This window comes from Prochlorococcus sp. G5PB11 (assembly GCF_059772425.1).
Genome location: NZ_CM186287.1, coordinates 1,679,374 through 1,792,111 on the forward strand (window position 1 = coordinate 1,679,374; position 112,738 = coordinate 1,792,111).

Here is a 112,738-nt window from a genome sequence, read left to right on the forward strand (position 1 = left end):
CTGTTATGTGTCTTAGATATTTATTTAATCGACATGCTCCTTCTATTATTTCTTTTTGTTGTTTATTTAAGTGTAATCTTCTTGCTAGATAGATAGGATCTTTAGATTCATAAACTAATGCTGTTAAGGGTTCTATCTGTGACTTCCTTGCAATGAAAATTTTTTCAATGATGCGCTGATCGTTCTGTAATTTTGAGTCTAATATTTTTAGCCCTTCAAAAGCTTGTAGATTTTTTAATGCATTCTTCCAATCTTTACTTTCTAGCAGCAACTCTAGCTCCATTTTTAACCTTATTGATAATGCTGAAGGAGCTAGATCAATATTATCTCCAATATGCCAATTCCATGACCAAAGATTTATTGTATCTTTTATTTGCTTTAAGGCTTGATTCGATAGATTAAAATTCAATTTAGCAGAATAGCGAGAAGCTCTAATAATTCTAGTTGGGTCTTCTAAAACACTAGCTTCATGCAAAAAGTCCATCTTCTTATTCTCAATTGCATCTGATCCTGAAAATAAATCTATTAATTTATTATCTTTGAGTTCAATTGCCATTGCATTTATATTAAAATCTCTTCTTATTAGATCTTTTTTGATTGTTGATAATTCGACTTTTGGATTTTCTCCAGGTATGGGATAAGTTTCTTCACGAGCAGATGCTATATCAACTTTTAAGTTATCAATTATTACTTCTGAGGTTTTATAAGTTGTGTTGTCGCGAATAACTTTTACTCTTTCTGCTCCAAGAACTTTTTGCAATTCTTTTACATAGCTTGATGTTTCCCCTTCAATTATTAAATCTAGATCATTGAAGATGATTTTATAATCTTTATTATTTGCTTTTGTTATTAAGTCTCTTACAACTCCACCAACTATTGCAATATATTTTATATCAACTGAGTTAGCTACATCTAAAAGAATAGTTAGAATTCCACTGGGTAATTCTTTTATCTCTTTTTCAATTGTAGATTTATCAAATAATTCCATGAGAAATATGATTTTATTTAATCACGATTTTTAAGATTGATTATTACTCATCTATTAATTTTAACGGTGCTAGTCTTGGGTCTAATATTTTTGGTCCCATTCCTGAGAATTTTATAGCGAGTGAAATTTTTTCTCCTGTACCAAAAACATGGGTTATTTTCCCTTCTCCAAATGAGGAATGTTCAACTCTATCGTTAACTGACCATCTCTTTCCAATCGAGGGACCTGAGTATGTTTTCCTTACTGCATTTTCAGCTTTACTAGGAAAATTTTTTTTATTACTTTGTCGATCAATTCTTGTTAGCCTATCTAGATTTTTTTCTCTTCTCAAGGTAGCCCCACCAGACAATGGAATATCCCCTTTTACAAGCTCTTCTGGTATCTCGGAAAGGAAAATAGATGCGATAGCAGGTTCTCTCATTCCACCCCACATTCTTCTCTCAGATGCATGAAAAAGAAATAGTTTTTCTTTTGCTCTTGTAAGTCCTACGTAACAAAGTCGCCTTTCTTCCTCTAGTGAAGATGGATCATCAAGTGATCTATAGCTTGGGAATAAGCCTTGCTCCATTCCCACAAGACAAACAACAGGAAATTCCAAGCCTTTACTGCTGTGAAGAGTCATTAATGTGACTCGATTTTGAGCAGTGTCTTTATTGTCTGCATCGCTCGATAAAGCGGCAGTTGATAAAAAACCCTCTAAATTTGCATCTTCACTTTCTTCCTGATACTGCATAGCGGCATTAACTAATTCTTGAAGATTACGTCTTCTTTCTTCTGCTTCATCTGTTCCTGTCGCAATTAATTCACTCAAGTAGCCACTTTTTTCTAAAACCAATTGAACTAACTCGGCAGGGCTAGAAGAAAGAAGATGACTTTGTAATTCATTGATAAGCTCACTAAAATTTATGAGACCTTTGGCTGATCTTCCAGCAAGAGATCTGACAGCTTCGGGGTCATTTACAACTTCCCAAAGAGGAATCTTTAATTGACTAGCAGCATCACTTAATCTTTGAACTGTTGTTTTACCAATTCCTCTTTTCGGAACGTTTAAAACTCTAAGAAGACTGACACTGTCAGATGGATTAATTAAAAGCCTTAAATAAGCTAATAGATCTTTAATTTCTCTTCGATCATAAAAACGTAATCCTCCAACCACAATATATGGAATACTCCATCGGACTAATGAGTCCTCAATTGCTCTTGATTGAGCATTAGTTCTATAAAGAATAGCCATATCTCCCCAATTCAATTCTGGATTAGAGGCATCTAAAATTCTTAGCCTATGAATAACTGCCTCTGCCTCTGCTATCTCGTCGTCACACCTTGTTAATTTAATAGGCTCGCCTTCTCCCCTGGTTGCTCTAAGAACTTTATCTATTCTTTCTTTATTGTTAGAAATTAATGAATTGGCGGCCTCGAGGATGGTAGAGGTAGACCGATAATTTTCTTCCAGTTTTACGAGAGTTGAATTGTTTGTATTTTCTAGGTTTTTCTTTCCAAAGTCCTCTTGAAATCCCATCAGTATTCGAAAGTCGGCAGCTCTAAAGCTATAAATACTTTGATCTGCATCGCCAACAACAAAAACCGATCGATTATTCCAATCTTTAAAGGAAGATGGATCTTTGCCATTGGTAACCAATTGTTTAATTAATTCGTATTGTGTCCAATTCGTATCTTGATATTCATCGACTAAAACATGTTTGAAACGATTATGCCAATAAGTTCTTATCTTCTCATTTTGCTGTAGTAATTGAACAGGTATTAATAGAAGATCATCAAAATCTAATGCATTATTCGCTGCTAAAGCTTTCCTATAAAGTCTATAAGTTTCAGCAACTAATTTGCCTCTTTGACCCTCTTGACTCTTTAACAAATCATCAGGCAGCAAGCATTGATTTTTGGCGTTACTAATTGCCCAACGGACTTTCTTGGGCTCAAATCTTTTAGGGTCTAATTGTAGGTCTTGTGTAACTATTTCTTTAATGAGACTTTGTGCATCTGTTTCATCGTATATTGAAAATTGTCTAGTCCATGTCAATCCTTCAGGATCTTTGAATTTGTCAATGTCAAAGCGTAATAATCTTGCAAATAAAGCGTGAAAAGTTCCTATCCATAATTCACGACTGATTTCACGATATATACGATTACGAATTTGTCTTTGTTCTGCTACTTGTAAAGCAGTCCATGGCTTTCCATGACTTATATTTGCTAATCTTTTTGCTAAAAGTAATTCAAGCCTATCTTTCATTTCTCTTGCAGCTTTATTGGTAAAAGTTACTGCAAGAATAGAGCTTGGATCAACATTATATTCAATAATTAAGTGTGCAATACGATGAGTAAGAGCTCTGGTTTTGCCGCTCCCTGCTCCTGCTATAACTAATAATGGGCCATGAAAATGATCAACTGCTTGAGACTGAGCCTGATTTAATCCATTTAAAAAATTATTATTTGATTTTTTCATTTTATAGACTGAAAATACATTGTTTTGAATTTAGTTTTTGAGATATTAATAGAGACCATTTTATATTAATTATGTAATTAAACTAAATTTATGATATCAAGCTAGAAGCTAAATTATCTTTTTGTTTATTTAGCTTGGAAAGTATTATTTTTATTTGATTAAGCTCTGAATGCGAGTCGATGATTGTGTTGATTTTTTTCTGAGGCATTTTTAGCTTATTTGAAATAGTTACCACTTCTTTCTCTAAACGATTTTTGTACTCGGTTAGTGCTTTAATCGATTCTTCTAACTCTTCTTCTGTAGGACTTCGCATTTTTTATCTCAACAATAGCTCAAATTAGTAATATCCCCTTTACTTATAAGCTTTTTGAGATAACTTCATGATGCTTTTAGCAAAAAATCTTTGATACAGTTAAGAAGCATTGCGTTCTTAGGTCTCTTTGAGTGAAATTTGACGGTAAGTCTTAAGTTGAATTAAGTGATGACTTAATTAAGTCCTTACTTGATCGATTTTTTATTTACAGAGGCTAGGTAGTCAAAAGATGCTTGATGCTTTCTCTAGAACAGTTGTAAGTGCTGACGCCAAGGGTGCAGCAATTGGAAGTGAAGATCTTGCAGATTTAAGAAAGTACGTTGCAGATGCAAATAAAAGAATTGATGCAACCCTTGCGATAACTCAAAACGTTTCTTGCATAGCTGCAGATGCAGTAGCAGGAATGGTTTGTGAAAATACTGGACTTACTCAGCCAGGGGGACATTGTTATCCAACACGTCGAATGGCAGCTTGTTTAAGGGATGGGGAAATTATACTGAGATATGTTAGCTATGCACTTCTCGCAGGCGATCCTTCTGTTCTTGAAGATAGATGTCTAAATGGTTTAAAAGAAACTTATTTGGCTCTTGGAGTCCCAACGTCCAATGCTATAAGAGCAGTTGAAATAATGAAGATTGCGACAGTTGCAATTATGACTGAGACAAATACAGGACGAAAAATGTTTAAAGGAATTAATTCTGGCTCAGGAGCACAATGTCAAGATATTGCGGCTGAGGCAGCATCCTATTTTGATCTTGTAATAGAGGCTTTAAGTTGACTAGTCAACTTGGATTTAAATTCCTCCCAAAGCACTTTAAACTAATTCTTATTAAGTCATTATGAAATCTGCAGTTACAACCGTTGTTAGCGCAGCCGATGCAGCAGGAAGATTTCCTAGTATGAGTGATTTTGAGTCTGTGAAAGGTTCTTTTGATAGGGCCCAAGCTCGTTTAGAGGCTGCAGAAAAACTTGCTTCTTGTCTTGATAAATTTACGAATCTGGCGGTTGATGCTGTATATCAAAATGGTTCATATGAGCAAGCTAACAAAGATAAATGTGTAAGAGATATTCATCATTATTTGCGTCTTATTAATTATTGCTTGGTAACTGGTGGTACTGGTCCTTTAGATGAATGGGGAATATCAGGCATGAGAGAAATTATTCGTATCCAGCTATTACCAACTGCAGCATACGTAGAAGCATTTATTTTTATCCGAGATGAAATAAAGATCAATGATGTTATGAGTCAGCAGGCCGAAACAGAATTTAAAGGATTATTGGATTATTTGATAAACGCACTTGCGTAAAAAAATTAGGTTAATCAAAAGATTTTTTATAGATTTTAATTAATGGTTTAAAATTGGGTATGGTTAATTATTTAGATTTAAATAAATATATTGAACTTTATCAAGATTTCTTGCATCCAAATCCAAATATTAATTCCCAAGCATTTTTGATCTTAAAAAAAGAATTTGAAGTTAAATTTATGAATAATCTTCTAGCTAATCTCAAGGACGAAGATGTATTCATAAGAAGAAAATCAATATTAGCTTTGGGGTGCTTTGGAGAAAAAATATTAAAGTTCATCATTTCATTATATATAGATACTAAAAATCCAACGGTTAAAGTTAGTTGCCTTAAAACGATGATAAAGGTTGTAGTTAATTTTAATTTAGAAGAATTATCTCCCGAAGAAATGTTAGTAGTTGATTTAGCACTTAAAGATGACAAACCGGAAATAATATTGACTGTTATTTCTCTTTTGAGGCAATTAGGAACAACTGGTAGAAATATTTTGATGAAAACTTGTAGAGATAAAGACTTATTAAGAGCGAAAGCTTCTATTAGTGCCCTTTTAGAAATGAAAGATCAGACTGTTGATGATTTATTTGATGAATTATTAAATGATAAAACTATTGATCCAATGATAAAAGACGAGATTTTAAGAGACAAAATATTTTAATATCCTAGATTATTTCTTAGGTTTCTTAGTCATCGATTTTTTTTATAGCTAATTTAATTATTGATCTAACATTTTTATCTTGCTCAAGCTTAAGGAGTTCTTTGAGTGGGTTTATAGCTTCATTAATATTAAGTTGCATCATCGTCAATATGGAAGCTTTCCGAATATCTGGACTTTTATTTTCTAATTTTGATATTAATGTAGGAATTAAAGTTTCTATTCTATATAGTTTGCCAACTAATTTAATAGCTTCAATCTGAACATTTTCAGCATTATCACTGATAGCAGTTTCTACCAACTTGATTGCTTCTTGATCTTGCGACTGTCTAATATGTTCTTCAAGTGCTGAAATTGCGGCTGATTTAACGTTAGTATTTTTTGATTTGGCTGCTTTTTTTATTGCATTTGGTGCTTTCGCTCCAATAAATTCTAAACACCATGCTGCAAGACCATATTGAATTTCTGTATGTTCTTGACTCTCTAAGACAATGATTAGGTGATTTACAGCAGCCTCACCAAAAATTGCAATGGCACCAGCTGCTGAAAATTGCACTACAGAATCTGAATCATTGGTAAGTGCTTTTATTAAATGAGGTAAAGCTGTTGGATCTTCAACTAACTTTAAAGTCTTTGCTGCTGCTCTTCTCTGAATTACATTTTCACTATTCAGAAGAGCATTAATCAACTCAGGTAAAGCTGCTGAACCAACTTGAGCTAATGCTTGTGCATGACTTCTTCTAACTAAACCATTTTCATCGCCAAGCCCTTTTATTAACAGCTTGATCTCATTTTGATTTGATTTTTTCTTAATACTTATGTTGTGGTTGCCTTCCTTGTTCTCTACTTTTTCTTCTTCAGGTTTCGCTTTCATTTTCATGTGAGTATCCATTTTTTTATTATCAACTTCAAAACGCATTGTATACTAAGATTAATGAGTATCATTTAATCTTAGTAATTGTATTTTCATAAATAATATCCCATTATATTCAGCATAAATTTTATACTGAATATAGTAATTTCAGACGATTTACTAAATACAGATTTTTTAATATTCAAAGTGCAATCCAATCCATTTAATAATCTACCTAAAATAAATAAAAGAGATGCTATCAATATTCTTAGCAGACCAATTTCTGAAGTTAAGATTTTAGCGGATTATTATAAGGCGGTTTTCCACTTAGCCAATTTCCCATGTGAAGAATCAGAAATAGTGCTTCTTGATTTTATTAAATATGACTATGAGAAACTTGAATATAAGATAGCAAAAAGAAAAGCAATAGAGGTTCTTGCTATATTTGGCAGTAAAAAAGCGATACCAATCATTGCAAGTTTTTTAAACAACAATGATGATTACCTGGTTGAGAGTGCTGTTTGGTCATTAGGTAAACTTAAATGTAATGATATTGATGTCATAAACAACATTTGTTCAATATTGCATAAACAATTTAATAATAAAAGAGTAGTAATACAAACATTAACTAGTTTAGGAGTTAGAAAAGAAATTGGTAAGATTAGATCATTATCAATAGAAAAGCATTCCTCGAATGGAATTAAAGGAGCTTCTCTCGCAGCATTGATAAAACTTGCTGGTGAGGATGATAAACTTAATGTTCTTAAGGATTTCTTGAGACTATCTAATCAAAATGATAGACATTGTGCAGTTCAGGATATTATAAATGCTGGTCATATATCTGTTTTACCTTATTTAGTTAATGCTCCAATTTCTCCATCATTTAAATTAAAGGCAATAGATTCACTTTGGATTGATGAAATAATATATTGGAAAGATATAAAGCTGATTGAATCTCTCGACTCAGTCATTGTTGATAATCCGAAAGATATAAATACTTTAGAGATTGATGGTTTTGAAAAAGATCTAATTTTTTTGATAGAGCAACTTTTTCATACAGACTTTAATAGATGTTATAAATCAATGAAAGAATTAGGGAAATTTCCTTCAGACGAAGTTTTGTATTATCTAAATAATAATTGGGATAGAGCCAAATCAGATTATGGGGCAATATATTTCTTTATAAATGCATATAAACTACTATTAGATAAGCAATTATATGATAAGAAAATTTTAGAAAAAGTTGAATTTTTATTATCAGGTAGTTGGCCTAATCATATGAAATTTAAATCTTCAGCCATTGAAGTTTTGGGATGCTTAAATGAGAATAAATTCTATAATAATATAGATGAATATGCAGATGAGAGGCATACTCCATATTGGAAAAATCGATATGCAGCTTTGCTTGTATTACAAAAAAAGCAAATTAATATAAAAAAGAGATTGGTTAAATTATTTTTGAATGATAATCATCGATTCGTCAGGTTAAAGGCGAAAGAAATTATTGCGTAGTTAATTTTTTTAGGGAAATATAATGATTAAGCTTTAGCACCAATTCCTATCTATAAAATGATCAAAATTAGAAATTTTTTTAAATATTAAGGGTCCAAAATTTGATCCCCAAATCTTCTTATTAGTCTCTATTTCGTATCCAGAATCTTCAGAAATAAGAGAGCTTTTATTTAATATAACATTACTTTGTACATAAGTTATTCCCTTATGGTGCTGTAGATGGCAATTCCTACCAGGTTCTATACTCCCTTCATAACTACCGGGTTGAGTTTCTCTAAAATGCATAGAGCATCCAGACTGTTTATATAATTTATACTTCGATATTTTTTCTAAAATAGACATATCTAGTGCACCCCCAGCTAATCTTTCTTTATCCTGAATTTTATGATTACTTAAAATAAAAACTTCTTTTTCTTGCGATAATTTATTTATACACTGTCTATATGGATTCCATATGTCATGTTGATATCTTTGTTCTGAATAAAAAGAAAAACATTTATAAGTTTTAAAAAATAATGGTCGAAAATGTATTTGAATATGTGCAAAATTTCTTGGATTATCTAAAGCTTGTTCCTTATTACTAAATATACCTGAAAGTATCTTTGCAAATTCTAATATATGTTCGTTTTTCATCTTTCAGTATATAGTTTATTTTTTTGTTAAACGAATTTCTGATGCATAAGATGTTTGTAAGATGGCTGATGAATTTATTGCTCTTGTAACAGAAGATCTGCTTCGTAAATTATTGGAGACAAACCATATTCTTTCTTCTGTACATATATGATTATAGTTTGAATCAATAATTAGAGTTCCATCATCAAGAAATTTATATAATGATATTAATTGTATTTCTTCAGTATAGCCAACGCTTCTTATTATTTTACCTTCTGTTCTAGAAACCTCTATTGGAATGAGTATACTTTCACCAGACATCTTTTCTTTTTGATTCTCTTCTCCCCATTCACTTTTTGCTTCCCAATTAATTAGAAATGCATGATTTCCTTGATTAGTAGTTGCTAGATTATCTTTTAATAACTCTCTAACTCTAGAATCGTTACTATTAACAGGAATTATTTTTACTCTGCTTCTTATTTCTTCAAACTCTTGAAATGCTAGTGAATGTCCGCTTCTCATTGAGTTCCATTCTCCAACACTCTTTAAGAAAAATTCTTCAATATTCATCTACTTCATTTGAATAGTGATTAATTTAGTTTTAGATAATTAAATGATTTCAAAATATCACTTGTTGCAAAAGCTTTTGTTATGGAAGAGGTTTCGAGAAAACTTTTTGTTTTAAAACCAATCGGAGAATTCCATGACCTAATGTATGGAACTATATCTTCACCGAAAACATTATTGTATTCATCAGAATCTATTAGAAAATCAATATGAGCTCCAAAACCTAGTTTATTTATAATATTAGAACTTTCAGTCACTTCGATTTGACTTTTGATGGGCCTACCAAGGATATGCTTGTATCTTAGCTCGATAGATTTATATTGGCTAATATTATCAAAGTAGAAATTTCTATAAATAGTTGATTTACAAACTCTTCTTGTAAATTCTCTTACTGTGATATCACCATTCCTTAGTTTCCTTTCAATATCAATTGGTCGCTCCGATTGCATTAAAGATAAGTTCCCAAAGATGTTTTTATATAATGCATTTGTTGCTACAAGTAATGCATCATCATCATTAGGAACAAATTCATTTATTTGAAGCTTATTTATTTCTGCATTTTCATTATTTATTATTTGGTATTTATAACTTTCAATCTTTTCTCTTCTATAACTGCTCATAACTCTGTTATATATTAAGTCGTCAAATTGTTCAGGCTTGGTTTTAGATGTGGTTGTGAATTTTTCTTTTTCACCTGGCATAGATACACCTCTAATATGTAATCCATATAATGTTTTTTTACTTCCTGATAGTCTACTTTTATTATACTTTACTGGATTTTCATTGATAGCTTCCCCTCCTATTTTGAGCGCTTTAAATGGAATGCTTGACATATCAATATGGAGTACTGAGCAAGTTTAACAATATAAAGAGAATAAATATAAATTTTTTCTTTTTAGTTATCTAAATATTTAATACTTGTTTCGAATTCATTGACTTTTCTGTTGAGTTCCTGAGATTCTATTTTTATTGAAACCAGCTATAGTTGCTAGTGCAAACATTCCAAGTAAAGCTCCCCCAAGCATTAAACCTGCGCCCTGGCTTACACCTGCTCCAACAGCAACAATAATTGAATCACTTATCAATAAACTAATTATTAAGGCAGGGGTGAAAATTCTCCAACGTGTTCCCCCTATCCCTAGTGCGTAGCTTAAAAAATCAAAAAGTCCAGTCATTAGGAGTCCAGTCATTAGAAAGAAATTTCCTTCTAGTTGATTTTGATTGAAGCCCTCAATTCTTTTCATGGCTTTTACCCCAACTAATTTCCGAACAGGAGCACGCCCGAAATTCCGAGCTATAAAAAATGCTAACTGACAAAAAATTAGGTCAGATATGAATATAGTTAAATAGCCTGTTTTAAAACCAAGCAATGATCCAGCCAAAAGTGAATAAACAGAACTAGGCAATGCTGGAAGGATTACACTTACTCCTCGAAGTATAAGAATTCCAAGAGGTGCCCAAATGCCCATTTCTTGAACGACACTTCTTAATGGTTCAATTCCATAGGTCTGAATCAAAAAGACTAGTAAAATGAAAGCACTTGTTAATAATGCAATGAGAAGGGTTTTCTTTAATTTTTCTTTTTTCAAATTGAACTCCTGGCTATAGAGGATAAGCTTTTAAAAGATTTCTAATTTAATTATCCTATTTAAAATGTATTTATTTAAGTTAATCCATAAACATTTACGTGACTTATAAAATATCAATTTAATGAATTTTTGTAAGATACAAAACAAATTATTAAAATTTGAAATCTGATGGCCACAACTCCTTTAAGAAACTTGGTTACTGGAGGAGCTGGCTTTGTGGGATCTCATTTGGTTGATCGTTTAATGAGATCTGGAGAAAAAGTTATATGTTTAGATGATTTTTTTACTGGGAGTAAAGAAAATATTGAATATTGGATTGGACATCGATCTTTTGAGTTTATACATCATGATGTTACTGAGCCAATCACACTTGATGTTGATAGGATTTGGCATTTAGCTTGTCCAGCTTCTCCAATTCATTATCAATTTAACCCTATTAAAACAGCTAAAACTAATTTTATTGGAACATACAATATGCTTGAATTGGCGAGGAGAGTTGGAGCCAGAATATTATTTGCTAGTACTAGTGAAGTTTATGGAAATCCCGAAATACATCCTCAACCAGAAAATTATAACGGTAATGTAAACCCTATAGGAATTCGAAGTTGCTACAATGAGGGTAAGCGGGTCGCAGAATCGTTATGTTACGACTATGTGAGAATGCATCATATAGATATAAGAATTGCAAGAATATTTAATACTTATGGACCTAGAATGTTATTAAGTGATGGAAGACTTATTAGTAATTTATTAGTTCAGTCTATAAATGGAGAGGACTTGACTATTTATGGCAATGGTAATCAAACACGAAGCTTTTGTTTTATTGATGATTTGATAGATGGCTTGATTCTATTTATGAATTCTTCAAGTTTAGGTCCTATGAATTTTGGGAATCCAGAAGAACTATCGGTATTAGAAATAGCTAATCTGATAAGAAGTGATTCTATAATAAAAGTAAACTTAAAGTTTTTAAATGAACTTGAAGATGATCCTTATAGAAGAAAACCTTCAATTGATTTTGCACGAAAAGAATTAAATTGGCAACCTAAAATAATATTTAAGGAAGGATTGAAAATTACAAGAGAATATTTTCGGGAAAAATTAAATTTATAAAAAGTAAATAGTTAAGCAACTATTGTCTACTATATATTAATTAAACTATATTTATGAAGTAAAAGTTATGAGAGGCCCAACAACTTTATTCTGAATAGGGCTAAATTTTTTGATTTTATTGGATTCTCAATTAGGAAAGGGTGTGTTTTAATTTTTTCAAAAGTTATTTTTATTTTATCTTCTATACTTATATCCTTATTTTTTTCTAAGTCACAATCTTTCCATGCTGCATCAAATGCCATTGCAAAGCTGTCAGCATTATTATATGAATTTCCATTAGAAGCTTCTAAATTCATAAGGGCAGGATATAATTTAAAATATTTAATAAGAATATTAAAAATAGGTAAGATTCTGGATTTATGTAATCATTGTTTAATTTATTTGATATCCCCTAGTTTGAATTAGTTCTTAGATAAAGAAGCATATTAAAGAATTTGCGGATAAATGATTTCAAACCCAACATAATTAATATTTGTTGTTTAGGATGTGGTCTAGCGTCAGATGTTGATTTTGCCAGATGTAAACGATATTTTAGTTTTATTGATTGTGATTTTTATCGTGATCGTTAACTGCCTTCGAAGAAAATCGAAATAAATAATCAGTGTTTTCACCTGAAAAAAATTTTTTATTTAATCAAGTAATCTGTTTAGGTATAAGGGTTGTCTTTTGATTCTTGTCAGTGTTGGAAATTAATTATCTCTGAGAGTTGTTCCAAGCCTCAAAGCTAGAACTCCAGCAAACATGACCATTAAAAAGGATATTCCAGCAAGATCAGGTGAATTGATTCCGAGACCTGATGAGAAATCAACTTTTGATAAATCAAAAGTGCTTTGAACTCCAAGTAAAAGGTTCATCATCTCTTTGCTTCTAATTTCCATAATGCTAACGCAATATAGAAATGATCTTTTCTTTTTCTAGCTTTCAGGTTCAACTCTCATGCGATTTTGTAATATTTAAGCTGTTATTGAATTTTTTTTTGGGTAATCAAACAATTTTAACTTGGTTTGATCAAGGCTTAAATTTTAAATCCAAGATTCTTTGCTACTCGTTGAAAAGAGAAAAAGGCGCTTGATTCATAGACCCTCTAGTAGGTTTTGTTGAGAATATCCATATAAAAGAAGCAAGAACAGATTTTCCGCAATTACAAAATCTCATTTACCCAACTATCACCAAACAAGTTGAAGAGGTAGAGCATTTCACAGCAAAAGAATGGGAACAACTAATGAATAAGGTGATTGAACTATCTGGTGGAGTTGCCAAGAAAACAATTTCACAAAAAGAATACGAAAAATTGGAATGGTCTGGGAGGGATAGATTTAATCAAAGGAATTGGGTTGATTTATACGATTGTCTTTTACTCCAATGGTTTTACTACCTTCGTCCAAGAGATATGCCACGACTAAAAAGCGAATGGTTGAAAGATATGGGAAAAGAAAATGTCAGGTTGTATTTGGAAGACACCAAGCATGGAAGACCAAAACACGAAACTTTCGCATATCGACCAGACGCATATAAGTTTTGGAAAAGAATGGTTCGCAGAAGACCCAAAGGATATTTGGCACTTCCTTTCTATAAGAGAAAAGCAGGAGAAGAAAATGACAGCAATGTTGGAGCAACACTCAATTACTTACTTCAACACGCAGTTGAGTTATGCCGAATAAAGAAAAGAGAGAAACCTGTTTGGGGAATTATTAGACATACAGCATTTCGTTTAACACTTGAAGAAATGCCTGAATTAGGAATACCCCCTGCTATTGATACTTTTGCTTCTAACGGACATACCAGTGCTGATATGTTGAGAGAGAAATACTTGTATCACATAGAAAGAGAGAAAACTGCTACAGAAGCAAGGAAGAAAATTAAACCAAGCTCTTTCTCACTTATTAAACGGGTCTCTTTGGACGATTAACACAACCAAGATCAGCATTTTCATTCCTAATCTTTATCTCAAGGGTAGCAGATTGTAGTTCTTGTTTATCTTTAAATGATTTCTTTTTACGGGGTGCTCGATCTTTATAAGGAACCTTATTCTTAACAGGAAACCAGTTCTCTTCGTAGGTAGTCGTCCAACTTGCCTTTCTCCAATCATTAAACATACTTTGACCCCCAAATCTTTTAATGAGGTCGTGGAGCACCATAGAACGCATAGAGCAAGTTTCTACGGGGCAGACAAGTATAAAAGTATCCTTCTGCTTGGAATACCCAATTCTTGCTTTCTTCTTCTTACAAAAAGGACATTTGACCTGATAAGAGGTCTTGCTATTAATCGTTTTTCTTAACTTGTTTCTATTTAATATTCCTACCATTGTGTGATAGTATGGTTCTTCAATATGAGTATCCCTGATAAACCTGCATCCCATAATATTATATCTGTTTAATGTGTATTATTCTAACATAAATGTTCTATCTTTTCTATATAGACTGGGTATAAGATCAACACTATTATTTATTAGATTAGAGGCGCTAAGTCATATTGAAAAAACATAAATTAACGATTTTAATTGATAAATAGATTTTAAATGGTTTTATAAATCATACCCTTCAAAGCAAGTCAAGGCACCAATCTACCGATAAAACCTTTTTCAATAACCAGTTAATCCACATTTTAGACTTGTATGTCTATTACTCAATTAAAAGAACCAAAACAAGTTAAGCAACATATTTCCTATGGAAGATATGAAGCACCAAGATTGTTGAAAATGGAAGATAAAATTATGGAACACTTTGGATACAACCGAAGTTAATTACATAAGGTTCTTGTTAGAGTCGCATACTCAAAAATGAGTTTAATAGCAGTATGAGTATTCAATTTAATCATTCACTTACAGAACAAAAAATAGAGAGAAAGAGAATTATTTATAGTATGATTTAATTTGTATTGATTTTGGTTGAAAAGTTTTCAAGATTTATGAAAAATTCTATTAGATTTGTAAATCATGCTTCTGTACTTATAAATCAAGGCTCGAAAGGTATACTGACTGATCCTTGGTATAGCTCGCATGCCTTTCATAAAGGTTGGAATTTGCTATATGAAAATACAGAGGAAGAAATTATTGAAATAATTAATTTAACATCTTTTATATGGATATCTCATGAGCACCCAGATCACTTTTCAATTCTTTTTTTTAGAAAATATGCTGAAATAATAAAAGAAAATAAAATAAAAATACTTTTCCAAAAAACTAAAGATAGACGTGTAATTACATTTTTAAATAATAATAATTTTTCTGTAATGGAATTGGAAATTGATAAATGGATTCCTTTAAAGGATGATTTGCGAATTCTTTGCTTGAAGCAGGGTGATTATGATTCGGCGTTATTGGTAGAAAGTGAAAATGAAAAGATTTTAAATTTAAATGATTGTGTAGTGAGAGATTATGCAACAGCAAAAAAAATCTTGAGAAAAACCGGAAAGGTTGATCTATTGTTGACTCAATTTAGTTATGCAGCATGGAAAGGTGGGAAGTCTAATAAGTCATGGAGGGAATCTGCTGCTTTAGAAAAACTAGAAACTATTAAAATTCAAGCTGCCGTTTTTCAGCCTAAATTTATAATACCATTTGCAAGTTTTATTTTCTTTTCAAATAAAGAGAATTATTATTTAAATGATTTAAAAAATACAACAAGTACAATATTAAATTTTTTTTCAGATACTAAATTTGATATTTTAATAATGAAACCAGGAGATATTTTAGGTGGTATTTATGAAAGTCTAAATTCAAAATTAGCGAATAAGTTCTGGATGGATATAGATGCAAAATTGGATTCTAGAACACTTAATCAATTTGATAAAGTAGAGTTAAATAATCTAGAAGAATATTTCTTTATTTATAGAAAACGCATTGTAAAAAATAATAACCTCTTCTTAATGAGATTAATTCGTAGAATTAGCCCAATAAAATTATTTCAACCAGTAATTATATTTATTAGTGATCTTAATAAAACAATTAAATTTGATTATATAAAAAATTATTTTATGTTAACTAAAGAAAAGCCAATGATTAAGATGAAATCAGAATCATTGGCTTTTCTCTTTAAAAATTCTTTTGGGTTTGATACATTAACTGTAAATGGCTGCTTTGAAGAAGTTTCGGATGGTGGATTTGCACTCTCAGTTAAGACAATGGCAATTGAAAATTATAACAATATTGGAGTATATTTCTCTTTATGGATGTTATTTGATTTTCGACTAATAATTCGTTCATTTATAGCTCTTTATAAGGTTTCTAAAAAGCTTATTTGAAATTGTGAAGTTCATTCTTTTGTGTTGAGCTGTTTCTCTCTAATTACTTTTCATAAAAGCTTTCATTCGTAATGACTATGCCGCAATCTGCTGAATAATTCTCCGCACTTTTGAAGTTGTCATCCCCATTGCTTTACCAATACTTCCGTATCCTTCTCCTCTTTCACGCATTTCCATAACTGCTGCTGCTTGTTGAGGTGTGTATTGTTTCTTTCTTCCAAGCTTCACACCTCTGTTTTGTGCGATTGCTCTACCTTCAGCAGTTCTTTTTTTTATATTTTTCAGTTCCATCTCTGCTGCGTATCCCATAACTCCAACAACCAACTTCACAAGTTCCTCAGGCATACTTTTCGTGTCTAATCTCCCGTCCAAGCATTTGATATGAACCCCTCTCTCAATCAAATTATTCACCTGAACCAACATTTTCACCATTGATCTTCCAAGTCGGTCTAATTCGTGGATCACAAGAGTGTCTCCATTTCTTAAGGCATCCAAGCACCTTGATAATTCTGGTCGATCTCCGTAATTACTTGTTCCTGTGATTTGGTCTCCAAAAATATGCTTTTCCAAGCATCCAGCATCTCTCAAAGAAATAATCTGTCTTTCACCCGATTGATTTTCTGCTGTTGAAGTCCTCCAATACCCAAGAAGTGCCATTCTCTATGCCGTTTATCTGTTGATACTATAGAACATTACGACATATAGTTTCGACATGCCTAGACACCTTTTGTGGTAGTCCATTAGAGGATATGTCTTATGTTATGAATAACGACATAGCAAATAGCACCTTTTTGTAGGAGTTAGGTATGGCAGTTGAGACGAGAATTAAGTTATAACTTGGATCTTATTTTCTGCCATAGATTGCCATACCACTGCCATACCACACTACTTCTTCTAAAATGACCTCTAACACCCTTGAAAATGTATAAACTATTCATTCATCAAAACTCACTCCACCACTCAATAGGCATTAAAAAAGCACCTGTTGGGGTGCTCTTTAATATTCAAATTGTTAATGATTTGAATGGTGCCAGGACCCAGATTTGAACTGGGGACACGGCGATTTTCAGTCGCCTGCTCTACCAACTGAGCTATCCCGGCCTATTACTCTAATAATCTACCAATTCGTTAGTACCTTATTGAAAAACAAATCGAAATCTCCTTAATTTTCTTTCCATATTTTCAAAGTAACTTTGAAATGATGATGAATTTAAATGGTATGGGAAAGATACTTTCATGTCTTAGTAGGAATGTCTTTAATCATCCTTACTAATGTTTTATGAGCATCAGAGCAGTCTTGAAGAACATGATCAAATTGGATGTCTATGGTTAGATCATCAATTTTTAGCTCAATTGACTCTGCGCTAAGGCTTATCATTTTTGCTGATCTAAAAGTTTCTATTTTCCCGTAATATTTTGCATAGGCATTAACGGCATCTTGGTGATCTTTGTTCATATGATTACATATTCTTGTACTCGATAATTTGGTAATAGGTTCAGCATTCATAGGTTTTTTTGATAATTGATTTAAGAATTAATGAATAGGATAGTGAGGTTGCAATAAAAACATATTAGAAATTTTATAGAGTTTTATTATTTGATGATGAGATGGCTCGTAATGCAATACTAGCCACTCCTGCAGCAGGTGGCCTATTGCAAATCTTTATTGGGATACCTATTTCTTTTTCTCTTATTTTTTTCCAAGTAATATTTTTTGCACCTCCTCCAATAGTAATTATTTGCCTTGGTAGATCAGCGCCTATTTCGTGAAGTTTTTGCCACCCTCTAGCTTCAATTTTTGCTAATCCCTCTAATAATGCATGAAGGTAAAGAGAATCACTAACTGGTCTTGGTTCAAGTTTAGGTTTTAAATTTGGATCATCGATGGGGAACCTCTCTCCTGTTTTTGATAATGGAAGAAGATCTATCCCTGTCGATTTATAAGGATTAATTTGCTTGCTTAATTCTTTGATATATTCCAGATTAAAAAAATCGAGTAGAATTGCACCCCCTGCATTAGATGCCCCTCCAGAAAGCCAAGTGCCTAATATTTTATGATTTGATATGCCTTTCCCTGAAAGGGGCTTTTTGACAAACTTCTTAATAACTATTGTACTCCCAAGTATTGTAATCCCATCATTTTTATTAGGGCATGTCGCCAAAACGCCTGCATTTGAATCTGTGGTTCCTGCTATTACTTTTAGATTTTTAGGTAAATTTAATTCATCTGCTTTTTTATTGCATATAGTTCCCATTAATTGACCTGAAGAAATTATTTTAGGGAGACATTTTAGCCAGCTTAAATTTTTGAATTTTTTTGGCCATGAATTATTTACTACTTCCCAACCCATCCTAATGTTGTTACCTTCTTCTCCATACTCCCAATTATTTAAAAGCCATCCACTAAGCCAATCTGCTTGGTGTCTCAAGATGATTTCGTCACCATATACTGCTACAAGCCTTAATGCTCTCCCAACACTTCCACTTAAGCTGGAGCCGGCACATTCTTTTAAAAAGAGATTGTGAATTTCATTTTTATATTCTGAACAGGATAAGAAATAAGGTAGAGCCTTCCCCATTGGAATTCCATTATTTCTACATGCTAAGAGTGTTCCAGATGTTCCTGCTACAGAGCATGAAACTAATTTTTCTTTTAGATCTTTTGGAACTTCTTGAATTAGTTTTTTAAGGCAATATATCCAGTCTTCACATATCTCTAGACCTGTAGAGTATGGCATTGACGATGTGTACAATATTTGTTTCTTAGTGTTAATTATTGCTATTCTTAGGCCTGTTGTACCAAGGTCTATGCCAAGTACAAGAGATTTGATCAGCATTGAAATTTAGTTTTAATTTGTTTCATATATGACTTCTCAATTCTTTGGCTTTTTGAGATACGTCCTCCCATGGGAGAAGAATATCAGTTCTGCCAAAATGACCATAGGCAGCAGTATCTCGATAAAAACTTCCACCTCTAATACTTGGTAGGTTTTGAAGATTGAAAGTTTTAATAATTGCGCCTGGCCTTAGATCAAATTGATCTTGTACAAGTTTCGTTAGTTCATTGTCTGAAATCTTCCCTGTCCCAAATGAATCCACAAGTATTGAGATCGGTTTAGCAACTCCTATTGCATAACTTAATTGAACTTCAACTTTTTTTGCAAGATTTGCTGCAACTAATGCCTTCGCAACAAATCTTGCTGCATAAGCTGCGGATCTATCAACCTTTGTAGGATCTTTCCCTGAGAAAGCACCTCCTCCATGTCGAGCATACCCACCATAGGTATCAACAATTATTTTTCTTCCAGTTAGACCTGCATCGCCTTGTGGACCTCCAATCACAAACTTCCCAGTTGGATTGACAAGAAAACGAGTTGAATCTTGAGAGGGCTTTAGAGGTAGGTCTTCAGTAGCAGGTTCAACAACAAATTTCCATAGGTCTTTTGAAATTCTCTGCTGAACTTCTTTCTCAAGAGTTAATCCATCGACTTCAGATTGATGCTGGGTAGAAATCAATATTGTGTCTATAGAGGAAGGTACTCCGTTTTCATAAGAGACACTTACTTGGGTTTTCCCATCAGGTAATAGATAATCAATTATTTTTTGATGCCTTACAAATGCAAGTCGCCTAGCTAACCGATGAGCAAGACTGATTGGTAATGGCATTAACTCAGGAGTCTCGTCGCAAGCAAATCCAAACATAATTCCTTGATCTCCAGCACCAACTTGATCTAGCGGATCAGTTGAATGATCTTCTGCTTCATCTACTCCTTGAGCAATATCAGATGATTGCTGATCAAGTGCTACTAGGACTGCGCAACTATTCGCATCAAATCCCCCAGCACTAGAACCCTCATATCCTATTTTTTTGATTACTTCTCTTACAAGCTTATTGAAATCTACTTCTGCTTTAGAGGTTATTTCTCCAGTTATTAAGCATAAGCCAGTATTAACAACTGCTTCACAAGCGACTCTGCTGGTTGGATCTGCACTTAAGCATGCATCTAGAACTGCGTCACTAACTTGATCACAGATTTTGTCTGGATGCCCTTCAGTGACAGATTCAGATGTGAAAACGTATCTACTCATTTGAAATATTAATCTTAATTATTTTAGTAGCTTGAATGAATTGTTAATTCATTCAAGTTTTTTATAAGAAATCTTGTTTCAGTAAGAATCGGGGGGGTTTCCCAGCCACCAGTGAAGCCTATTACTATTGGAATATCAGCTTTTTTGGCCATTCTTAAATCAGTATCTGCATCTGAAATAAGGGCAAGTTCAAATGGTTTTAAGTTCATTTTTTTGCAAAGTTCTATAACTGCTTCTGGTTTGGGTTTGGAAGGTTTATTCTCTGCACTCCAGAAATAATCAAAGATACCATCTAATTTGTTCCTGATGATAAATTCTTCAATTCCTTCTTGACTATCATTTGTCATTAATGCAATGCTTACTTTTTTGTTTCTTAGAGAAACTAATAGATCAAATGCTCCTGAAATTAATGTTTTATGCTTTTTCATTATAGATCTATTAGTAGAAAGGAAAATATCTACTTCATCGAAGATTTCCTCACTTATTGAAAGTGATTTAAACCAATCAAAACCAAACAATGTAAAAATTGTTGCGGTAGATAAAATATTATTCTCTCTAGATGCAATTGCAAGACTTGCATTAGCAGAAAGAGATTGTTTTGTTAATCCATAAACAGATTTAAGTAACCTTTTTAATAAAGTAATTCTAAGATTGTTTATTTTTAATTCTCTAAATTTTTTACCTGCAAATTCTATTCTGGTTTTGGCTAGTTCTATTAAGCATTTTTCACTATTTGATAAAGTTCCGTCCTTGTCAAATATTATTCCTTTAATTAAACCAACAGAGTTATTTCTTATAAATAATTCTGCCATTTCGATAAATGGAAATAATCAAATAGTCATTACTGCAATAGGATCTTCTCCTTCTTCCGCTTGCTCAAGAAGCATTTGTTTGTATCTTGCGGCCATCTCTTCCGCTTTATCAAAAACTTTCTGAGGATCTGTCAGCATATCTCCAGGTTCTGGCTCAAGGGCTTTTGTGGAAAGGGAAATTCGGCCTCTTTCAGCGTCCAGATCTATAATCATTACCTTCATTTGATCATTAACATTCAATACTGAGTGAGGAGTTTCAATATGCTCATGACTTATTTCAGAGATATGTAAAAGTCCACTTACACCTCCGATATCAATAAATGCACCATAGGGTTTGATTCCTCTTACTGCTCCTACAACAACTTCTCCAACTTCAAGGCGATTCATTTTTCTCTCAACCAAGGCCCTTCGATGACTTAAAACAAGCCTATTTCTTTCTTCATCAACTTCTAAGAATTTCAATGGTAGGAAGTCTGCTACAAGCTCTTCTTTGGCTTTCCTAGTACTTATATGTGATCCAGGAATAAATCCCCTAAGACCTTCAACTCGAACGAGAGCCCCGCCTCTATTAGTAGCAAAAACTTCTGAGTAAATTGTGGCATCTTCTTTTTGTAATTGTCTAACTCTTTCCCAAGCTCGTTGATATTCAATTCTTCTAATCGATAAAGATAATTGGCCATCTTCATTCTCTTCGGTCATTATAAAAAATTCTCTAATTTCTGTAGGCTGCAAAACATCGCTCAGCCCTTCTACTCTGTTAATTGATACTTCTTGCATTGGCATAAAAGCAGCTGTTTTGGCGCCAATATCAATCATTGCTCCTTTCGATTCAAGAGCAAATACAGTTCCATTAACTATGTCGCCAGGTTTAAAGTTGTAGTCATATTTGCCAAGTAAAGATGCAAATTCATCAAGAGTGAAACCTGCGCTTTCAAGATCTCTCTTAGTAACTCTGCTTGAAGAGTCATCAGCAGTTGGAATGTCTTTAGGAATTCCTTCTTCTTTTAACTCATTTGTGGAATTTTCTTCAAATTCTGTACTTAAGGAATTTGTAGTGCTTTCTTCAGGTATTGATGTTTCTTTTTCAGGATTTGTTTCTTGAGCTTTACCTGCTGGATTTTCTGACATGCTTGAATGGCGGTATGCCTTTTTAGGACAGTGCGATAGAAATACAAAATGGCCCGCCGACCAAATTGAAATTAAATTCTACTTTATTGATAGGTCTTTCTAGTTAAAGAACTGATGCCAATTGTTCTTTTTTTATTGGTTTCAGTGATTCAAGGGTTTTCATGAAATCATTTATTCCATCAAATTGTCTGTATACAGAGGCAAATCTGATATAGGCAACTTCATTAATATCTTTTAAATGTGTAAGAACCATTTCTCCAATCTCAATTGTTTTAACCTCTTTGCGAACACCTCGATGGAGTTCTAATTCTATTTCGTCAACAATAAATTCAATTTTAGATGTATTTATAAGTGTTTTTTCGCATGCTCTGTTTAAACCATTGATTATTTTACTTCGATTAAATAATTCTTTTGCCCCGCTTTTCTTTAAAACAGTTATTGGGATTGTTTCTACTCTTTCATAAGTAGTGAATCGGAAGTCACAATTTAAGCACTCCCTTCTTCTTCTTACACTTCTTCCTGAATCAGCCGAACGAGATTCAAGAACTCGGCTGTCTGTGTTTTGACAAGATGGGCACTGCATGCAGCCCTTGTAACTAATTTAACTAAATTTAAACATTTATTTGGCTTCTGAGAAGGGGCAAAATAAATAAACTTACTTTTTATTTAGAAAAGATGTATGTTTTAAAGATTAAATCAAAAAACTTTTGATTTATAACTAAGACAATAAAAAAAGCCCTGACGTTAAGTCAGGGCTTTTTTTATTGTGTTTTACTTGTCGTACTTTGGAGGATCGCGAAATGCGACAGCAAAGAACAACGTTACAAGTGCCAATGTAAGGATTAGCGTGTAGGAGAATGCTTCCATCTAGGTTCTCGATATAAGGGGTAAAGAATCCTGACTTAGGCCCGACCAGGGACTCGGCGGGTTGATTCGTCTCCAAGTTTTTTGAAGAGACCAAACTCGACCTGATCGCCAAGCTCTGGTTCGATTCCTGAGAATCTGTCACCAAAGAGAGTCCTTGCGGCGTGCCACCAGTGACCAAAGAGGAATAACAAGCCAAAGCAAAGATGTGCATAGGTGAACCATGCTCTAGGAGAGCTTCTGAATACACCATCTGACTTGTAACGATCTCTGTCAAACTTGAAGGCTTCTCCAAGTTGAGCCTTTCTGGCGAGACGCTTAACTATTACTGGATCAGTAAATGTTTGTCCATTTAGTTCACCACCATAAACAGTAGCTTTCACTCCTGTTTGCTCAATGGAATACTTAGCTTCAGCCCTACGGAAAGGAATGTCAGCTTTAACGTTTCCATCCTTATCTTCAAGAATGACAGGGAAGTTTTCAAAGAAATTTGGAAGTCTTCTAACTTCTAAGTCATTGCCTTCGCTATCTGTAAATGAGATGTGACCTTGCCATCCACTTGGCACTCCATCACCATTAACCATTGCTCCTACTCTAAATAGACCGCCTTTAGCAGGACTATTTCCGACATAGTCATAGAAAGCAAGTTGCTCAGGAATAGCTTCATAAGCTTCAGCTTTAGAAGCCCCATCATTCATAGAATCTTGAACTCTACGGTTGATTTCAGTTTTGAAATAACCAGAGTCCCATTGATATCTAGTAGGACCAAATAATTCGACAGGAGTTGTAGCTGATCCATACCACATAGTTCCAGCAACTACGAAAGATACAAAAAGAACAGCTGCAAGAGCACTTGCAAGAACTCCCTCTAAACTTCCAAGCTTTAAAGCTCTATAAAGTCTTTCACCAGGTCTGTTGGTGATATGGAATATTCCACCAATTATTCCTAAAAGTCCTGCCCCAATGTGATTAGCGACAATTCCTCCGGCATTGAATGGATTAAATCCTTCTGCACCCCAAACTGGAGCTACTTTTTCTACATGCCCGGTTAATCCATATGGATCAGAAACCCATATGCCAACGGTTGAGCAATGAAATGCACCAAAGCCAAAGCATGTTAAGCCAGCTAGGAAAAGATGAATTCCAAATATTCTTGGAAGATCTAAAGCGGGTTCACCAGTGCGTGAATCTTCCCATAATTCAAGGTCCCAGTATGTCCAGTGCCATACGGCAGCAAGCATCAAAAGACCACTGAAAACTATATGAGCTGCAGCAACCCCTTCGAAGCTCCAAAAGCCGGGGTCTACTCCGGTTGCACCGGTTATATCCCATCCGTTCCAGCTGCCTGTAATTCCTAAGCGGGCCATAAAGGGCATGACATACATGCCTTGGCGCCACATTGGATTAAGTACTGGATCAGAAGGATCAAAAATGGCCAATTCATATAAGGCCATTGAGCCGGCCCAGCCGGCTAACAAAGCAGTATGCATGAGGTGCACGGCCAAGAGGCGGCCAGGGTCGTTGATGACGACTGTGTGCACCCGATACCAGGGCAATCCCATGGGTCAGGTTCGTATAACGAAGCTGCTTAATGCAGCAAGACTCGCATGATCGTAAATGGTATTGCTTGAGTTAATGCACAGGATGTAGATACCTGAAATGACTTTTGACACTATTGAATTGATTCTAGGTTGTTTTTTATGGCTTCAATTGGCAAAAATACTTGTCATAGCCTAAAAAAAAGTAAAAAAAAAAGAAAAAAAAGAAATTTTCAAAATTAAATTGATTTTGTGATTTTAAGTCTTTTTTGTATCAAATCAGTTTTGAAATTTTGAAAATCAGGGATCAAATTCAATTGAAAACGATTTTTTTTGAAAAATTTTTGAGATCCATTCAATGCCAAAGATCCATATTTGGTTTTTATGAAGCAAAATTTTTCGGCAAATTACAAAATCTCTGTTTCTTTGATTCAAAATTCATTTTTTTGGCTTAAGGGCTATATAGTTTGTTTCAGAAATTTGTTCAGAGTAAAACCCTCGGTTATGGAAACCACTAGTTTTGGTGCTGCAGCTACTCTTTTATTCGTTGGAGTACCAACCCTTTTTCTTATTGGATTGTTTGTTTCCACCAGTGATGGTGAAAAGTCAAGCTTTTATTCAGATTCAAGTAAAGGTAGATTGAGTCCTGAACCTAAAAAGTAATTTAGAAATTTTTTTGATAACGAATGATCTCGGGTAAGCGCTTGAGATCCTAATAATTGTTGAGCTTTGCTTATCAGTTGTTGCTGGAAAAAAATTTTTTATTTAATTATACGTTTAGTATATAATGTTTGCTTTTGAATAAAGTTATTAAAAAAAAAGAGTGGAATTTAACTAAAACAATTCTTCCTCAGCACACTGATCATGCGGGAGTTATGTGGCATGGGTCTTACTTTAATTTCCTAGAAGAGGGGAGAATTGATGCTTTAAATAAAGTTGGGATGTCATATTCAACATTATCTAAAAAAGGATATGAAATACCTGTAATTTCAGCTCAAATTAAATATAAAATATCTTTTAAACATGGTGAAAAAGTATTATTAAAAAGTCAATTTAATCTTGTAAATAAAATAAAACTTAAGTGTAAAACTCTATTTTTAAAAGTAAATGGTGATATTGGAGCAGAAGCATTGATAGAATTAGTTCTGGTTAGAAAAGAAAAAGATTCAATAAAATTAGTAAGACAAGTTCCTCTTGAACTTAAGAAAATTTTTTTACTTCTAGAAGAGGGGCCTAAAATTTAAATGGTTGTTAATTCTATTTCTGGTAATACTTTTCTTCATTGGAGAAGAAACATGATGCTCAAAGGAGGTAGAAAAGTAGATTTTGATTGGCTTTTAGATATCGCAGCAGGAGTTTCTTGGAGTCAATTACAAAACATAATTTTGAATCCCGAGAATTTTATTTCTTTAGAAATTTCAATTGAAGAATTAGAAGTTCTTTGGAAATCTCATTTAAGAGATCAAATTCCACTTCAATATTTGATTTCAAAGTGTCCCTGGAGAGATTTTGAGTTAGAGGTTTCAACTTGTGCTCTTATCCCTAGGCAAGAAACAGAATTTTTGATTGATTTTGCTTTGAAAAAAGTGTCTGATATGAATTCTGGTAGGTGGGCTGATCTAGGAACAGGTTCTGGACCTCTTGCGGTATCGTTAGCAAAAGCTCTTCCCAGTTGGAATGGACATGCTTCTGATATTAGTAAAGATGCCTTAGAGCTAGCAGAAAGAAATTTAAAAACTATAGCTCCTAATTCGAATGTGAGTTTTTCTTTGGGGGATTGGTGGGAACCTTTAGAAAAATGGTGGGGATGTTTTGATTTGGTTTTAAGTAATCCTCCTTACATTCCCTCAAAATTAATTAAAGATTTAGAACCAGTTGTAAAAAATCATGAGCCACTTATCGCCTTGGATGGTGGAGAGGATGGAATGAATGCGTCAAAAAAAATAATTCTTGGAGCATTAAATGGTCTTGCTAAAGGAGGTTGGTTAATTATTGAGCATCATTATGATCAAAGTGAAAAGATAATTAATTTTATGCAGAATGTTGGAATGGAAGAAGTCTCTTTTGAAAAAGATTTAGGAGGTATTAAGAGATATGCTATTTGTCGCAAAAAATAAAAATGAGCACTGATCAATTTGAAATTTCTGACTTGGCCACGAAGTTAAAAAAGGGATCTTTAGCTCTATTCCCTACAGATACTTTGCCAGCACTTTGTGCTTACCCTCAATTCTCCAAGAAAATATGGACTATCAAGAAAAGGCCCTCAAATAAGCCGCTTATATTGATGGGAGGATGCTTGGATGATTTGTTTGAGTTTGTTAAACCTTCAGCTATCGAAGACGGCTTGAAATTGGCAAAAAATTATTGGCCCGGAGCGTTAACAATTGTTCTTCCAACAATAGGCAATTTCTCTAAGAATTTGAATTCCAATTCTAATTCTTTAGGTCTCAGAATCCCAGCTCTAAAACTTGCAAGAGATTTGCTAATGCAAACTGGTCCTCTAGCTACTACAAGTGCAAATATTTCTGGACAACCTCCTGTAAGAGATGCAATGGAAGCTTCGATTCAATTCCCAGGAATTCCTAGACTTGCTCCTGTTCCTTGGCCAAAATCTTCTGGAATAGCAAGCACAGTTGTTGAATGGAAAGAAGGGAAATGGAATTTGTTGAGGTCTGGCTCGGTCATTTTGAATAAGAAGTAACCAATGCTTTATTTGCTGGCAACAGTTTTATTTTTGCAGTCTTTTTTTTGGTGGCTCTTAAAGTACCCCATAATGAGTCTTGAGTGGATTTTTCAATTAAAATTTTTAAATCTTTTTCTTGCTGCTATTTTGATCTGGATGATCAGTGGTAAAGCTAAATAGATTTTCTCTCTAGAATTTTCGAATGCCGGCTAACAGATTTGAACTGATGACCTTCGCTTTACAAAAGCGCTGCTCTACCGCTGAGCTAAGCCGGCAATTTTTACATCTTACCTAAGAAAGGAATCTAAAAGTTGATCCAGATAAGAAATTTGTTGAAAATACTTTTTTAAAGATCTTTTTTATCTAACCCAACAAATTAGTGGCAACTTTTAATTGGTTAAGAACTTTAATCTGTCTCTTCAGTTTCTTGAGAATTTTCTTTTGACTGATTCATGGTCTCTTTAAGTTTAATTTGACCAGTCATAGTTCTTTTAATTGGGAGATTTGCAACAAGTGCGGTCATGCGATCTTCTGTCTCAAGACTGACTGCGCCTTCATCAACATCTATTTCTACATATTTTGCTACAACCTCTAGTATTTCTTTTCTCATTTGATCTAAAAGCTCTGCGCTGAGATCGGATCGATCATGAGCCAAAACAAGTTGCAACCTTTCTCTAGCTGTGCTTGCGCTCGAAGGCTGTCTGCGAAGGAGCTTGTTGATAATGTCTCTAAGTGTCATTGCCATTGCTTTAGAAAATTTTTGTTTGCATTAGTCTTCTAAATTTCGCCCCAATTCCCGAATTCTCCTCTGCGGGATCAATAAGTGGAATATCTTCTCCTTGTAATCTCTTGGCAATATTTAAATAACATTTTGCTGCTGGTGAATTAACGCTATTTAAAGTTAAAGGCTCCCCTCTATTGGTGCTGACAATTACCTGTTCATCTTCAAGTACAAGGCCAAGCAAAGGTAAGGCTAAAATATCAGTCACATCATCGATAGAAAGCATTTCTTGGTTGGCCATCATCTTTGGCCTAACTCTATTTAGAACTAACTGGACTGGTTTAATAGCATTTGTATTAAGCAAGCCAATTACTCTGTCTGCATCTCTTACCGCTGACACCTCAGGATTGGTAACTACAATTGCTTCTTGAGAAGCAGCCATAGCATTTTTAAATCCATCTTCAACTCCTGCCGGGCAGTCTATTAAAACGTAGTTGAACTGTTCTTTTAGCATCTCGACTATGCGCTTCATGTCTTCGGGTTTTAACCAATCAAGCATTCTTGGATTTCCTGCAGGAAGTAAAGATAGGTTTGATTCTTGTTTGTGCTTCACTAAGGCCTGATCAAGTCTGCATTCCTCCTCTAAAACTTCTTGTGCGGTATAAACAATTCGATTCTCAAGACCTAATAGTAAATCCAAATTTCTCAGACCAAAGTCTGCATCTAAAACAGCAGTGGTTAGACCCTGCCTTGCTAGTGAAATGCCGAGATTCGCTGTAAGGGTTGTCTTACCGACCCCACCCTTCCCTGAGCAAATAAGAATGACGCGCGTGTCTGTCGCCACGGACCTCCTTGAATTCGACAAACTTTAGTTCGATTTTGATGAAGAAAAAAGCTTTATTGTGAGATCGGTTGCATTGGGTTTGCTTTTGAAGACATCTCTCAGGTTTTAAGTAGGAATTTTCTCTTGTTTCTGTTTGAAAGTTTTAGTTACTTTGATTTATTGAACTATGTTGTCTCGAGAGGGGAAATTATAATTTCTTCGGCACATATTCTTGCTTGTTCTGCGAGACCAAGTTGAGGCTTTTCCTTAGGCCCTCTAGCAACTTTTTTGGCTATTCTTAGTTGAACAGGCCTGAGTTGAAGTGCGGAAATAGTTGCTTTAGAGTTCCCTTCGCTGCCTGCATGGGCAATACCAAGAAGTCTCCCCCAAATAATAATATTTCCCTCTGCACTAACTTTTGCCCCTGGATTAACATCTCCAAGGATTAATAAATCTCCTGGGCTTTCAATATATTCCCCTGACCTGACAGTTCCTTGATGAAAGTTTGTTTTTGAAAAAGTTAAAATTTTTTCATTTATTTCTAAGGGTACATTTGAATTATTTTCAAGAATGAATTGAGAATTGTAACCTAGTGATTGAGAGCTAACTATTGTTTTTGGTGATGTTGAACAAAAACCAATTATTTTACAATTATAGTAATTAGCAATTGCGTTTACTTCCATTATATTTTTACATGAAAGATCTAGACTTTTACAATCGATCTCAATCGTTCTTGAGTTCAGGATTTTCAATTTATTTTTTAAACATATTATCCAATCTGAATATTTACTATCTTTGATATTGATAATAATTTTTTGAGGACTTGAGTTCATTTTTAATTATGTTTGATTTTGAGTTTTTCTATTTCTATTTTTAAGTCTTTTTCTATTTCCTTTGGATAAATTAACCATGAAGATTGGTTAGGCTCAATTAATCTTTCAACTAATGGTGATGCTTTCTCTAGAGCCTGTAGGTTTTCTCCATCCCATATACGAAGACCATGTTTATAAGGGTGATAGCTTTTAACTATTTGCTCTCGTAATCCACATGAAATATCTGGTTCAATACAATATTTCTCTGATAATTTTCTAGCTTTGGCTAGAGCTTCTAGCCTTGTCTCTAAAGAGTAAGAGGATATATTTAATGCCTTTAATAAATCTCTATTTATAAAACGTTTGCAGAGATTAGATAGATTATCCGAATCAGATTCTTGCCATTTATTGATATGATAACCAGTCACTATGTCATCATTAGATAAAAAACATTCTAGACTCATTTTTTCATGATTCCATAACCATTCAGACATGTTTTCATCAGCCCATAGTTTTTTAGGACCAATCTTTCTTGCTGTCTGTATGATTTGTTCTAATAACCAATTGCAAACCTCGTTTAGTCTATGATTGTATACGCTCCTGTACATTAGATTTCTTATTACTAAATAATGCTCAACTGCCATTAAACCTTTAGGCTGAATTGCTAAATCTCCATCTGGTGCAATTATCATTGCTGAGATTATTCGATCAATATCTAGCTGACCATATCTGGCTCCTGTTGTATAACTGTCTCTCATTAGGTAGTCGAGCCTATCACAATCAAGCTGACTACTTATTAAGGCAATTATTGATTTTTCTGATGCTTTTCTTGATTGGATTAAATCTGAAATTGCTTTTGCATTTCCTTTACCATATTTATTAAGTATCATAGCAATCTCTTGATTTGAATTTATTAATTTTGCCGTCCATGTTTCATGCTTGATTTTGAATATTTCCTCACTTGTATGACTTAGTGGTCCGTGACCTAGATCATGTAAAAGAGCTGCACCGTAGAGAATGAATTTGTACTCTTTTAATTTAGAATTAAATTCAGACAAATGATTTATTGCTCTCCTTGCAATATGAAATACGCCGAGAGAATGAGTGAATCTGCTTGATTCTGCACCATGAAATGTTAAATATGCAGGACCTAGTTGTTTAATTCTTCTCAATCTTTGAAAGGGGGATGAATCTATTAATTCCATCACCATTTTTTCTTCAGGGATTGAGCTGTTTAATGAAATGGATTGATGCAGAGGATCGTAATAAGTTCTTATTGGCATGCTTGCTCGATTTATTCGCTAGTTATTTGTTCTTCTTTTTCTTGACTTTCTTTTAATAATTTCTCTAAGACTTCTTCTTTGTCCAATGTGGCTTGCATGATTAGCTCAGCATCTGAAAGCCACCTGTCTTCATCAGATCCTGGGTTAAGGGGCTCAGGCATCTCCAAGAGTCGATCAGGATCTATTCCAAGATTTTGTATGTCTCTTCCGCTTGGAGTTAAATAGCTGGCAACTGTTACCGCTAAACCACTACCATCACTGAGATTAGTCAAAGATTGTATCAGGCCTTTGCCAAAAGTTTTACTGCCTATAAGTTCAGATCTTTTATTATCTTGTAAGGCCCCAGCAAGAATTTCACTAGCACTTGCTGTACCCTCATTTACAAGCGTAACCATAGGTCCGTCATAAAGGGTTTCTATCCCAGAGCCGATAGGATCATTTATTGCATCTCTCTTCTTAGTTTCAACAATCGGCATGTTGCTGAGGAAATCATCTGCAACGGCAAGTCCTGAACTTACAAGACCTCCGGAGTTATTTCTTAAATCCAAAATTAGTCCATCTATTTCTTTAACAGTCAGCTCCTCCAGTGCTTCTTTGACTTGCTCAGGCACTCCCTCGCTAAATTGTGTAATTCTTAGGTAACCAAATGTATGAGATTCATTTCTTATCCTTTTGGTTCTAACTGGTCTTAAATCAACACTTCTTCTTTCTAAAGAAATCTCTTTGATTTCATTGTCAGGTTGCTCTAATTCAACAGTTACTTGAGTTCCGGTTTGCCCTCTCAATTTTGCTGCCGTTGCTTCAAGTCCCAATTGCTTTGGAGATTGACCATTAACTTTTTTTAAGATGGTTCCACTTGTTATGCCTGCATCTGCGGCGGGAGAGCCTTCAAGGGGAGAAATGACAACTATTTCACCATCCTCTTTTCTCGCTCCCAATTGAAGCCCAACACCATTGATTTCACTTCCTATGTTGCTTTTTTTCATTGCTGCGTAATCATCAGGTCTCAATAGGCGCGTGTAAGGGTCACCAAGAGGAAGAAGCATTGCTTCTATTGCTGAATAGGCTTGCTGAGAATTGTTTATTGGTTTTTCAAGGGCTTTTTGACGAAGTTTCTTCCATTGAATTTCATCAAATTTATTAGGTGCCAGATAACCCTCATTTACTAAATTCCAGGCTTCAATAACAAGCAGTTGTCCGTCATTCAGAGCAAAAGCTGGTTTTATTAAAACTTGAAAGAAAATTCCGAAACTAATTAAAAATGCAAAAATTCTTTGCAGTGATTTAGTCAAAGATTTAACAGATGAAAACATTGGATTGATCTTTTGCGGCGACCAAGGAGCACATCGAGTAAGATATTTGGAAACACTAATCATAATTGGATGGCGAATTCTTCACCGGTTTATGACTGGTTTCAGGAACGTCTTGAGATTCAGGACATAGCTGATGATGTCACTTCAAAATACGTACCTCCACATGTCAACATTTTTTATTGCCTTGGTGGGATAACACTGGTTTGTTTTTTGATTCAGTTCGCGACTGGATTCGCGATGACCTTTTATTACAAACCCACAGTAACTGAAGCTTATAGCTCAGTGAGCTATTTGATGACAGACGTAAGTTTTGGTTGGTTGATTAGATCAGTTCATCGCTGGAGTGCCTCAATGATGGTACTGATGCTTATTCTGCATGTTTTTCGTGTTTATTTGACTGGAGGTTTCAAAAGGCCAAGAGAACTGACATGGATTACTGGTGTGGTTATGGCAGTCATAACAGTTGCTTTTGGTGTTACTGGATATTCATTACCTTGGGATCAAGTCGGTTATTGGGCTGTGAAAATTGTTTCTGGTGTCCCAGCTGCGATACCTGTTATTGGGGACTTCATGGTTGAACTACTAAGAGGTGGCGAAAGTGTTGGACAGACGACTTTGACAAGGTTTTATAGCCTCCATACCTTTGTGATGCCTTGGCTACTAGCAGTTTTTATGCTCATGCATTTTCTTATGATTAGGAAACAGGGTATTTCCGGTCCTTTATAGTAAAAGAAAATAATAATTTTTAATCTCTAAATCAAAATTTTCCTAAATCATGTCAACTCTTAAAAAGCCTGACTTATCAGATACGAAGTTAAGAGCGAAGCTTGCTAAAGGGATGGGTCATAATTATTACGGAGAACCAGCTTGGCCCAATGATCTTTTGTACATTTTTCCAGTAGTTATTCTTGGAACCATAGCTTGTGTAGTTGGCTTGGCAGTTCTTGATCCTGCATTTCTAGGAGACAAAGCTAATCCTTTTGCAACTCCATTAGAGATTCTCCCTGAATGGTACTTGTATCCAGTCTTTCAAATTCTACGAGTAGTACCTAATAAGTTACTTGGCATCGCCCTTCAAACATTAATACCTTTGGGCTTGATGATTCTTCCTTTTATTGAGAATATCAATAAATTTGCCAATCCATTTAGAAGACCAGTCGCAATGTCATTGTTTCTCTTTGGGACAGTTTTAACAATGTATCTAGGCATAGGAGCATGTTTACCTATTGATAAATCTTTGACTCTAGGTTTGTTTTAGAATTTTCTAATCTAAATCAAGCATCAATACGTCATTTGGTTCAGCTCTCAATAAATGATGCATTAACAAAAATCCAACAATAGTCCAAGTTTGATAAGTCCTTGATTGCTGACCAACCCATGTACCTGTTGGCCCATCAAAATACTCTGCCCATTTTTGTCTTGGTAGTTGATTTAATTGACTCCAATAACATTCTTCAACAAGAGCTCTCATTTGTCCCATGAGTAAAACATCGGCTTTTGGGTAACGTTTTTCATGAAGCAATATGGAAGCGCCAAAAAACCATAAAAGGCTAGGCCAATGACCTCCATTGTGATAACTCCAGGGCCAGTTTTTGGGGTCTGAACCGGTTTTGTTTTGCCATTCCTCTATGTCCATTGGTGGATGACAAATCCTCATTGGCATTTGTGCCATAAGGTGTTCACGGTTGTGTAATACCAGGCGAAATAATGCTCTCTGCTGTGGGGCAGTTAATACTCCGAACATACATGCTAAGGAATTTCCCAAGCTATAAAAACGAAAATCTGGTCTACCAGTTCTTATATTGCCAATAAGATATCCACCCCTGTTCTCAAGCCAATCTTGAAGCCATGAAGGGACTACTTGAGGCTGGACATTAAATTCATTTTGATGTTGATCTTCACCATATTGCTCGGTTGGTCTTCTTCTAAGGACTTGCATTGTTTTGCTAGTAACCCAATAATGCTTCAAAAGAAATTGGCGAAGATCATGTACCCATTGATTTGTTAAAACAAGTCTTTGATCAAGTAATCGACTTTTTTGATGTTTCCTACTTAACTCCATTAGTTGAATGCAACTTTTTAGACATGCATGCAACAAAACCTCCACTTCAAGAGGAGCTCCCCAAACATCCATTGGTCGATCGATCATGAATGAGCAATCTGGTACGAATAAAACTGGATTGCCTTCAAAAGTTGGATGAAGAACTAAATCAAGAAGAAGTTGAATACCTCTTTGAACCTGTTGACTTGTTCCGAAACTTTGATCGCCACTTTTTCTTACATATAGCCAACAAAGTACTGGCCACCATAAGCTGGCATCTGCAGAGGTGATTCTTCCTATTGATCTCTGCCCATAATCTGCTATTAATTTCCCTTTTTCTTCAACAAAGCTTGTTGGGAAAACGCCTCGAGTTTGATAAGTAGTACTTTGCAAATCTAGACTTACTGTCAAGAACTTCTTGACTATGTCGAATCGTTTTTGCGTTAAGAGATAGATCATAACGGGGACGTTATCCCTTAAAAAAATCTCTCCGTAATTGAGGGCATCATTTTTTGTTGGATGCTCCAAGGCCGCAACACTTCCTGCAATATCTCCAGAAATTTCAATTAGAGTTTTTTCGAAATGCTCCTTAGCTCTTGCAACAACTTTATCTTCATTTGAATTGGGACGTACCCTTTTATGCTGTTGGCTAAAACGTGCGGGCATTAAGATAATCTCTTGCCATCGCTAAAAGCTAGTTATGGCTTACTCCTTTGTTATTCATAGTAAGAGGTAAAACATTTCAATTGCAACTTTGTTGCAAGTAAGTACTCCGAGGGTCTACAATATTTTTCTGCGCGAAAGTGAATCTTGAGCGTACTCATTTAGCAAAAATTACGAAAGTTTTTTTATTAAGTGGGAGTTTTACAACATTTGAAGACTAAACCCTTCTGTGCTGTAAGCTGAAAAACGGTCGAAAGATCGAAAAATGTTTTGGCCATTTTGGTCAAGACAGAACCTAGACAACTTAAAAGTTTAGGAACTGACGCTTTTATCGCGTCTGGTTTGTAATGAATCGGATGTAGTGCGATAAAGGTGTGAGGTCCCGTCAAAAAGAAATTAGTTGCATAATTTTGTGGCAATTTTCAATTTGAGTTTCACGGCTCAAATCGATTTATTTAGCCACATGAGAAAGCAACAACGGATCTGAGATCCGGGAAAGTCACGAAGATAAAACTAAGTGCACTCTTTAGAACCCTTATAAAAATAAGGTGGCAACAATCACAAACAGTACGCCAGTGCTGTCATTCGTGGGAGAAGCAAATCAGACTGAGTAAAATTAATTTTTTACAATAGGGCCTGACTACAACGGAGAGTTTGATCCTGGCTCAGGATGAACGCTGGCGGCGTGCTTAACACATGCAAGTCGAACGAACCTTCGGGTTAGTGGCGGACGGGTGAGTAACGCGTGGGAATCTGCCCTCAGGAGGGGGATAACGGTTGGAAACGACCGCTAATACCCCATATGCCGAGAGGTGAAATGAATTTCGCCTGAGGATGAGCCCGCGTCTGATTAGCTAGTTGGTGAGGTAATGGCTCACCAAGGCTTCGATCAGTAGCTGGTCTGAGAGGATGATCAGCCACACTGGGACTGAGACACGGCCCAGACTCCTACGGGAGGCAGCAGTGGGGAATTTTCCGCAATGGGCGAAAGCCTGACGGAGCAACGCCGCGTGAGGGACGAAGGCCTCTGGGCTGTAAACCTCTTTTCTCAAGGAAGAAGATATGACGGTACTTGAGGAATAAGCCACGGCTAATTCCGTGCCAGCAGCCGCGGTAATACGGGAGTGGCAAGCGTTATCCGGAATTATTGGGCGTAAAGCGTCCGCAGGCGGCCTTTCAAGTCTGCTGTTAAAGCGTGGAGCTTAACTCCATCATGGCAGTGGAAACTGATTGGCTTGAGTATGGTAGGGGCAGAGGGAATTCCCGGTGTAGCGGTGAAATGCGTAGATATCGGGAAGAACACCAGTGGCGAAGGCGCTCTGCTGGGCCATTACTGACGCTCATGGACGAAAGCCAGGGGAGCGAAAGGGATTAGATACCCCTGTAGTCCTGGCCGTAAACGATGAACACTAGGTGTCGGGGGAATCGACCCCTTCGGTGTCGTAGCTAACGCGTTAAGTGTTCCGCCTGGGGAGTACGCACGCAAGTGTGAAACTCAAAGGAATTGACGGGGGCCCGCACAAGCGGTGGAGTATGTGGTTTAATTCGATGCAACGCGAAGAACCTTACCAGGGCTTGACATCCTGCGAACCTTTAAGAAATTAGAGGGTGCCTTCGGGAACGCAGTGACAGGTGGTGCATGGCTGTCGTCAGCTCGTGTCGTGAGATGTTGGGTTAAGTCCCGCAACGAGCGCAACCCACGTTTTTAGTTGCCAGCATTTAGTTGGGCACTCTAGAAAGACCGCCGGTGATAAACCGGAGGAAGGTGTGGATGACGTCAAGTCATCATGCCCCTTACGTCCTGGGCTACACACGTACTACAATGCTACGGACAAAGGGCAGCAAACTCGCGAGAGCTAGCAAATCCCATAAACCGTGGCTCAGTTCAGATCGTAGGCTGCAACTCGCCTACGTGAAGTAGGAATCGCTAGTAATCGCAGGTCAGCATACTGCGGTGAATACGTTCCCGGGCCTTGTACACACCGCCCGTCACACCATGGAAGTTGGCCACGCCCGAAGTCGTTACTTTAACCCTTGTGGAGAAGGACGCCGAAGGTGGGGCTGATGACTGGGGTGAAGTCGTAACAAGGTAGCCGTACCGGAAGGTGCGGCTGGATCACCTCCTAACAGGGAGACAATTAATAGATTGTGATGTCTAAGTGATTTATTCTTAGGCCGCAATCCTGTCACCTTAAGGTCGATCGGTACCTCAGATTATTGGATTAATTTATATTTAATTCTTTGATTTCAGTTCCTAAACTTGTCTAGGTCACACCCAACAAAGGTTTCTCCTGGGCCATTAGCTCAGGTGGTTAGAGCGCACCCCTGATAAGGGTGAGGTCCCTGGTTCAAGTCCAGGATGGCCCATTCGTTGTTGGGGGTATAGCTCAGTTGGTAGAGCGCCTGCTTTGCAAGCAGGATGTCAGCGGTTCGAGTCCGCTTACCTCCACTGAAACCTATCCTGATAACTAAATTTCCGGAGAAAACTCTTAGATGTGACTTAGAATTGTCTACCTGAAAGAACCTAGCTTCTTATCATCTATTTAAAGTTGATAATATGCTGGGCTCCCATGGATTTATTCCGTGAGAATTCAGTAGAACCTTGAAAACTGCATAGATTAGAAAGAATAAAGCATCTCATGGATGCATTGTTTTGATTTGATTTTTTTAGTGTAATAACTGAATTATCATTTCTCAAAATACATGTTTAATTCTTGAGTAATAGCCGAGCACAATTGATTTTGTGATTGTATTAAGGTCAAGCTACAAAGGGCTCATGGCGGATACCTTGGCACACAGAGGCGATGAAGGACGTGGTTACCTGCGATATGTCTCGGGGAGCTGGATACACGCTTTGATCCGGGAATTTCCGAATGGGGCAACCCTTAGAACGGCCAGCTGAATATATAGGCTGGCACGAGCCAACCCAGCGAACTGAAACATCTTAGTAGCTGGAGGAAAGGAAAGTAAATAACGACTCCCTAAGTAGCGGCGAGCGAACGGGGAACAGCCCAAACCGATAGTTTCGACTATCGGGGTTGTGGGACAGAAACGTGGACCAACAAACCTAGAAGAAACGCTTGAATGGCGTGCCATAGAGGGTGAAAGCCCCGTAATCGAAAGGAGAGTTGGCCTATCTGTATCCCGAGTAGCACGGAGCACGTGGAATTCCGTGTGAATCTACGAGGACCACCTCGTAAGGCTAAGTACTCCTGTGTGACCGATAGTGAAACAGTACCGTGAGGGAAAGGTGAAAAGAACCCCGGGAGGGGAGTGAAATAGAACATGAAACCATGAGCCTACAAGCAATGGGAGCCCGACTTATCGGGTGACCGTGTGCCTGTTGAAGAATGAGCCGGCGACTTATAGGCACTGGCGGGTTAAACCGAGAATGGTGGAGCCATAGCGAAAGCGAGTCTGAATAGGGCGTTTTGTCAGTGTTTATAGACCCGAACCCTGGTGATCTAACCATGGCCAGGATGAAGCTTGGGTGATACCAAGTGGAGGTCCCAACCGACTGACGTTGAAAAGTCACCGGATGAGCTGTGGTTAGGGGTGAAATGCCAATCGAACCAGGAGCTAGCTGGTTCTCCCCGAAATACGTTGAGGCGTAGCGTCTAGTGCTCCAGCAGGGGGGTAAAGCGACCATTTCGGTGCGGGCTGCGAGAGCGGTACCAAATCGTGATGAACTCTGAATACCCTGTGTGTAACTAGGCAGTCAGACTGTGGGGGATAAGCTCCATAGTCGAAAGGGAAACAGCCCAGACCGCCAGCTAAGGTCCCAAAATCAACACTAAGTGATAAAGGAGGTGGGATTGCCCAGACAACCAGGAGGTTTGCTTAGAAGCAGCCATCCTCAAAGGAGTGCGTAATAGCCCACTGGTCGAGCGATCCTGCGCCGAAAATGAACGGGGCTAAGTGTTGTACCGAAGCTGCGGATTTATTTATAAATGGTAGGGGAGCGTTCTATGTGGGGTGAAGCGTTAGCGTAAGCGGGCGTGGACTGCATAGAAGTGAGAATGTCGGCTTGAGTAGCGAAAACATGGGTGAGAATCCCATGCCCCGAAACCCTAAGGGTTCCTCCGGCAGGCTCGTCCGCGGAGGGTTAGTCTGGTCCTAAGGTCAGGCCGAAAGGCGTAGTCGATGGATAACAGGTCAACATTCCTGTACCAGTTATGTTTTGGGAAGGGGGACGGAGAAGGCTAGCCAATCCAGATGTTGGTTACTGGTTCAAGCGTTCGAGGCTTTGAGGAACGGAGAAAACGTTCTGAGCTAAGGCGTGAGTACGAGCTGCCACGGCAGCGAAGTTGGTGACGTCATGCTTCCAAGAAAATCCCTATACCCGTTAAGGCATAACTGCCAGTACCCGAAACCGACACAGGTGGGGTGGTAGAGAATACCGAGGGGCGCGAGATAACTCTCTCTAAGGAACTCGGCAAAATGGTCCCGTAACTTCGGGAGAAGGGATGCCAGCGCAAGCTGGTCGCAGTGAAGAGGCCCAGGCGACTGTTTACCAAAAACACAGGTCTCCGCTAAGTCGCAAGACGATGTATGGGGGCTGACACCTGCCCAGTGCCGGAAGGTTAAGGAAGCTGGTTAGCGTAAGCGAAGCTAGTGACTGAAGCCCCGGTGAACGGCGGCCGTAACTATAACGGTCCTAAGGTAGCGAAATTCCTTGTCGGGTAAGTTCCGACCCGCACGAAAGGTGTAACGATCTGGGCGCTGTCTCGGAGAGAGGCTCGGCGAAATAGAATTGTCTGTGAAGATGCGGACTACATACACCCGGACAGAAAGACCCTATGAAGCTTTACTGCAGGTTGGTATTGTTCTCGGGCTCTGAATGCGCAGGATAGGTGGGAGACATTGATGTAGTGCTTTTGGGTGCTACTGAGTCAACGGTGAGATACCACTCTTTCAGAGCTAGAGATCTAACGTTTACCCGTTATCCGGGAAACGGACAGTATCTGCTGGGCAGTTTGACTGGGGCGGTCGCCTCCTAAAAGGTAACGGAGGCGCACAAAGGTTTCCTCAGGCTGGTTGGAAATCAGTCGTCGAGTGCAAAAGCAGAAGGAAGCTTGACTGTGAGACCTACAAGTCGAACAGGGACGAAAGTCGGTTTTAGTGATCCGACGGTTCTGAGTGGAAGGGCCGTCGCTCAACGGATAAAAGTTACTCTAGGGATAACAGGCTGATCTCCCCCAAGAGTTCACATCGACGGGGAGGTTTGGCACCTCGATGTCGGCTCATCGCAACCTGGGGCTGAAGTCGGTCCCAAGGGTTGGGCTGTTCGCCCATTAAAGCGGTACGCGAGCTGGGTTCAGAACGTCGTGAGACAGTTCGGTCCATATCCGGTGTATGCGCAGGAATATTGAGAGGATTTCTCCCTAGTACGAGAGGACCGGGAGGAACGCACCTCTGGTGTACCAGTTATCGTGCCAACGGTAAACGCTGGGTAGCCATGTGCGGAGTGGATAACCGCTGAAAGCATCTAAGTGGGAAGCCCACCTCAAGATGAGTATTCCCATGGTTTAAACCAGTAAGATCACGGGAAGAACACCCGTTGATAGGCTCTACGTGGAAGTCTGGTAACAGATGCAGCGGAGGAGTACTAATAGATCGAGGGCTTGACCTTCTTTTGCTTTTATTCAAATTATTGCTTTATTCTTTCAATTTATTTTTAATAATATCTATGCAGTTTTCAGGGTTCATAAACAAAACTATCCTGGTGTTCATGGCGATGTGGAACCACTCCGATCCATCTCGAACTCGGTTGTGAAACGCATCAGCGGCGACGATATTTGGGGGGTAGCCCCCTGAGAAAATAGCTCAATGCCAGGTAAAATTATTAAAAAAAGGGTTCATATAAGAACCCTTTTTTGATGCTTAATTATTTTTGGCAATTAGGACACCAGTGTGTGCTCCTGCCACAGAGTTTCTCTCTCACTATTTTTTCTCCACATTTTTTACAACTTTTACCACCTCTTCTGTATACCAAGGCTTGTCCACCATATTTTCCATTTGTTCCTTCTAAATCTCGGAAATCACTAAAAGTTGTTCCTCCTTCTCCAATACTTATATTTAAAATTTTGACAAGACTCTTACAAAGCCTTTTTAATTCAGGGCTTTTTAAATTTCTACTTTCAGTTTTTGGATTAATACATGCATCAAATAATGCCTCATCTGCATATATATTCCCAACACCAGCGACCGTCTGTTGATCTAACAATGAAGATTTAATTGAACGAGTTCTTTTCTTCAAATATTTTTCTAAATAACTACTATTAAAAGCTTCACTAAATGGCTCTGGGCCTAATTTTTTAATTCCAGAAACAATTTCTGATACCGATTTTGACGACGGCACGTACCACATCTGTCCGAAATTTCTGATATCTATAAACCGAAGTTCTTTGCCGTTCTTTTCTAAAAACCTAACTCTGGTATGAGCACAAGGGCTTATATGTTTTTCAAGTAATATAAATTGGCCTGTCATTCTAAGGTGAACAACTAAATAACCTTTACTTATTTTATTTTGTGATTGTAAAGATCCTATTAAATATTTTCCTCTTCTTTCCCAATTACCTAAGTAGCTACTTTTGATATTATCAATAAAATTCTTAGATCCTCCAATACTTGCAATTGAACGTTCTTTTAATACTTCTATTCTTTGAATATAAAAATTTTTTAGATGTTTCTCAAGTCCCTTCCTAACTGTCTCAACTTCAGGTAATTCTGGCAAAAGTAATAATACTGCTAACTTGCAGCAGCTTCTAACTCTTTTACTGAAAATTGGCTGGTGTTAGCCCCGCCATCAACACCGCTAAAAGCTTTGAAATCACATTTTTCGAATTTGACAGTCACTGGATATCTCATCGCTGGAGATTTGTCGATAGAGACAATTTCTCCAATTTGATTGAACCAGTATGATTCTTGACGCAAAATGCGCACCTTATCTTTTCTTGCAAAGCTCATCTGACTTCCCTGAATTGAGTTTATATTATTATTATCTATCAAAATTGGAAATATTTGTAGATGTGTCACAGACTGTCGCTGCTATCCTGAAAAGTAGATCTCTATTAAAGATTTTTACTTTCAGATAAAAATAGTTCATATTGATTTTCGGACGAATTTTCAATTAGCTTTGAAATATTAACCTTATAACGATTTTATTTTTTGTGATATCACAACCATCTTTAGACCCATCTTCCATAACGTTTGATTTGCCTGATCCTGATCAAGATGATTTAAGTAATATTGACTTCATTGAGAAATTAGAAAATGCATGGTCTATATGCGAACAATTCGATTTGCAAACTGAAATTTGGCGAGGAAGGATTTTACGTGTTGTTAGAGATAGAGAAAAGAGAGGCGGCGATGGAAGAGGTACAGGTTTTTTGCAGTGGTTAAGAGAGATGGAAATTAGTAAAAGCAAAGCATATTCCCTTATCCAATTAGCGGATTCCTCAGATAATCTTGTGGGTGAAGGAATTCTTGAAGAATCAAGTGTAAATAATTTTTCTAAAAGAGCTTTTATTGAAACTGCGCAAGCTGCGCCTGAGATTCAATATATGGTTTCTGAAGCTGCCAATGAAGGAAAGGATATAACAAGAAGACAAGTAAAGAGTCTTACTGACGAATTTATGGCCGCAACCAGTTCTCTTTTGCCTGTTGAAATTAGAGAAAAAACACAATCAAATCTATTACCAGCCAAGTTCGTTGCTCCATTGGTAAGAGAATTATCTAAGTTATCGCCTATTCAGCAAGAAGAAATATGTGAAACTTTACGAGAAAATCCTGAAATTGATTCGGTCAAAGACATGACGAATACTGCTAAATGGATCGGCAAGTCTTTAGATGCTTCTCTAGCTTTAAGAGCTTTTCAAAATAAGGATTTAAATTTAGATAAAGCCACTCAAGAAGCGCTCAGGTTGGATTCATTAGGATTGCTTGCAGATGCTTTTGGACAGGCAAAAACTATAGAGAGTTCTATCTTGAAGTTTTACTCTGCTTGGAAAAGATTAGAGGGTTTGCAAGAGAGATTATGGGTCGAGTCTGGCAGTAGCACTCCTTATTTAAGAGAGCTTTTAGATACCCTTCAAACTCTGACTGGTTCAACTATAAGAGTTTCTCTTGGAGAACTTTCTGGGGGGAAAAGGTTGAGATTGCAACTTGTTGAGGAAGATACTGAAAGATTGGATCCACCTTCTTTTGATATGAATAAATAATTTACATTCTAAAATCCTGAGTACAAAAATCATTGATTAATTTAAATTCAAAATCGGTCTCAGGAAAATACCAGCTTGTCCAGTAAGAATTATTTAATGTATTATTTAATGTTCTCTTTTTGCAGTTAAGAGCTAAGTAAAAAGATTTATTATTTTTTGTTTTTGCTAAAGCAATATAATTACCATCAAGATATGTCCAGTCTGCCCAATTGATGATTAATGAGCCATATTTTAGCCATTTAGAAGATTTATTTTTTCTTAGTTTTAATTTTGTATTAGGATTGACTTTTGAAGTGTTTTTCAAGTTATTCAAAATATTAATTTCTTCTATTGGGACTTGGTGTATTTTCGCAATTAATGAAAGATCCTCTGATTTTGAAGTTTGATGGTAAAAAACCTTTTTACTTGCTAATTTGATACTTTTATCAGTAATTACTTCTCTATAGTTTGATCCCTTCGGTAGTATGATGATTTGACCTAGTTCGAGGAAAGAATTATTTCCTAAATTATTAATAGAAATAAGATCTTTTAAATTTGCATTATATTCTCTTGCGATTTTATAAAGAGTATCTCCTTCAACAACTTCATGAAAAAGGTTCTCAACTTTTATATCTTTATCATTATTATTTATAGGTATCACTATCTCTTTACCTGCAATTATTTGGGTTGCATTATTGAAATTATTTTTATACATTAGCTCTTTCAACGATACTCCATATCGACTAGATATCTTTAAGAGTGTGTCGTCACTTTTAGCAATAATTTTTGTTTCTGCGTTAACATGTATGGCAAATATTGATAAGAATAAAACAATACTATTAAGATAAAATAGATTAATAGTTGTTTTTATCTTTGTGATCATTTCTATCGCAATTAATAATACAGCTCATAGATTTAAACTAATTTTAACCTATTAACTTATTTAGTAAAGATAAATCGAGCTTATAGGGAGGATACCTGAAATTAAGATCTAGCCAAAAAGGTCTTTTTAGGACTGATTTGTAATGAGTAAAGTTATCAAAACCTGCTTTGCCGTGGTATTTCCCTATTCCACTTGAGCCGACACCTCCGAATGGCAGTTCTGGTATTCCTGCTTGTAAAACGACATCATTAAAGCAAACACCTCCAGAAGAAGTCATTTCAAGTATTTTCCCTTGCTCGTTGCCACCCCCTCCAAAAAGATAAAGAGCAAGGGGTTTAGGCAAAAACTTGAACTCTTTAATGACCTCGTCGAGATTTTTAATAGGCAAAATAGGTAGCAATGGTCCAAAAAGTTCTTCCTTCATTAGTGGATCATTTCGATTCTCGATTTTGATAAGAGTAGGGCTAATCCTTCTATCTATTTCATTGCTATCTCCTCCATATATTATCTGGCCATTCTTTTTAGCTTCTTTTAGTAAGTTATTAAGCCTATCAAAATGGTTCTTATTGATTATTCTCCCCAGATGTTGTGAATCTAGAGGAGTAGTTCCATAAAAATCATTGATCGAATTTTTTAAATTAGAAACTAAAGAATCAACCAGCTTATGCTCAACTAGTAAATGATCTGGTGCAATACATGTTTGACCGGCATTTAGACTTTTCCCCCATATGATCCTCTTTGCAGTTACTTCAAGATTTGCACCATTAATAACAACGGCTGGGCTTTTCCCTCCAAGCTCTAAAGTTACTGGAGTAAGATTTTTTGAAGCCGCTTCCATTACTTTTTTCCCTATATTTTCTCCACCTGTAAAAAAGATATGATCAAATTTTTGAGTTATTAAATCAGCAGCAGTACTTCCATCACCTTCAACAACTTGAGCGATCTCAGGCGGAAAATACTTTTCTATGAGATTTTTTATTAGATTTGAGACATTAGGTGCATGTTCTGAGGGCTTTAAAACTGCAGTATTTCCAGCTGCCAATGCTCCCACTAGCGGCTGAAGGGTAAGAGAAAAAGGATAATTCCATGGACCAATTATCAGAATGCAGCCTAAGGGATCTGGCTGAACAAGTGCTTGAGCAGGCCGTAAAGATATAGGGACATTTATTTTTTTCGCCTTCATCCAGCTGGATAAATTTTTTTGTGCCAATTTTATTTCTTGTTTGACAGCAATAATTTCAAAGAAACCTTCTGTAGGAGGTTTCCCTAAATCCTGATGTAAAGCATTTAATATTTGCTGTTGATGATTTTCTAATAAATTTGACAAGACGTGAAGCTGTTTCCTCCGCCAACTCTCACGTCTTGTCATGCCAGACAAAACTATTTCTTGTAACTGATTAAGTAAGAAATTTTTTGATGACATTGAGATTTGAAGATTTTATTTCTTCTAACAAAATAAATCATTAATTGAGAGTTATGTCGTATGAAGATAGTCCCTAAGTACTTTTTGAGGTGTTTGACATTTTTGTTTCTAATTGCTAGATACGGTTTTTTGATAATTAATTGGATTAGTAAGGAAATCTATGAAAGGTGCTAATCAGTATTTTTATTAAAAGAGAATGGCAAGAACTTTGAGTATTATCTACGAGTTACTTTTGTATGATGTTGACAATAAAATGTTAATCCTTAGTAATGAAAGATTGATTTATCATTTATTAGTTATTTTTGCATTCTCTTTGGCTTTTATAGGTGTTGCCGAAGTAATGTACTGGTCATATAAGAAAGATTATCTTCGGGCGAAAGCTAAATATCTCCGAGAATTAATAGATCAAAAAAATGATTTAACTAGCATAAATGAACCTTTTTATACATGTGTATATGAGAAATGGAACTCTGGAGAAATGCCTCTAAGAGAGGCTAATACGCTTTGCAGCCTAAAGTTTGAGCAGAATTAGTAATTTTTATAGAAATTTTTTAAAAATTCCATACTATAATTTGAAGATAAATTTAGATTTTGTTTGAGAAAATATTTTATGGATAATAAGTCAATAAGTAGTAAATATTTTAGGTATGGAATACTAATTTTTTTTGTTATTACTTTAAGCATTACTCTTGTTCATTTTGATGTTAATATTATTAGTGATTTATTTTATGATATTGTTAGTAGTTTAAATACAAATAGTTTTTCCAGTTTAATATTAATATTCTTGTTATTTTTATTAAGATCCATAAGTATTGTTATACCTGTTTTGCCTGGAACAATATTTTCAGTTGCTGCAGGTTTTCAGTTTGGCTTTACCCAAGGGTTAGTTATTATATTTTTTGCTGATTTTGTATCATGTTCGATATCATTTTTATTGTCTAGAAAATTAGGGAGGAACTTTATTGGTAAGTTGCTTGGCTCAAAGCAAATGAAACGAGTGGAAAGTATTAGTCAATATTATCTTGAAAATAATTATTTTCTGATGACTGCGCTTTTAATGTCTGGGTTCTTTGACTTCGTTTGTTATGCAATAGGACTAACAAAAATAACTTGGAAGAGGTTTATGCCTGCCCTTATTTTTAGTATAATAATTTCAGATTCTCCTTTTGTTGCTAGTGGTTTTGCTGCAAGAAAAATTAAGGATATAGGTTTAAAAAATTTCTTACAAAAAATATTGAATGGTGAAATAAATATGATTTCAGGAAACTATCTTTTGCTATTTATAATATCCTTTCTTATGATTTTTACCTTGGCTATGATAAATATATATTTGAATAAAAGATCCAAGATTATTAAGTGACTTTATTGTTTTACAAAAGCCCTTAAATTTAAGGGCTTTTGTAAATGAATTAATCGTGGCTAGCTTTGGTAAGATTTACCACGATAAGTAAGTTGTACATGCTGCTTTTCAGCGACTGACTTTTGCTGGTTGTACTTAAGGCCTCTGTAAGTTAAAGACATTTCTTGCTCCGAAATATGCTCAAGTCCCCGTTCCTTGGCTTGAGTCAAACTGCGGCTCATCAATCGACGAGGTGAACGTTTTTTGTAGTAATTAATACAAAAATAATTTTAAACGAAAGATTCTCTTCTTGGTGTTCAGCTTGTTACATAAAGCTTACTGTCTTTGAGTGGTAAGTAATTTTTTATATCTTTTGTGCTTTAGTAACTTATCCATAGACATAAAAAATCATTTTTGCTTTACAAAATATTTTACTTGAATGTAATTATGCACTAGAGGAGGAGGTTTCTCTAAGGAAATCAAAAGGAAAGAAAACCACAGGAATAAAGATGAAAGAGTATCAGATCGATTAGGTCTGAAGAGTTGTCTTGCTAAAATGGATTAAATAGATTCCTTTTAATAAGCACTAAGTGCTTGTGATATGAAAATTCTGCTGCCTTTTTGCTTGAATAGAACCATCAGAAGCAATTCAACAACATAAATTTCTTAAAGACTCGGTCAGGCTATCTGCTGATTAATTTTTTTCTCGTGTAACTTTGATTTATATTAAGTTTGAGGAAATAGGGCGAAATTTTGTCAATAAAGAAGTGAAGTGGTGTAAATAAGTCCTCACTTAGAATTCAAATATGTTTAAGAGAATATTTCTGTTCTCAGCAATTTAGTGCAATATGGTTTAGAAAGGTATTAACAGAACAACTCCTCACACATAGTTCTGTGCCAAAAAAGCATCCACTCAGTGAGCAGGATGCTTTTTTAGTGACTGAATGCATGTGCCAATTTTTAAACTCGCCTGCAAAGGGTTTCCCCTGGTTTTATTTCTATTAAATTAAATTCGTGAGGAGTTGAGATCCTCCGCAGTGGAAACAAGGAAACACTTGCGACTGATCTTCAAAAAAACCGCCATGTTATAACTGGCGGTTTTTTTGTGTTTTCTTTGATTCCACCTTTTAAGTCCTTCGTGATGATGCCATGCCTGCTTACTTACAGCTTGGAAATAAATAGTGAGGTAAAAATAATAATTTTCCCTTCTCAAATTGATTTTGAGAAATCACAAAGATATTTTGACATTGCTTAAACAGTTGTTTTCTCTGATGTTTGTGTAATGTAAATTTGTTAGGAATGAATTAAGAGTTCTAGCACTCTCGCCCCAGTAAGTCGAAGTTAGAAAGTCAAAGGTGGAAAGTTCAGTTGGATTTTTATGTGCTAAGCACAAAGAGGTCAATTGAAATCTTGCTTCTTTTTTAATTTATCAAAACTAGAGTTTAGAAGAAATTCTTGGGAATATTGTTTTTATGAGTGCTCTAATTTAAATGGAAGTAATTGCCCTCTGGGGAAAAGACCATTTGAGGCCTCTTCCAAGACTCCATCCTAGGATTTAAACACAAAAGCAATTACTTGGCATAAAGGTAGTATGGAAATATTACGTGAATAATGATTTATAGTTACGAATTTTTTTTCTAAAAAAAAGACCTTACTTGAAAAATTCTGCATTGCAAGATCAAAAGGTGCTATTGATCTTGCAATGCAGAATTAATAAATACTCGGAAATTTGTAGCAATTATATTTTGAATTTTACCGATCTTTTCTCTTATTTACTAATCACTACGATGGCTTCTAAATCTAAAATATAAAAACTGTTTGAGAATTAATCTAATACAAGAAATCCATCTTCCCGCTCGTGATGAAGAGGTGAGAGATTTAGTAAGGAGTTTTATTTGTTCTTCTCTCTCTCTGTATTTAAGATCTAATTCGTTTTTTGCGATTTCAAGGATTTTGAGTTGATTTGCACAATCACTCTTAACTTCCCAATTTTTAATATATGCATTTAATTCCTCAATGTTCATATTACTGTACTTGCTGATTAGCATCTTTATATCATTAGGGACAGATCGCATGAAGAGATGTTTCTTTATGTTTAATCTAGCTTGCTAAGGAGATGTTTATGATGGGTAAACTCACCCAAATCTTGTTAACGGTAATTAGTAATTCTATTGAGTTAGATAAATTTTTCTTATTTAATAATAGAAGTTGAAATATTTTTTATTTAATAAGCAGGATTATTAAACTATCAACTTTTAAATTAAATAGAAAAGGCATATTTCTATTTAAAAGATAACTTTATGCTTGATATATTTCCTATAGAAATTTATTGGCTTTCACAATTAATTTTGATTAAAGACATAATAAAAAATATTGTTTAATTAATTTAGTTTCTCGGTAAAACAATGTTAACTAAAAAGGACTGACATTAGCCAGTGGTAATAGTATGAATTGATTTTTAATATCTACGGTTAGATAGTAGTCATGTAGGCAAGGAAGCCAACTGGAACAAAGAGCAAGGTAGCAATAGTAAAACGTACAAACTTTCCCGTTCCTGAGTCTTTTGAATAGTCAGTGAAGTGCTTTGTGTTGTTCCACTCGGACCAATTCTTAGGGCTGTTATCAGATGATGTCATTGTTAGTTAAGCAAATACGGTAGTACCAACTTCAAAAGCACCAGCTAAGAAAAGAAGTGCAGGAAGATTCCAGAGAACAATTAGTTTTGCAGCAGTGATTTTGTTGAATGCAAGCATGACTAAAAGTTTTTTGGGTTGGATCAACGTGGCTAACATAAAAAAGAGGTCCCAAGTGCTGCAGGACGGTTGAAGTAGGGCTAACCAGTTCGGGCTATTTGTACTTATTAGAGTCATCAATAGATCTAATCATTGAAAAAATATCTCTCTAACTAGTTGCTACCGTTGGGTTTTTAGACTTATTTCTATTGACTTTTAGAAGAAGCCGTACCCGACCGTATCTTTCATTTGAAAAATTCATACTTTACATTTGTTCACATCAACTCAATTCCAGTAATGACAAGTTCAACCTCATCTCAGGTAATCACTGAGTACGGCAAGCAAAACATCTTTGCTCGTGAAACACAGCCTCAGCTTGTAGAGGACTACACCAGCTACCCAGAAGAAGCAGAAAAGACAAATGGCCGTTGGGCAATGATCGGAATGATCAGTCTTTTAGGTGCTTACTTCACTACAGGTCAAATCATTCCTGGAATTTTCTAAATCAATAACTACCAATAACAATGCAACCATCTAACAAAACAATTCTAGAAAGAAGCATCGGCAGACCAGCCATGATGGCATTCGTTCTACTAACAGGTATCTACCTAACAACCGGTCAACTCATTCCAGGTGTCGTTTAATGAAAAACCCAACCACTGAAACTCCAAGAGTCGAGGAAGGCAAAGTTATTGCAGAAAGACTCAATGGACTAGCTGCATCTATTGGTTGCCTAGCCCTTGTCGGCGCTTACCTAACAACCGGTCAAATCATCCCAGGTGTTGTTTAATGAATAAGGAAACTAGCTACTGGAAAACAGCAGAGCAGATGAATGGCCGTCTAGCGATGATGGGCCTCTTTGCAGCAGTCATTAACTACGGAATAACAGGTTGGATAGTTCCAGGAATTGTTTGATTCTAGTTTAAATATCTGATCAGAAAGGCCTCTTCTCTGTCATTACAGTAGGGGCTTTTTTATTCGCCTATTCTCTAAAAACTAAGTATGAAATTTATGCATACAGACCATAAAAATCTTGTACACCATATTAAGTATATGGCTATATGTCAGTAGACGTATTCAATTCATTATAGTTGCACCAAGAAAAAACAAAAAAAAAGTTCTTAACCAGACCGTTAAAAACTTTTATTAGATCTTTTCAATAAATTTTGAAAAAATTGTTGATAAGGCTTAAATGGGTTGAGTTCCATTCAAAAAATGCCAGGAATGATTTGACCAGTTGTTGCGTAAGCGCCAAAGGCTGCAACGAAACCAAGCATTGCTGCCCAACCGTTAAACTTTTCTGCTTCAGGAGTCATGGCAAAAATATAAATATAAAAAAAATATAAAGAAAAATTCCTTAAACTGTGGGTTTTTGCTTAGGCGATTAAATTATGAATTTTGATAAATGCTATTAGAAAAACTTATTTATTTATCAAGGTGCTCAAATCGCGCTGAACAAAAACAGGTTCAAAAGTTTTTTGCAAGGGTTCTGGCTGTGTACTGAAAAACTGTGGACTCTCTCCCTCTTGTTTGCTTTAGAGCATCGTTTTCTATTATGAATTCATTGCAAGTGTCTTCTCCTTTAAGTAAGTAATATTGACTTTTATGCGGAAACTGCCTCTTTCAAAAATTCCATTACTTAGTAATTGTATTGGTTGTGTTGTTGGTCGTAGGATTTCCTGGTTGGGAATTTTTTCTGTTTCTGACCCATTTGGGAAATAAACAGGTGTTTACTCTTATGTTCTATTAATCAAGTTTGATTAGAAATGGAATGGAGTTCTAGGGCTTGAGTTGTCACAGGTCCGCGAAGAGTTAGCACAGGAAATGGATTGTTCAAATGGATACAAAGGTGCTGAACTTAAAGGGGCGAGCAAAATCTCGTCCCCTTTCGTCATTGCTCTTAATGGATATTACTCTTTATGACCACTGCGGTTCTCTTGAAGAGGCTCTTCAATAAATAAATAGATAGCTTCTTTAAGGATTTGAGGTGGTGGTTGGTCTAATTGTTCTGGCTTTTTGAGAGACCCTTCAACAGCATTTGCCCACAATTTTGCAGCTTCTTGGGAGGTGAAAGTTTTAGATCTTGGCCCCAGATATTGCTTCTTTCGAATGAGTGATTGCCACCCACTCCCGCTTCTACGAATGGTTGACATTTTTTGAGTCGTATCAGCTCAGATGCATCAAGCAAAAATGGTCTAAAAACAACAAAAGTGGACCCAAAACTGGACGTCCACTTTCAAAGATTTGCAATCTTTAGTGCCTTAGATTGCTTGCCCTGACTGCGGTTGAGGGCAGTGCCCTCGTCGGGACTTGAACCCGAGACCTCTCCCTTACCAAGGGAGTGCTCTACCGCTGAGCTACAAGGGCTTGTGGAAAGATGGGCCGGGTTGGATTTGAACCAACGTAGGCGTAGCCAGCGGATTTACAGTCCGCCCCCATTAACCACTCGGGCACCGACCCGATCCACTTAATAAGATTAACAGTAAACGGTTCCACTTTTCTTGGATTTGTTGGTCCAATTAGGTTGGAATCGATACGATCGTACAAGATGTTTAATTTGGCAGGAATATGGATCTTTTAATTATTAATGGACCGAATTTGAATCTTGTTGGGAAAAGGGAGCCCACCATATATGGCACGCAAACGCTAGTAGATATTCAAGATGAATTATTAACGTTAGCAAGCGAGCTTGACGCAGAGCTTAAATTTTTTCAGAGTAATTCAGAAGGCGAGATGATTGATTGCATTCAAAACAGCGCTGGTTCTGTTGACGGAATATTGATTAACGCAGGAGCTTATACACACACTTCCATAGCTTTAAGGGATGCTTTATTAGGAGTTGCTATTCCCTATGTGGAGATACATCTAAGTAACATTTATGCTAGGGAAGAATTTCGCCACAAATCATTTCTTTCAGATAAAGCATTGGGTTTAGTTTGTGGCTTTGGAGTAAATAGTTATCAACTTGCGTTGAAAGGAATAGTTTCTTACTTAAAGAGAGTCTGAGGAGCCTATGGATAATTCAAAATCCCAAGTCGTTGGGCAATCAAATATTCGCTGTCTAATAAATAAAACTAATGAAGATTGGATAAATCTTGCAATTGCTAATCCATTGGAAATACTTTTGGATCATGCACATTGTGAGCGAAAGGCGGCTGGCGTGGCTCTTCAACTCATGTTTCGTTATGTAAGTGAACCTGGTCTTTCAGAGGTTCTAAGCCCATTAGCAAGAGAGGAACTTGAACATTTTGAGAGGGTTTTATCAATTTTGAATGCGCGAGGGAAAAAACTTCAAAAATTAGAATCTCCTCCATATGCTGCGATTTTGGCAAAAAACATTCGCAAAGATGAACCTTTGCGAATGTTGGATAGCTTTCTGGTGGCGGGTCTTATCGAGGCAAGGAGTCATGAAAGAATGAAATTGTTGTCTATACATTCTCCTGATATTGAACTTAGCAATCTATACGCCGACTTACTAAAGAGCGAAGCCAGGCATTTTGGGATTTATTGGAAGTTGGCAGATGAACGTTTTGAGAGGAATACTATTAACTTGAGGTTGAAAGAATTAGCTAAGGTTGAATCAGATGCTTTAGTTAAAACGCATCATGAGCCAAGAATGCATAGTTAATTATTTTTTAAGTAGATAGAAGTCCCCCCAATTAAATGAAAGTTTTAACTATTGCGGGTGTAGGCCCAGGAGATCCCTCTTTATTGACTCTGGCAGCGGTTGATGCTATTCGACATTCAACAGTTGTTTCTTATCCTGTCTCTAGTAAAGGAGGAGAAAGTCTTGCGGAAAAAATTGCTTCAAAATGGATAAGCAAAGATCAAAAAAAAATTCCTTTATATTTTCCTATGGTTAATGATCAGAGCATATTAAAAAATGCATGGAGAGTTGCCGGGAATAAATTAATAAGGATGGTTGACAAGGGTGAAAGAGTCGTTTTCCTCGCTCAAGGAGATGTTTCGCTTTTTTCAACAGGCTCTTATCTTTCAAAGGTGATAGAAAAATATCATCCAGATTGTCTCGTTAAATTAATTCCAGGTGTTACATCTTTTTCGGCTGCTGCTGCGAAAAGTAAATTACCACTTGCTTTTCAAGACGAACAGTTACTCGTAGCGCCTGTCCCGGACTCGCATAACGAGCTAAAGGTTATTCTTTCTGATGCAGCTTTGATGAAAAGGGTGGTTGTGTTGCTCAAGCTTGGGAAAAAATGGGAATGGGTCAAACCTTTGCTTGAAGAACTCGATCTAATAGAAAGATCTGTATTCGCAGAACGAATAGGATTCTCAGATCAACAAATTATTAGAGCATCTGATCTTTCAATAGGTGCTAGGCCATATTTTTCAATGCTATTGATTCGACAAAGTTGGCCTTTGATTATGCCCTGAAATGTTTTAGTTGAATTTAATCAGCTCGTCTTCGAGAAGTTTTATAGCTTCATTTGGAGAGCTTGCTCTAACTAATTTTTGGCGTAGCGTAGAGGCGCCTTGAAAGCCTCTACAAGTCCAATTCATATGTTTTCTGGCAATCAAAAGTCCATGATTACCTTTTTTTAAAATAAGTAATTTGAGATGTTCGAGGGATAAGCTGATTTTCATCTTTGCGTCAGGTGGTATGAAAGTTTTTTGATTTTTGATTTCCGCGTCAATTTGTCCAACCAGCCATGGAGCTCCCATGCTTGCCCTCCCTATCATTACCCCATCGGCATTCGTAATCTTTAAACATTCGATGGCATCACGAGAATTTTTAATGTCACCATTGGCAATGACAGGGATATCTAATGATTTTTTTATTTTTGAAATAGCTTCCCAATTTGCATTCCCAGAAAATCCTTGCTTCCTCGTTCGGCCATGAACAGTTATTAGTTGCGCCCCAGCGTCCTGTAGCCCTAAAGCAAAAGATATTGGATCATTGGTGGTTTCATCCCAACCCAACCTAATCTTTACTGTTAATGGAATTGATATTGCCTTGGAAACCTTTTTGACGATCAATTGAGCAAGTTCTGGTTCTTTTAATAGAGCACTTCCTCCCCCTTTCCGCGCAATTTTTTTTACTGGGCAACCCATGTTTATATCTATAAGGAATGCACCCGATGATTCGGCTTTGACAGCTGCGTCTATCATTGAATCTGGCCTATGGTCAAACAGTTGAACACCAATTGGACCACTCTCCTCTGAAAGCTCAATTACTTTTTCTTCCCCATGACCTAGCTCAAGACTTTTAGCATTCACCATTTCTGTAAAAAGTAAAGCTTTTGGAGACCATCTACGAACAAACTTTCTGAAGATTTGATCACTTACACCTGCCAGTGGGGATTGAATAACTGGACAGTCTAATGATCTAGAAGTTCCATTCCCTGATAACAAAATCGGAGATAACACTTTCATCTCTAAAGTAGGTTTGAATTTTTCTTTGTCATTACAAAAAGAAAAAGTTTGATTTGTTTTTTGGTTTCAAAAAATAAGCAAAAAATGCTTAATGATGCTTTTAAGGAAACGGCACTTTCAGAGATGCTATCAAATCCAGAAGTATTGATATTAAGGATAGTTTGGTCGTGAATGAATCCTTTTTTTGTGAATCTTTTTGGGTCAGTTTTATTTCTAATCCTCATTTTCTAATATAACTCTCTGTTCAGACTTGTAGTATGAAGAATTAATCTTGATTTTGGCCTATAAAGGTTACATAATCTTATTAAAGGTAGAGAATTTTGCCGCTGCCAATAGTCGCAATAATTGGACGCCCAAATGTTGGGAAATCTACATTGGTGAATCGCTTATGTCAGAGCAGGGAAGCCATTGTTCATGATGAACCAGGGGTAACTAGAGATCGAACTTATCAAGATGGATTTTGGAGAGATAGAGATTTTAAAGTTGTAGATACTGGGGGTTTGGTTTTTGATGACGATACTGAGTTCCTTCCTGAAATAAGAGAGCAAGCTAATCTTGCGCTTGAAGAAGCCGTCGTTGCATTAGTAATTGTTGATGGCCAAGAGGGGGTTACTACTGCTGATGAATCGATTGCTGAATTTTTGAGGTCTCATTCTTGTAAAACACTCGTTGTGGTTAACAAATGTGAATCACCCGAGCAAGGGTTAGCAATGGCAGCAGAATTTTGGAAGCTTGGTCTCGGTGAACCATATCCAATTTCTGCCATACATGGAGTAGGGACCGGGGATTTGCTTGATCATGTGGTTAAGTTGTTCCCCTCAAAAGATTTAGATGAAGTCGATGATTCTCCTGTTCAATTGGCAATCATTGGCCGACCAAATGTAGGAAAGTCAAGTCTTCTTAATTCTATTTGTGGAGAAGCAAGAGCAATTGTTAGTTCGATTAGGGGCACGACTCGAGATACGATTGATACTCGAATAACTCATCATGGTAAACAATGGAAATTAGTTGATACGGCGGGAATCCGTAGACGTAGAAGTGTTAACTATGGTCCAGAGTTCTTCGGCATTAATCGGAGTTTTAAGGCGATAGAAAGAAGTGATGTTTGTGTATTGGTTATTGATGCTTTGGATGGCGTGACAGAACAAGATCAAAGACTTGCAGGTAAAATTGAGCAGAAAGGAAGAGCATGTGTAATTGTCGTAAACAAATGGGATGCTATTGAAAAAGATAGTCACACAATGTCTGCAATGGAAAAAGAAATTCGTTCGAAATTATATTTCCTCGATTGGGCCGAGATGATTTTTACATCTGCGCTGACGGGACAAAGAGTTGAAGGCATTTTTGCATTAGCTACTTTGGCAGTTGATCAAAATAGAAGAAGAGTTAGTACATCAGTTGTTAATGAGGTCCTAACTGAGGCTTTGAAATGGAGAAGTCCCCCTACCACAAGAGGCGGAAAACAAGGGCGTCTTTATTACGGTACTCAAGTAGCTATTAATCCTCCAAGCTTTACTCTTTTTGTGAATGAAGCTAAATTGTTTGGGGAAACCTATAGAAGATATATTGAAAGACAAGTTAGAGAGGGACTTGGGTTTGAAGGGACTCCTATAAAATTGTTTTGGAGAGGGAAGCAGCAACGCGATGTCGAAAAAGACTTGGCACGCGAACAGAGAGGGGGCTGAAATTAGTAATTTTTATGGATTGGCTAAAAAAGATTCCAATTGGTCAATATGTCTCTGGCAAATCTAGCTGGCTTCGTGGTATTGATCCTCGAATCAAACTTTCCTGGATCTTGGTGTTTTTGTTATCTCCTATTTTAGCTAATTCCATCTGGAGAATTTCAATAGCTTTGTTTCTTTTATTTATTACGTTTCTTAGTTTGCTACCTCCTCGCATTTGGTGGAGGTCTCTGGTATTTCTATTGTTTTTCTCTTTAATTATCGGATTCTTATCAATTGTTTTACCCGCGAGTGAAGCGTCAAGTGAATTGACCATAAGAGCACCTGATGAAATACCAGGAGCAATTGTTATGACTCGATCATGGGAGATTTTTAAGCTGGGGCCATTTAACTTTGGGGGTATTTCATTAGGGCCATTAATCGTTGATCGTCGCTCTGCTGAATTAGGCATTAAAACTTCGACTTTAATTTTTACTGTTATTCATAGTGTGAATTTGATGTTAATCACAACACCTCCTGAAGATCTTGTATGGGCAATCAAGTGGTTTTTTTCTCCTTTGGCTTCGTTGGGAGTCCCTATGGAAAAATTGTCATTTCAACTTCTTTTGGCTTTGCGATTTTTACCCTTAGTTCAAGAGGAGCTCCAAAACCTCTTTCGTTCCGTCGGTGTGAGGGCAATTGAATTTAGAAAATTGGGATTAAAAAGTTCATTAGATTTGCTTGTAACTTTAGGAGAACGACTTTTGTCAAATATTTTGCTCAGAGCAGAACAGGGAGCTGATTCTCTAATGTCAAGAGAGGGGCTTTGGCTGTCATCCCAGCAACTACGACCTAGTATTGTTGTTAATCCTAGATATTTGTGGGTTAATTTAAATTCGATTTTTGTGCTTTTGATAGCTATTGTATTACGTTGTATGTATGGTACATCTTAATTAAAAACAATTAAAATTTGAACGCTGAACGCTACCTGAATCACCCAACTTTTGGAATGTTATATTTGGTTTCACCAGCAACTAATGGTAGAGATGTTTATGCAACTTTATATGCGCAAAAAATATTTTTTTTAGTTACTTTGCAACCGAGAGGAGCAACTTTTGAGGTCATTCCATATATGGATGCTCGGCATTATTCAGAAATGCATTTGTCTAAATGTAAGAGAGAAAAATCATCAGACATTGACGTTTGGAAGGAATTATTTAATCAAACTTTTATGTAAATTTGGTCGATTTGATGGTGATTGACTTTCTTGAATATAAATCGATAATAAATTCACTACCCCTAGGGGTTAGTTTACTTGCAGTGAGCAAGGGGCATGATCAAGAATCCATTCGTAAACTTTCTGGTTATGGTCAGGTGGATTTTGGAGAAAGTCGTTTACAAGAGGCTCTCCCAAAAAAAAACGAACTGAATGATCTGAAGCAACTCCGATGGCATTTTGTAGGGACATTGCAGAAAAATAAAGTCAGAGGAGTTATTAAAGAATTCGACTTTATTCATTCTGTTGACTCTTTGTCGTTGCTTGAACGAATTTCTAGAATTTCGCTGGAAGAGCAAAAAACTCCAAATTTATTTTTACAAGTAAAATTTAGGAATGATCCCCAAAAGGGTGGATTTTCAAAGGAAGATCTCTTGAACAGTTGGTCTAAGATTATTGCTTTGAATAATGTTAATTTGATCGGCCTAATGACAATTCCACCAATTGCTCTTGATTCCTATCAAAGAAAAGATTTATTTCATGAATGTAAAAACCTTGCAAATCATTTGGGATTAAAGGATTGCTCAATGGGCATGAGCAATGATTGGAAAGAGGCTATTGAGGTCGGCGCTACTTGGATTCGTTTGGGATCTTTTTTGTTTGGCAAACGTCGAACTTAGAGAAATTGTCGAAGATATGAAAAAACTAATAAAAAAGCTTGCCCCTTTAGATAAGGAACGTTATTTAAGTATATGGTTCATCCTTCATTTCGTTGAAGATGTATCCGATGTTGGCTTATCCAACTTTTAACAAATCATCCCGAGAGGATTAACTGGTGTCGCTTATTTCCCGTCTTCGTGCTGTCGTCGCTGGTGATGACTTTTTAGATAGTGATTTTGATGAGCTCGACTACGACACATGTGAAGACTTTGAGAATTTTAATAAAGGGAGCAAAGTAGGAAACGGAGAAATGGCAACAATCTCTCAGCCTAATCCTTTTGATGGGAGAGGTGGTTATACTTCTTCAAATGTCATAGGTATGCCTGGGATTTCAACAAATGATTCTGAAGTTAGTTTGATGGAACCTCGTAGCTTTGATGAAATGCCGAGAGTAATCCAAGCTTTGCGAGAGCGTAAAACAGTTATTTTAAATCTCACAATGATGGAGCCTGATCAGGCGCAAAGGGCGGTTGATTTTGTTGCAGGTGGAACATTTGCTATTGATGGACATCAAGAGAGGGTTGGAGAAAGTATTTTCCTTTTTGCGCCTTCTTGTGTGACAGTTACTAATTCATTCCAAGAGGAAGCTTCCCCTTCAAATATGGCTAATAAAGGTCATGACTTGATGTCTAAGGAAACCTCTCCTGCTCCAGAACCTGCGTGGGGGGAGACAGTAGCTACAGCTCTTTGAGTGATTAAATAGATTGGAAATTTCTATTGGGATAATTGGCCTTGGCAGTATGGCTAAAGCTATTGTCTCCCCTCTTTTGGAAAGAGGTGAATACAAACCTGAAAATGTTTTAGGAATTGTTGGTAAAAGCTCAAGTATTGAGCCTGCGTTGAATGATCTTCCAAAAGAAATAAAAGTCGTATCGAGTGAAGACTCTTTCTCGACAGAGATATGGAATGCTCCTTTGAAAATTTTGGCTGTAAAACCTCAACAATTCAGCAAAATCAAAGAATCAGATTCAACATTCCAATCGAAAGCTCACTTCCCCAAACCATTGTTAATTTCCGTCTTGGCTGGAATAACATTGAAAACTCTTAAGAAAGCTTTCCCCTTACATACATGTGTAAGAGCAGTGCCAAACACTCCTTGTCTTGTAAGTCAAGGGCTTACTGGTTTGGCTTGGGATGATAGTATAACTTTCGATCAGAAGGAAGTCGTTAGAAAGATTTTTGAACCTATTAGTGAAATTTACGAGTTAGAGGAGCAAAAGCTTGATTCCTTTTTGGCTTTAACTTCTTCAGGACCTGCATATTTAGCTTTAGTGCTTGAGGCAATGGCTGATGGTGCTGTGGCAGCAGGATTACCACGACAATTGTCCAATCAATTAGCTCATAAAACCCTCTCAGGCACTGCATCGCTATTAAGAGAAAAAAGTTTGCACCCTGCTGAACTTAAAGATATGGTTGCCTCTCCAGCAGGCACTACAATCAACGCTCTTCGACACCTTGAACTTGCGGGCTTGAGATCCGCCTTAATTGAAGCAGTTGTTTTAGCTGCTCAGAAGAGTCGTCAATTGGCTGAGGAGATTTCGAGTTAGATGACTTAAGTACGTCTGCATATAGAGTTTCAAGTGAGTCAATATTCTGTTGAAGTGTATATTTTTCTTTTACCCTCATGCGAGCACGTCTACCTAATTCGTGTGTAAGTACTGGTTGATCACGTAATACAGGTAAAAGAGTCCTTAGTTGAGAGGTAACCCCCTCAGTGTTAAGTATTATTCCTGCTCCATTTTTAAGCACTTCTCCATCTGCTCCAGCATCTGTCGCTATGCATGCTGTTCCAGTTGCCATGGCTTCAAGCAAGGCGATAGATAATCCCTCTACAAGACTTGGGAGTATAAAAACCTCAGCGATTTGAAGAAGAGCAACCCTTTTATTTTGATCGGCCTCATATCCCCACCAAATAACATTATCTTCTTTATTGAAGATTGAATGATTTTCGAGCGTTGGCCTTAGTGGCCCATCTCCTACTATTACTAGTCGACATCCTTTTGGCTGGACGAATCTCCATGCTCGTAGTAAAGCTTCAACATTTTTTTCAGAGGCTATTCTACCCATATAGATAAATATTCTCTCAGAACCGAGCTTCTTTTTTATTGCATGATGCAGCTCGTTTTGTGAATTACTTGGTTTCAGCGGGTTCCATTTCTTTATGTCAATTCCATTGGGGATTACTTCGAGTCTGCTTTCTTTAACACCTAGTTTGGCAAGTACTTCTGCTTGCAAATCTGAAAAAACAATTACTCTGTCATACTTGGCCAATGATGGTGCATAAAGTTGGTAGGTAAGTTGCTGTGTATTGGCAGTCAGATTTCTTAGTTTCGAATCGAAAGCAGGGTGAAAAGTTGCGATCAAGGGTAAATTAAGTTTATGACAAAGCTCAGGTAGTCGAAAATCCAAAGGAGAAAGAGTCAGGCTTGCATGAACTAAGTCAGGTTTAAGTCTTGAAAGAGATTCTCTAAGCTCTCTTTGAGCATTTAATGAAGGGATTGTGTAAACCTGAGATTTAATTAAATAAGGAAGACTTACATCAGGATCATTGGCTAATAGGGAAGTTTTATTATTCCCATCTCTTGTTGGGTTATCAAAGTGAATAAAACTTGTTTGATATCCTCTCTCCCTAAGCTTTTCAGTCGTGCTAAGTCCGTAACAGACGTTCCCGCAAAAAGGTGTTTTTTTGCCTAGCCAGGCGATATGGGTCAACTCTAAAAAAATCGGTATTTTAAATTAGCAGCTATCATAAATTTCTTCTCTAACTATTGTAATAGTTAAATAATTCATAAATAATAATTTTTTTAAATATGTTGTTCTAATTAGTATTTAGATCATTGCAAATTATCACCTCTCTCATCATTTGCAGAGATGTAATTCTTTTTTGTAAATGAGTTTCAATCCAGGTCTCAACAATTTTTAGTAGTTTTAACCAGACATTTTTAGGACCTAATAATTTTCCATTACTGTGAAAAGGTAATTTTTCTAGTAGGAGTCTCTGAAGTAAAGCAAGTTCTGATGGATTAAGCTCTGTGCTTGCATTAGGCATTCTTCCAATTGCAAAACCCTCTTCAGGAATAAAGCTACATTTCCAACTCCACTTTCCAATAGGGGGTATTAGCTTGGAGCCTGAGTAACAACAGTTTTGAAGCGGTAAGCAATATCCGCCTAGAGCCAATAAATGAATGCATGATTGAATACTTATTGCTAAAGCTTCTAATGTTTCAAATTCTGTTTTATGTAATTCATTTAGTCTATCTAGATGGATTAAAACCAGTTTCAGTAAATCTTTTTGCGGGTCTTCGTTCCCAACTAAAATCATAATCAGCTCGGAAATTGCTTGTGCGGCTGAAAGTGTTTCGATGTTTTTGCCAAGATTCCCATAACTCTTAATAATTTTTATTTGTGTAACTCGCCTTAGATTTTTTTTCCCGACTATATGTAAATCTAAAAAATTAAACGGTGATGTAGCTCCAAGTCTACTTTTCGGTTTTCTTGCTCCTGGTATTGCGAGACGTGATATCCCATTTTCTTCACTAAGTATCGTTAAAAGCCTGTCATTTTCACCTAGTGGTCCAACTTTTAAAGAAAGACCTTTTATTCTTTGATTTGAATTCATTATTCCTTTTTCTTTTGTTCTTGAGTAATTTCAAAACCAAAACTTGTTCCAATATATGTTGCCCCTGCTTCAATAAGTTCTATTGCTTGATCAAAAGTTTTAATACCTCCAACAGTCTTAATTGAACAGCGATTTTTTACAATTTTAGAGACATGATTAGTTTGATCCTTTGAGATAGATGGCCCAAAACCATTGCCTATTTGAATTCCAATTGCGCCCGCATCAATTAATGCATCAATTGCCCAGGAAAGTTTTGATAAGTGTAAGATTGTATTTGCATCCATTATTACTCTTACGGGAATACCAAGTTCACTTATTTGATTTATTTCCTCAGCAAATAGTTCTATATTGCCTTCTTTTAATGCAAAATAATTTGGAACAAGATCTAACTCTTCTGCTCCTTTCTCTATTGCATACTCGGCTTCTTTTTGTTTGTTAGAAGTTGGGATAAACCCAAAAGGGAAGGCGATTACTGAGATTAATTTTGTAGTACTTTTGCTGCCTAACCTTTCACGTGCAATTGATAGATTGGAAAGACTAGTACATAAACCTGCAAAGCCATTTTGCTTAGATGCATCACAAACTTGAAGAATCGCTTCTTTATCAAAATGAGGATTTAGGACTGCTTGATAAATCACATTAGCAATATTGGTATGAGCTTCTTCTAAGCTGTGAATACTCATTTGACTAGAAGTTTCTAAATTTTTTCTTGGATTACGCCATATCCTCCATGATTTCTCTTGTAAATAACTCGCAAAGCTGACCCTTCTTCCTCTCTAAATAGATAGAAGTCATGATCAATCAAGTCTAATTGGACTCTTGCTTGATCAATAGTCATAGGATTCATCTCAAAATATTTGCGTCTTACTCCTGGACTGGGTAAATGAGGTTCTTTACCTTCAATGAGCGAATGATCCGAGGAAGAAAAATTTTTAGTTTCTTCGTTTTGGACTGATTTCGTTGACTGATTATTATGAACATTGTGACTGTTATGTCGCTCTTTGTACTTACGTAATTGCCGTGCAAGTTTATTTGCTACTAAGTCGATGCTTGCATAGAGATTTTCACTTCTTTCTTGGGCTCTTATTACTGTTCCGTTTGCAAAGACAGTCACCTCAGCTGTCTGTTGTGGCACGCGAGGATTTCGAGCGACTGAGAGGTGGACATCAGCTTCTTGCACCATTTCTTGGAAATTGTGAGTTGCTTTATCAATTTTTGTTTTGGTGTAATCACGAAGTGATGGAGTTAATTCAAGATTGCGTCCATGGATAAGAAGCTTCATTCTGTTTCGCCTGAGTCAGGGCCTAATAGCAACTTAGATCTAACCCCTCAACTTGCACAATCTTCTTCCGCTTTTCTTTTTGAACCTAAAAATATTGTTCCATTTGAGACTGCCTTAGGTTGGCAGAAGAATTTTCAAAAAAACCTTATTGAGGAACCGTTCTCACCCCAAGCAGTATGGCTTCTTGAACATTTTTCTTGTTTCACAATGGGTAGAGGTAGCGATAAAAAAAATTTGTTGTTTGAAGAAAATAATTCTCCTTTACCAGTTTTTAGTATTGAGAGAGGAGGTGAAGTTACGCATCACATGCCTGGGCAGATCGTTGGATATCTGGTTCTAAATTTAAGTCTTCACAAAAAAGACTTATCTTGGTATCTGAGAGAACTGGAGCAAGTGCTGATTGATGTTCTTGACTTGTTGGGAATAGAGGGGAAGAGGTTAGATGGCTTAACAGGAGTTTGGTGTGAAGATAAAAAGGTTGGTTCAATAGGAATTGGTTGCAAGAGATGGGTGACTCAGCATGGATTTTCACTAAATGTAGATTGTGATCTAATTGGTTTTGAAAAGATAATTCCTTGTGGATTAGATAAAGTGAAAGTAGGGAAATTGAGTGATTGGATACCTGGCATCAAAGTCTGTGACGTTACGCCTCTTTTAAGGGAATCTGTTAAAAGACGTTTTAAATTGAACTGGGAAAAATAAATCAACCTCTTTAAATATCACTAAAAAAATAACAAATTATTTTTTGGCTATGACAAAAACTAAATCACAAAAGGATATATTTTCTTCTGAGGATGCTTTGGCTTTTTGGATCCCTAATAGGAAAGAGGAACAAGCAATTAATAGAAGATCTCATCTTAATAAGATCACTCAAGTTGACGAGATTTGGGAACTATTAAAACTTCAGTTAGGGGAGGTGTTGGCAGTTGATTCACCACATACTTTCCACCCAGAAAGCTTTACATATGAAGAACTTGCAGACAATATTTCTATGGCAGCATCTGCTTTTTCTCAGGTCGGAGTAGAACCTGATGAGGTGGTCGCTCTTTTTGCCGAAAATAGTCCTAGATGGCTCATCGCCGATCAAGGTCTTATGAGAATAGGTGCAACAGACTCTGTTAGAGGTGCGACTGCTCCACCAAGTGAACTTAGATATATTCTTGAAGACTCAAATGCGGTTGGATTGATTGTTCAAAATTCCGATGTATGGGAAAGACTTTCGCTTAATGATGATCAAATCAATAGTTTGAAATTTGTTCTGCAACTTGAGGGTAAAGCTTGTGAAGGCGTTTTTGAATGGGAGACTTTTTTGAAGAAAGGATTGAATATAGAGAATGTAAGCAAACAGGAGAAAATAATTGATAGGCAAACAAAAAGAATAGCAACGATTTTATATACTTCTGGAACGACTGGTAAACCTAAAGGAGTTCCACTAACACATTCTAATTTATTACATCAAATTAGGTCTCTTGCTTGCGTAGCGAACCCTTCTCCAGGCGCTCCTGTCTTAAGTGTCTTACCAATTTGGCATTCATATGAACGTAGTGCAGAATATTATTTTTTTTCTTGTGGTTGTACTCAAACATATACATCAATTAGGCATCTTAAGGAAGATTTGCCAAAGGTTAAGCCAATAGTAATGGCAACAGTTCCAAGGCTTTGGGAATCAATAAAGTTAGGGTTTGAGGATGCTGTGGATAAAATGCCGAGACTGAGAAAGACCTTGATAAAAAGTGCGATTTCTAATAGTGAGGCATATAAATTGGCACGAAGAAAACTTTATTCTTTAACTATTGAGAGGGTTTCTAGTTTTGAACAAATTATTTCTTGTGTAGAGATTCTTTTACGGTACCCCATTCATAGAATTTCCTCTATTTATTTATGGCCAAAAATCCTTACCAAGATTTGTGGAGGAAAATTGAGATTCCCAATTAGTGGTGGAGGTGCAATTGCTCCGCATATTGATTCTTTCTTTGAAGCTTTAGGCGTTGAATTATTAGTTGGTTATGGCTTAACAGAAACTAGTCCAGTCCTCACATGTAGAAGGCCTTGGAGAAATATACGTGGGGGTGCAGGTCAAGCATTGCCAGAGACTGAGATAAAAATAGTAGATCCTGAAACATTCCAAATAAAAAAACTGCGTCAAAAAGGTTTGGTTCTTGCCCGTGGTCCTCAAATAATGTCTGGTTATTTAGGGAAACTATCTGAATCGAAGAAGGTTTTAGATTCTACTGGCTGGTTTAATACTGGAGATTTAGGGATGTTGCTTTCTGATGGATCCTTAATCCTGACTGGAAGAGCAAAAGATACGATTGTGCTAAGTAGTGGAGAAAATATTGAGCCTGGACCTTTGGAGGAATGTTTGATTGCTAGTCCATTGATTGAGCAGGCTTTGCTATTGGGTCAAGATCAAAAATATCTTGCTGCTTTGATTGTTCCAAGAATTGATCACGTAAAAGAATGGCTGGCAGAAAGGAGTGTGAATTCAAAAGTTGTTCTTGGAATATCTTCTGAAAATTATGAATTAAGACAATCTCTAAAATTGGAAATGAATCAATCACTGGCAAATCGTCTCGGATCGAGAAGAGAAGAGAGATTATTTTCAATTGCCTTGGTAGAGCCATTTACAATAGAAAATGGCTTGTTAACGCAAACTCTTAAGCAAAAACGTGAAAAAATTATCCAACGTGATTTGAAACTTGTAAATGAAATATATGGGTTGTAATTTGTTTGTTTGGCCAATTAAATTGACCAATACTATGTTTTACTGAGACTCTATGGGTCGAATCATGATTTATTGATCAGGTGGACTCAATTTCTATAAAACGTTCAATAACTGTCAGAGCAGTTGTAACACCTTCATGGAAAGAGGAGGCTGAACGTGAATTAAGTAATGCAATATCAGCAATAGATCAACAACTTGGTGAATTAGAAAAAGAAGGACAACAAATTGTTGATGGTATTAGACGTCAGAGCGCTAATCCCCTTGACCCAAGAGTTCAAGAGCAAGTCGCTCAAGTTCAGAACCAAGTTGCTTCTAAGAGATCAGAATTTGAAGAACAAAAAAGAAATCTTCTGTCACAGCAATCTCAAGTTAGAGAGTTGGAGATGGAACAAATCGTCGAGCAAGGACAAATTGACAGCTTTTGTGATTTAAAAGTTGGTGATAACTTAGTCAGTAAAATGGGTGTGAGTATTTTGGTTAGAGATGGCGTAGTAGAGGCAATTGATCAAGATTGAAATTTGGTCAAACTACAATTAATCCAAAAATAATTTTTGATATTAAGAAGAAATCCACATAAAAAAAACTATCGTTGTAAGGAAACTCATGTAGAACTAACATTGGTATGTATTGATACTTGCAAAGCTTCTAGATAGAAAATTTTGAAGCCTTGCTACAAACTCTCCATAAAGGAAATAGGAACAAATTATGGCCACTCATGACATCTTTATGCCTGCTTTAAGTTCAACTATGACTGAGGGCAAAATAGTTGAGTGGCTAAAAAAACCTGGAGATAAAGTTGAAAGAGGTGAGTCAGTTTTAGTTGTTGAGTCAGATAAAGCTGATATGGATGTTGAGTCTTTCCAAGATGGCTTTCTTGCTTCGATTGTGATGCCTGCAGGCAGCTCTGCACCTGTTGGAGAGACAATCGGTTTGATCGTTGAGACAGCAGATGAGATCGCTGAAGCTCAAGCAAATGCACCTTCTCCTTCCCCTCAATCAGGTAGTCAAGAAAAAGAGAGTTCATCGCCTCAAGTTCAAGAAAAACAAGCCTCTGTTGACTCTCCTAAAGCGACAGTAGTTACAAAGGCATCTCCTGCACCTCTTGTTTCAGAATCCTCTGTAAATCAGGATCAGTTTTTAAATGATGGTCGAATAGTCGCTTCCCCAAGAGCCAAAAAACTTGCTTCTCAAATGGGAGTGAATTTGGCAACTGTTAGGGGCTCAGGACCTCATGGACGAATACAAGCTGAGGATGTTCAAAGTGCAAAAGGGCAACCCATAAGCGTTCCTTGGATTGCAGAAAGTAATGCTCCAGCGAAAATCGTTTCTGACGTGCCTCGCATAGAAAAAAAATCTGTTGACTCTGGTAAGCCACCTACTCCAGGGAAAAGTTTTGGATCTAGAGGGGAAACAATTGCATTCAATACTCTTCAACAAGCTGTAAATCGGAACATGGAGGAAAGTTTGAATACTCCTTGTTTCAGGGTCGGATACTCAATTCTTACTGATGAATTGGATGATCTTTATAAACAAGTTAAACCGAATGGAGTAACTATGACTGCTTTACTTGCTAAAGCAGTTGGCTTAACCCTGGCTAGACACCCCCAGGTGAATGCGGCTTTTAGTTCTGAGGGGATTGCCTATCCTTCACAAATAAATGTAGCCGTTGCAGTTGCGATGGAGGACGGAGGGTTGATAACTCCAGTGCTGCAAAATGCTGATAAGACGAGCCTTGCTGATTTATCCCTACAATGGGCTGATCTTGTTAAGCGTGCGAGAAATAAGCAATTAGAACCGCAAGAATATAGCAGTGGAACGTTTACACTCTCGAATCTAGGTATGTTTGGTGTAGATCGTTTTGATGCAATTCTGCCCCCAGGGACTGGAGCAATTTTAGCGGTAGGAGCTTCATTGTCTAAAGTTGTTGCTTCTAAAGATGGTTCGATTTCAATCAAAAAGCAGATGCAAGTAAATCTCACCGCTGATCATAGAGTGATCTATGGAGCTGATGGAGCACTATTCCTGAAGGATTTGGCATACTTAATCGAAAAGAAACCTTATAGCCTCTCGTCTTGAGATTTAATTAGTTGAGCCACAAGTTATTTTTTCTTACTTTAATCTGATTTGATGTGTTAGATCAAAAAGATAATCTTTTAAGCTCATATAACTATGATTTGCCAAATGACTTAATTGCTCAATCACCTAATAAGAGTAGGCATGGTGCCAAATTGATGATTGTTAAAGATGGTCTCGATGATTCTTTAAACCTCGTGCATGCAAAAGTATGGGACATAAAGGATATCTTGAAGCCTGGCGATCTTTTAGTTGTTAATAATACGCGAGTTGTTAAAGCAAGATTGAAAATTCGATTATCAGGAGGAGGAGCAGGTGAATTATTGCTAATGGAACCGAGGGGTGATGGACGATGGCTTTGTCTTGGTCGTCCTGCTAGGCGTATGAGAGGAGGTGATCAATTGTGGTTGGATACGTCACCAGATATTTCTTTAATCTTGAAAGTCATTGATAAGGATGAGAGAACAGGTGGAAGAATTATTCAATTTTCAAATGAGTTTACTAGTTGGACGGAAATGGAAAATTTACTTGATTTATGTGGAGAAGTCCCATTGCCTCCATATATAGATAAGGACAAATCTAGTGGTCATGAGGAAAGCTATCAGACTAGATTTGCTTCGAAACCAGGAGCCATAGCTGCTCCCACAGCGGGATTACATTTAAGTGATGAACTTATAGAAAATTTAAAAACGAGAGGTATTAAAATTGCTCAAATTACTTTGCATGTCGGCTTAGGAACTTTTAGACCATTAGAGAAAGAAGATCTATCTCAGTTGCATTTACATAGTGAATGGATAGAGGTTACTGAAGAGACCATCAAAGCGATAACTAATTGTCAGGAGGATGGGGGGAAAGTCTTTGCTGTTGGTACTACAAGTGTGAGAGCCCTTGAGGCTGCTTACCTTTCAGGAAGAGGAACTTTGAAGCCGTATGAAGGTAAAGTGGATTTGGTAATTAAACCAGGATTTAAATTTTCCGTCATTGATGGATTGCTCACTAATTTCCACCTACCTAAAAGTTCTCTATTACTTTTAGTTAGCGCTCTAATTGGTCGAAAACGTATGTTGAAACTTTATAAGCATGCTATTCATCACAAATATCGATTTTTCTCTTATGGAGATGCGATGTTGATAACACCGGAGTCAGTTATATAAACTCAAAAGTCAAGCTAATGATGGTTCTTTAATAACGCCTGTAGGAACATTCTCAAACATTACGGAAGAGATATATCTTTCGGCAAGATCAGGTAGAACTACAACGATTGTCTTTCCTGAGAACTCTTCTCTTTCGGCCAGCCTTACAGCTACAGCCGCAGCAGCACCACATGATATACCAACTAGTAGACCTTCTTCTTGTGCTAAACGTAATGCCATTGCAATAGACTCATCATTGGAGACTTGCTCAACTTGATCGACTACGGATAAGTCAAGATTTTTAGGAATAAAACCAGCCCCAATACCTTGAATTTTGTGAGGTCCTGGTTTTATTTCTTCTCCATTGAGAGTTTGTGTTATTACTGGGCTATGAGTGGGCTCTACGGCAACAGATAATAATGAATGATTTTTTTCTTGTTTTATGTAACGAGAAACACCTGTTATTGTTCCACCGGTCCCGACGCCAGAGACTAAAACATCAATTTGACCATCGGTATCATCCCAAATTTCAGGACCTGTTGTTTTGAAATGTATTTCTGGATTAGCTGGATTATCAAATTGTCCTGGCATGAAGTATTTTTGAGGGTCGCCATCTGCTATTTCTTTCGCTTTCGTAATGGCGCCAGGCATTCCTTTTGCTGCTTCAGTAAGTATTAATTCAGCACCAAGAACAGCCATCATCCTGCGACGTTCAATTGACATGGATTCAGGCATCGTGAGGATTAACTTGTAACCTCGCGCAGCAGCTGTATAAGCAAGGGCTATTCCAGTATTTCCAGATGTGGGTTCAATAATGACTTTATCTTTGTTGAGCAAACCTTTCTTTTCAGCATCCCAGATCATATTTGCTCCAATTCTGCATTTTACGCTGTAGGCAGGGTTACGGCCTTCTATTTTTGCAAGTACTGTCGCTTTTGCATTTTTTGTGATCGAATTAAGTTTGACTAATGGTGTATGACCAATAGCAAAACTATTGTCTTCATAGATTCTTGACATTTTTTAAATGACTTAATTAATTAATACTCTAAATCTATATAAAAAATTTGCTAATAGGTTATTTAGACAATCTTTGTTAGTGATTTTTTTATATTACTGAATTAAATCTTGACCATAATTCATCTTCATTTTCTAGCCCTACTGACACTCTTAATAAGTGTTCCGAGACCCCATAACTCTCAGCCCATTTCAATTCTTTATAGTGAGCTAACTGAACATAGGGACAAACCAATGTAAAATTTGTACCTAAACTTGGTCCTTTGTTTACTCTTAATGAATCATAAACTCTTTTTGATTCCTCAATCCCCCCTTTAAGTTCAAATGATAATAGACATCCATAACCACCTCCTTTCTTTAATAGTGAATTGAAATTTTTGCAATATTGAGGATGTAAGACCTTTGAGATTTCTTTTTTTGTTTCTAATTTTTCTTTGAGCTTTAAGCAAGATATATTTAATCTTTGTAAGCGATCCTTTACGTCTCGACTGGTTTTTTCTAACTCGATAGCATCTGAATCAGATAGGGTAGATAACGCAACTTTAGGAATTATCTCAGCTAATTCTTTTTTCCATTTGGAATAAGGACTTACGACAGTACTGCCAGCAAGAATATCTCCTCTTCCAGCGAAGCTTTTTGTAAGTGAACTAAAAACAACATCTGCATAAGGAGTTAGATGAACATTTAGAGATGAACCGATCGTATCGTCAACGATGATTGGTATATTTTTATCTTGAGCTAACTTAGAAATAGATATGAGATCAACGCATTGTAATAATGGGTTGCTAGGGATCTCTATGATTAATGCAGCTGGATTTTTTTTATCTAGCTCTTCTTTTATATGGCTTAATTTTGTTTTTACGATGAGATCGCTTCCTTGAAAAATTATCTGAGGCAGTTTAAGTACATCAACATATGGAAAGCCTATTTGAAGCGTCGAAGAAGTTCCTTTAATACAATTTATTGCTGAAAGAATAGTCGTTAAGGCAGCCATGCCTGAACGATGTAGTCGTATTAGACTTTTATCGCAATTATATATATTTGCTAATCGCTCAAGAATCTCTTCTCGTGCGTAATGACCTTCAGAAATGGAGGGTTTTTTTTCTTTCCCAAGGGCAATTGCCGCTTCACGTGACGACAGCCCAAGACCAGTGTGTTGCCAGAAGGCTTTTGCAGCAAGATCACTTCTTTGGTCAACAATTAGACAGGAAATACCAAGAAAATCTTTTATTTTTGAAAAACAATCAGAATCTTTCAGAAGACAATATTTTTGTGCACTTAAAGCAGAGGCGCTATTGGGATAAGGCCAGCTACTTTTATGAGATTCATTGTGAAATAAAAGTGATTTCCTGGCTACCTCAGCAACAAACGGATTAAATCCAAATCTAGGGTAAATTGCTTTTAATGAATTTATGCAGGCTGGAACCTTTTCTTCGTAGGCGATGACATCTTCCCATCTTGGTAAGGCAACGGATACGGCATGTGGCCGACTAGGAAGAGGCTCCCCTAAGTCTTTGGCACTCCAGCAAGGGTCATTAAGTAAATTTCGTTCAGTCAAGAGATGTTCCCTAATGCTTGATTTAAATCAGCACTTAGATCCTCAATATCTTCACATCCGACGGAAAATCGAATAAGTGAATCAGTAATTCCAATCTTTAATTTTGTTTCTTGGGGAACTGAAGCGTGGGTCATTGTCGCAGGATGGCAAACAAGGCTTTCAATTCCTCCGAGACTCTCTGCCATTTTAAAATAATGAAGATTTTTGCAAAATGAATAAGTTTGGGCTTGAGTTGCTTCCAAAGTGGCAGTAACAACTGCTCCTCCCATAGCCATTTGCCTTTGTGCTAATTCACGTTGTGGATGATCACTTCTGAAGGGATATCTAACTAATTTTACTGCTGGATTATCGGCTAATTGATTAGCTATTTTAGATGCATTATTAATTTGTTTATCTAAGCGGAGTGGAAGAGTTTTGATCCCTCTAGTAATGAGCCAGCAATCAAAAGGAGAAGGATTTAAGCCAAGAGCTTTTTGGGCGAAATTTAGCTTGTCTCTCCATACGTTACTCTCGGTGCATACCGCACCCCCAAGTGCATCTGAGTGACCATTGATATACTTGGTCGTGCTAGTCAGAGATAAGGTCGCTCCAAGCTTAAGAGGCCTTTGTAAGAGAGGAGTTGCGAAAGTGTTGTCTACAACAACAGGAATTTCCAGTTTATTTGAGAACTGACAAATTTCCTCTATATTAATGATTTTAAGGAGTGGGTTAGTCGGACTTTCGATCCAAATCATCGCGGGTTTTTGATTTGAAATGACTTCTTGAAAATTGGATTTTGTAAAGTCTATCCATTGAGTTTTTAATCCAAAGCGATTAAAAACTTGTTCAAATAATCTCACCGTGCACCCATAAAGGTTCTCCTCACAAAGGATTAAGTCTCCAGCCTTAAGAGAGGAAACTATTGCTGTAATTGCAGCGACTCCAGAACTAAATACACTCGCGAACTGACATTCTTCCAGATCAGACAAAACTGATTCAAGAATTCGAAAATTTGGATTACCTGAACGGGTGTAGTCAAAACCACCTTGATTGCCATGTACGAACGTTGAGGTTGGGAAGATCGGAGGCATTATTGATCCTGTCTCTCCAGAAAAATTTTCTTTGTGATGAATGACTCTTGTGTTTACTCCAGTGCTGAACTCCTTGCCTCTTTTTTTTACTGATCCCATATCCTTTGAGTTGTTTTTCTATAGGCTATAGAAAAACATGAAAAAGCCCCTAAAAAAAAGGGGCTCCATAATTAAATTTAATGAGAAAGAGGCTATGTATAGCCCTATACCTTTCTTGAGTAATACTCAACAACTAACAATTCATTAATTTCAATAGCAACCCATTCCCTATCTGTTTTTGCAGATATCTTTGCCGAGAGTTTTGTTTTATCTAGTTCAAGGTGTGGAGGAACATTAGCAAGGCCTGGAAATTCTAAGTTAGCTTGAGCCAATTGCTTACTAGCTTTGTTATCTCTGATAGCAATGACATCTCCAGCCTTGCATTGGTAACTTGCAATGTCAGTGATCTTGCCATTAACAGTTACATGTCCATGGTTTACTAGTTGTCTTGCACCTGGGATGGTAGGTCCAAATCCAAGTCTAAAACAAACATTATCAAGTCTATTTTCCAGAAGTTTCAAGAGATTTGTTCCTGTGGAGCCTTCCTGAGCACGAGCTTTTTTTACATAACGAACAAGCTGGCGTTCGGAAATACCATAGTTGAATCGAAGTTTTTGCTTTTCTTCGAGTCGGATCGCGTATTCAGAGCGCTTGCGACGGGCTTGGCCGTGCTGACCTGGGGGATGAGACCTTTTTGCGGCCTTCCGGGTGAGACCAGGTAGGTCTCCCAAGCGACGCGTGATCCTCAAGCGAGGTCCGCGGTATCTAGACATAGGGATTTAATTTGGAAACGTTTACTGGAAAGGGTAACCTGGAAGTAAATCCATTAGAACCTTATTCTCCAGTATTTTATTCTATATAAAGATGCACACAAAGATCAATAAAACGATTGCAGTTGTTTTTGTTGGTTTAATTTCCTTTTATCAAAAGTGGATTTCACCATTGTTTGGACCCAGTTGTCGATTTATCCCTAGTTGCAGTGCTTATGGGATAGAAGCTGTTAATAAGCATGGTCCTTGGAGAGGTGGATGGCTGACTTTAAAAAGGTTAAGCAAATGTCATCCTTTTACTCCTTGTGGGTGTGATCCGGTTCCAGACAAATGAACTCAGAGGTATTAATTCTATATACACGTAAAGGGTGCTGTTTGTGTCAAACACTTGAAGAAAAATTGTCTAATATATGCTTAGAAAATTTAAAACCTTCCATAGTGCTTTCCATTGTTGATATAGATTGCGAAAAAGTGTCTTTAGATATTAAAATTAAGTATACAAACGATGTTCCAGTAATAGTTCTTGACTCAGCTAGTCTATCGAAAAAGATTGAATTACCTAGGGTTTCTCCACGTTTAAAGGAGGAAATGCTTTTATCTTGGATACAAAAGAATTTGAATATTTTTTTTCAAACAGCTTAAGAAAATAATCAACTCCTATTTTTATTAAACTACATTGCTAATTTCCAAGAGACAAACATAATTTATTGTTTTTATAGATAAAGTTATTTTATAAAAAAGATTGAATTTATTTTTAATTACTGAATCATAAGTAGATTTATGTTGTTGTGAAATTTATGTAGATCTTTTTATACTTGAACTAATCCTTCATTGATTTTTCATCATCAGAGGTTTGTTTTGTCGCGTTATCTGCACACGTTATTGAAGGCAATTGATTTTCAAGTCCCTTCAGGCTTAGCGAATCCAGAAATAAAAAATCTTTCATTTGATTCTAGGGCAATCGAAAAAGGTGATTTGTTTTTAGGTTTAAAAGGTGAAAAAGTTGATGGAGGGATTTATTGGACAAAAGCGATTGAGAGAGGTGCTTGTGCAGCCATTATCAGTAAAAAAGCATCTATTTTGAATCCACCAACTAATGAAGACCCAGTAGTTATTATCCCGGATCCTGTATCACTGTTTATGGGAAAATTGGCTGCAGATTTTTGGGGTAAACCATCTAGTGAGATTTGTTTAATAGGCGTGACTGGTACTAACGGTAAAACGACTACAACATTTTTAATTGAGTTTTTGACTGCTTCGCTTGGCTATCCATCCGCCTTGTTTGGAACGTTAATTAATAGATGGCCTAACCATGAGGAAACTTCAAAATACACAACTACTTTTGCTGTCCCTTTGCAGGCTCAACTTAGTAAGGCTGTTCAGGCAGGGGTTCAATATGCAGCAATGGAGGTCAGTTCACATGCTTTGTCTCAGAATAGAGTTGCTGGTTGTGATTTTAGTGGAGCAATATTTACAAATCTTTCAAGGGACCATCTAGATTATCACGATTCAATGGAATCTTATTTTGAGGCTAAAGCTAGTTTGTTTCGATCACATTTAATAGAAGACGATTGCCCTAGATCAGTAGTTAATGTAGATGATAAATGGGGAGCATTATTAGCAAAAGAGTTAAACAAAAAATGTTGGACATGCTCATTAAAAAAGAATTCTGAAACCAGAGAGAAACCAGATTTATATATAAGTAATCTTCAAATTATGCAAGATGGATGTGAAGGGAAATTGCATACGCCCTATGGGGTAGAGAAATTCTTTTCACCACTTATTGGTGATTTTAATTTAATGAATATTCTTCAAGCAGTAGGAGTTCTAGTTCAAAGGGGATTCCCTTTAAATGAACTTTTGGCAGCTTTGAAGAAGTTCCCTGGAGTACCAGGGAGAATGGAGCTAATAAATATGGATGGATTTAAAGTCAAAGAAGGTTATCCACTAGTGATAGTCGATTATGCACATACGCCGGATGGTTTGCAAAATGCTTTAATCGCATCGAGATCATTGACGAAAAAAAAATTAATCTGTGTCTTTGGTTGTGGTGGTAATAGAGATAAAGGTAAAAGATCTGAGATGGGGGAAGTTGCTGCTAAGTTTGCAGATTATATAGTTGTAACATCTGATAATCCTCGGCAAGAAGACCCAATTGAAATCATTAAAGATATTGAAAAAGGTATAACTGTTGATTCTGAAATTTTTGTTGAGCCAGATAGAGCCATAGCAATTCAATTGGCCATAGCAAAAGCCAAGAAAAACGATATTGTTTTAATCGCAGGGAAAGGTCATGAAGACTATCAAATTCTAAAAGATCAGACAATTCATTTTGACGATCGTGAACAAGCTAGAAAAGCATTATCTTTAAAAAACAATTCATATTGATTATTTAGTAGAGATGAAATTCTTTAAACCAAAGACGAGGTTATCGATCTCTTGTAAATCTGTTGTTACATGAACGCAAGCACGAAGCCATTTAGGATCTTCGAGCACTCTTATCCACAAATTCTCTTGACCAAGATAATTGACAACCTTTTCAGGAGAATCATTTCCATTAATAGTAAAACTTATAATTCCCGAAGGTGGAGGACTATTTAAAACAAGTTTAATTTTTTTGATTTGGTTTAGTTTTTCCCACAGGATAGCGCTGAGACTTTTAATTTTACAAAAGCGTTCCGTCTCATTACCTTCATCCCTTAGCATTATTAGAGAGCTCCTCAGACCTGCCAAAAGAGGTACACAAGAAGTTGCTATCTCAAAACGTCTACCATCAGAATGAAAAGGAGTTTTATTATCGACATATATTCCTTCTTCAGTTTTTAAGCTCTTCCAACCTATTAATGTTGGACTTGACTCTTCTAAAACTCTCTTTGAAAGAGCAACAGCTCCAAGCCCCTCAGGTCCGTAAGCCCATTTATGTCCTGTAAATGCATAGATGTCGGCATTGTCACAAGCACCTTTCATTGGTATGTGACAAAAACTTTGAGCAGCATCAACTAATAAATAAGGTTTACTTGAATGTTCTTTAAGTCTTTTGGAAATAAGTTCAATTGGCATGATTTGTCCTGTATTCCAAAGAAGATGTGAGAGAACGACGAGCTTTGTATTCTTTTTCAGATGTTCATCAATTAATCCAACTACTCTGTTATACGTCTCATCTTTCTTGTCGTTACCATTGCATAATTTTGATACGGGTAGTATTGTGATTGTTAGATTTTTTTTTCGAGCTAGTTCTTTGCATGCCGCGACTATCCCAGGGTGTTCGCAATCGCTAATCAACAAGTTATCACCATCAATAAATGGCAGTCCTAGTAGAGGTAAGATACATCCAGAGGTGACATTTTCAGTAAATGCAATTCTCTTGGGATTTATAGCGCACATCTCCGCAATGAGATTTTTTGTGGTTACGACTTCTTTCGTAATGTATGGCCAAACATTATTTGTAAATGGACCTAAATTTTGAATTGTTTGCCAACTCGAAGTTATTGCACTTAATGATTGAGTTGGAAGTGGGCCTTGACCTCCATAATTGAAATAGTCTTTATTTTGCAAAGCGGGTATATTATCTTTGAACAATACTGGTGTCATATTTTTTCTTTAAGTTGTGGTAATTAAGAATACTTTTTTTTCTAACTTACCAATTTGATTATTTTATCTAGCGATGTCAACCTTAATACCTAACTTCTTTAAGGACATTGAGTAGTAATTTTAAATCAAAAAATATGTTATTCAAGTATGATGGTTCTTTGTTTTTTAATTAGTTTATGAATATCAAAAAAGAAAAAAAAATCAAAGCTCAAGAATGGGTGGTTATGTTTGATGGGCAAATAAAAAAAAGTGAGAAAGAGATTGATGCTCATGAGCACCATTTAGAGGTGAACAATCAAAAAAGCGAATAGTGATTAGCTTTTGCTTGGATCTGGCAAATTAGTGAAAATGATATTTTGTTGAACTTTTAAATTGCTTTCTATGAAAAGTGTCTCACTTTTTATAGGTTTTCATATTAAAATAAAATTCTAATTCAAGTCTCAATATGAAAATCGACTTTGGCCCCATAACTTTTAGCAGGATTGCTAGCATCCTTTTGATATTGGGCTTTTTCGGCCTTTTAGCTTATAATTCCACTCTTTAATGTAGTTTTAATTAATAATCTAACCATATAATAATTTCGTTAGATAGACAAAAACTAGATATTTTTACAATTCAGTGTTGGTTTTTTTATAATGTTTATTGTTTATTTACTAACGCTTTTTGATTTATTTATTCATCTAACTAAATATAATAATAGGACAATTGAGATAGTTTCCGTTTGTGGCTCTCGAAGTAGGAACTAGTACAGTAGAATTAAGAAAATAATGATTACGAATGGAAACTTCAACTACTGATCCAACCCTATTAATGCTCATAGGGGGGATAGTTGTTCTACTAGCTGGCTCAGTAGCATATGGCGTATATTCAACATTCGGTTCAGGCTCAAAAGAGCTTAGAGATACCATTGATGAGCACGCAAAAATGCATGAACTAGGAATTGCTCATGGACATGGTGGAAGTTCAGAAGCCTATGAGATGTCAGGAAAACTCCAAAAAGATCAAATTTCCTAAATTCAAGATATTACTTTTCTATTTGATAAATATTCACTTATATAAATTTAGTTTCAAATAACAAAGTACTGGGATGTAATATTTAAGTTATAAGTTTGCTAAATTCAAAATTTTGTACGAGGGGAATATCTACTTAACTAAAGAATTTTTAACCTATACATACCCATGTTAATAAGTGTAATAACTGGATTTGCAGCTGGAGCAGTGCATGTGGTTAGTGGTGCTGATCATATGGTCGCAATGGCTCCGTCATCTATTCGAAAACCCAAAGTGGCATTAATTGATGGTCTGGCATGGGGGGTCGGACACTCTGCGGGAGTTTTAATCCTCTCAATACTTGGGATTTTGGCTAAGGATTTAATAGATATTGAATTAATGTCTTCATATGCAGAGTTTCTTGTTGGTATAAGCCTTTTAATTGTGGGGTTTCTAGCTATTAAGACTTCCTTAAAAGCAAACATTCATATGCATCAGCATATGCATGGAGAACAAAAAACTCATAAACATTTTCATTTCCATTCTCCTGGAAATAAGCTTTGGGGAAGTCATACTCATGCCGCAACGGGTTTAGGTGTTTTGCACGGCTTCGCTGGGGCCAGTCATTTGGTGGCGGTTATTCCCGCATTGGCTCTACCTTTGCATGGAGCTGTTGCTTATCTTTTTGCATATTTACTTGGATCAGTTTTTGCAATGGGATGCGTTGTTTTGGGTATTTCTTTTGCTACTAGTAAAGCGAATAAAATGTTTTATCCTTTCTTGATGAGATCAATAGGAGCATTATCAATAGTGACGGGAATATTTTGGCTTCAAAAGACTTCGATTCTGACTTTTTAAAAGTCTTTTTTCATGAATTACACAGCTAGCCTTATTGCTCTGGGTGGCTTCTTCTTGTGGGTTGTTATTGCGACCTTGATATGGGCAAGAAGAATGAAAAAACTTAAAGAAGAATATTCTAAAAACCGATCAAAATTCACAAATTAATTGATACGTCATTTTTCATCTTTAGATACATACTTATTGGTGAAAATGATTAAAGATTATGTATGATCATTCAACTATTAATAAGAGTGATGAAAGGTGTTTTGTTTTTCTTAGGCTCTATCTTTAGATGGCCTGTTCAAAATACAAAGGATTTTCTAATTTTTCATGCTTATCTCTTAGGTCTATATGCGATAACTTTTTTGCTTGGGAAAATAGGTTTAGAAATCTCTAATCTCATTTTTACAGTTGGTTTAATAGCACCAATCGGCTATCTAATTTATAATGGTCTCCCTTTGGATTGTCTTAACTATAAGTCTGCAATTGAAAGGGAATTAAGATCTCTAAATTAAAAAACTAAAGATTTTTTATTAAGTAAACTTATAAAACTTGTATTACCTCGCTAACTTCTGGAATCATTTCCCTGAGTTTTCTTTCAATACCCATTTTTAGGGTCATCGTGCTACTGGGGCAACTTCCACAAGCCCCTTGAAGTCTAACTTTGACTATTGGCCCATCTATTTCAGCTATCTCTACATTACCTCCATCAGCCATAAGAAAAGGTCTTAATTCATCAAGAACCTTTTCAACGTTTTCTGTGGTTAGTGCAAGAGTTTCGTCGGTCATTTTAACTTCCTTAATTTGATTTTGCTTAGCTTAGTTAATTGCACGATAGTCTATATGTAATCTTGATAAAGATTTTGCCTAGTACCAGTTTCTCAGATTCAGCAAATACTTATGACGCAATACTAGTAGGTGCAGGAATCATGAGCTCAACTCTTGCAGTCCTTCTAAATGAACTTGAGCCGGAATTACGATTGCTGATAGTTGAGAGATTACCTTCTGCTGGTTTGGAAAGTAGCTGCGCCAAAAATAATGCTGGAACAGGACATGCTGCCAACTGTGAACTTAATTATACTCCAAGCCAAGAGGATGGATCTATTAGTACTAGCAAAGCTTTTCAAATAAATAAATCCTTTGAGCAAAGTTTGGAATTTTGGGCATCTTTGACAGAAAAAGGGAAATTGATACCAAAAACTTTTTTAAATAAGTTGCCACACATCAGTCTTGTTTTTGGAGATAAAGATATTTCTTTGCTTAAAAAAAGATTTTCTGAACTTAGTTCTCATGTCGCTTTTGCACAAATGGAATTTACTGAGGATCATGGTGAATTAAAAAATTGGATTCCATTGATTATGGAAGGTAGGAAACAGAGTGAGAAGATTGCTGCGACAAGAATTCAAAGAGGAACTGATATTGATTTTGGTAATTTAACTCGCTCATATATCAATCAAATTGAAGAGGCAAATTCTATTGAGATTAACTACTCCACTAATGTTGAAAATCTTCAACAAGATAATGAAGGAGATTGGTATTTATCTTTAGATGGAGGAGTAAAAAATAATAGAATTGTTAGATCAAAGTTTGTTTTCCTCGGGGCTGGAGGAGGAGCTTTGCCTCTCTTGCAAAAATCGAGAATTCCAGAAGGATTCTCATATGCAGGGTTTCCTGTCAGCGGCAAATGGTTGATTTGTGAAAGGGAAAGATCAACAAAGATACATAATGCAAAAGTTTATGGAAACGCAGAAGTTGGAGCTCCACCAATGTCTGTGCCTCACTTAGATACAAGATGGATAGACGGGAAAAGGTCTCTTTTGTTTGGTCCTTTTGCAGGATTTAGTTCAAATTTTTTAAAATATGGATCAAAATTAGATTTATTCAGATCCATTAAAACAACTAATTTTTTCTCTATGTTGCAAGCAGGATTTGGAAATATTGATTTAGGAAAATACTTGTTAAATCAATTAACACAAACAAATGAAGATCGAGTTGAAACTTTAAAAAGATTTCTCCCTATGGTGTCACCAAATGATTGGAAACTTTCAATTGCAGGACAGCGTGTTCAAATCATAAAACAAACCCCTAAAGGTGGCGTTTTAAAAATGGGGACAGAAGTTGTTACTGCATCGGATGGATCTTTAGCTGCTTTGCTTGGCGCTTCTCCTGGCGCAAGCACAGCAGTAACAATCATGCTTGAAGTTTTAAACCGTTGCTGGTCTGAAAAAATGAAATCAAGGAAATGGAAAAATAAAATGTTAGAGCTTTTTCCAAGTCTTGGGTCAGATATTAATTCAAATCAAGAAGCACTTTTGGCAATTCGCAAAAGAAACGATTTCTTACTTAAATTAATTTAAAACTTTAGTATTAGTGAGTTATATTTAATCTTTATTCAAAGTTGAATTGATAAACAAAGATCCTATTCCTCTAATTGCTTTCGAATGACTAATGTTCCCATTTCTCGTTTAAGGAACTTCTGCATAATTGCTCATATTGACCATGGCAAATCAACCTTGGCAGACAGACTTCTTCAGGATACTGGCACTGTCTCCTCCAGAGACATGCAAGAACAATTCTTGGACAATATGGATCTAGAGAGAGAGAGAGGGATAACTATAAAATTGCAGGCTGCTCGTATGAATTATAAAGCAGATGATGGAGAGGAATATGTCTTGAATTTGATTGATACACCAGGCCATGTTGATTTTTCCTATGAGGTGAGTAGATCATTGCAGGCTTGTGAAGGTGCCTTGCTGGTCGTCGATGCTAGTCAAGGAGTTGAAGCACAAACTTTGGCCAATGTTTATCTCGCCTTGGAAAATGATTTAGAAATTATTCCTGTGCTTAATAAAGTTGATTTACCTGGTGCTGATCCTGAGAAAATCAAAAATGAGATTGAATCAATTATTGGTCTAGATACATCTAAGGCAATTTCCTGTTCTGCTAAAACAGGGCTTGGCATCCCAGAAATACTGCAAGCGGTAGTAGATAGAATACCTTCTCCGCAAGATAATCCTGATCAGGCTACAAAAGCACTTATTTTTGATTCTTATTACGACCCTTACAGAGGGGTGATTGTTTATTTCAGAATCATGAGTGGTGGCATAAATAAGAAAGACAAGGTTTTACTTATGGCTAGTAAAAAAAGTTATGAGTTAGATGAAATAGGTGTTATGGCTCCTGATCAAGTAAAAGTAAATTCTCTCCATGCAGGTGAAGTTGGATATTTAGCTGCATCAATCAAAGCAGTAGCTGATGCAAGAGTCGGAGATACTATCACGTTGCAGGATAAGCCTGCTGAAGAAGCTTTGCCAGGTTATACCGAAGCTAAACCAATGGTTTTTTGTGGGTTGTTCCCTACGGATGCAGATCAATATCCAGATCTAAGAGAGGCTCTAGATAAATTGCAGCTTTCCGATGCAGCCCTGAAATATGAACCTGAAACAAGTAGTGCAATGGGATTTGGCTTTCGTTGTGGATTTTTAGGTTTATTGCATATGGAAATTGTTCAAGAGCGTTTAGAACGTGAATACGACTTAGATTTAATTGTTACGGCACCCTCAGTTATATATAAAGTGAAAATGGTTGATGGGGAAGTCTTGATGATTGATAATCCAGCTACACTTCCAGATCCTCAAAAACGTGAAACTATAGAAGAACCTTACGTTCGGATGGAAATTTATGCTCCTAATGATTACAACGGAACTTTAATGGGTCTTTGTCAGGAAAGAAGAGGAGACTTTATTGATATGAAGTACATAACGACTGATCGGGTTACGCTTATTTATGAAATACCCCTTGCAGAAGTTGTAACCGATTTCTTTGATCAGATGAAAAGTAGAACTAAAGGATATGCTTCTATGGAATATCATTTGATTGGTTATAGGCCAAATAATCTAGTTAGATTAGACGTTTTAATTAATTCAGAGCGGGCAGATCCTTTAACGACAATTGTTCATAAAGATAACGCTTATGGTATTGGTAAAGGACTTGTTGAGAAATTAAAAGAACTTATTCCAAAACAGCAATTTAAGATTCCTTTGCAGGCTTCAATTGGTAGTCGAGTTATTGCAAGTGAAGCTATTAGTGCTTTAAGAAAAGATGTTTTATCTAAATGTTATGGAGGCGATATCTCAAGGAAAAAGAAATTGTTAAAGAAACAAGCAAAAGGGAAAAAACGGATGAAGTCGATGGGGAAAGTAGATGTCCCCCAAGAGGCTTTTATGGCTGTCTTGAAATTAAATAATGATTAATAGATATTTTTATAATTTTATTTGTTTTTGATAGAGCTTAAGCTTATCTCGCTTGAATTATTTATAAAATAGGAGACTTCATTATTTCCTTTGTCTTTGGTTAGATTTGTCCATATAAAACCTATTATTATTATTGCTGCAATGGTTATTGAAAGCTCACCGACAGTGAGACCATCATTTTTTAAATTCATCTTAAATTGTATGTATTCTTTTATTTAAGCAATTATTTTTTTATTTTCTACCTTTTAAAGCTAAATTTAATTAGGTCTTATTATTTGATCATTGAATATAAGAGATTTTTTTGGACGAAGGGATATATCGACAAGATTATTGTTCGCTGGATTGACCATTTTATTCGTATATGTAGGAATTTCTCTTGTTATCCCATTATTAATATCTCTTAAGATTGTTCCTAATGGTGAATTTGGCTTAGGAAATCCGATTTTTTCAGCCCCATCTTTGGGTCACTGGTGTGGAACAGATCGACTAGGAAGAGATGTTTGTATTAGAACTTTGGCTGCGAGTGGAGTTGCGTTGCAAGTGGTTTTTGTCGCGGTTTCCCTTGCCGTTTTAGTAGGGATACCTTTGGGACTTGTAAGTGGCTACATTGGTGGGCTTTTGGATAGAATTTTAGTCCTTCTTATGGACACTCTTTATACCATCCCTGTTCTCCTCCTTTCTGTGGTGATGGCTTTTTTACTAGGAAGAGGTGTATTAAATGCCTCAATAGCATTGTGCGTGGTTTATATCCCTCAATATTTTCGACTTGTTAGAAACCAGACTTCACAAGTTAAATCAGAACTTTATGTTGAGGCGGCAATATCAATGGGGGCTTCCCCTTTATGGGTAATAAGAAAATACCTTCTGAAAAATGTTCTTACTTCTGTCCCTGTGGTCTTAACACTAAATGCTGCGGATGCGGTATTAGTCCTTGGGGGATTAGGATTCCTTGGATTAGGTCTTCCTGAAAATATTCCAGAATGGGGAAGTGATTTAAATATGGCATTAGTTGCATTGCCTACTGGTATCTGGTGGACAGCGCTCTATCCTGGCATCGCTATGTTCGTTCTGGTCTTGGGGCTATCCTTTATTGGAGAAGGCTTAGAGAAATTAATAAGTGAAACTAGCCAGTAGAATTAATCGTATTTGAGGCTTTGATTTAATATCTCATTTTTTCTGTTCTTGGGAGATTGTCTATAATTTCACCTTTTTCATTAAGATCTGGATATTTTCTACCTTCGCTTTCACACCATTTTGCGACTTCTGGGTAAGCCCACTCAAAGATCTTTTCTTTGTATGTTTCTTTGCTCATGCCCTCTCCTGCTTCAGGAATTATATCTGCTACTTGTCGTTGTCTAATCGCTTCAAACAATAATGCTGAAGCTGCGACTGATACATTCAACGATTCAACCATTCCTCTCATTGGAATATGTATGTGCTTATCTACTAGATTCGTCGCCTCCTCACTAATACCCCATTTCTCAGCACCTAGAACAAATGCTGTTGGCCCATTGAAATTACATTTTCTGTAGTCAAGTGAGTTAGGATTCAAGCTCGTACCATACAATTTAAAACCTTTTTTTTTAAGAACTTTTATTGCTTCGCCAGTCTCTTTATATTGGTTTACTTTGACCCATTTCTGGCTTCCTTGAGCGGTGCTATTAAAAGTTAAATATTTTCCTTTGTTAAAGATTGCATATGCTTCAAGAACACCAACAGCGTCACAGCTTCTGATTATGGCTGAGAGATTATGAGGCTTTTCGACATTTTCAATTAAGACAGTAAGATCAGAAATTCTTTTGTTAAGTACTGATTTTAGACGCTCAAAACGTCTAGGTAACAGAGGCATTTCTAATTATTTATGGGAGAGTAGGTGCTCTTTTATGAGATGAGTAGTTTTAATTGTTTTATGGAATAATGAAAATGAGCAACTTGATTTGATAATAAAAACTATTGATTAAAATATTACACATAAAAAAAGCTCCTGCCCATTGGACAGGAGCTTTTTTATGAGAAATTTAAGTTTCTATATTCTTAGAAACTAAATGCAGTTTCAACAACAACACCAGAATCATCATCACCAGTACTTGTATCTTCTACTGTGAAGAAACCAGGAGTGATTGATACATTGTCGTTCAATGCATAAGTGTAAGAAACTTCAAATCCTGTTGAATCTAAAGTATCACTACCATCAACATCAGTTGTGTTGTAAGCAGCACTTAGTGTTCCAGGACCAACTTCGTAGTCAACACCGATGAACAAATCAGTTGCATCAGCACCAGTTTCTGGATCATTTGTGTCATAAGCAACGCTGAATGTCGCATCAATTGACTCTGGGCTGTAGTAGATACCACCACCAAATGTGTCGTATCCAGCGCCAGCATCACCGTCGTTAGAAGCGATTACTAGACCGCCACCAAAGCCGTCACCGTTGTAGCCAAGAGTGAAAGTTGAAACATCATCAGCATCATCAGAATTGATACCTGTTGTTGCAGTAGCACCACCAAGAGATACAAAACTGACAGAAGCAACTACGCCGTTGTCGTTAGAGTAAGCAATACCAACTCCTGGACCAGTTTCGTTGCCAGCCAAAGAATAAGGCATGCTACCTAGTCTGAAAGTATCTGAATAGGCAGATGGTGTTGCAGCAACAACATCATCCTGATCAACTAAAGGACCAGCAGTTACTTCTAGATCGCCAACTGGGAAAGAGTAAAATAAAGATTGAACATCTAGATCACCTGTCTCAGCACTATCCATGTTTGCAAGTGGGCCACTTGCATTACCAGCTACGATACCTGCGTAAAAAAGATCATCGCCTGTGAAGCTAGAAGAAACATCAAGGCTATATGCATATTGCATATAAAGCTCTTCTTCTGTATCTGTTGTTCCGCCGTCAGAAACAGAACCAACAGTGAAATAAGCACCACCAGAAAGAGATGTGGTAGATGAGAATGCAGTATCTGCGTTAACTGCAACAGGAGCCATTAGGCCCAAAGCTGCTGGAGCTACTAATAGACGTTGAAAAAGCTTCATTGTGTCCTCACACATATAAGAAGTTGTTCAAACCTAGCTCTCTTATGATAGGTTTAAAAGTATCTTATGTTACACCTTTTAGGCTGGACTAAGGTGTTTGTTTGCTTTGAAAGTTTTCGCGAGAACTGACGCAATGCTTTTTTCAGTTAATTTAATTTGATTTATGTATTACTGTTAACAGGTTTTGAATCTTTGCTTTTGAGTAAGAAGCTTTTGCAAATAAAAGGATTAGAAGCAAGAAAAGCTGCTTTGGAAGTTATTCAAGCAGTTGGTGGAGGTGCATATGCAGATGTTGCATTGGATCGAATTCTTAAAGTTTATTCATTCAAGTCGATTGACAAAGCTTTAATTACCGAGCTTTCTTATGGCTCAATTCGTCAAAGATATTTTTTAGATTGCTGGATAGATTTTTTAGGAAAAATATCGGCTCATAAGCAACCTCCTTTATTGAGATGGTTGCTGCATCTTGGCCTTTATCAAATCTTAAAAATGGAGCGAATACCTCCAGCTGCTGCTATTAACACAACTGTCGAGCTTGCAAAAACTCTCCATCTAAAAAAGCTGGCTCCTGTTGTTAATGGTATTTTGCGATCGGCTCTTCGAAGTAAAGAGAGAGGTCTTTCACTACCTAAGTCTGAAAACCAGGCTTTTGAGCTAGCGAAAAATGAGTCAATACCTCTTTGGTTGGCAGATGAATTGATTGCTTGGAAGGGACTAAAAGATGCTCATAAAATTGCTCAAGCATTCAATAGCGTTAGTCCCATTGATATAAGAGTGAATAAATTACGTGCAGATATAAAAGATGTACAAGAAATTTTTTATTCCTTTGGCATTGAAAATCATTTAATTCGAGGCTGTCCTTTTGGCTTGGAAGTCCCTGCAGGTGTTGGTGATCCTAAAAAATGGCCAGGATATAAAGAAGGGAAATGGAGTGTTCAAGATAGATCTTCACAGCTAATTGCTCCATTATTAGGACCTTTGCCTGGAGAAAAGATCCTTGACGCTTGCGCTGCACCAGGAGGTAAATCAACACATATTGCTGAATTAATTAGTAATGATGGCAAAATTTGGTCTGTTGATCGATCACCCCGAAGATCTAAAAAAATATCAGTCAATGCTGAGAGGCTTGGAATCAATTGTTTAGAATTAGTGGTTGCTGATTCTAATGATTTGTTAATAAAACATCCTGAATGGAAGGGGTTTTTCGACCGAATACTAATTGATGCTCCATGCTCTGGATTAGGCACTCTGGCCCGCCATCCTGATGCAAGATGGAGAATGAACAAAGATAATATTCAGGATCTTGTTTCACTTCAAAGTCAGCTACTAAATTCGTTATCTCCTTTGTTAAAAAGTGGAGGTAAACTAGTTTATTCAACTTGCACTATTCATCCTAATGAAAATTTCAATCAGATAAAAAACTTTCTTCAATTAAGGTCTGAATTTTTATTAGAATGTGAAAAACAAATTTGGCCCGGAGAAGAAGAGACTGGAGATGGATTCTATATTGCTGTTTTAAAGAAATTCAAAAATTCCTAAAATATAAATATAGGAGTAAATAAAGTCTTAGATAGTCTTAAATTTATTGCTACTAATTAAGACTTGTATTATAAACTAATTAAGGAGCTATGACCTATGGCTATTGCAGTTACAAGCATTCCTAATATGAGAAATGGTTGTGCGCTGGCTTGGTATTTAACATCAAATTTTAATGGATCACGTAATAGCCATATGTCTTGAAATGTTATTTGAGGAATTATAAGTAAAACCAGAATGACAGATGCGAAATGTTGTCCAATTGCTATCAAAACTATGACCATAGCTAGCTGAAAAATATCAATCATTCCGGCGCTAATACGACTTGCATTCTTAATACCAAAAACGACAGGTAGTGAATCAAGGCCTAGACTTTTGTCCCCTTCCACACTCTTGAAATCATTTATCACAGCAATTCCTAACCCTGACAGGCTGTAGGCAAGAGTTAGTAGGGCTGTTGTCCAGGTTAAGTGTCCAAATAGAGCCTGTCCCGCCCACCAAGGTAAAGCTATATAGCTCGCACCAAGTGCATAATTTCCAAGCCAACCATTTTGTTTTAGTTTTAAAGGAGGTGCTGAGTAAATAAAACTTACAAATGATCCACCTAATGCCAGAAACAGGACTGAAGGAATTGTGTGATGTGCCCATAAATCCAATAAATATGCAACACCTAAACCAGCTATTAGTAGAACCCAAATTTGTAATTTGACTTGAAAAAGGGAAATCGCCCCTGATGGTATGGGTCTATTAGGTTCATTGATTGCGTCTATCTCTCTGTCAAAGTAATCATTGATTGTTTGCGTGTACCCAGTTAAGAGGGGCCCGCTCATGAGCATGCAACTTATCGAAGCCAGAACGTTGCTTAATTCCCAATGGAAATTGCCACTAGCAGCCGCTCCACATATGACTCCCCAAAGTAATGGAATCCATGTGATGGGCTTCATTAATTGCAAACGAAGCTTCCAGATGTTTTTTGTTTCAGAACCTCCTTTTATTCCAAGGAGTTGCCTTGCATCACTCACTTTTTTATCTCAGGGTTAAGAAACTTCATCTTCAAAGAACCAATGCTTGCTTCCATCATTCATTTTAATTACCACTCCAATTCCACCCCTCCCATCAGTCATTTTATAGTCTATTACGGTACCTCTGGGGTCTTCTGATAGTTGGTCTATCAAATAAGAAGGTATGCGATCTCTTACACGTTCAATATTAATCTTAATTTTTGAACCTATCCTTGAAAGGGAGGTTGGCTTAGCCATGGAATTAAATTGATTAATTTCGGGCACCTTAACAGTTCCTCTGTTTAAAAATCATGGTTGCTTTAAGATTGATCCCTTGTCTTGATGTTTCAAACGGTCGAGTAGTGAAGGGTGTCAATTTCGTTGGATTGCGTGATGCGGGAGATCCAGTTGAATTGGGATGCAGGTACAGCAAGGCTGGGGCTGATGAATTGGTCTTTCTTGACATAACAGCTACACACGAAAAAAGATCTACTTTGGTTGAAATGGTTAGACGCACTTCTGAATCTGTAACCATTCCTTTTACTGTTGGAGGAGGCATAAGTTCATTGAATGGAATAAATGAATTACTGAGAGCAGGAGCTGACAAAGTTAGTTTGAATTCCAGTGCTGTTAAAGACCCTTCCTTAATTTCTCAAGGTGCAGATCGTTTTGGCTCTCAATGCATTGTTGTTGCAATAGATGCAAAAAAGAACAAAGATATTCCTAATAAGTGGGACGTTTATGTGAGTGGTGGACGAACAAATACTGGTTTAGATGTTATTGAATGGTCAGAAAAAGTATTTCATCTTGGTGCAGGGGAAATCCTATTAACTTCGATGGACGGTGATGGAACTCAAAATGGTTATGATATAGAGCTAACTAGATCAATTTCGGAGAAAGTTTCAATACCAGTAATAGCCTCTGGGGGTGCTGGTTGCTTGAGACACATCAAAGAGGCCTTTACTCTAGGAAAATCTTCAGCTGCTCTCTTGGCTTCTCTATTACATGATGGGCAATTAACTATCAGAGAAATAAAAGAATATTTAATTAAAGAGAATTTATGTATAAGACCAATCGAATGATAAACATTTTCATGAAAACGTTGATAACAAAAGTTATGAGTTAATGTTTTATGGAAGTTAAGTATTTTTCTATATTTATATGAGACCTGGTAATACTAAGGCTATTGAGGAAATGTTTAATTCCATTTCTTCAAAATATGATTTTCTAAATGATATCTTTAGCTTTGGATTACATAGGTTTTGGAAAAGAAAATTGTTGAATATTCTTAATCCGACTTTTGGTGAGAAATGGATAGATCTTTGTTGTGGAACGGGAGATATGTCAATACTTTTGGCTAGATATATGAAAAATTCGAAAAATATTATTGGAATAGATACAGCTTCTAAAGCATTATTAGTTGCGAGAGAAAGATCTAAAAAAAAATATTCTTCAATTAAATGGATAAATTCTAATGCTCTTCAAACTAATCTAAAATCCAATGAATATGATGGGCTATTGATGGCTTATGGCTTAAGGAATCTTTCTAGTTCTTATGAGGGGCTTCGAGAGGCTTTTAGAGTTTTGAAACCAGGTGGAAGGGCAGGAATATTAGATTTTCGATCTTTTGAGGGATATTCCATGCAAGGTCTTTTCCAGAAAATTTATCTCAGTCTTTATGTCGTTCCAATCGCATCACTCTTTGGATTAGGAAAGGAATATTTATATATAAAAAAAAGCTTAGTTAATTTCCCCTCAGGGGAAAAACAAATTCAATTAGCACTTTCCGCTGGCTTCAAGAAAGCAGAATATCAAACATTAGCAATAGGACAAATGGGAATTTTGTTGCTTGAAGCCTAAGTTGAATAGTTCAATCTGTTCTCAATTCTTTTCTTCTGCAAAAACTACATCTACCCCACAATTTAATTTCTCCCTTCGGAGAAGGCACCTTGCAAAAAGGACAATCGGTGATTCCATTTTTGTCAGTTCTGCTTGGGTGATGTTCCCAAATTTCTTTTTCAGTTTCTCTTTTGACTAAATTGATTGGATAATGTTGTCTAATCCGGATCTCTTTTATTTGATATCCATGAGATTTTAAAGATTCAATTAACTCCAAACGATTGTATAAAAGCGCTTGTCTCCATTGTGGATGGCTTGCTCCAATGGTTAGAACTTTATTTTTTATGTTAAGTGGCGTGCAATTTAATGCGAGTTGCTCACCCGCTATTTCTACCCAATCTTGAATAAGGCCTCCTAAATTCCCTTCCCATGAAGACTTGATATCTTCTAAGCATGTATGTATTGACTTCTCCCTTTTTGCTTTTGTTTTATGATTTAAGTCTTTTAAAGTCAATTTTAATTAGAAACTTTTTTAGATTTAAAAATTTAATCTAGCTACTATATTAAACAATGCATTAAAGCCAAATGGGATTCTTTGATAACTTAGGCCGATTGATAAGGTCAAATCTAAACGCTTTAGTTCGTGGTGCAGAAGATCCCATAAAAATACTTGATCAGTCTGTTGCTGATATGCAAGAGGATTTAGTAAAGCTTCGTCAAGCTGTAGCTATGGCTATTGCAAGTCAAAAAAGATTAGAGAATCAAGCAGGTCAGGCAAAAGAGCAAATTAATAATTGGTTCTCAAGAGCTGAATTAGCCTTGAAAAAAGGTGAGGACGATCTGGCTAAGGAGGCATTGAGTAGGAAAAAAACTTTTCAAGAAACTTTTGAATCTTTATCTATGCAGTCCCAAAAACAAAATGCTCAAGTTGAAAAGCTAAAGAAAGGTCTTTTGTTATTAGAAAGAAAGATTTCCGAAGCTCGAACAAAAAAAGATATGCTTAAATCAAGGGCGCAGGCAGCGAAGGCTCAGCGGAAAATTCAAGATGCTGTAGGAGATTTAGGGACTAATTCTTCTATGGATGCTTTTAAACGAATGGAAGAGAAAGTTGAAGAATTGGAAGCTTTGGGAGAGGCATCATTTGAGTTGGCAGGCCAAGATCTAGAAAGTAAGTTTGCAGAATTAGAAGGTGGTAATGATATAGAAAAGGAATTAGAGGTATTGAGGAGTCAATTAAAATCAGGAGTTGAGGCAATAGCTTTGCCTCCATCCGATTTAGATGTTGATGAAGTAAAGACTGTAGAAATTCAAGAAGTTGAAATTGAATTAGAGGAGATGAAGAAGTCAATTGATAAGGCTTGATTTTTTGAAGAATAAATGACCTTGCCATATGAGTAATCAAAAAATCTATAGCGGTGTAGGGTTGATTTCTAGATATCACAAATTAAATAACTCCTCTACAAGATCATGGCGATTAATGTTGAAACCTATTTGTGCCAGCACTGAAATAGAGTTGACGAATTGGATTGCAGAGAAACCAGTAAAAAAAAATCAGCCAAAAGCAATGTTTGCTTCTTGTCAAAGATTTGGTAAAGGTCAAGCTGGTCGGATTTGGCAAGCACCTAAGGGAGGGGTTTGGGTTAGTGCAGCTATTAAGAGAGAGGGTCCGTATGAAAATAATTCACAGCTTTATGGGTTAGCTGTGGCATTGGCTTTGATTAAGAGAATTGAACGGATAGGAGTTAATGTCAGTATTAAATGGCCGAATGATCTACTAGTTGATGGTCGAAAATTAGCTGGTATTTTACCTAGACTATTTTTTAGAGGTGGGGAACTTCGATTATTAAGAGTTGGAGTAGGTTTAAACGTTTTTAATAATGTTCCTAAAGAAGGGATCTCGCTTAAACAAATTGTTGGAGATAAAAATATGAATATCAATTTTTGGTCATCAGAAGTTTTACTTGCGATAGAAAGATCTTTAGATTTTTTAGAAAATAAAAATCTTCTTTGTAGTGAAGTAGAAGAAAGGTTGTGGTCAAAAAAATATATTGATAATCAAACTGGCAAGCAGTGGAATATCAAAGGTATAGACTCGATTGGTAGATTGGTTCTTTTTGAAGAAAACACAGAGAAATTTTTGTCAACTTCGATATGATTGCCTGAGTTAATTTTCAGTAATCTCTGTTACCTTACCGTCTCTAAATCTTGCTATTTTTTTTGCTCTTTGAGCGACATTATCTTCATGAGTTACTAATACAATTGTTATTCCCTGACTATGCAGTTGATCAAAAAGATTTAAAACATCTTCAGTAGTTTTGGAATCTAGAGCACCAGTTGGTTCGTCTGCTAATAATAGTGATGGTTGATTGATTATTGCTCTTGCTATGGCAACTCGTTGTTGTTGACCACCAGATAATTGATTAGGCAGATTGGTCAGCCTGTTCCCTAGCCCAACTCGATCAAGTGCCTCTTGAGCGCGCTTCTTCCTTTCTAAAGCGGGGACGCATGCATAAATCATTGGAAGCATTACATTTTCTAGTGCTGAAACTTCTTGAAGCAGATGAAATTGCTGAAAAACAAAACCAAGTTCTTTATTCCTAATATCTGCAAGTAAGTCATCATCAAGCTTTTCTACTGCAGTTCCATTTAATTCATAAGTCCCATTAGTAGGACGATCAAGGCATCCGAGTATGTTCATTGCAGTACTTTTACCAGACCCACTTGCACCCATCACTGCAAGGTAATCACCCTGATAAACCTCAAGGTTTAGGTCGTCAAGAGCTTTCACTTTGACCGAGCCTTCCCCATAAAATTTATTTACATTCGTTAGACGAGCTACAGATTTTTTCAATGATTTTAATTTGTTAGCCAATTGAACTTTTAGTTGCAAGAGTAATGGCTTCTTGAAGTAAAGGAGTTCCGTTTACCGCAATATCGGCAAATTTAAAGAGAGGGTTTGAAATGATTCCACCAATTGCAGTTACTAGAACACAAAAAATCAACCCTACTTTGAGAGAAGACATTCCCGGTATTGACCATTCTATAGTCGGATATGCTTTGACAACATCTGAAGCTTCTTTAGGTTCGGTTACTACCATCATTTTTATAACCGATATGTAATAGTAAATAGAAATAACAGAAGTGACTAAGCCAACACTCACGAGTAGGTATTGCTCATCTGCCCATCCAGCAAAAAACAAATAGATCTTTCCAAAGAATCCCAACATTGGGGGAATGCCTCCCAAAGATAGAAGGCATAAACTCAATCCTAATGTTATCAATGGATCTTTTTGGTATAGTCCTGCATAATCTGATATTTGATCACTACCAGTTCTAATTGAGAAAAGTATTATGCAGGCAAAAGCACCAAGATTCATAAATAAATAAGCAGCCATATATAGAACCATCGCGGCAAAACCATCTTCAGTTCCACAAACCAATCCAATCATTACAAATCCAGCTTGTCCAATTGAGCTATAGGCAAGCATCCTTTTCATTGATTTTTGAGCTAGCGCTACAACATTTCCCAGCGACATACTTAGGACTGCTAAAACAGTAAAAAGTAATTTCCATTGTGTGTCAAAAGCGCTAAAACATCCCACGAGTATTCTCACTGCCAGAGCAAAACCTGCTGCTTTGGATCCCACTGATAAAAAGGCAACTACAGGAGTAGGAGAACCCTCATATACATCTGGTGTCCATTGGTGAAATGGGACTGCAGCAATTTTGAAAGCTACTGTAGATAATACGAAAACAAGTGCTAACGCAGATAAAGGGGTTGGAGCATTGATTAACGTTATTCCTATCTCTTTTAGATTTGTTGACCCACTTATTCCATAAAGCAGAGATGCTCCATATAAAAAGACAGCGGCAGCAGCCGAACCAACTAATAAATATTTTAGAGCAGCCTCAGAACTTCTCGAATCTCTTTTTAGATATCCAGAGAGCAAATAGCTGGCAACGGAGAGTGTTTCTAGAGAAACAAAAACACTTACCAAATCAGTCGAACCACATAGAAGCATTGCTCCAAGAGTGGCAGCTAATAATATTGCTGCAAATTCACCAATAGGACTCCCGTTTTGTTCAGCATATCTCCAGCTAATTAACAAAGAGATGAGGGTTGATAGAGCTATAACCCCTCTAAAAGCAATAGCAAGATTGTCTGCAATAAATGCGCCTAAGAAAGATTCTTGAATGTCTCCATTCCATTGCATTAGTAGCAAAAACAAGGAGCTTCCAAGACCTGCATAACAGATGGGCGGAGACCAGCGGGCTGAAATCTTTTCGCCAGCCAAGTCCACCAAAAGAGTCCCTAACATTGCCATTAGGACTGCAGCCTCGGGTAGCACAGCTTTAGCATTTAAAGAGAGATTTAAAAGCTCTACAGGCTCGTTTATGAATATTTGAAAAGACAAAAGTTCACCCATTTATGTATTGTTTTGAAGCTGTGTCTGATTTTATAACTTTAGCGAAGTTATAAAATATGCCTTTTTTATCATTTTGGGCTATGCATTTTACTATTCAGTACGTTAGATAAGAAGAAGGAAAATTGAGCTGATGCCCACTGACCATACTCTGGTAATTGTTGAAAGTCCCACAAAGGCAAAGACCATTAGAGGTTTTTTGCCTAAAGATTTTCAAGTTCTTGCGTCAATGGGGCATATAAGAGACTTGCCTAACAATGCCTCCGAGATCCCTGCGAAGCACAAGGGAGAAAAGTGGGCAACGATAGGGGTTAATACAACTGCTGATTTTGATCCTTTGTATGTGGTCCCAAAAGAAAAGAAGAAAATTGTCAAGGAATTAAAACAATCTTTGAAGGGCGCTAGTGAATTGTTGCTTGCTACTGATGAGGACAGAGAAGGTGAAAGTATCAGTTGGCATTTAATGAACGTACTTGATCCAAAAATCCCTGTTAAGAGGATGGTTTTTCATGAGATAACAAAAGAGGCTATTTCCAAAGCTCTATCGAAAACAAGAGAAATTGATATGGAATTAGTTCATGCTCAAGAAACAAGAAGAATATTAGACAGATTAGTTGGATATACCCTGTCTCCTCTTCTGTGGAAAAAAGTTTCTTGGGGTTTATCTGCTGGAAGAGTCCAATCAGTTGCAGTAAGATTGCTGGTTTTGCGAGAGAGAGCAAGGAGATCTTTCAGAAGTGGAAGTTATTGGGATTTGAAGGCAAAATTAGAAAAAGAAGGCAGTGAATTTGAGGTGAAAATGACCTCAATTGGTGGACAAAGAATAGCCAGTGGTAGTGATTTTGATGAATCAACTGGATTATTGAAATCTGGTCGAAACGTAAAATTACTGAACGAGGAGGAATCTAATGAACTTGCTAAAAAATTAATTACTGATAAATGGAAAGTTATCAATGTCGAAGAAAAACCGTCAATTCGAAAACCAGTTCCTCCTTTTACTACAAGCACATTACAACAAGAAGCTAATAGAAAACTTCGATTATCAGCTAGGGAGACCATGAGATGTGCCCAGGGGTTATATGAAAGAGGCTTTATTACGTACATGAGAACAGACTCTGTTCATTTGTCCGATCAGGCAATTAATGCTTCAAGAAAGTGTGTTGAATCAAAGTATGGCGTTGAATATTTAAGTAATAAGCCCCGTCAATTCTCCAATAAGACGAGAAATGCTCAAGAAGCTCATGAGGCAATTCGTCCTTCTGGTGAGAGCTTTAAAACACCCAAAGATTCCAATTTACAAGGAAGAGACCTTTCTTTGTATGAACTGATTTGGAAACGAACTGTTGCTAGTCAAATGGCCGATGCAAGATTAACAATGCTTGGAGTGGAATTGAAAGCATCGGATGTGTCCTTCAGGGCTAGTGGTAAAAGAATTGATTTTCCAGGTTTCTTTAGGGCTTATGTTGAAGGAACGGATGATCCTGATAGTGCCCTTGAAGGTCAAGAAGTGCTTTTGCCTAAATTAGCTGTCGGAGATACTCCAATGGCTAAGAAGGTTGAGGCACTTGGGCATCAGACTCAACCTCCTGCTAGATATAGCGAAGCTTCTTTAGTTAAAACGCTTGAGAAAGAAGGTATAGGTCGTCCTTCTACATATGCCAGCATTATTGGAACAATTATAGATCGAGGCTATTCAGTCCTTAATAATAATTCTTTGACTCCAAGTTTTACAGCATTTGCTGTTACTGCTCTTCTTGAAGAACATTTCCCTGACCTTGTAGATACTAGCTTTACAGCTCGAATGGAATCAACACTGGATGAGATATCAACAGGTAAAGTAAGTTGGCTTCCATACCTCAAGGATTTTTATAAAGGTGATACCGGTCTGGAAAATCAAGTTCAACAAAGAGAAGGAGACATAGATGGAGGGGAATTTCGGTCGGTTTCTTTGGAGGGACTTTCGTCTCTTGTCAGGTTGGGTAAATTTGGAACATATCTGGAATCAAAGCAACTAGGTGAAAATGGGAAGCCTATAACAGCTACTCTCCCACAGGAGATTACTCCCGCAGATCTAGACGAAGATATAGCAGAAATGATCTTAAAACAAAAAGCTGAGGGACCTGAGTCCCTTGGGATTGATCCTGATAGTGGACAGAATTTATATCTATTAAATGGTAGATATGGTCATTTTGTTCAACGAGGTTTAGTTGTTGAATTGAAAGATCTTGGAGTTCTAAAAGGCAAGAAAAAATTAGGGAATCTTCGCTTATTCAAAAGTAGTCAATATGGACTCTATTTGAAGCATGATTCATCAAAGGTTCAGGTCTTGTTGCCAGAGAATATAAAAGAGGATGAGATTGATGTTGAAAAAGCGATCGAATATCTAGATGATAAATCCTTGAAAAAAGCTCCAAACCCAAAAAGGACTTCATTACCAAAGAATTTAAAACCTGAGAACTTGACCTTTGAGGAAGCCCTCGGATTAATTCAATTACCACGTCTACTGGGAGAGCACCCAGAGGGAGGCAAGGTTCAATCAAGTTTGGGTAGGTTTGGTCCGTATGTTGTTTGGAGTAAAACTGATGGTGAAAAAGATTATCGCTCAATTAAGGGCGAAGATGATGTTCTTCAAATAAGCCTAGAAAGAGCCCTTGAGCTTTTATCTATTCCTAAACGGGGAAGAGGTGGAAGAACCGCTTTGAAAGAACTTGGTGTCCCAGAAGGAGAAACAGAAACTATCCAACTTTTTAATGGACCATATGGTTTATATGTTAAACAGGGAAAAATCAATGCCTCTCTTCCAGAAGGAAAAACCGTTGAAGATATCTCTATTGATGAGGCTATTCAACTATTGGCAGCTAAAAAATCAAGCAAAAAAACAACATCTAAGAAAAAAAGTTCTACAAAAAAGACAATAAAATCTAATAAGAAAGATTTGAATTCATCATCTTCAAAAAAAAGTACTTCTCGAAAATCGTCTTCCACAGCTAAAGCAGGACGTCCAAGAGCTAGCAAGGTCAGGGTAATTAAACCCAAATAAAATTTTGGATATTCTAGTATTTGTTGAGAAAATGTTTATTAGATTATTTCTAATAGTTATTCTAATTCCACTTCAATCATGTTCAAATACTGTAATTGGTGAGAAGTTGGAAAGTAGTTTTGATACCCCTCAGAATCTAAGAGCTTCAGGAGATATAAATAATAAATTAAAGAAACAAAATGAAATGCCAAAAATTACATCAAGAATTAAAGTTGAGAAGAAAAAAAATGAAAAAGATTTAGGGAAAATTATCAAAGAGAATTCAATATCTAACAAAGATAGACTTAGCCAAAAATCAAGTAAATCAGTAAAGAATACAATTTTTACCCCACAGCCATACAGAATTATTTTAAGATTGTCAGGCGCCAATCCCTCTGCACCAGCTGAGACTGTTACAAAGGCTCTAAGGAAAGCAGGAGTCCAGTTTGAAGTCGAAAAAATCGAACGTTTTGATAACGGGGAGTTGTCAAATGATAGATCTCTAAAAAGAAAATAATTTTGACTTTAGATAATAAAAACTTTTTTAAAAGCAGCTCTCTTTATAAAGCTCCTCTTAGCAAGAGACAAGCCTTGAAAATTGTTGAGTCCTCTTATTTAGCTGCTGCATCGGCTTTGATTTGGATAGCTCTCTATTATTTGCCGATTGGTGGAGCTGTATTTCGTCTTGCGTTGCCCTTGCCCTTGGCTCTTCTTCAAATTCGGAGAGGTATTAAAACAGGAGTTGAGGGAGTGACAATATGTGTATTGTTGTTAACTGCTCTGATGGGTCCGCTAAGAGGCCCTTTAGTGCTCTTCCCTTATGGATTACTTTCCTTGTGGTTAGGGCATAGTTGGCAAAAAGGATGGAATTGGTGGTTAAGTTGGAGTGTTGGAGTGTTTATAGGGACTATGGGTTTTCTTGTTAGAGTCTTCGTCTTATCTATATTGGTTGGTGAGAATTTGTGGGTAATTCTTACTCGTGCTGGAGCAGGATTACTCGCCAAAGGGATAGATGTTTTCAATCTTTCTTTTACTCCGGATATGAGACAAGTTCAAATAGTTGCATTATTTCTAATTATAACTCAAGAAATTGTTTACGTTCTTTGTTTGCATGCGTTGGCTTATTGGATCTTCCCTAGGCTCAAATCCTCTATACCCGAGCCACCTGCATTCCTAGAGAATTTAATTTCTCTTGAATCTAATTGATTGAAAATGAAAGGAGTTGACTATACTTTATTGCCGTCAGGAGTATTGGCTTTTGGGGATGGCCTGCAAAATGAAAATGTTAATGAAAGAGTAAAAATTTTGCAAGAAAATATTACTAATATGGAATTCTTTTTAATTCTTGCTGGATCTCAAACTGCAGAGATTGAGGGTATTTCTGCGGCTGGTTCGACTCCTGTTTCTAGACGTTATACAGCCGTTGCAGACGCCGAACTTTTATTAAGAGGTCCTTTGATTCCCAAAAGATGGCCTTTACCTCCTTTAGCTGCAGGTGTCTCGCCTGCATTGATTAGTTACGTTGCCTCAAGGTTCTTGAAAATTAAGCCAACAATCATATCGGCAGGACTGCTACAAACCCCCCCATTTAGTCATGTAGCTTTAGAGTCACCCAAGATGGGCCCTGCTAGATGCTTGAGTTCAGGTAATGCAATGGAAAGAACTAGAGTTAAACTTTTACTAGATGGTGGATTTAAGATAGGTAAGAAGTTAAAAAAATCTCTTTTAATAACTGAGTGTGTTCCAGGAGGTACCTCTACAGCTTTTGCTGTTCTTTTAGGATTAGGAATAAATGTTAATGGTCTTATAAGCGGAAGTTATAGGAATCCACCTTCAGAATTAAAAGCAAAATTAGTTAAACAAGGACTCAAAGCTGCAAAATTAAAGAAGAATCCATCTTCTGTTGATCTCATGGCAGCAGTCGGGGATCCATTTCAACCAATTGCAGTTGGTCTTTTGATGGGAGCTATAGAATCTGGTCAAGATGTTCTATTAGGAGGAGGTTGTCAAATGTTGGCAGTATTAGCTTTAGCATTAAATGAAATTGAGCCTAAATTACGTTCTGAAGTTACTGGTAAAATTTTTATAGGAACAACATCATGGTTAGTAGATGAATCACTTTCTGCTGCAAAAAATAGAAATTCTTTTATTCATTTAATGAATAATGTCGCCAATCATTTTAAGGTAAATATCCTTGGTCTAGCTAGTGGTTATAGATTTAATGATAGTAATCAAAAAGTTCTTAGAGATTATGAGATCGGTTATGTTAAAGAGGGTGTTGGTGCTGGAGCATTATCGTTGCTTGCTCAAATCAAGGGATTGACTCAGAAAGAAATGGTTGAAAAGTGTGATTTAGAGGTTGCTAATCTTTTTAAGTCAAATAACGAAATAACTTGTCACGGGATTTGAATAATATGAATACTGATAAATTTGGTAGGAGAGAGTTCATCAAATATGGATTGATCTCTTCTTTATTTTTCTTATCTGGGTGTTCAACGTCTCAAAAGAAATTGGCTTTGAGAGGAGTTTCTAATAGCTTTCCTAATGAATTTGTAAATAGTTTATCTTCAGGTTGGGAATTTTTCCCTATAAAAGATATCGACTTAAAAAATTTTTCTTATAACTCTACTCTTCAAGAAAAAACAGATTTATTAATCTTAAATGATGGTTGGATATCTGAGTTAGCCATTAATTCATTTCAAGAAATCAAAGTAGATAATATTAGAAATAATTTCAGCAAGCAGACTAATTCTTTTCTCGAAGGGTTAGGCGAGGATTATAAAAAAAAGCTTTTACCGTTAGCGGTTAGCCCTTGGGTGATACTTTTCAGAAATGAAGGTTCTCTTGCTTTAAAAAATAAGGATACTTGGGAAGTTATTTTTTCGAATTCACTTGCAAATCAGATAGTTTTTCCTCGTAGTCCTTATCTTCTGATTTCTATTGCACAAAAAATAGATTTGGTTAACGATTTCTTGAAAATCAAGAGTCAAGCTAAAACTTATGATGATAGGAATGCTTTAAATTGGGTCGTTTCAGGTAGAGCAAATGCAGCAGTTTTACCCTTATCTAACTGTGTTAAAGCTCTTGTTGAAGATCCTCGCTTGTCTGTCCTTTTGCCTAAGGAGGGAAGTCCGCTTAATTGGACGGTTCTTGCTTCCCCCTCGCTTCCTCCAGAGTCTTTCCCTATTGAGTGGGTTGATTCCTTGTGGGGAGCTACCTATTTAAGACGTCTAATAAGTAAAGGTTATTTGCCACCAACGAGCTTTTCTGACTTGAGGAGAAAAAATATAAATGTTTCTCAAAGGTATCAATCTATCTTTCTACCAGAAGAGAGTGTTTGGAATAAATGTTGGTCATTGCCAATACTCAGTGCTGATGAGAAAAAAGCCTTGGCTTTATATTGGAATAATTCATAATCAAACTATATTTGAAATCCAAATAAACTTTTTCAAGACATTTCTAAATACCATAACTAGCATTCTAAAAGTGGCAGTTAAAATAATGTTCACTGGTTTAATTCAGTCTATTGGCACGATCAAGAAAAATAATTTGGGGGTAATTGTTGATGGATGTAAGCCTTTTTCTCCACTCAATCTTGGAGACAGTGTCTCTGTAGACGGAGTTTGTCTAACAGTTTCTGAATTAATCAATGATTCTTTTTTTGCAAATATAAGTGAAGAGACTCTTAAGAGAACAAATCTTGCAGAAAAAGCTCAGAAAAATGGTTATGTAAATCTCGAACCAGCATTACGTTTGTCTGATCGGTTAGGTGGACATATTGTTAGCGGACATATTGATGGTCTAGGTGAAATTATTTCAATTGAAAATTTGAAAAACTCCTGGAATTTGAAAGTATCTTGGGATGATATGAACTTCTGTAGGTATATGTGCGATAAAGCTAGTATTTGCCTGAATGGAATTAGTCTTACTATCTCTGAGATATGTAATTATGGGTGTGAATTTTCAGTAGCCGTAATACCTCATACTTGGACAAAGACATGCTTGCAGTATTTGAAAATTGGCGAAAAAGTTAATTTAGAAGTTGACTTGATGGCAAAGTATGCAGAAAAACTTTTAAATGTGCAAAATAATGATTCTTTTTCAAAAACTCCACCATTAATTAGCTCTCAGTGGCTTAATGAGCAGGGTTGGAACTAGGAATTTTTATTTAATAAATATAAATTTTTCGGAAGATTTATTATTTCTTTAGTGGTAACAAACTTATCGCTCCAGAGTCTTTTCGTACATCAATACGAAATTCCTGTCCAGGCTCTAGACCTAGTTTTTTCGTATAGGCATGTCCTATAAGAAGATTGCCATTACCATGAACTTTAGTTCGAAATTCTGCTTGTCTTCCTCTTGAAGATCTATTGCCTGCTCTGCCAGGGCCATTTGAGCGAAGTTTATAACCCTTAGCTTCAACTAGAGCACGGTAAAAACTTTTACGTAAAACTCTCCCGCTTGGGCCGACATAACCACATCCTTTAGCTATTTCGTCTTCTGGACGGCTGCTTAAAGATCTTGCTTTGTCGAGGAGTTCTTTTCCAACAAGCATTTCAGACTGTTTTATTTAATATAATTCTGACCAATAAGTGGAATTGTGCAACAAATTAATTGAAAGTTTCTTGCTTAGTATCAATATTTACCTCTTAAAGCAGATAAAGGATGATGAATAAGATAACCCAAATGCCATCTACAAAGTGCCAATAGAGCTCTACTGCCTCAAATGGGAACTTGTTTTCATTATTCACTCGACCAGATGGGATACGTGTTTGCCACCAAATAATCATTATCATTATTGATCCAAGTGTTACGTGAAGCCCATGAAAGCCAGTTAATGCATAAAAAGTACTTGCATAAAGGTTGTCTGTTAATCCAAAAGGCAAAGTAAAGTACTCAAACATTTGACTGATTAAAAATGCCACTCCCAAAGCGCCTGTTATGAGAAGCCATTTTTGACATTGTTTTGCTTTATTCTTTTCTAGGAATTTCCCGGCCTGATGAAATGTAAAGCTACTAACTAGAAGTAAGACTGTATTTAAAGTTGGTAATGGCAGTTCTAGTTCGTAAATAGCATCAGGCCCAAGGGGATTGACTGCTTTGAATGTTAGATATGCCGCAAAAAAACCTGCAAAGGTCATCCCATCTGCGATTAAAAAAGCTATTAAACCAAACAAACGAAAATCTTCATGCTCTTCAGTTGAGAGTTCTTTTTTGTTCTCTGAAGATTGTTCTTTTGGAACTATCGAAGTCATGTAATTACCTCCTGAGTGTTATTTGAATTTTTTTCTCCATAACCATATGGTTCTAGAACTAGTGGGGCTTCTCCCTCCCAATTTTCAACAGGAGGGGGTGAACTTGTTAACCACTCAGGTGTTAATGCATTCCATGGATTGTCACCAGCGTCATCCCCGTAGAGGATGCTTTGAAAAATATTCCATAGAAAAGGGATAGTGCTTAGAGCCATTAACAATGCACCTACGCTACTTATTTGATTGATTAATTGAAATTGTGAATCGTATTCAGCAACTCGTCGAGGCATACCATTTAAACCTAACCAGTGTTGAGGAGCAAAACAAAGATTAAAGCCTATAAAAGTAATTATGAAGTGGAATCTCCCAAGATTTTCATTGAGCATTTTTCCGGTAAATTTTGGGAACCAGTGATAAATAGAAGAGAAGATAACAAAGACTGAACCTCCATAGACTATGTAGTGAAAATGAGCAACAACAAAATAGGTATCATGTACATGAACATCAAAAGGAACTTGAGCTAGGGCAACTCCCGTTATTCCACCCAAGACAAAGTTAATAATAAATCCGCAGGAAAATAGCATGGCTGCATTAAGTGATATTTTCCCTCCCCATAAGGTTGCAACCCAATTGAAAAATTTTATACCTGTAGGAACAGCTATAAAAGCAGTAGCGATTGTAAAAAATAAGCGCATCCATGGAGGAGTTCCACTCGTAAACATGTGATGAGCCCAAACAACTAGGCCTAAAACAACTATTCCCATAATTGAAAAGACCATTGTTGTATAGCCAAATAGAGGCTTTCTACTGTGGATTGGAAGTATTTCACTTACCAAACCAAAGGCAGGTAAGACCATGATATAAACAGCAGGATGAGAGTAAAACCAAAAAAGATGTTGATAAACAATTACATTTCCACCAAGACTTGGGTTGAAGAAACCTGTATGAGCAACTATGTCAAAGCTCAACAATATTAAAGTACCTGCTAGAACAGGAGTTGATAACACGACGAGAATACTTGTACCAAGCATTGCCCAGCAATACATGGGTAATTGCATTAATTTTAGCCCAGGTCTTCTTAGTTTGAGGATTGTAGCGATGAAATTAATACCACCAAAAATTGAGCTCCCACCTAAAAGTAATACGCTTAGTATCCAAATTATTTGACCGGCGGCTGGAGTCGTAATGCTTAAAGGTGGATATGCTGTCCACCCAGATTGTGCTGCCCCGTTTATGAAATAGCTTGTTATTAACATCAACCCGGAGGGAGGTATTAGCCAAAAAGCAACAGCATTAAGTCTTGGGAAGGCCATATCCCTTGCCCCAACATAAAAAGGTATTAAATAGTTGCCAAATGCACCATTTACTACAGGTACGATCCATAAAAAAATCATGATTGTGCCATGGAGCGTCAAAACTTGGTTGTAAACCTCTCTAGGCATGAAATCTGAGAGGGGACTTGTGAGCTCTACCCTTATCGCTCCAGCCAAAGATCCTCCAATTAAATAAAACAAGAAACCACAAACTAAATATTGAAGACCTATGACTTTGTGATCGAGACTAAAACTCAGATATTTCAGCCATCCAGTTGGTTGGAGCTTCTCTGGAGGCGAGTTACTTGGTTTGAGTGAAATAGTCATAAATCTAAATTGACTCTTTAGAGTTTTCTTTTAACCAATTATCAAAGTCTTCTTGTTCATCAACTATTACGTTTGATCTCATCCCACCATGATAAGGGCCACACAACTCTGCGCAAACAATTGGGTAATTACCTGCTTTTGTAGGTGTAAAATTTAAAATCGTTGGTTGGCCTGGAATTACATCTTGTTTAAGTCTGAATTGAGGCACCCAAAAAGCATGTATTACATCTTTAGACTCCATTCTTAAATTAACTTCTCTTCCAACAGGAACATGAAGTTCGCCAGAAATAATATCTCCTTTTGGATAGTGAAAGATAAAAGCAAATTGCATTGCAGTTAACTCAATTGGTAATGAAGATGAATTTTTTGTGGATGAAGATTCAATTGGCCCAGAACCTATACCTCCCCAAACCCTCCCGGATTGATTATCCATTTGGCCACTGTGATCATGCATTAAAGGTTGCATGCCACCCATTCGATCATAAATATCGTAGCTATATAAACCTACAAATAAAACAACAATTGCAGGAACTGCTGTCCAAAATATTTCTAGAGAAATATTACCTTCTAAGTCAATCCCGTCACCAGTTTCTCCCGGCCTACGACGGAATTGAATAAGACTATAAATTACTAAAGCAGTCATACCTATGAAAAGTATGCAGCCAATAATGAATAGGACTCGATATAGTTCATCATAAACAGGAGCATTAATGCTCGCGCTCACGGGAAGCATATTGACGTTGTACGCAATCCAAACTCCTGCTACGCCAAGAATTAAACTTAACGTTAGAGTTAAGATGGCCGACAGTTTCGGCAAGAAGATCTCCTGTTCTATTTATAGGTTATGGGCAAAAGTAACTAATGTATCGGCTAATTGTTAATTCAAGATGAATAATTTTTTTTTAAAGACAATCTTTATGTTGCAGTCCTTTTATTCAGGTGACGTGTACAAAGTAATCGCTACGTTGAATTAACAATGATCTTGATGGATTTTTGCATACGTGCAGGTTATTTATCCACCAAAGCCACTCTTTAGATTGGGCCAACTTGCTGCTCATGTGGTGGTTGCACTGATCACACTTGTCGTGATTGGAGGTGCAACAAGAGTTATGGAGGCTGGCCTTGCTTGCCCAGACTGGCCTTTATGTTATGGGTCGTTTTTGCCTGGGAGGCAAATGAACTTACAAGTCTTCTTGGAATGGTTTCATCGTTTAGATGCATTTTTTGTAGGAATTGTTTTAATTGCTCAATTTGTGCTTTCTTTACGCTGGGCAAAAACTTTACCTACATGGCTTCCTTGGACCTATGGATTCTTAACTTTATTGGTTGCTTTTCAGGGTTTTTTAGGTGCTTTGACAGTACTGCAGCTATTGCCATCTCTAATCGTCATAGCTCATCTTGCAGTTGCACTCACTCTTGTTGCAATCATGAGTGGCGTGACTCAACAACTACTCAACCCTGGCAAGTCACTTTTTCCACTTTGGCTTCGTTCCCTTGGATTTTTATCTCTTTTTTCAGTTGTAGCTCAGTCTTTATTAGGTAGTCGGGTGGCAACCTCGTGGGCAGCGCAAAGATGCTTGGCTTTTGGAGATTCTTGCAATCTTTTAGGAATGCACCGTACTAGTGCTGTTCTGGTGAGCTTTTTGGTGATTTTATTCGTAATTGTTTCATCTTTTCAGAAAGATGTTCTTGCTAAGCAGTGGCCTTATCTTTTGACGATTGTTTTTTTGATCATCTTACAAATCTTATTAGGTGTTTTTTCTATTCATCTAAGCATGAGTCAACCTGGTCTCATAATTGGTCATCAACTAATTGCCTGCTTGTTAGTGGCCGTAATAGCAGCATTGAATTTTAAAGGTAGAGGAATTGATGAATCTTCTCAATCATTTCTTTTAAATCAATCAACTTTGGAGACATGTCATGGTTAGCTCTACATCAGATGTAATTTCACAGCCCGTTAATCGCGAGGAAATCGTTCCTTCGAGAAAGCGTATTAAACTTCCAGCTTGGTTAGAGGTTGCCAAACCAAGATTAATTCCTCTATTACTGGCAACCACTGTTGGTGGAATGGCTCTTTCGGAGGAATGGCCATTACCCTCTCCAAGATTGGCATGCACTTTGGGTGGAGGAGCTCTTGCGGCTGCAGCCGCAGGAGCTCTTAATTGCTTGTGGGAGCAAGACCTTGATAAGCGAATGAAACGCACCAGTAATAGAGCATTGCCCTCTGGTCGCCTTTCTCAGTCTTCTGTTTTTATTGGAGCAATTGCTTGTACACTTGCTGCTTCAACCCTTTTGGTAAGTGGAGTTAACTGCTTGGCAGCAGGACTTACTCTTTTAGGACTTTGTAGTTATGTTCTCCTATATACAGCATTCCTAAAACCTAGAACTTCTCAAAATATAGTTTTCGGAGGAGTCGCTGGAGCAATTCCCCCTCTTGTAGGAGCTTCGGCAGCAGCAGGCCATATTGGATTGGGTGGTTGGTGGCTATTCTCCTTGGTAATGGTTTGGACTCCAGCACATTTTTGGGCTCTGGCCATATTATTAAGAGAGGACTATCGATCTGTTGGTATACCTATGCTCCCAACAGTAAGTGGCCCATTTGTTACGGCAAAAGCTATATCTGTTTATGGCTATCTAACAGTCTTTCTAAGTTTTTTAGGGTGCTTTGTCTTGCCCGCAGGAGGCTTGTTATATGGAATGTTATTACTACCTTATAATTCAAGACTTCTCCAATTGGTCTCCAGATTAAGAGATGATCCTGAGGACTTAGATAGGGCTAAGGGTTTGTTTAGGTGGTCTATTCTTTATATGTTTGGAGTTTGTTTTTTGCTTGTTATTAGTAGATTAGAGGTATCAATTGTTTTTAATGATCAGTTGATAGCTTTAATTAAAGACTTCTCAATGATATTTTCGTAAAACTATAAAATTAAAATAAAAACTTTACAACCTTGCTTAGTGATATTAATTAGACTTTGCTAGGTGATATTAACTTGTTTTTAGGCAATCTGTTTTTAGATGTTTTTCATCCAACTAAGAGATTTATTTAAGTCTTATGGTCCTGTCAGGGCTCTAGATGGACTTAACCTTCAAGTTCCAAAAGGTTCTTTGTATGGTTTGTTGGGCCCAAACGGAGCAGGCAAAAGCACTGCAATTAGAATTATCTGTACTCTTCTTTCCCCTGATTCTGGCCATGTTGAGGTTGGGGGACTTGATGCTTTGTTTGAGGAAAAAGAAATTAGGCGCAAATTGGGTTATGTCGCTCAAGATGTTGCAATCGATAAAATACTTACAGGTAGAGAATTGCTGCAGCTTCAAGGAGACCTTTATCATCTAGACAGTAAACGTAAGAGAAAGAGAATTGACGAATTAATTCAGAGACTAGATATGCATGAATGGATTGATAGAAGATGTGGTTCTTTTTCGGGAGGAATGAAAAGAAGACTTGATCTTGCTTCAGGATTGTTGCATGAACCAGAATTATTGATTCTTGATGAACCTACTGTTGGGTTGGACATAGAAAGTCGATCAGTTATTTGGGAATTATTGAAGGAACTTAGAAATAAGGAAACTACTATTCTTTTAAGTAGTCATTATCTCGAGGAGGTAGATGAGTTGGCAGATGAGATGGCTATTGTTGATAAAGGAAAAGTCATTGCTAATGGAAAACCAGATGATTTAAAAAAAGAACTTGGTGGTGACAGAGTTACACTTAGGGTGCGAGAGTTTAGTGATGAAGTAGAGGCTGAATCTGTAAGGAAATTAATTAAAAATATCAATGGGGTATCAAATGTAGTAGTGAATCAAAAGCAAGGATATTCTTTAAATTTTTTAGTTCAAAGTACTAATGTTATCTCAAATCTGTCGAGTCATCTTTCAAAAGAAAATTTTGAAGTCTTTGCACTTTCTCAGAGTAGACCAAGTTTAGATGATGTTTATTTGCAAGCAACTGGTAAAACTCTTATGGACGCTGAATTAGAACTTGCTGGTAAAAGAGATTTAAATCTTGAGAAAAAGAAATCGATGCGTTAATTGATTGTATTACTCCTAAATTATTAAAAACATGATCACTACTAATCCATCAATTCCTAAGGATAAGCAATCTAGAAATGATTTGAATGAAATGTTACAAGAGACTTCTGCACTGACATGGAGGCTTTTCATTCAACTAATTCGAAGACCTTCAACATTATTTGCAGGAATCCTTCAGCCTTTAATATGGCTTTTGCTTTTTGCAGCGTTATTCTCTAATGCTCCAATAGATTTTTTGCCAGGGAACAGTAGCTATGGAGAATTTCTTGGCGCAGGTTTAATAGTCTTTACTGCGTTTAGTGGAGCTCTTAATGCAGGACTACCTGTGATGTTTGATCGAGAATTTGGTTTCCTTAATCGATTGTTAGTTGCTCCATTGACAAGTAGGAGTTCAATTGTAATTTCTTCAGTCATCTATATAACTACTATTAGCCTTTTGCAGAGTTTCGCAATAATGGCAACTTCTGCTCTCTTAGGTTATGGCTGGCCAAGTCTGGGAGGTTTCCTTCTCATAGCAATAACACTATTGTTATTGGTATTTGCAATAACTGGTTTAAGTCTTGGATTGGCCTTTATATTGCCTGGACATATAGAGCTAATTGCGATTATCTTTATTGCTAATCTACCTGTTCTTTTTGCAAGCACAGCATTGGCCCCCATATCTTTCATGCCTAAATGGCTTGGATGGATGGCATCGATTAATCCATTAACATTTGCGATTGAACCGATACGAATGGCATATCAAAATTCAGTAGATCTAAAATTAGTTTTAATCAATGCTCCCTATGGAGAAATAAATGGATATTCTTGCTTATTAATTCTATTTATTCTTACAATTGGGTTGTTTTTTCTTATTAGACCTCTTTTAAATCGCAAACTTGCTTGATAATCTTAGTCTAGCGATTGAGAAGAACCTTGGAGTCTAGAAAGTATCATCTACAAAAACAAATCATAGACGCTCTAAAGGCCAATGACAGTAATTTATACTCTCTCCTGAAATCTCAATGGGCACATCGTTTTGGAGTCGAAAGTTTGGAAGAATTGGAAAATCTAGATTTAAACCAGTTGAGTCAAAAACCTAATAATTTAAATAATCAAAACTTAGATAAACTAGAAGAAAATTCTTTCGATGTTGATGAACCAAATAATATCAATAATTACGATACTAAAGAAAAAGAAATCATAACCAAAGAATTTAAACCAACTAAGGATGGGATTGATGAATCGTTTAAAATTAAATCCTATGACAAAATTAATAAAGAAAATGATGGATACAAGGCTAAGAGTTCAATCATAGACAACAAAATTAATTCTGAGATTGAAGCTTTGATACCTTTACCACCCATACCTAAATATAGTTATCTTAGGAAGTGGTTATTAAGAAAATAAGTTTAAATTTATGTTTGATCTTTTTAATTTGAAAGTATAGACCTTTTTACTTCCTTACATCATTCCTGGCATACCCATACCACCCATACCACCCATACCACCCATACCACCCATACCACCCATACCACCCATTGGGTCTCCGCCTTCAGCACCTGGTGCTGCTGGTGGTTCAGGTTTGTCTGCAATAACAACTTCAGTTGTTATTAAAAGTGAGGCTATTGAGACAGCATCTTGAAGAGCAAGTCGTATTACCTTTGAAGCATCTAATATCCCTGCTTCAAGTAAATCAACATACTCTCCAGTTTGTGCGTTAAAGCCTTTACCCAATCTCTTGATATCTGAGACAACAACATCTCCGTTAAATCCAGCATTTATAGCTATCTGTTTCGTTGGAGCCGTCAATGCCCTTTTTATGATTTCAACTCCGGTTCTTTGATCACCTTCTAGCTTTTTGGATAAATCTTCAAGCCCTTCACTTAATTCTAAGAGAGTAGTTCCACCGCCTGCCACAATCCCTTCCTCAATAGCTGCACGAGTTGCATTTAGAGCATCCTCAATCCTGAGCTTTCTGTTCTTTAATTCAGTTTCAGTAGGAGCTCCCACTTTTATTACGGCTACACCTCCTGCAAGCTTAGCGATTCGCTCGTTTAACTTCTCTTGGTCATACTCAGAATCTGTTTCATCAAGCTCTCTCTTTATAGAGGCAATGCGATTAGATAATTCGGTGGTTTGATTCTCATTTGCGACAATTGTTGTGCTGTCTTTTGTAATTGTTACCCTTCTGGCTTGACCTAGATCAGAGATTTGAACTTTTTCAAGGCTCATTGCTTTGTCTTCGCTGATTAATGTACCGCCAGTAAGCACAGCAATATCTCCTAGGGCAGCTTTTCTCCTCTCGCCAAATGAGGGGGCTCTGACTGCTGCCACTTGTAAAACGCCGCGGTTTTTGTTCACTACAAGCGTAGCTAATGCTTCACCTTCTACTTCTTCAGCAAGAATTATCAAGGGTGTTCCATTCTTCTGAACAGTTTCCAGAACTGGAATGAGATCGGCGATGGATGAGATTTTTTTGTCAGTTATTAGTATTGAGGGGTTTTCAAATTCACAAATTAAGCGATCTTCATCAGTAACAAAATATGGTGAGCTATAACCCCTATCGAAAGCCATCCCTTCAGTGATATCTAGCTCAGTAGCTAGAGACTTGGATTCTTCAACTGTTATTACTCCATCAAAACTGACCTTGTCTATTGCATCTGCAATCATTGAACCTATTTCCTCGTCTCCACCAGCACTCACTGTCGCAACTTGTTTAATAGCATCACCACTGACTGATTTGCTTTTTTCCTTGAGATCATCAACGATTTGAGCTACTGCCTTTTCCATGCCCCGTCTTAATTCGATTGGGCTTGCTCCAGCTGCAGTGTTTCTCAACCCTTCTTGAACCATGAATTGAGCTAAAACTGTTGCAGTGGTCGTGCCATCGCCAGCTTTTTCTTTCGTTTTTGAAGCAACTTGTTCAATAAGCTTTGCTCCTATGTTTTCAAAAGGGTCTTCAAGATCTATTTCCTTAGCGATAGTTACTCCATCATTAACGATATCTGGGGCTCCAAATTTTTTTTCAATAACTACATTTCTACCCTTAGGTCCAATTGTGACTTTTAAAGCATTGGCTAAGTTGTTTACTCCTTTTTCTAGAGCACCACGTGATTCGTCTGAAAAACTTAGAAGTTTTGCCATATTTGGTTTGAATTAGTCTTAATCTCCCATAGGAAACACACATTAGGGGAGGCTAAATAAGTGGGGAAAGCCGAATCGTAATTCATAAATTATTCCCAATTTTTACAGAAGGTAGTTAGTGTCAACATATGAATGATCCTGGGGCTTTATTTTTTATTCTCATGGCTGGCTTGGCTGGGACTATGACTTTGATTTATTTCCCTTTGAGGATATTTCTTACAGCAACGGCGAGAAGTAGAAGACTAAAATTATTGCAAAGGATAAGAAGATTGAGAGATGAATTAGGTCAGCCCATACAAAATTGAAATTAGCTCAACTCATAACCATTCCAC

The 112,738-nt window shown here is 36.6% G+C and carries 122 protein-coding genes, 6 tRNA genes and 3 rRNA genes (2 of these 131 running past the window's edge); 67 read left to right on the plus strand and 64 right to left on the minus strand.

Going from position 1 to position 112,738, the window contains the following annotated elements; translation table 11 throughout:
- The 3 genes from AC6EI0_RS09690 to AC6EI0_RS09700 form a co-directional block, all read right to left on the minus strand.
- Positions 1-988, minus strand: the 5' portion of a protein-coding gene (locus tag AC6EI0_RS09690; protein WP_498522325.1) for a tRNA nucleotidyltransferase/poly(A) polymerase family protein. The gene continues 269 nt to the left of window position 1, outside the view; the window shows 988 of its 1,257 coding nt (coding positions 1-988); the start codon lies at positions 986-988; its stop codon lies off the left edge, out of view.
- Between the two features lie 43 nt (positions 989-1,031).
- The gene (locus AC6EI0_RS09695) at positions 1,032-3,449 is read right to left on the minus strand and encodes an ATP-dependent helicase (protein WP_498522326.1); all 2,418 of its coding nucleotides are present in this window, start codon (positions 3,447-3,449) and stop codon (positions 1,032-1,034) included.
- An 88-nt stretch (positions 3,450-3,537) separates the two neighbouring features.
- Positions 3,538-3,762 (minus strand): DUF8630 family protein, encoded by a 225-nt coding sequence (locus tag AC6EI0_RS09700; RefSeq protein ID WP_498506712.1) that lies wholly within the window; start codon positions 3,760-3,762, stop codon positions 3,538-3,540.
- A 229-nt stretch (positions 3,763-3,991) separates the two neighbouring features.
- On the opposite strand from AC6EI0_RS09700, the gene cpeB reads away from it, so the two are divergent.
- The 3 genes from cpeB (at position 3,992) to AC6EI0_RS09715 (ending at position 5,725) form a co-directional block, all read left to right on the plus strand.
- A complete protein-coding gene (cpeB, locus tag AC6EI0_RS09705; RefSeq protein ID WP_413677301.1) occupies positions 3,992-4,540 on the plus strand; it encodes a phycoerythrin subunit beta in 549 nt (182 codons plus the stop codon).
- Between the two features lie 61 nt (positions 4,541-4,601).
- Positions 4,602-5,069: a C-phycoerythrin subunit alpha gene (cpeA, locus tag AC6EI0_RS09710; protein WP_498462180.1), complete on the plus strand. Its 468-nt coding sequence runs from the start codon at positions 4,602-4,604 to the stop codon at positions 5,067-5,069.
- Positions 5,070-5,128: 59 nt separating this feature from the next.
- Positions 5,129-5,725: a HEAT repeat domain-containing protein gene (locus tag AC6EI0_RS09715; protein WP_498522327.1), complete on the plus strand. Its 597-nt coding sequence runs from the start codon at positions 5,129-5,131 to the stop codon at positions 5,723-5,725.
- Positions 5,726-5,750: 25 nt separating this feature from the next.
- Here AC6EI0_RS09715 and AC6EI0_RS09720 read toward each other — a convergent pair whose 3' ends face one another.
- Positions 5,751-6,596, minus strand: coding sequence for a HEAT repeat domain-containing protein (locus AC6EI0_RS09720; RefSeq protein ID WP_498522329.1), 846 nt, complete (start codon positions 6,594-6,596; stop codon positions 5,751-5,753).
- 186 nt (positions 6,597-6,782) lie between these two features.
- On the opposite strand from AC6EI0_RS09720, the gene AC6EI0_RS09725 reads away from it, so the two are divergent.
- On the plus strand, positions 6,783-8,087 hold the full coding sequence (locus AC6EI0_RS09725) for a HEAT repeat domain-containing protein (protein ID WP_498522330.1): 1,305 nt from the start codon (positions 6,783-6,785) through the stop codon (positions 8,085-8,087).
- Between the two features lie 33 nt (positions 8,088-8,120).
- On the opposite strand, the gene AC6EI0_RS09730 is transcribed toward AC6EI0_RS09725, so the two are convergent.
- The 4 genes from AC6EI0_RS09730 to AC6EI0_RS09745 form a co-directional block, all read right to left on the minus strand.
- Positions 8,121-8,720, minus strand: coding sequence for a chromophore lyase CpcT/CpeT (locus tag AC6EI0_RS09730; RefSeq protein ID WP_498522331.1), 600 nt, complete (start codon positions 8,718-8,720; stop codon positions 8,121-8,123).
- Between the two features lie 15 nt (positions 8,721-8,735).
- On the minus strand, positions 8,736-9,269 hold the full coding sequence (locus tag AC6EI0_RS09735; RefSeq protein WP_498522332.1) for a phycobiliprotein lyase: 534 nt from the start codon (positions 9,267-9,269) through the stop codon (positions 8,736-8,738).
- A gap of 20 nt (positions 9,270-9,289) precedes the next feature.
- Positions 9,290-10,099 (minus strand): phycobilisome rod-core linker polypeptide, encoded by an 810-nt coding sequence (locus tag AC6EI0_RS09740; protein ID WP_498522333.1) that lies wholly within the window; start codon positions 10,097-10,099, stop codon positions 9,290-9,292.
- A gap of 96 nt (positions 10,100-10,195) precedes the next feature.
- Positions 10,196-10,822: a TVP38/TMEM64 family protein gene (locus AC6EI0_RS09745; RefSeq protein WP_498523536.1), complete on the minus strand. Its 627-nt coding sequence runs from the start codon at positions 10,820-10,822 to the stop codon at positions 10,196-10,198.
- A 201-nt stretch (positions 10,823-11,023) separates the two neighbouring features.
- Here AC6EI0_RS09745 and AC6EI0_RS09750 point away from each other — a divergent pair, with 201 nt between their 5' ends.
- The gene (locus AC6EI0_RS09750; RefSeq protein ID WP_498522334.1) at positions 11,024-11,968 is read left to right on the plus strand and encodes a UDP-glucuronic acid decarboxylase family protein; all 945 of its coding nucleotides are present in this window, start codon (positions 11,024-11,026) and stop codon (positions 11,966-11,968) included.
- A 65-nt stretch (positions 11,969-12,033) separates the two neighbouring features.
- On the opposite strand, the gene AC6EI0_RS09755 is transcribed toward AC6EI0_RS09750, so the two are convergent.
- Both AC6EI0_RS09755 and psaM read right to left on the minus strand, forming a co-directional pair.
- The gene (locus tag AC6EI0_RS09755; protein WP_498522335.1) at positions 12,034-12,264 is read right to left on the minus strand and encodes a hypothetical protein; all 231 of its coding nucleotides are present in this window, start codon (positions 12,262-12,264) and stop codon (positions 12,034-12,036) included.
- A 393-nt stretch (positions 12,265-12,657) separates the two neighbouring features.
- Entirely contained in the window at positions 12,658-12,846 is a 189-nt protein-coding gene (gene psaM / locus AC6EI0_RS09760) for a photosystem I reaction center subunit XII (protein WP_498520432.1), read from the minus strand.
- Between the two features lie 344 nt (positions 12,847-13,190).
- Between psaM and AC6EI0_RS09765 the strand changes: the two genes are divergently transcribed.
- Positions 13,191-13,877, plus strand: a complete 687-nt coding sequence (locus tag AC6EI0_RS09765) for a hypothetical protein (RefSeq protein WP_498522336.1) — start codon at positions 13,191-13,193, stop codon at positions 13,875-13,877.
- Here the strand turns inward: AC6EI0_RS09765 and AC6EI0_RS09770 are convergent.
- Positions 13,852-14,328: a hypothetical protein gene (locus AC6EI0_RS09770; RefSeq protein ID WP_498522337.1), complete on the minus strand. Its 477-nt coding sequence runs from the start codon at positions 14,326-14,328 to the stop codon at positions 13,852-13,854. The genes AC6EI0_RS09765 and AC6EI0_RS09770 overlap by 26 nt on opposite strands.
- Before the next feature lie 255 nt (positions 14,329-14,583).
- On the opposite strand from AC6EI0_RS09770, the gene AC6EI0_RS09775 reads away from it, so the two are divergent.
- Positions 14,584-14,712 (plus strand): hypothetical protein, encoded by a 129-nt coding sequence (locus tag AC6EI0_RS09775; RefSeq protein WP_498522338.1) that lies wholly within the window; start codon positions 14,584-14,586, stop codon positions 14,710-14,712.
- A gap of 494 nt (positions 14,713-15,206) precedes the next feature.
- Positions 15,207-16,211 carry a hypothetical protein gene (locus AC6EI0_RS09780; RefSeq protein ID WP_498522339.1) on the plus strand — a complete coding sequence of 335 codons (1,005 nt, stop codon included), beginning with the start codon at positions 15,207-15,209 and terminating at the stop codon, positions 16,209-16,211.
- Between the two features lie 75 nt (positions 16,212-16,286).
- Here the strand turns inward: AC6EI0_RS09780 and AC6EI0_RS09785 are convergent, their stop codons facing one another.
- From AC6EI0_RS09785 to psbB, 10 genes are all read right to left on the minus strand, one after another.
- Positions 16,287-16,868: a recombinase family protein gene (locus AC6EI0_RS09785; RefSeq protein WP_498522340.1), complete on the minus strand. Its 582-nt coding sequence runs from the start codon at positions 16,866-16,868 to the stop codon at positions 16,287-16,289.
- Between the two features lie 368 nt (positions 16,869-17,236).
- A tRNA-Phe gene (locus AC6EI0_RS09790) sits at positions 17,237-17,312 on the minus strand.
- Positions 17,313-17,445: 133 nt separating this feature from the next.
- A complete protein-coding gene (locus tag AC6EI0_RS09795; RefSeq protein WP_498522341.1) occupies positions 17,446-17,667 on the minus strand; it encodes a DUF2470 domain-containing protein in 222 nt (73 codons plus the stop codon).
- A 124-nt stretch (positions 17,668-17,791) separates the two neighbouring features.
- Entirely contained in the window at positions 17,792-19,048 is a 1,257-nt protein-coding gene (locus AC6EI0_RS09800; protein WP_498522342.1) for an FGGY-family carbohydrate kinase, read from the minus strand.
- A 22-nt stretch (positions 19,049-19,070) separates the two neighbouring features.
- Positions 19,071-20,300: a methionine adenosyltransferase gene (gene metK, locus AC6EI0_RS09805; RefSeq protein WP_498522343.1), complete on the minus strand. Its 1,230-nt coding sequence runs from the start codon at positions 20,298-20,300 to the stop codon at positions 19,071-19,073.
- Between the two features lie 23 nt (positions 20,301-20,323).
- Entirely contained in the window at positions 20,324-21,112 is a 789-nt protein-coding gene (locus AC6EI0_RS09810) for an HAD family hydrolase (protein ID WP_498522344.1), read from the minus strand.
- Between the two features lie 18 nt (positions 21,113-21,130).
- Positions 21,131-22,240, minus strand: coding sequence for a 30S ribosomal protein S1 (locus AC6EI0_RS09815; RefSeq protein ID WP_498522345.1), 1,110 nt, complete (start codon positions 22,238-22,240; stop codon positions 21,131-21,133).
- Positions 22,241-22,343: 103 nt separating this feature from the next.
- Positions 22,344-22,823 carry a transcriptional regulator NrdR gene (nrdR, locus tag AC6EI0_RS09820; RefSeq protein ID WP_498522346.1) on the minus strand — a complete coding sequence of 160 codons (480 nt, stop codon included), beginning with the start codon at positions 22,821-22,823 and terminating at the stop codon, positions 22,344-22,346.
- A 188-nt stretch (positions 22,824-23,011) separates the two neighbouring features.
- Positions 23,012-23,107, minus strand: a complete 96-nt coding sequence (locus AC6EI0_RS09825) for a photosystem II reaction center protein T (RefSeq protein WP_110859955.1) — start codon at positions 23,105-23,107, stop codon at positions 23,012-23,014.
- 35 nt (positions 23,108-23,142) lie between these two features.
- Positions 23,143-24,666 (minus strand): photosystem II chlorophyll-binding protein CP47, encoded by a 1,524-nt coding sequence (psbB, locus tag AC6EI0_RS09830; RefSeq protein WP_498522347.1) that lies wholly within the window; start codon positions 24,664-24,666, stop codon positions 23,143-23,145.
- A gap of 480 nt (positions 24,667-25,146) precedes the next feature.
- Here psbB and psbM point away from each other — a divergent pair, with 480 nt between their 5' ends.
- The 4 genes from psbM (at position 25,147) to AC6EI0_RS09850 (ending at position 27,343) form a co-directional block, all read left to right on the plus strand.
- Positions 25,147-25,305, plus strand: a complete 159-nt coding sequence (psbM, locus tag AC6EI0_RS09835) for a photosystem II reaction center protein PsbM (protein ID WP_498522348.1) — start codon at positions 25,147-25,149, stop codon at positions 25,303-25,305.
- A 134-nt stretch (positions 25,306-25,439) separates the two neighbouring features.
- On the plus strand, positions 25,440-25,886 hold the full coding sequence (locus AC6EI0_RS09840) for an acyl-CoA thioesterase (protein ID WP_498522349.1): 447 nt from the start codon (positions 25,440-25,442) through the stop codon (positions 25,884-25,886).
- On the plus strand, positions 25,887-26,759 hold the full coding sequence (gene prmC / locus AC6EI0_RS09845) for a peptide chain release factor N(5)-glutamine methyltransferase (protein ID WP_498522350.1): 873 nt from the start codon (positions 25,887-25,889) through the stop codon (positions 26,757-26,759).
- A gap of 2 nt (positions 26,760-26,761) precedes the next feature.
- Entirely contained in the window at positions 26,762-27,343 is a 582-nt protein-coding gene (locus tag AC6EI0_RS09850) for a Sua5/YciO/YrdC/YwlC family protein (protein WP_498522351.1), read from the plus strand.
- A gap of 185 nt (positions 27,344-27,528) precedes the next feature.
- Here the strand turns inward: AC6EI0_RS09850 and AC6EI0_RS09855 are convergent.
- From AC6EI0_RS09855 to ctpZ, 6 genes are all read right to left on the minus strand, one after another.
- Positions 27,529-27,600: transfer RNA gene (locus AC6EI0_RS09855), tRNA-Thr, on the minus strand.
- A 131-nt stretch (positions 27,601-27,731) separates the two neighbouring features.
- Positions 27,732-28,064: a cell division topological specificity factor MinE gene (minE, locus tag AC6EI0_RS09860; RefSeq protein WP_498522352.1), complete on the minus strand. Its 333-nt coding sequence runs from the start codon at positions 28,062-28,064 to the stop codon at positions 27,732-27,734.
- 10 nt (positions 28,065-28,074) lie between these two features.
- Entirely contained in the window at positions 28,075-28,890 is an 816-nt protein-coding gene (minD, locus tag AC6EI0_RS09865; RefSeq protein ID WP_498462200.1) for a septum site-determining protein MinD, read from the minus strand.
- Between the two features lie 164 nt (positions 28,891-29,054).
- Positions 29,055-29,702, minus strand: a complete 648-nt coding sequence (locus AC6EI0_RS09870; protein WP_498522353.1) for a septum site-determining protein MinC — start codon at positions 29,700-29,702, stop codon at positions 29,055-29,057.
- A gap of 2 nt (positions 29,703-29,704) precedes the next feature.
- The gene (locus AC6EI0_RS09875; protein WP_498522354.1) at positions 29,705-30,964 is read right to left on the minus strand and encodes an HD domain-containing protein; all 1,260 of its coding nucleotides are present in this window, start codon (positions 30,962-30,964) and stop codon (positions 29,705-29,707) included.
- An 11-nt stretch (positions 30,965-30,975) separates the two neighbouring features.
- The gene (gene ctpZ, locus AC6EI0_RS09880; protein ID WP_498523537.1) at positions 30,976-32,277 is read right to left on the minus strand and encodes a carboxyl-terminal processing protease CtpZ; all 1,302 of its coding nucleotides are present in this window, start codon (positions 32,275-32,277) and stop codon (positions 30,976-30,978) included.
- A gap of 69 nt (positions 32,278-32,346) precedes the next feature.
- On the opposite strand from ctpZ, the gene petB reads away from it, so the two are divergent.
- Together petB and petD are read left to right on the plus strand one after the other, a co-directional pair.
- The gene (gene petB, locus AC6EI0_RS09885; RefSeq protein ID WP_413389834.1) at positions 32,347-33,003 is read left to right on the plus strand and encodes a cytochrome b6; all 657 of its coding nucleotides are present in this window, start codon (positions 32,347-32,349) and stop codon (positions 33,001-33,003) included.
- A 49-nt stretch (positions 33,004-33,052) separates the two neighbouring features.
- Complete coding sequence (gene petD, locus AC6EI0_RS09890; protein ID WP_413682969.1) at positions 33,053-33,535, plus strand: cytochrome b6-f complex subunit IV; 483 nt, start codon at positions 33,053-33,055, stop codon at positions 33,533-33,535.
- Positions 33,536-33,541: 6 nt separating this feature from the next.
- Here petD and AC6EI0_RS09895 read toward each other — a convergent pair whose 3' ends face one another.
- Positions 33,542-34,984: a glycoside hydrolase 100 family protein gene (locus AC6EI0_RS09895; RefSeq protein WP_498522355.1), complete on the minus strand. Its 1,443-nt coding sequence runs from the start codon at positions 34,982-34,984 to the stop codon at positions 33,542-33,544.
- 639 nt (positions 34,985-35,623) lie between these two features.
- Here AC6EI0_RS09895 and AC6EI0_RS09900 point away from each other — a divergent pair.
- The 5 genes from AC6EI0_RS09900 to rrf all read left to right on the plus strand — a co-directional run bounded on the left by AC6EI0_RS09900 (position 35,624) and on the right by rrf (position 40,819).
- Positions 35,624-37,108, plus strand: a 16S ribosomal RNA gene (locus tag AC6EI0_RS09900).
- A gap of 166 nt (positions 37,109-37,274) precedes the next feature.
- Positions 37,275-37,348: transfer RNA gene (locus AC6EI0_RS09905), tRNA-Ile, on the plus strand.
- A gap of 9 nt (positions 37,349-37,357) precedes the next feature.
- Positions 37,358-37,430, plus strand: a tRNA-Ala gene (locus AC6EI0_RS09910).
- Between the two features lie 307 nt (positions 37,431-37,737).
- Positions 37,738-40,613, plus strand: a 23S ribosomal RNA gene (locus AC6EI0_RS09915).
- Between the two features lie 89 nt (positions 40,614-40,702).
- Positions 40,703-40,819, plus strand: a 5S ribosomal RNA gene (gene rrf, locus AC6EI0_RS09920).
- Together the 16S, 23S and 5S rRNA genes with 2 tRNA genes alongside form the textbook arrangement of a ribosomal RNA operon.
- A 49-nt stretch (positions 40,820-40,868) precedes the next feature.
- Here rrf and AC6EI0_RS09925 read toward each other — a convergent pair.
- Together AC6EI0_RS09925 and AC6EI0_RS09930 are read right to left on the minus strand one after the other, a co-directional pair.
- Positions 40,869-41,717, minus strand: a complete 849-nt coding sequence (locus AC6EI0_RS09925) for a DNA-formamidopyrimidine glycosylase (protein ID WP_498522356.1) — start codon at positions 41,715-41,717, stop codon at positions 40,869-40,871.
- A 14-nt stretch (positions 41,718-41,731) separates the two neighbouring features.
- Complete coding sequence (locus AC6EI0_RS09930; RefSeq protein ID WP_269609645.1) at positions 41,732-41,950, minus strand: photosystem I reaction center subunit IV; 219 nt, start codon at positions 41,948-41,950, stop codon at positions 41,732-41,734.
- A 203-nt stretch (positions 41,951-42,153) separates the two neighbouring features.
- Here AC6EI0_RS09930 and AC6EI0_RS09935 point away from each other — a divergent pair, with 203 nt between their 5' ends.
- Positions 42,154-43,203, plus strand: coding sequence for a hypothetical protein (locus AC6EI0_RS09935; RefSeq protein ID WP_498522357.1), 1,050 nt, complete (start codon positions 42,154-42,156; stop codon positions 43,201-43,203).
- A gap of 1 nt (position 43,204) precedes the next feature.
- On the opposite strand, the gene AC6EI0_RS09940 is transcribed toward AC6EI0_RS09935, so the two are convergent.
- Positions 43,205-44,065 carry a LysM peptidoglycan-binding domain-containing protein gene (locus AC6EI0_RS09940; protein ID WP_498522358.1) on the minus strand — a complete coding sequence of 287 codons (861 nt, stop codon included), beginning with the start codon at positions 44,063-44,065 and terminating at the stop codon, positions 43,205-43,207.
- 43 nt (positions 44,066-44,108) lie between these two features.
- Entirely contained in the window at positions 44,109-45,488 is a 1,380-nt protein-coding gene (locus AC6EI0_RS09945) for an aldehyde dehydrogenase family protein (RefSeq protein WP_498522359.1), read from the minus strand.
- 196 nt (positions 45,489-45,684) lie between these two features.
- On the opposite strand from AC6EI0_RS09945, the gene AC6EI0_RS09950 reads away from it, so the two are divergent.
- Together AC6EI0_RS09950 and AC6EI0_RS09955 are read left to right on the plus strand one after the other, a co-directional pair.
- Positions 45,685-46,020, plus strand: coding sequence for a hypothetical protein (locus tag AC6EI0_RS09950; RefSeq protein WP_498522360.1), 336 nt, complete (start codon positions 45,685-45,687; stop codon positions 46,018-46,020).
- Positions 46,021-46,098: 78 nt separating this feature from the next.
- The gene (locus AC6EI0_RS09955) at positions 46,099-46,848 is read left to right on the plus strand and encodes a TVP38/TMEM64 family protein (RefSeq protein WP_498522361.1); all 750 of its coding nucleotides are present in this window, start codon (positions 46,099-46,101) and stop codon (positions 46,846-46,848) included.
- Between the two features lie 59 nt (positions 46,849-46,907).
- On the opposite strand, the gene AC6EI0_RS09960 is transcribed toward AC6EI0_RS09955, so the two are convergent.
- From AC6EI0_RS09960 to AC6EI0_RS09975, 4 genes are all read right to left on the minus strand, one after another.
- On the minus strand, positions 46,908-47,069 hold the full coding sequence (locus AC6EI0_RS09960) for a DUF4278 domain-containing protein (protein WP_498522362.1): 162 nt from the start codon (positions 47,067-47,069) through the stop codon (positions 46,908-46,910).
- A gap of 1,533 nt (positions 47,070-48,602) precedes the next feature.
- Positions 48,603-48,902, minus strand: coding sequence for a hypothetical protein (locus tag AC6EI0_RS09965; RefSeq protein ID WP_498522363.1), 300 nt, complete (start codon positions 48,900-48,902; stop codon positions 48,603-48,605).
- 396 nt (positions 48,903-49,298) lie between these two features.
- The gene (locus tag AC6EI0_RS09970) at positions 49,299-49,463 is read right to left on the minus strand and encodes a hypothetical protein (protein WP_498522364.1); all 165 of its coding nucleotides are present in this window, start codon (positions 49,461-49,463) and stop codon (positions 49,299-49,301) included.
- 6 nt (positions 49,464-49,469) lie between these two features.
- Positions 49,470-49,619, minus strand: a complete 150-nt coding sequence (locus AC6EI0_RS09975) for a hypothetical protein (protein ID WP_498522365.1) — start codon at positions 49,617-49,619, stop codon at positions 49,470-49,472.
- A 237-nt stretch (positions 49,620-49,856) separates the two neighbouring features.
- Between AC6EI0_RS09975 and AC6EI0_RS09980 the strand changes: the two genes are divergently transcribed.
- The 4 genes from AC6EI0_RS09980 to AC6EI0_RS09995 are packed head-to-tail and all read left to right on the plus strand — an operon-like array spanning position 49,857 to position 50,474.
- Positions 49,857-50,063: a CAB/ELIP/HLIP family chlorophyll-binding protein gene (locus tag AC6EI0_RS09980; RefSeq protein ID WP_498522366.1), complete on the plus strand. Its 207-nt coding sequence runs from the start codon at positions 49,857-49,859 to the stop codon at positions 50,061-50,063.
- 20 nt (positions 50,064-50,083) lie between these two features.
- Positions 50,084-50,203 carry a high light inducible protein gene (locus tag AC6EI0_RS09985; protein WP_011294968.1) on the plus strand — a complete coding sequence of 40 codons (120 nt, stop codon included), beginning with the start codon at positions 50,084-50,086 and terminating at the stop codon, positions 50,201-50,203.
- Positions 50,203-50,349 (plus strand): high light inducible protein, encoded by a 147-nt coding sequence (locus tag AC6EI0_RS09990; RefSeq protein WP_498522367.1) that lies wholly within the window; start codon positions 50,203-50,205, stop codon positions 50,347-50,349. The genes AC6EI0_RS09985 and AC6EI0_RS09990 overlap by 1 nt, the downstream gene beginning before the upstream one ends.
- Positions 50,349-50,474, plus strand: coding sequence for a high light inducible protein (locus tag AC6EI0_RS09995; protein ID WP_498522368.1), 126 nt, complete (start codon positions 50,349-50,351; stop codon positions 50,472-50,474). Before AC6EI0_RS09990 ends, AC6EI0_RS09995 begins: the two co-directional genes overlap by 1 nt.
- Before the next feature lie 293 nt (positions 50,475-50,767).
- On the opposite strand, the gene AC6EI0_RS10000 is transcribed toward AC6EI0_RS09995, so the two are convergent.
- The 4 genes from AC6EI0_RS10000 to AC6EI0_RS10015 all read right to left on the minus strand — a co-directional run bounded on the left by AC6EI0_RS10000 (position 50,768) and on the right by AC6EI0_RS10015 (position 52,019).
- A complete protein-coding gene (locus tag AC6EI0_RS10000; RefSeq protein WP_011125327.1) occupies positions 50,768-50,875 on the minus strand; it encodes a high light inducible protein in 108 nt (35 codons plus the stop codon).
- A gap of 594 nt (positions 50,876-51,469) precedes the next feature.
- Entirely contained in the window at positions 51,470-51,712 is a 243-nt protein-coding gene (locus AC6EI0_RS10005) for a hypothetical protein (protein WP_498522369.1), read from the minus strand.
- A 142-nt stretch (positions 51,713-51,854) separates the two neighbouring features.
- Positions 51,855-51,926 (minus strand) — tRNA-Thr (locus tag AC6EI0_RS10010).
- Positions 51,927-51,937: 11 nt separating this feature from the next.
- Positions 51,938-52,019, minus strand: a tRNA-Tyr gene (locus AC6EI0_RS10015).
- 108 nt (positions 52,020-52,127) lie between these two features.
- Between AC6EI0_RS10015 and aroQ the strand changes: the two genes are divergently transcribed.
- From aroQ to cobI, 3 genes are read left to right on the plus strand one after another with little or no spacing between them, the layout of a single operon-like run.
- Positions 52,128-52,565 carry a type II 3-dehydroquinate dehydratase gene (gene aroQ / locus AC6EI0_RS10020; protein ID WP_498522370.1) on the plus strand — a complete coding sequence of 146 codons (438 nt, stop codon included), beginning with the start codon at positions 52,128-52,130 and terminating at the stop codon, positions 52,563-52,565.
- Positions 52,566-52,572: 7 nt separating this feature from the next.
- The gene (locus tag AC6EI0_RS10025; RefSeq protein WP_498522371.1) at positions 52,573-53,187 is read left to right on the plus strand and encodes a MiaE family protein; all 615 of its coding nucleotides are present in this window, start codon (positions 52,573-52,575) and stop codon (positions 53,185-53,187) included.
- 35 nt (positions 53,188-53,222) lie between these two features.
- Positions 53,223-53,951: a precorrin-2 C(20)-methyltransferase gene (gene cobI / locus AC6EI0_RS10030; RefSeq protein WP_498522372.1), complete on the plus strand. Its 729-nt coding sequence runs from the start codon at positions 53,223-53,225 to the stop codon at positions 53,949-53,951.
- Between the two features lie 6 nt (positions 53,952-53,957).
- Here the strand turns inward: cobI and dusB are convergent, their stop codons facing one another.
- Positions 53,958-54,950, minus strand: a complete 993-nt coding sequence (gene dusB / locus AC6EI0_RS10035) for a tRNA dihydrouridine synthase DusB (protein WP_498522373.1) — start codon at positions 54,948-54,950, stop codon at positions 53,958-53,960.
- Between the two features lie 320 nt (positions 54,951-55,270).
- On the opposite strand from dusB, the gene der reads away from it, so the two are divergent.
- The 6 genes from der (at position 55,271) to proC (ending at position 60,094) form a co-directional block, all read left to right on the plus strand.
- A complete protein-coding gene (gene der, locus AC6EI0_RS10040) occupies positions 55,271-56,635 on the plus strand; it encodes a ribosome biogenesis GTPase Der (RefSeq protein ID WP_498522374.1) in 1,365 nt (454 codons plus the stop codon).
- 14 nt (positions 56,636-56,649) lie between these two features.
- Complete coding sequence (locus tag AC6EI0_RS10045) at positions 56,650-57,564, plus strand: CbiQ family ECF transporter T component (protein ID WP_498522375.1); 915 nt, start codon at positions 56,650-56,652, stop codon at positions 57,562-57,564.
- A gap of 17 nt (positions 57,565-57,581) precedes the next feature.
- Positions 57,582-57,848, plus strand: coding sequence for a PipX family protein (locus AC6EI0_RS10050; protein WP_498522376.1), 267 nt, complete (start codon positions 57,582-57,584; stop codon positions 57,846-57,848).
- 14 nt (positions 57,849-57,862) lie between these two features.
- Positions 57,863-58,507, plus strand: a complete 645-nt coding sequence (locus tag AC6EI0_RS10055) for a YggS family pyridoxal phosphate-dependent enzyme (RefSeq protein WP_498522377.1) — start codon at positions 57,863-57,865, stop codon at positions 58,505-58,507.
- A gap of 155 nt (positions 58,508-58,662) precedes the next feature.
- A complete protein-coding gene (locus AC6EI0_RS10060) occupies positions 58,663-59,238 on the plus strand; it encodes a cell division protein SepF (protein ID WP_498522378.1) in 576 nt (191 codons plus the stop codon).
- A 13-nt stretch (positions 59,239-59,251) separates the two neighbouring features.
- Positions 59,252-60,094 carry a pyrroline-5-carboxylate reductase gene (gene proC / locus AC6EI0_RS10065; RefSeq protein WP_498522379.1) on the plus strand — a complete coding sequence of 281 codons (843 nt, stop codon included), beginning with the start codon at positions 59,252-59,254 and terminating at the stop codon, positions 60,092-60,094.
- Here proC and AC6EI0_RS10070 read toward each other — a convergent pair.
- The 4 genes from AC6EI0_RS10070 to hpf form a co-directional block, all read right to left on the minus strand.
- Positions 59,985-61,259 carry a glycosyltransferase family 4 protein gene (locus tag AC6EI0_RS10070; RefSeq protein WP_498522380.1) on the minus strand — a complete coding sequence of 425 codons (1,275 nt, stop codon included), beginning with the start codon at positions 61,257-61,259 and terminating at the stop codon, positions 59,985-59,987. The two genes, proC and AC6EI0_RS10070, sit on opposite strands and share 110 nt — an antisense overlap.
- 106 nt (positions 61,260-61,365) lie before the next feature.
- Positions 61,366-62,166, minus strand: a complete 801-nt coding sequence (gene recO / locus AC6EI0_RS10075) for a DNA repair protein RecO (protein WP_498522381.1) — start codon at positions 62,164-62,166, stop codon at positions 61,366-61,368.
- A complete protein-coding gene (gene deoC / locus AC6EI0_RS10080; RefSeq protein ID WP_498522382.1) occupies positions 62,166-62,849 on the minus strand; it encodes a deoxyribose-phosphate aldolase in 684 nt (227 codons plus the stop codon). The genes recO and deoC overlap by 1 nt, the downstream gene beginning before the upstream one ends.
- A 14-nt stretch (positions 62,850-62,863) precedes the next feature.
- A complete protein-coding gene (gene hpf, locus AC6EI0_RS10085) occupies positions 62,864-63,448 on the minus strand; it encodes a ribosome hibernation-promoting factor, HPF/YfiA family (protein ID WP_498522383.1) in 585 nt (194 codons plus the stop codon).
- Between hpf and lipB the strand changes: the two genes are divergently transcribed.
- The 5 genes from lipB (at position 63,431) to queA (ending at position 69,400) form a co-directional block, all read left to right on the plus strand.
- Positions 63,431-64,150, plus strand: coding sequence for a lipoyl(octanoyl) transferase LipB (lipB, locus tag AC6EI0_RS10090; RefSeq protein WP_498522384.1), 720 nt, complete (start codon positions 63,431-63,433; stop codon positions 64,148-64,150). The two genes, hpf and lipB, sit on opposite strands and share 18 nt — an antisense overlap.
- Before the next feature lie 49 nt (positions 64,151-64,199).
- Positions 64,200-66,173 carry an AMP-binding protein gene (locus AC6EI0_RS10095; protein ID WP_498522386.1) on the plus strand — a complete coding sequence of 658 codons (1,974 nt, stop codon included), beginning with the start codon at positions 64,200-64,202 and terminating at the stop codon, positions 66,171-66,173.
- An 80-nt stretch (positions 66,174-66,253) separates the two neighbouring features.
- Entirely contained in the window at positions 66,254-66,688 is a 435-nt protein-coding gene (locus AC6EI0_RS10100) for a YlqD family protein (RefSeq protein WP_011294371.1), read from the plus strand.
- A 190-nt stretch (positions 66,689-66,878) separates the two neighbouring features.
- Positions 66,879-68,249, plus strand: a complete 1,371-nt coding sequence (locus AC6EI0_RS10105) for a dihydrolipoamide acetyltransferase family protein (protein WP_498522387.1) — start codon at positions 66,879-66,881, stop codon at positions 68,247-68,249.
- A gap of 53 nt (positions 68,250-68,302) precedes the next feature.
- Complete coding sequence (gene queA, locus AC6EI0_RS10110; RefSeq protein ID WP_498522388.1) at positions 68,303-69,400, plus strand: tRNA preQ1(34) S-adenosylmethionine ribosyltransferase-isomerase QueA; 1,098 nt, start codon at positions 68,303-68,305, stop codon at positions 69,398-69,400.
- Positions 69,401-69,409: 9 nt separating this feature from the next.
- On the opposite strand, the gene cysK is transcribed toward queA, so the two are convergent.
- From cysK to rpsD, 4 genes are all read right to left on the minus strand, one after another.
- Positions 69,410-70,396, minus strand: a complete 987-nt coding sequence (gene cysK, locus AC6EI0_RS10115) for a cysteine synthase A (RefSeq protein ID WP_498522389.1) — start codon at positions 70,394-70,396, stop codon at positions 69,410-69,412.
- A gap of 88 nt (positions 70,397-70,484) precedes the next feature.
- Complete coding sequence (locus AC6EI0_RS10120) at positions 70,485-71,951, minus strand: PLP-dependent transferase (protein WP_498522390.1); 1,467 nt, start codon at positions 71,949-71,951, stop codon at positions 70,485-70,487.
- Complete coding sequence (locus AC6EI0_RS10125; protein WP_498522391.1) at positions 71,948-73,120, minus strand: trans-sulfuration enzyme family protein; 1,173 nt, start codon at positions 73,118-73,120, stop codon at positions 71,948-71,950. Before AC6EI0_RS10125 ends, AC6EI0_RS10120 begins: the two co-directional genes overlap by 4 nt.
- Positions 73,121-73,224: 104 nt before the next feature.
- A complete protein-coding gene (gene rpsD / locus AC6EI0_RS10130; protein ID WP_269609728.1) occupies positions 73,225-73,833 on the minus strand; it encodes a 30S ribosomal protein S4 in 609 nt (202 codons plus the stop codon).
- 91 nt (positions 73,834-73,924) lie between these two features.
- Here rpsD and yidD point away from each other — a divergent pair, with 91 nt between their 5' ends.
- From yidD to AC6EI0_RS10145, 3 genes are all read left to right on the plus strand, one after another.
- Positions 73,925-74,164 carry a membrane protein insertion efficiency factor YidD gene (gene yidD, locus AC6EI0_RS10135; protein WP_498522392.1) on the plus strand — a complete coding sequence of 80 codons (240 nt, stop codon included), beginning with the start codon at positions 73,925-73,927 and terminating at the stop codon, positions 74,162-74,164.
- Positions 74,161-74,472: a glutaredoxin family protein gene (locus tag AC6EI0_RS10140; protein WP_498522393.1), complete on the plus strand. Its 312-nt coding sequence runs from the start codon at positions 74,161-74,163 to the stop codon at positions 74,470-74,472. The genes yidD and AC6EI0_RS10140 overlap by 4 nt, the downstream gene beginning before the upstream one ends.
- A gap of 216 nt (positions 74,473-74,688) precedes the next feature.
- Entirely contained in the window at positions 74,689-76,218 is a 1,530-nt protein-coding gene (locus AC6EI0_RS10145; RefSeq protein WP_498522394.1) for a UDP-N-acetylmuramoyl-L-alanyl-D-glutamate--2,6-diaminopimelate ligase, read from the plus strand.
- Here AC6EI0_RS10145 and AC6EI0_RS10150 read toward each other — a convergent pair whose 3' ends face one another.
- The gene (locus tag AC6EI0_RS10150; protein ID WP_498522396.1) at positions 76,219-77,421 is read right to left on the minus strand and encodes an aminotransferase class V-fold PLP-dependent enzyme; all 1,203 of its coding nucleotides are present in this window, start codon (positions 77,419-77,421) and stop codon (positions 76,219-76,221) included.
- A gap of 176 nt (positions 77,422-77,597) precedes the next feature.
- Between AC6EI0_RS10150 and AC6EI0_RS10155 the strand changes: the two genes are divergently transcribed.
- From AC6EI0_RS10155 to AC6EI0_RS10170, 4 genes are all read left to right on the plus strand, one after another.
- Complete coding sequence (locus tag AC6EI0_RS10155) at positions 77,598-77,732, plus strand: hypothetical protein (RefSeq protein WP_498506778.1); 135 nt, start codon at positions 77,598-77,600, stop codon at positions 77,730-77,732.
- Between the two features lie 466 nt (positions 77,733-78,198).
- The gene (gene psbN / locus AC6EI0_RS10160) at positions 78,199-78,435 is read left to right on the plus strand and encodes a photosystem II reaction center protein PsbN (RefSeq protein ID WP_225866589.1); all 237 of its coding nucleotides are present in this window, start codon (positions 78,199-78,201) and stop codon (positions 78,433-78,435) included.
- Positions 78,436-78,600: 165 nt separating this feature from the next.
- Positions 78,601-79,269, plus strand: a complete 669-nt coding sequence (locus tag AC6EI0_RS10165) for a hydantoin utilization protein A (RefSeq protein WP_498522397.1) — start codon at positions 78,601-78,603, stop codon at positions 79,267-79,269.
- A 209-nt stretch (positions 79,270-79,478) separates the two neighbouring features.
- Entirely contained in the window at positions 79,479-79,766 is a 288-nt protein-coding gene (locus tag AC6EI0_RS10170; protein WP_498522398.1) for a hypothetical protein, read from the plus strand.
- A gap of 28 nt (positions 79,767-79,794) precedes the next feature.
- On the opposite strand, the gene AC6EI0_RS10175 is transcribed toward AC6EI0_RS10170, so the two are convergent.
- The gene (locus AC6EI0_RS10175) at positions 79,795-80,040 is read right to left on the minus strand and encodes a NifU family protein (protein WP_498462270.1); all 246 of its coding nucleotides are present in this window, start codon (positions 80,038-80,040) and stop codon (positions 79,795-79,797) included.
- 140 nt (positions 80,041-80,180) lie between these two features.
- On the opposite strand from AC6EI0_RS10175, the gene AC6EI0_RS10180 reads away from it, so the two are divergent.
- The 3 genes from AC6EI0_RS10180 (at position 80,181) to AC6EI0_RS10190 (ending at position 84,638) form a co-directional block, all read left to right on the plus strand.
- On the plus strand, positions 80,181-81,608 hold the full coding sequence (locus tag AC6EI0_RS10180; RefSeq protein WP_498523538.1) for a malate:quinone oxidoreductase: 1,428 nt from the start codon (positions 80,181-80,183) through the stop codon (positions 81,606-81,608).
- 84 nt (positions 81,609-81,692) lie between these two features.
- Complete coding sequence (gene lepA / locus AC6EI0_RS10185) at positions 81,693-83,504, plus strand: translation elongation factor 4 (protein WP_498522399.1); 1,812 nt, start codon at positions 81,693-81,695, stop codon at positions 83,502-83,504.
- A gap of 342 nt (positions 83,505-83,846) precedes the next feature.
- A complete protein-coding gene (locus tag AC6EI0_RS10190) occupies positions 83,847-84,638 on the plus strand; it encodes an ABC transporter permease (protein WP_498522400.1) in 792 nt (263 codons plus the stop codon).
- Positions 84,639-84,663: 25 nt separating this feature from the next.
- On the opposite strand, the gene trmH is transcribed toward AC6EI0_RS10190, so the two are convergent.
- Positions 84,664-85,353: a tRNA (guanosine(18)-2'-O)-methyltransferase TrmH gene (gene trmH, locus AC6EI0_RS10195; protein ID WP_498522401.1), complete on the minus strand. Its 690-nt coding sequence runs from the start codon at positions 85,351-85,353 to the stop codon at positions 84,664-84,666.
- A gap of 185 nt (positions 85,354-85,538) precedes the next feature.
- Positions 85,539-86,540, minus strand: coding sequence for a porin (locus tag AC6EI0_RS10200; protein WP_498522402.1), 1,002 nt, complete (start codon positions 86,538-86,540; stop codon positions 85,539-85,541).
- Between the two features lie 192 nt (positions 86,541-86,732).
- Between AC6EI0_RS10200 and AC6EI0_RS10205 the strand changes: the two genes are divergently transcribed.
- On the plus strand, positions 86,733-88,079 hold the full coding sequence (locus AC6EI0_RS10205; RefSeq protein ID WP_498523539.1) for a 16S rRNA (cytosine(967)-C(5))-methyltransferase: 1,347 nt from the start codon (positions 86,733-86,735) through the stop codon (positions 88,077-88,079).
- Positions 88,080-88,147: 68 nt separating this feature from the next.
- On the opposite strand, the gene chlG is transcribed toward AC6EI0_RS10205, so the two are convergent.
- Both chlG and petP read right to left on the minus strand, forming a co-directional pair.
- The gene (gene chlG / locus AC6EI0_RS10210; protein ID WP_498522403.1) at positions 88,148-89,098 is read right to left on the minus strand and encodes a chlorophyll synthase ChlG; all 951 of its coding nucleotides are present in this window, start codon (positions 89,096-89,098) and stop codon (positions 88,148-88,150) included.
- Between the two features lie 15 nt (positions 89,099-89,113).
- Entirely contained in the window at positions 89,114-89,335 is a 222-nt protein-coding gene (petP, locus tag AC6EI0_RS10215; RefSeq protein ID WP_011823230.1) for a cytochrome b6f subunit PetP, read from the minus strand.
- 53 nt (positions 89,336-89,388) lie between these two features.
- Between petP and hisF the strand changes: the two genes are divergently transcribed.
- Both hisF and ubiE read left to right on the plus strand, forming a co-directional pair.
- Positions 89,389-90,159 (plus strand): imidazole glycerol phosphate synthase subunit HisF, encoded by a 771-nt coding sequence (gene hisF, locus AC6EI0_RS10220; protein WP_498522404.1) that lies wholly within the window; start codon positions 89,389-89,391, stop codon positions 90,157-90,159.
- A 112-nt stretch (positions 90,160-90,271) separates the two neighbouring features.
- A complete protein-coding gene (gene ubiE / locus AC6EI0_RS10225; protein WP_498522405.1) occupies positions 90,272-90,937 on the plus strand; it encodes a bifunctional demethylmenaquinone methyltransferase/2-methoxy-6-polyprenyl-1,4-benzoquinol methylase UbiE in 666 nt (221 codons plus the stop codon).
- A 10-nt stretch (positions 90,938-90,947) separates the two neighbouring features.
- On the opposite strand, the gene AC6EI0_RS10230 is transcribed toward ubiE, so the two are convergent.
- Positions 90,948-91,430: a DciA family protein gene (locus AC6EI0_RS10230; protein WP_498522406.1), complete on the minus strand. Its 483-nt coding sequence runs from the start codon at positions 91,428-91,430 to the stop codon at positions 90,948-90,950.
- Positions 91,431-91,501: 71 nt separating this feature from the next.
- Here AC6EI0_RS10230 and AC6EI0_RS10235 point away from each other — a divergent pair, with 71 nt between their 5' ends.
- Both AC6EI0_RS10235 and AC6EI0_RS10240 read left to right on the plus strand, forming a co-directional pair.
- Positions 91,502-92,278, plus strand: coding sequence for a PspA/IM30 family protein (locus AC6EI0_RS10235; protein ID WP_498522407.1), 777 nt, complete (start codon positions 91,502-91,504; stop codon positions 92,276-92,278).
- Positions 92,279-92,306: 28 nt separating this feature from the next.
- The gene (locus AC6EI0_RS10240) at positions 92,307-93,071 is read left to right on the plus strand and encodes a biotin--[acetyl-CoA-carboxylase] ligase (protein ID WP_498522408.1); all 765 of its coding nucleotides are present in this window, start codon (positions 92,307-92,309) and stop codon (positions 93,069-93,071) included.
- Between the two features lie 9 nt (positions 93,072-93,080).
- Here AC6EI0_RS10240 and AC6EI0_RS10245 read toward each other — a convergent pair whose 3' ends face one another.
- On the minus strand, positions 93,081-93,788 hold the full coding sequence (locus tag AC6EI0_RS10245) for an ABC transporter ATP-binding protein (protein ID WP_498522409.1): 708 nt from the start codon (positions 93,786-93,788) through the stop codon (positions 93,081-93,083).
- Complete coding sequence (locus AC6EI0_RS10250; RefSeq protein WP_498522410.1) at positions 93,781-95,343, minus strand: NAD(P)H-quinone oxidoreductase subunit N; 1,563 nt, start codon at positions 95,341-95,343, stop codon at positions 93,781-93,783. Before AC6EI0_RS10250 ends, AC6EI0_RS10245 begins: the two co-directional genes overlap by 8 nt.
- 130 nt (positions 95,344-95,473) lie before the next feature.
- Here AC6EI0_RS10250 and topA point away from each other — a divergent pair, with 130 nt between their 5' ends.
- From topA to AC6EI0_RS10280, 6 genes are all read left to right on the plus strand, one after another.
- Complete coding sequence (topA, locus tag AC6EI0_RS10255; RefSeq protein WP_498522411.1) at positions 95,474-98,380, plus strand: type I DNA topoisomerase; 2,907 nt, start codon at positions 95,474-95,476, stop codon at positions 98,378-98,380.
- 31 nt (positions 98,381-98,411) lie between these two features.
- Positions 98,412-98,876 carry a hypothetical protein gene (locus tag AC6EI0_RS10260; protein WP_498522412.1) on the plus strand — a complete coding sequence of 155 codons (465 nt, stop codon included), beginning with the start codon at positions 98,412-98,414 and terminating at the stop codon, positions 98,874-98,876.
- Positions 98,877-98,878: 2 nt separating this feature from the next.
- Positions 98,879-99,565 (plus strand): DUF2232 domain-containing protein, encoded by a 687-nt coding sequence (locus AC6EI0_RS10265; RefSeq protein ID WP_498522413.1) that lies wholly within the window; start codon positions 98,879-98,881, stop codon positions 99,563-99,565.
- A 6-nt stretch (positions 99,566-99,571) separates the two neighbouring features.
- Positions 99,572-100,768 carry a nicotinate-nucleotide--dimethylbenzimidazole phosphoribosyltransferase gene (locus tag AC6EI0_RS10270; RefSeq protein ID WP_498522414.1) on the plus strand — a complete coding sequence of 399 codons (1,197 nt, stop codon included), beginning with the start codon at positions 99,572-99,574 and terminating at the stop codon, positions 100,766-100,768.
- A 5-nt stretch (positions 100,769-100,773) separates the two neighbouring features.
- On the plus strand, positions 100,774-101,775 hold the full coding sequence (locus AC6EI0_RS10275; protein WP_498522415.1) for a type 2 periplasmic-binding domain-containing protein: 1,002 nt from the start codon (positions 100,774-100,776) through the stop codon (positions 101,773-101,775).
- An 85-nt stretch (positions 101,776-101,860) separates the two neighbouring features.
- Entirely contained in the window at positions 101,861-102,517 is a 657-nt protein-coding gene (locus AC6EI0_RS10280; RefSeq protein ID WP_498523540.1) for a riboflavin synthase, read from the plus strand.
- 40 nt (positions 102,518-102,557) lie between these two features.
- Here AC6EI0_RS10280 and AC6EI0_RS10285 read toward each other — a convergent pair whose 3' ends face one another.
- The 4 genes from AC6EI0_RS10285 to AC6EI0_RS10300 all read right to left on the minus strand — a co-directional run bounded on the left by AC6EI0_RS10285 (position 102,558) and on the right by AC6EI0_RS10300 (position 106,068).
- Positions 102,558-102,914 (minus strand): AbrB family transcriptional regulator, encoded by a 357-nt coding sequence (locus AC6EI0_RS10285; RefSeq protein ID WP_498462290.1) that lies wholly within the window; start codon positions 102,912-102,914, stop codon positions 102,558-102,560.
- A 94-nt stretch (positions 102,915-103,008) separates the two neighbouring features.
- On the minus strand, positions 103,009-103,614 hold the full coding sequence (locus tag AC6EI0_RS10290) for a cytochrome c oxidase subunit 3 (RefSeq protein ID WP_498522416.1): 606 nt from the start codon (positions 103,612-103,614) through the stop codon (positions 103,009-103,011).
- The gene (gene ctaD, locus AC6EI0_RS10295) at positions 103,611-105,251 is read right to left on the minus strand and encodes a cytochrome c oxidase subunit I (protein ID WP_498462292.1); all 1,641 of its coding nucleotides are present in this window, start codon (positions 105,249-105,251) and stop codon (positions 103,611-103,613) included. Before ctaD ends, AC6EI0_RS10290 begins: the two co-directional genes overlap by 4 nt.
- Before the next feature lie 4 nt (positions 105,252-105,255).
- The gene (locus AC6EI0_RS10300) at positions 105,256-106,068 is read right to left on the minus strand and encodes a cytochrome c oxidase subunit II (protein WP_498522417.1); all 813 of its coding nucleotides are present in this window, start codon (positions 106,066-106,068) and stop codon (positions 105,256-105,258) included.
- A 184-nt stretch (positions 106,069-106,252) separates the two neighbouring features.
- Between AC6EI0_RS10300 and AC6EI0_RS10305 the strand changes: the two genes are divergently transcribed.
- The 5 genes from AC6EI0_RS10305 to AC6EI0_RS10325 all read left to right on the plus strand — a co-directional run bounded on the left by AC6EI0_RS10305 (position 106,253) and on the right by AC6EI0_RS10325 (position 110,669).
- Positions 106,253-107,179 carry a COX15/CtaA family protein gene (locus AC6EI0_RS10305; RefSeq protein WP_498522418.1) on the plus strand — a complete coding sequence of 309 codons (927 nt, stop codon included), beginning with the start codon at positions 106,253-106,255 and terminating at the stop codon, positions 107,177-107,179.
- Positions 107,172-108,167, plus strand: coding sequence for a heme o synthase (locus tag AC6EI0_RS10310; RefSeq protein WP_498522419.1), 996 nt, complete (start codon positions 107,172-107,174; stop codon positions 108,165-108,167). The genes AC6EI0_RS10305 and AC6EI0_RS10310 overlap by 8 nt, the downstream gene beginning before the upstream one ends.
- A gap of 99 nt (positions 108,168-108,266) precedes the next feature.
- Positions 108,267-109,280, plus strand: a complete 1,014-nt coding sequence (locus AC6EI0_RS10315; RefSeq protein ID WP_498522420.1) for an ABC transporter ATP-binding protein — start codon at positions 108,267-108,269, stop codon at positions 109,278-109,280.
- Positions 109,281-109,311: 31 nt separating this feature from the next.
- Complete coding sequence (locus AC6EI0_RS10320; protein WP_498522421.1) at positions 109,312-110,166, plus strand: ABC transporter permease; 855 nt, start codon at positions 109,312-109,314, stop codon at positions 110,164-110,166.
- Positions 110,167-110,195: 29 nt separating this feature from the next.
- Positions 110,196-110,669 (plus strand): hypothetical protein, encoded by a 474-nt coding sequence (locus AC6EI0_RS10325; protein WP_498522422.1) that lies wholly within the window; start codon positions 110,196-110,198, stop codon positions 110,667-110,669.
- Positions 110,670-110,723: 54 nt separating this feature from the next.
- Here AC6EI0_RS10325 and groL read toward each other — a convergent pair whose 3' ends face one another.
- Positions 110,724-112,406 carry a chaperonin GroEL gene (groL, locus tag AC6EI0_RS10330; RefSeq protein WP_498522423.1) on the minus strand — a complete coding sequence of 561 codons (1,683 nt, stop codon included), beginning with the start codon at positions 112,404-112,406 and terminating at the stop codon, positions 110,724-110,726.
- Positions 112,407-112,534: 128 nt separating this feature from the next.
- Between groL and AC6EI0_RS10335 the strand changes: the two genes are divergently transcribed.
- A complete protein-coding gene (locus AC6EI0_RS10335) occupies positions 112,535-112,711 on the plus strand; it encodes a hypothetical protein (protein ID WP_158466132.1) in 177 nt (58 codons plus the stop codon).
- A 7-nt stretch (positions 112,712-112,718) separates the two neighbouring features.
- Here the strand turns inward: AC6EI0_RS10335 and fabG are convergent, their stop codons facing one another.
- Positions 112,719-112,738 carry the 3' end of a 3-oxoacyl-[acyl-carrier-protein] reductase gene (fabG, locus tag AC6EI0_RS10340; protein ID WP_498522424.1) on the minus strand. 733 nt of this gene lie beyond the right edge of the window, so 20 of the gene's 753 nt are visible here — the last part of the coding sequence; its start codon lies beyond the right edge, outside the window; the stop codon is at positions 112,719-112,721.

What these genes read in the sequence shown, in the direction of transcription:
- AC6EI0_RS10000 (WP_011125327.1), bottom strand. Translation starts at nt 50,875, where the DNA reads ATGACTCCTGAAGCAGAAAAGTTTAACGGTTGGGCAGCAATGCTTGGT.
- psbB (WP_498522347.1), bottom strand. Translation starts at nt 24,666, where the DNA reads ATGGGATTGCCCTGGTATCGGGTGCACACAGTCGTCATCAACGACCCT.
- AC6EI0_RS09770 (WP_498522337.1), bottom strand. Translation starts at nt 14,328, where the DNA reads ATGGGATGCAGGTTTATCAGGGATACTCATATTGAAGAACCATACTAT.
- deoC (WP_498522382.1), bottom strand. Translation starts at nt 62,849, where the DNA reads ATGAGTATTCACAGCTTAGAAGAAGCTCATACCAATATTGCTAATGTG.
- ubiE (WP_498522405.1), top strand. Translation starts at nt 90,272, where the DNA reads ATGTTTAATTCCATTTCTTCAAAATATGATTTTCTAAATGATATCTTT.
- AC6EI0_RS10250 (WP_498522410.1), bottom strand. Translation starts at nt 95,343, where the DNA reads ATGGGTGAACTTTTGTCTTTTCAAATATTCATAAACGAGCCTGTAGAG.
- AC6EI0_RS10285 (WP_498462290.1), bottom strand. Translation starts at nt 102,914, where the DNA reads ATGCTTGTTGGAAAAGAACTCCTCGACAAAGCAAGATCTTTAAGCAGC.
- prmC (WP_498522350.1), top strand. Translation starts at nt 25,887, where the DNA reads ATGGTTGTTAATTCTATTTCTGGTAATACTTTTCTTCATTGGAGAAGA.
- AC6EI0_RS09825 (WP_110859955.1), bottom strand. Translation starts at nt 23,107, where the DNA reads ATGGAAGCATTCTCCTACACGCTAATCCTTACATTGGCACTTGTAACG.
- AC6EI0_RS09995 (WP_498522368.1), top strand. Translation starts at nt 50,349, where the DNA reads ATGAATAAGGAAACTAGCTACTGGAAAACAGCAGAGCAGATGAATGGC.
- minE (WP_498522352.1), bottom strand. Translation starts at nt 28,064, where the DNA reads ATGACACTTAGAGACATTATCAACAAGCTCCTTCGCAGACAGCCTTCG.
- AC6EI0_RS10315 (WP_498522420.1), top strand. Translation starts at nt 108,267, where the DNA reads ATGTTTTTCATCCAACTAAGAGATTTATTTAAGTCTTATGGTCCTGTC.
- AC6EI0_RS09815 (WP_498522345.1), bottom strand. Translation starts at nt 22,240, where the DNA reads ATGTCAGAAAATCCAGCAGGTAAAGCTCAAGAAACAAATCCTGAAAAA.
- AC6EI0_RS10005 (WP_498522369.1), bottom strand. Translation starts at nt 51,712, where the DNA reads ATGTCAACCATTCGTAGAAGCGGGAGTGGGTGGCAATCACTCATTCGA.
- AC6EI0_RS10280 (WP_498523540.1), top strand. Translation starts at nt 101,861, where the DNA reads ATGTTCACTGGTTTAATTCAGTCTATTGGCACGATCAAGAAAAATAAT.
- AC6EI0_RS09985 (WP_011294968.1), top strand. Translation starts at nt 50,084, where the DNA reads ATGCAACCATCTAACAAAACAATTCTAGAAAGAAGCATCGGCAGACCA.
- hpf (WP_498522383.1), bottom strand. Translation starts at nt 63,448, where the DNA reads ATGAAGCTTCTTATCCATGGACGCAATCTTGAATTAACTCCATCACTT.
- AC6EI0_RS09800 (WP_498522342.1), bottom strand. Translation starts at nt 19,048, where the DNA reads ATGCTGATCAAATCTCTTGTACTTGGCATAGACCTTGGTACAACAGGC.
- AC6EI0_RS10335 (WP_158466132.1), top strand. Translation starts at nt 112,535, where the DNA reads ATGAATGATCCTGGGGCTTTATTTTTTATTCTCATGGCTGGCTTGGCT.
- AC6EI0_RS09740 (WP_498522333.1), bottom strand. Translation starts at nt 10,099, where the DNA reads ATGTCAAGCATTCCATTTAAAGCGCTCAAAATAGGAGGGGAAGCTATC.
- cysK (WP_498522389.1), bottom strand. Translation starts at nt 70,396, where the DNA reads ATGTCAAGAATCTATGAAGACAATAGTTTTGCTATTGGTCATACACCA.
- AC6EI0_RS10125 (WP_498522391.1), bottom strand. Translation starts at nt 73,120, where the DNA reads ATGGGATCAGTAAAAAAAAGAGGCAAGGAGTTCAGCACTGGAGTAAAC.
- AC6EI0_RS09715 (WP_498522327.1), top strand. Translation starts at nt 5,129, where the DNA reads ATGGTTAATTATTTAGATTTAAATAAATATATTGAACTTTATCAAGAT.
- psaM (WP_498520432.1), bottom strand. Translation starts at nt 12,846, where the DNA reads ATGGAAATTAGAAGCAAAGAGATGATGAACCTTTTACTTGGAGTTCAA.
- AC6EI0_RS09720 (WP_498522329.1), bottom strand. Translation starts at nt 6,596, where the DNA reads ATGAAAGCGAAACCTGAAGAAGAAAAAGTAGAGAACAAGGAAGGCAAC.
- AC6EI0_RS09775 (WP_498522338.1), top strand. Translation starts at nt 14,584, where the DNA reads ATGTCTATTACTCAATTAAAAGAACCAAAACAAGTTAAGCAACATATT.
- AC6EI0_RS09810 (WP_498522344.1), bottom strand. Translation starts at nt 21,112, where the DNA reads ATGGCAGAATTATTTATAAGAAATAACTCTGTTGGTTTAATTAAAGGA.
- AC6EI0_RS09765 (WP_498522336.1), top strand. Translation starts at nt 13,191, where the DNA reads ATGAATAAGGTGATTGAACTATCTGGTGGAGTTGCCAAGAAAACAATT.
- nrdR (WP_498522346.1), bottom strand. Translation starts at nt 22,823, where the DNA reads ATGCAGTGCCCATCTTGTCAAAACACAGACAGCCGAGTTCTTGAATCT.
- AC6EI0_RS10270 (WP_498522414.1), top strand. Translation starts at nt 99,572, where the DNA reads ATGAAAGGAGTTGACTATACTTTATTGCCGTCAGGAGTATTGGCTTTT.
- AC6EI0_RS09950 (WP_498522360.1), top strand. Translation starts at nt 45,685, where the DNA reads ATGGCAAGAACTTTGAGTATTATCTACGAGTTACTTTTGTATGATGTT.
- AC6EI0_RS09695 (WP_498522326.1), bottom strand. Translation starts at nt 3,449, where the DNA reads ATGAAAAAATCAAATAATAATTTTTTAAATGGATTAAATCAGGCTCAG.
- AC6EI0_RS09975 (WP_498522365.1), bottom strand. Translation starts at nt 49,619, where the DNA reads ATGTTAGCCACGTTGATCCAACCCAAAAAACTTTTAGTCATGCTTGCA.
- AC6EI0_RS09895 (WP_498522355.1), bottom strand. Translation starts at nt 34,984, where the DNA reads ATGCCCGCACGTTTTAGCCAACAGCATAAAAGGGTACGTCCCAATTCA.
- AC6EI0_RS10180 (WP_498523538.1), top strand. Translation starts at nt 80,181, where the DNA reads ATGAGCTCAACTCTTGCAGTCCTTCTAAATGAACTTGAGCCGGAATTA.
- AC6EI0_RS09970 (WP_498522364.1), bottom strand. Translation starts at nt 49,463, where the DNA reads ATGACATCATCTGATAACAGCCCTAAGAATTGGTCCGAGTGGAACAAC.
- AC6EI0_RS09875 (WP_498522354.1), bottom strand. Translation starts at nt 30,964, where the DNA reads ATGCCAATAAGAACTTATTACGATCCTCTGCATCAATCCATTTCATTA.
- AC6EI0_RS10240 (WP_498522408.1), top strand. Translation starts at nt 92,307, where the DNA reads ATGAGTAATCAAAAAATCTATAGCGGTGTAGGGTTGATTTCTAGATAT.
- AC6EI0_RS10150 (WP_498522396.1), bottom strand. Translation starts at nt 77,421, where the DNA reads ATGACACCAGTATTGTTCAAAGATAATATACCCGCTTTGCAAAATAAA.
- AC6EI0_RS09940 (WP_498522358.1), bottom strand. Translation starts at nt 44,065, where the DNA reads ATGATCACAAAGATAAAAACAACTATTAATCTATTTTATCTTAATAGT.
- AC6EI0_RS09785 (WP_498522340.1), bottom strand. Translation starts at nt 16,868, where the DNA reads ATGGCACTTCTTGGGTATTGGAGGACTTCAACAGCAGAAAATCAATCG.
- AC6EI0_RS09795 (WP_498522341.1), bottom strand. Translation starts at nt 17,667, where the DNA reads ATGAACAAAGATCACCAAGATGCCGTTAATGCCTATGCAAAATATTAC.
- AC6EI0_RS10275 (WP_498522415.1), top strand. Translation starts at nt 100,774, where the DNA reads ATGAATACTGATAAATTTGGTAGGAGAGAGTTCATCAAATATGGATTG.
- lipB (WP_498522384.1), top strand. Translation starts at nt 63,431, where the DNA reads ATGGATAAGAAGCTTCATTCTGTTTCGCCTGAGTCAGGGCCTAATAGC.
- AC6EI0_RS09850 (WP_498522351.1), top strand. Translation starts at nt 26,762, where the DNA reads ATGAGCACTGATCAATTTGAAATTTCTGACTTGGCCACGAAGTTAAAA.
- recO (WP_498522381.1), bottom strand. Translation starts at nt 62,166, where the DNA reads ATGAATTCAAATCAAAGAATAAAAGGTCTTTCTTTAAAAGTTGGACCA.
- AC6EI0_RS10095 (WP_498522386.1), top strand. Translation starts at nt 64,200, where the DNA reads ATGACAAAAACTAAATCACAAAAGGATATATTTTCTTCTGAGGATGCT.
- AC6EI0_RS10290 (WP_498522416.1), bottom strand. Translation starts at nt 103,614, where the DNA reads ATGACTTCGATAGTTCCAAAAGAACAATCTTCAGAGAACAAAAAAGAA.
- AC6EI0_RS10045 (WP_498522375.1), top strand. Translation starts at nt 56,650, where the DNA reads ATGGATTGGCTAAAAAAGATTCCAATTGGTCAATATGTCTCTGGCAAA.
- psbM (WP_498522348.1), top strand. Translation starts at nt 25,147, where the DNA reads ATGGAAACCACTAGTTTTGGTGCTGCAGCTACTCTTTTATTCGTTGGA.
- AC6EI0_RS09750 (WP_498522334.1), top strand. Translation starts at nt 11,024, where the DNA reads ATGGCCACAACTCCTTTAAGAAACTTGGTTACTGGAGGAGCTGGCTTT.
- AC6EI0_RS10165 (WP_498522397.1), top strand. Translation starts at nt 78,601, where the DNA reads ATGTTAATAAGTGTAATAACTGGATTTGCAGCTGGAGCAGTGCATGTG.
- AC6EI0_RS09870 (WP_498522353.1), bottom strand. Translation starts at nt 29,702, where the DNA reads ATGAACTCAAGTCCTCAAAAAATTATTATCAATATCAAAGATAGTAAA.
- AC6EI0_RS10320 (WP_498522421.1), top strand. Translation starts at nt 109,312, where the DNA reads ATGATCACTACTAATCCATCAATTCCTAAGGATAAGCAATCTAGAAAT.
- AC6EI0_RS09730 (WP_498522331.1), bottom strand. Translation starts at nt 8,720, where the DNA reads ATGAAAAACGAACATATATTAGAATTTGCAAAGATACTTTCAGGTATA.
- AC6EI0_RS10055 (WP_498522377.1), top strand. Translation starts at nt 57,863, where the DNA reads ATGGTGATTGACTTTCTTGAATATAAATCGATAATAAATTCACTACCC.
- ctaD (WP_498462292.1), bottom strand. Translation starts at nt 105,251, where the DNA reads ATGACTATTTCACTCAAACCAAGTAACTCGCCTCCAGAGAAGCTCCAA.
- rpsD (WP_269609728.1), bottom strand. Translation starts at nt 73,833, where the DNA reads ATGTCTAGATACCGCGGACCTCGCTTGAGGATCACGCGTCGCTTGGGA.
- trmH (WP_498522401.1), bottom strand. Translation starts at nt 85,353, where the DNA reads ATGCCTCTGTTACCTAGACGTTTTGAGCGTCTAAAATCAGTACTTAAC.
- psbN (WP_225866589.1), top strand. Translation starts at nt 78,199, where the DNA reads ATGGAAACTTCAACTACTGATCCAACCCTATTAATGCTCATAGGGGGG.
- ctpZ (WP_498523537.1), bottom strand. Translation starts at nt 32,277, where the DNA reads ATGTTTTCATCTGTTAAATCTTTGACTAAATCACTGCAAAGAATTTTT.
- cpeB (WP_413677301.1), top strand. Translation starts at nt 3,992, where the DNA reads ATGCTTGATGCTTTCTCTAGAACAGTTGTAAGTGCTGACGCCAAGGGT.
- lepA (WP_498522399.1), top strand. Translation starts at nt 81,693, where the DNA reads ATGACTAATGTTCCCATTTCTCGTTTAAGGAACTTCTGCATAATTGCT.
- AC6EI0_RS10155 (WP_498506778.1), top strand. Translation starts at nt 77,598, where the DNA reads ATGAATATCAAAAAAGAAAAAAAAATCAAAGCTCAAGAATGGGTGGTT.
- dusB (WP_498522373.1), bottom strand. Translation starts at nt 54,950, where the DNA reads ATGAAAGTGTTATCTCCGATTTTGTTATCAGGGAATGGAACTTCTAGA.
- AC6EI0_RS10235 (WP_498522407.1), top strand. Translation starts at nt 91,502, where the DNA reads ATGGGATTCTTTGATAACTTAGGCCGATTGATAAGGTCAAATCTAAAC.
- aroQ (WP_498522370.1), top strand. Translation starts at nt 52,128, where the DNA reads ATGGATCTTTTAATTATTAATGGACCGAATTTGAATCTTGTTGGGAAA.
- AC6EI0_RS10175 (WP_498462270.1), bottom strand. Translation starts at nt 80,040, where the DNA reads ATGACCGACGAAACTCTTGCACTAACCACAGAAAACGTTGAAAAGGTT.
- AC6EI0_RS10170 (WP_498522398.1), top strand. Translation starts at nt 79,479, where the DNA reads ATGATCATTCAACTATTAATAAGAGTGATGAAAGGTGTTTTGTTTTTC.
- AC6EI0_RS10105 (WP_498522387.1), top strand. Translation starts at nt 66,879, where the DNA reads ATGGCCACTCATGACATCTTTATGCCTGCTTTAAGTTCAACTATGACT.
- AC6EI0_RS09955 (WP_498522361.1), top strand. Translation starts at nt 46,099, where the DNA reads ATGGATAATAAGTCAATAAGTAGTAAATATTTTAGGTATGGAATACTA.
- AC6EI0_RS09700 (WP_498506712.1), bottom strand. Translation starts at nt 3,762, where the DNA reads ATGCGAAGTCCTACAGAAGAAGAGTTAGAAGAATCGATTAAAGCACTA.
- AC6EI0_RS09755 (WP_498522335.1), bottom strand. Translation starts at nt 12,264, where the DNA reads ATGAATTTAGAAGCTTCTAATGGAAATTCATATAATAATGCTGACAGC.
- petB (WP_413389834.1), top strand. Translation starts at nt 32,347, where the DNA reads ATGGCGAATTCTTCACCGGTTTATGACTGGTTTCAGGAACGTCTTGAG.
- petD (WP_413682969.1), top strand. Translation starts at nt 33,053, where the DNA reads ATGTCAACTCTTAAAAAGCCTGACTTATCAGATACGAAGTTAAGAGCG.
- yidD (WP_498522392.1), top strand. Translation starts at nt 73,925, where the DNA reads ATGCACACAAAGATCAATAAAACGATTGCAGTTGTTTTTGTTGGTTTA.
- AC6EI0_RS09990 (WP_498522367.1), top strand. Translation starts at nt 50,203, where the DNA reads ATGAAAAACCCAACCACTGAAACTCCAAGAGTCGAGGAAGGCAAAGTT.
- AC6EI0_RS10140 (WP_498522393.1), top strand. Translation starts at nt 74,161, where the DNA reads ATGAACTCAGAGGTATTAATTCTATATACACGTAAAGGGTGCTGTTTG.
- AC6EI0_RS09945 (WP_498522359.1), bottom strand. Translation starts at nt 45,488, where the DNA reads ATGTCATCAAAAAATTTCTTACTTAATCAGTTACAAGAAATAGTTTTG.
- AC6EI0_RS09980 (WP_498522366.1), top strand. Translation starts at nt 49,857, where the DNA reads ATGACAAGTTCAACCTCATCTCAGGTAATCACTGAGTACGGCAAGCAA.
- AC6EI0_RS10260 (WP_498522412.1), top strand. Translation starts at nt 98,412, where the DNA reads ATGTTTATTAGATTATTTCTAATAGTTATTCTAATTCCACTTCAATCA.
- AC6EI0_RS09960 (WP_498522362.1), bottom strand. Translation starts at nt 47,069, where the DNA reads ATGAGCCGCAGTTTGACTCAAGCCAAGGAACGGGGACTTGAGCATATT.
- AC6EI0_RS09965 (WP_498522363.1), bottom strand. Translation starts at nt 48,902, where the DNA reads ATGCGATCTGTCCCTAATGATATAAAGATGCTAATCAGCAAGTACAGT.
- hisF (WP_498522404.1), top strand. Translation starts at nt 89,389, where the DNA reads ATGGTTGCTTTAAGATTGATCCCTTGTCTTGATGTTTCAAACGGTCGA.
- groL (WP_498522423.1), bottom strand. Translation starts at nt 112,406, where the DNA reads ATGGCAAAACTTCTAAGTTTTTCAGACGAATCACGTGGTGCTCTAGAA.
- AC6EI0_RS09735 (WP_498522332.1), bottom strand. Translation starts at nt 9,269, where the DNA reads ATGAATATTGAAGAATTTTTCTTAAAGAGTGTTGGAGAATGGAACTCA.
- AC6EI0_RS10025 (WP_498522371.1), top strand. Translation starts at nt 52,573, where the DNA reads ATGGATAATTCAAAATCCCAAGTCGTTGGGCAATCAAATATTCGCTGT.
- AC6EI0_RS10310 (WP_498522419.1), top strand. Translation starts at nt 107,172, where the DNA reads ATGGTTAGCTCTACATCAGATGTAATTTCACAGCCCGTTAATCGCGAG.
- petP (WP_011823230.1), bottom strand. Translation starts at nt 89,335, where the DNA reads ATGGCTAAGCCAACCTCCCTTTCAAGGATAGGTTCAAAAATTAAGATT.
- cpeA (WP_498462180.1), top strand. Translation starts at nt 4,602, where the DNA reads ATGAAATCTGCAGTTACAACCGTTGTTAGCGCAGCCGATGCAGCAGGA.
- AC6EI0_RS10200 (WP_498522402.1), bottom strand. Translation starts at nt 86,540, where the DNA reads ATGAAGCTTTTTCAACGTCTATTAGTAGCTCCAGCAGCTTTGGGCCTA.
- topA (WP_498522411.1), top strand. Translation starts at nt 95,474, where the DNA reads ATGCCCACTGACCATACTCTGGTAATTGTTGAAAGTCCCACAAAGGCA.
- cobI (WP_498522372.1), top strand. Translation starts at nt 53,223, where the DNA reads ATGAAAGTTTTAACTATTGCGGGTGTAGGCCCAGGAGATCCCTCTTTA.
- metK (WP_498522343.1), bottom strand. Translation starts at nt 20,300, where the DNA reads ATGAGTAGATACGTTTTCACATCTGAATCTGTCACTGAAGGGCATCCA.
- AC6EI0_RS09930 (WP_269609645.1), bottom strand. Translation starts at nt 41,950, where the DNA reads ATGAGCTTTGCAAGAAAAGATAAGGTGCGCATTTTGCGTCAAGAATCA.